This window comes from Rhizobium sp. BK176, from assembly GCF_024808055.1.
On the sequence record NZ_JANUBV010000020.1, the window covers coordinates 1 to 97,923 of the forward strand.

At 58.3% G+C, this 97,923-nt stretch carries 78 protein-coding genes and 7 pseudogenes; 41 read left to right on the top strand and 44 right to left on the bottom strand.

The genetic code is table 11. The features are described from left to right. Together FHT76_RS33585 and FHT76_RS33590 are read right to left on the bottom strand one after the other, a co-directional pair. The coding region (locus tag FHT76_RS33585) for a helix-turn-helix domain-containing protein (RefSeq protein WP_259186281.1) at positions 1-284 on the bottom strand (284 nt) is incomplete at its 3' end. A 262-nt stretch (positions 285-546) separates the two neighbouring features. Beyond that, a complete protein-coding gene (locus FHT76_RS33590) occupies positions 547-1,074 on the bottom strand; it encodes an NUDIX hydrolase (protein ID WP_183757924.1) in 528 nt (175 codons plus the stop codon). A gap of 293 nt (positions 1,075-1,367) precedes the next feature. On the opposite strand from FHT76_RS33590, the gene FHT76_RS33595 reads away from it, so the two are divergent. Both FHT76_RS33595 and FHT76_RS33600 read left to right on the top strand, forming a co-directional pair. Further along, on the top strand, positions 1,368-1,538 hold the full coding sequence (locus FHT76_RS33595; protein WP_183757922.1) for a hypothetical protein: 171 nt from the start codon (positions 1,368-1,370) through the stop codon (positions 1,536-1,538). An 852-nt stretch (positions 1,539-2,390) separates the two neighbouring features. Next, complete coding sequence (locus FHT76_RS33600; RefSeq protein WP_183757920.1) at positions 2,391-2,708, top strand: hypothetical protein; 318 nt, start codon at positions 2,391-2,393, stop codon at positions 2,706-2,708. Between the two features lie 643 nt (positions 2,709-3,351). Here the strand turns inward: FHT76_RS33600 and FHT76_RS33610 are convergent. Beyond that, positions 3,352-3,597 carry a hypothetical protein gene (locus FHT76_RS33610; protein WP_183757918.1) on the bottom strand — a complete coding sequence of 82 codons (246 nt, stop codon included), beginning with the start codon at positions 3,595-3,597 and terminating at the stop codon, positions 3,352-3,354. A 49-nt stretch (positions 3,598-3,646) separates the two neighbouring features. On the opposite strand from FHT76_RS33610, the gene FHT76_RS33615 reads away from it, so the two are divergent. Genes FHT76_RS33615 through FHT76_RS33625 form a run of 3 tightly spaced genes read left to right on the top strand, consistent with a single transcriptional unit; the run spans position 3,647 to position 4,381 of the window. Next, entirely contained in the window at positions 3,647-3,955 is a 309-nt protein-coding gene (locus FHT76_RS33615; protein WP_183757916.1) for a hypothetical protein, read from the top strand. 20 nt (positions 3,956-3,975) lie between these two features. Beyond that, positions 3,976-4,131, top strand: a complete 156-nt coding sequence (locus FHT76_RS33620; protein WP_183757914.1) for a hypothetical protein — start codon at positions 3,976-3,978, stop codon at positions 4,129-4,131. Then, entirely contained in the window at positions 4,085-4,381 is a 297-nt protein-coding gene (locus FHT76_RS33625) for a cytochrome C oxidase subunit IV family protein (RefSeq protein ID WP_259186306.1), read from the top strand. The genes FHT76_RS33620 and FHT76_RS33625 overlap by 47 nt, the downstream gene beginning before the upstream one ends. A 136-nt stretch (positions 4,382-4,517) precedes the next feature. On the opposite strand, the gene FHT76_RS33630 is transcribed toward FHT76_RS33625, so the two are convergent. The 4 genes from FHT76_RS33630 to FHT76_RS33650 all read right to left on the bottom strand — a co-directional run bounded on the left by FHT76_RS33630 (position 4,518) and on the right by FHT76_RS33650 (position 16,687). Beyond that, a complete protein-coding gene (locus tag FHT76_RS33630; protein ID WP_183757910.1) occupies positions 4,518-6,500 on the bottom strand; it encodes a tyramine oxidase in 1,983 nt (660 codons plus the stop codon). Positions 6,501-6,605: 105 nt separating this feature from the next. Beyond that, positions 6,606-8,012, bottom strand: a complete 1,407-nt coding sequence (locus FHT76_RS33635) for an aldehyde dehydrogenase family protein (protein WP_183757908.1) — start codon at positions 8,010-8,012, stop codon at positions 6,606-6,608. Positions 8,013-8,119: 107 nt separating this feature from the next. Continuing rightward, a complete protein-coding gene (locus FHT76_RS33640; RefSeq protein ID WP_183757906.1) occupies positions 8,120-9,049 on the bottom strand; it encodes a helix-turn-helix domain-containing protein in 930 nt (309 codons plus the stop codon). 855 nt (positions 9,050-9,904) lie between these two features. Next, positions 9,905-16,687, bottom strand: a complete 6,783-nt coding sequence (locus tag FHT76_RS33650) for a DUF4082 domain-containing protein (RefSeq protein ID WP_183757904.1) — start codon at positions 16,685-16,687, stop codon at positions 9,905-9,907. A gap of 355 nt (positions 16,688-17,042) precedes the next feature. Between FHT76_RS33650 and FHT76_RS33655 the strand changes: the two genes are divergently transcribed. Genes FHT76_RS33655 through FHT76_RS33665 form a run of 3 tightly spaced genes read left to right on the top strand, consistent with a single transcriptional unit; the run spans position 17,043 to position 20,626 of the window. Further along, positions 17,043-18,842: a thiamine pyrophosphate-binding protein gene (locus FHT76_RS33655; RefSeq protein WP_259186285.1), complete on the top strand. Its 1,800-nt coding sequence runs from the start codon at positions 17,043-17,045 to the stop codon at positions 18,840-18,842. 13 nt (positions 18,843-18,855) lie between these two features. Beyond that, positions 18,856-20,094: an FAD-dependent oxidoreductase gene (locus FHT76_RS33660; protein ID WP_259186287.1), complete on the top strand. Its 1,239-nt coding sequence runs from the start codon at positions 18,856-18,858 to the stop codon at positions 20,092-20,094. 43 nt (positions 20,095-20,137) lie between these two features. Then, the gene (locus FHT76_RS33665) at positions 20,138-20,626 is read left to right on the top strand and encodes a hypothetical protein (RefSeq protein WP_259186289.1); all 489 of its coding nucleotides are present in this window, start codon (positions 20,138-20,140) and stop codon (positions 20,624-20,626) included. 123 nt (positions 20,627-20,749) lie between these two features. On the opposite strand, the gene FHT76_RS33670 is transcribed toward FHT76_RS33665, so the two are convergent. Beyond that, positions 20,750-24,679 carry an AAA and adenylate/guanylate cyclase domain-containing protein gene (locus tag FHT76_RS33670; RefSeq protein ID WP_259186291.1) on the bottom strand — a complete coding sequence of 1,310 codons (3,930 nt, stop codon included), beginning with the start codon at positions 24,677-24,679 and terminating at the stop codon, positions 20,750-20,752. Positions 24,680-24,942: 263 nt separating this feature from the next. Here FHT76_RS33670 and FHT76_RS33675 point away from each other — a divergent pair, with 263 nt between their 5' ends. The 8 genes from FHT76_RS33675 to FHT76_RS33725 all read left to right on the top strand — a co-directional run bounded on the left by FHT76_RS33675 (position 24,943) and on the right by FHT76_RS33725 (position 31,620). Beyond that, positions 24,943-26,604 (top strand): SulP family inorganic anion transporter, encoded by a 1,662-nt coding sequence (locus FHT76_RS33675; RefSeq protein ID WP_183757894.1) that lies wholly within the window; start codon positions 24,943-24,945, stop codon positions 26,602-26,604. 231 nt (positions 26,605-26,835) lie between these two features. Then, on the top strand, positions 26,836-27,630 hold the full coding sequence (locus FHT76_RS33680; RefSeq protein WP_183757892.1) for a DUF2092 domain-containing protein: 795 nt from the start codon (positions 26,836-26,838) through the stop codon (positions 27,628-27,630). A 22-nt stretch (positions 27,631-27,652) separates the two neighbouring features. After that, on the top strand, positions 27,653-27,853 hold the full coding sequence (locus tag FHT76_RS33685) for a hypothetical protein (RefSeq protein WP_183757890.1): 201 nt from the start codon (positions 27,653-27,655) through the stop codon (positions 27,851-27,853). A gap of 1,075 nt (positions 27,854-28,928) precedes the next feature. Then, a complete protein-coding gene (locus FHT76_RS33695) occupies positions 28,929-29,603 on the top strand; it encodes a L,D-transpeptidase (protein WP_183757888.1) in 675 nt (224 codons plus the stop codon). A gap of 13 nt (positions 29,604-29,616) precedes the next feature. Beyond that, complete coding sequence (locus FHT76_RS33700) at positions 29,617-30,153, top strand: OmpA family protein (protein WP_183757886.1); 537 nt, start codon at positions 29,617-29,619, stop codon at positions 30,151-30,153. Between the two features lie 388 nt (positions 30,154-30,541). After that, positions 30,542-30,685, top strand: coding sequence for a selenium-binding family protein (locus FHT76_RS33710; RefSeq protein ID WP_259131338.1), 144 nt, complete (start codon positions 30,542-30,544; stop codon positions 30,683-30,685). Between the two features lie 361 nt (positions 30,686-31,046). Continuing rightward, positions 31,047-31,409, top strand: a complete 363-nt coding sequence (locus tag FHT76_RS33720) for a hypothetical protein (RefSeq protein WP_210281035.1) — start codon at positions 31,047-31,049, stop codon at positions 31,407-31,409. Then, positions 31,399-31,620, top strand: coding sequence for a hypothetical protein (locus FHT76_RS33725; RefSeq protein WP_259131342.1), 222 nt, complete (start codon positions 31,399-31,401; stop codon positions 31,618-31,620). The genes FHT76_RS33720 and FHT76_RS33725 overlap by 11 nt, the downstream gene beginning before the upstream one ends. A gap of 365 nt (positions 31,621-31,985) precedes the next feature. Here the strand turns inward: FHT76_RS33725 and FHT76_RS33730 are convergent, their stop codons facing one another. Beyond that, entirely contained in the window at positions 31,986-33,089 is a 1,104-nt protein-coding gene (locus tag FHT76_RS33730) for an NADH:flavin oxidoreductase/NADH oxidase (protein ID WP_183757882.1), read from the bottom strand. A 915-nt stretch (positions 33,090-34,004) separates the two neighbouring features. On the opposite strand from FHT76_RS33730, the gene FHT76_RS33735 reads away from it, so the two are divergent. Then, positions 34,005-34,301, top strand: a complete 297-nt coding sequence (locus tag FHT76_RS33735) for a hypothetical protein (protein ID WP_183757880.1) — start codon at positions 34,005-34,007, stop codon at positions 34,299-34,301. 409 nt (positions 34,302-34,710) lie between these two features. Next, entirely contained in the window at positions 34,711-36,882 is a 2,172-nt protein-coding gene (locus FHT76_RS33740; RefSeq protein WP_183757878.1) for a bifunctional diguanylate cyclase/phosphodiesterase, read from the top strand. On the opposite strand, the gene FHT76_RS33745 is transcribed toward FHT76_RS33740, so the two are convergent. From FHT76_RS33745 to FHT76_RS33765, 5 genes are all read right to left on the bottom strand, one after another. Next, positions 36,803-37,270 carry a hypothetical protein gene (locus FHT76_RS33745; protein WP_183757932.1) on the bottom strand — a complete coding sequence of 156 codons (468 nt, stop codon included), beginning with the start codon at positions 37,268-37,270 and terminating at the stop codon, positions 36,803-36,805. The two genes, FHT76_RS33740 and FHT76_RS33745, sit on opposite strands and share 80 nt — an antisense overlap. A 209-nt stretch (positions 37,271-37,479) precedes the next feature. Beyond that, positions 37,480-38,121, bottom strand: a complete 642-nt coding sequence (locus tag FHT76_RS33750; protein WP_183757876.1) for a VOC family protein — start codon at positions 38,119-38,121, stop codon at positions 37,480-37,482. Between the two features lie 384 nt (positions 38,122-38,505). After that, positions 38,506-39,654 (bottom strand): DMT family transporter, encoded by a 1,149-nt coding sequence (locus tag FHT76_RS33755; protein ID WP_183757874.1) that lies wholly within the window; start codon positions 39,652-39,654, stop codon positions 38,506-38,508. A 15-nt stretch (positions 39,655-39,669) separates the two neighbouring features. Next, positions 39,670-40,911 carry a type III PLP-dependent enzyme gene (locus tag FHT76_RS33760; RefSeq protein WP_183757872.1) on the bottom strand — a complete coding sequence of 414 codons (1,242 nt, stop codon included), beginning with the start codon at positions 40,909-40,911 and terminating at the stop codon, positions 39,670-39,672. A 41-nt stretch (positions 40,912-40,952) separates the two neighbouring features. Next, positions 40,953-43,550, bottom strand: coding sequence for an EAL domain-containing protein (locus FHT76_RS33765; protein WP_183757870.1), 2,598 nt, complete (start codon positions 43,548-43,550; stop codon positions 40,953-40,955). A gap of 297 nt (positions 43,551-43,847) precedes the next feature. Here FHT76_RS33765 and FHT76_RS33770 point away from each other — a divergent pair, with 297 nt between their 5' ends. Then, complete coding sequence (locus FHT76_RS33770) at positions 43,848-44,078, top strand: patatin-like phospholipase family protein (RefSeq protein WP_183757867.1); 231 nt, start codon at positions 43,848-43,850, stop codon at positions 44,076-44,078. A gap of 315 nt (positions 44,079-44,393) precedes the next feature. Here the strand turns inward: FHT76_RS33770 and FHT76_RS33775 are convergent, their stop codons facing one another. Beyond that, positions 44,394-44,870 (bottom strand): response regulator, encoded by a 477-nt coding sequence (locus tag FHT76_RS33775; RefSeq protein ID WP_310503298.1) that lies wholly within the window; start codon positions 44,868-44,870, stop codon positions 44,394-44,396. Positions 44,871-45,092: 222 nt separating this feature from the next. Here FHT76_RS33775 and FHT76_RS33780 point away from each other — a divergent pair, with 222 nt between their 5' ends. Next, entirely contained in the window at positions 45,093-45,764 is a 672-nt protein-coding gene (locus tag FHT76_RS33780; protein ID WP_183757863.1) for a DUF938 domain-containing protein, read from the top strand. A 571-nt stretch (positions 45,765-46,335) separates the two neighbouring features. Then, positions 46,336-47,493: a diguanylate cyclase gene (locus tag FHT76_RS33785; protein WP_259186295.1), complete on the top strand. Its 1,158-nt coding sequence runs from the start codon at positions 46,336-46,338 to the stop codon at positions 47,491-47,493. A gap of 210 nt (positions 47,494-47,703) precedes the next feature. On the opposite strand, the pseudogene FHT76_RS33790 reads toward FHT76_RS33785, so the two are convergent. Beyond that, positions 47,704-48,148 (bottom strand): annotated as a pseudogene (locus tag FHT76_RS33790) (3-hydroxyacyl-CoA dehydrogenase family protein); the annotation flags it as partial. Positions 48,149-48,377: 229 nt separating this feature from the next. Between FHT76_RS33790 and FHT76_RS41315 the strand changes: the two are divergent. Genes FHT76_RS41315 through FHT76_RS33800 form a run of 3 tightly spaced genes read left to right on the top strand, consistent with a single transcriptional unit; the run spans position 48,378 to position 49,505 of the window. Further along, positions 48,378-48,731, top strand: a complete 354-nt coding sequence (locus FHT76_RS41315) for a PAS domain-containing protein (protein ID WP_310503299.1) — start codon at positions 48,378-48,380, stop codon at positions 48,729-48,731. A 1-nt stretch (position 48,732) separates the two neighbouring features. Further along, the gene (locus tag FHT76_RS41320; RefSeq protein ID WP_310503300.1) at positions 48,733-49,299 is read left to right on the top strand and encodes an HWE histidine kinase domain-containing protein; all 567 of its coding nucleotides are present in this window, start codon (positions 48,733-48,735) and stop codon (positions 49,297-49,299) included. Then, positions 49,296-49,505, top strand: a complete 210-nt coding sequence (locus FHT76_RS33800) for a hypothetical protein (protein ID WP_259186296.1) — start codon at positions 49,296-49,298, stop codon at positions 49,503-49,505. The genes FHT76_RS41320 and FHT76_RS33800 overlap by 4 nt, the downstream gene beginning before the upstream one ends. 899 nt (positions 49,506-50,404) lie before the next feature. On the opposite strand, the gene FHT76_RS33805 is transcribed toward FHT76_RS33800, so the two are convergent. Genes FHT76_RS33805 through FHT76_RS33815 form a run of 3 tightly spaced genes read right to left on the bottom strand, consistent with a single transcriptional unit; the run spans position 50,405 to position 51,631 of the window. Continuing rightward, positions 50,405-50,695, bottom strand: a complete 291-nt coding sequence (locus FHT76_RS33805) for a hypothetical protein (RefSeq protein WP_183757859.1) — start codon at positions 50,693-50,695, stop codon at positions 50,405-50,407. Continuing rightward, positions 50,676-51,455, bottom strand: coding sequence for a sulfite exporter TauE/SafE family protein (locus FHT76_RS33810; protein WP_259131358.1), 780 nt, complete (start codon positions 51,453-51,455; stop codon positions 50,676-50,678). Before FHT76_RS33810 ends, FHT76_RS33805 begins: the two co-directional genes overlap by 20 nt. Continuing rightward, positions 51,452-51,631, bottom strand: coding sequence for a DUF1127 domain-containing protein (locus FHT76_RS33815; protein WP_183757857.1), 180 nt, complete (start codon positions 51,629-51,631; stop codon positions 51,452-51,454). The genes FHT76_RS33810 and FHT76_RS33815 overlap by 4 nt, the downstream gene beginning before the upstream one ends. Before the next feature lie 178 nt (positions 51,632-51,809). On the opposite strand from FHT76_RS33815, the gene FHT76_RS33820 reads away from it, so the two are divergent. The 3 genes and pseudogenes from FHT76_RS33820 to FHT76_RS33830 all read left to right on the top strand — a co-directional run bounded on the left by FHT76_RS33820 (position 51,810) and on the right by FHT76_RS33830 (position 54,635). Beyond that, positions 51,810-53,153, top strand: a complete 1,344-nt coding sequence (locus tag FHT76_RS33820; protein WP_183757855.1) for a PLP-dependent aminotransferase family protein — start codon at positions 51,810-51,812, stop codon at positions 53,151-53,153. A gap of 399 nt (positions 53,154-53,552) precedes the next feature. Continuing rightward, a pseudogene (locus tag FHT76_RS33825) lies at positions 53,553-53,702 on the top strand (SDR family oxidoreductase); the annotation flags it as partial. A gap of 381 nt (positions 53,703-54,083) precedes the next feature. Then, positions 54,084-54,635: pseudogene (locus FHT76_RS33830) on the top strand (integrase). Positions 54,636-54,878: 243 nt separating this feature from the next. On the opposite strand, the gene FHT76_RS33835 reads toward FHT76_RS33830, so the two are convergent. Then, a complete protein-coding gene (locus FHT76_RS33835) occupies positions 54,879-55,697 on the bottom strand; it encodes an alpha/beta fold hydrolase (RefSeq protein WP_183757851.1) in 819 nt (272 codons plus the stop codon). A 256-nt stretch (positions 55,698-55,953) separates the two neighbouring features. Between FHT76_RS33835 and FHT76_RS33840 the strand changes: the two genes are divergently transcribed. Then, entirely contained in the window at positions 55,954-56,877 is a 924-nt protein-coding gene (locus FHT76_RS33840; protein ID WP_183757849.1) for a LysR family transcriptional regulator, read from the top strand. A 935-nt stretch (positions 56,878-57,812) separates the two neighbouring features. Then, entirely contained in the window at positions 57,813-58,265 is a 453-nt protein-coding gene (locus tag FHT76_RS33845; protein ID WP_246720187.1) for a hypothetical protein, read from the top strand. Between the two features lie 307 nt (positions 58,266-58,572). Here FHT76_RS33845 and FHT76_RS33850 read toward each other — a convergent pair whose 3' ends face one another. From FHT76_RS33850 to FHT76_RS33870, 5 genes are all read right to left on the bottom strand, one after another. Beyond that, positions 58,573-59,190: a DJ-1/PfpI family protein gene (locus FHT76_RS33850; protein WP_183757845.1), complete on the bottom strand. Its 618-nt coding sequence runs from the start codon at positions 59,188-59,190 to the stop codon at positions 58,573-58,575. 61 nt (positions 59,191-59,251) lie between these two features. After that, positions 59,252-60,202 (bottom strand): substrate-binding domain-containing protein, encoded by a 951-nt coding sequence (locus FHT76_RS33855; protein ID WP_183757843.1) that lies wholly within the window; start codon positions 60,200-60,202, stop codon positions 59,252-59,254. 57 nt (positions 60,203-60,259) lie between these two features. Continuing rightward, positions 60,260-61,252, bottom strand: a complete 993-nt coding sequence (locus FHT76_RS33860) for an ABC transporter permease (protein WP_183757841.1) — start codon at positions 61,250-61,252, stop codon at positions 60,260-60,262. Further along, entirely contained in the window at positions 61,249-62,808 is a 1,560-nt protein-coding gene (locus tag FHT76_RS33865) for a sugar ABC transporter ATP-binding protein (protein WP_183757928.1), read from the bottom strand. The genes FHT76_RS33860 and FHT76_RS33865 overlap by 4 nt, the downstream gene beginning before the upstream one ends. Before the next feature lie 28 nt (positions 62,809-62,836). Further along, positions 62,837-63,517, bottom strand: a complete 681-nt coding sequence (locus FHT76_RS33870) for a GntR family transcriptional regulator (RefSeq protein ID WP_183757838.1) — start codon at positions 63,515-63,517, stop codon at positions 62,837-62,839. A gap of 111 nt (positions 63,518-63,628) precedes the next feature. Between FHT76_RS33870 and FHT76_RS33875 the strand changes: the two genes are divergently transcribed. The 4 genes from FHT76_RS33875 (at position 63,629) to FHT76_RS33890 (ending at position 68,228) form a co-directional block, all read left to right on the top strand. Continuing rightward, positions 63,629-64,663 (top strand): Ldh family oxidoreductase, encoded by a 1,035-nt coding sequence (locus tag FHT76_RS33875; protein WP_183757836.1) that lies wholly within the window; start codon positions 63,629-63,631, stop codon positions 64,661-64,663. Continuing rightward, positions 64,660-65,886, top strand: coding sequence for an iron-containing alcohol dehydrogenase (locus FHT76_RS33880; protein WP_183757834.1), 1,227 nt, complete (start codon positions 64,660-64,662; stop codon positions 65,884-65,886). Before FHT76_RS33875 ends, FHT76_RS33880 begins: the two co-directional genes overlap by 4 nt. Positions 65,887-65,903: 17 nt before the next feature. Next, positions 65,904-67,391: an NAD-dependent succinate-semialdehyde dehydrogenase gene (locus FHT76_RS33885; protein ID WP_183757832.1), complete on the top strand. Its 1,488-nt coding sequence runs from the start codon at positions 65,904-65,906 to the stop codon at positions 67,389-67,391. Between the two features lie 117 nt (positions 67,392-67,508). Further along, on the top strand, positions 67,509-68,228 hold the full coding sequence (locus FHT76_RS33890) for an alpha/beta hydrolase (protein ID WP_310503301.1): 720 nt from the start codon (positions 67,509-67,511) through the stop codon (positions 68,226-68,228). 539 nt (positions 68,229-68,767) lie between these two features. On the opposite strand, the gene FHT76_RS33895 is transcribed toward FHT76_RS33890, so the two are convergent. After that, positions 68,768-69,340 carry an AraC family transcriptional regulator gene (locus tag FHT76_RS33895; protein ID WP_183757827.1) on the bottom strand — a complete coding sequence of 191 codons (573 nt, stop codon included), beginning with the start codon at positions 69,338-69,340 and terminating at the stop codon, positions 68,768-68,770. Between the two features lie 248 nt (positions 69,341-69,588). After that, a pseudogene (locus FHT76_RS33900) lies at positions 69,589-69,808 on the bottom strand (helix-turn-helix domain-containing protein); the annotation flags it as partial. A 612-nt stretch (positions 69,809-70,420) separates the two neighbouring features. On the opposite strand from FHT76_RS33900, the gene FHT76_RS33905 reads away from it, so the two are divergent. From FHT76_RS33905 to FHT76_RS33920, 4 genes are all read left to right on the top strand, one after another. Beyond that, the gene (locus FHT76_RS33905; RefSeq protein ID WP_183757825.1) at positions 70,421-72,718 is read left to right on the top strand and encodes an FdhF/YdeP family oxidoreductase; all 2,298 of its coding nucleotides are present in this window, start codon (positions 70,421-70,423) and stop codon (positions 72,716-72,718) included. A gap of 783 nt (positions 72,719-73,501) precedes the next feature. Continuing rightward, positions 73,502-75,064: a sensor histidine kinase gene (locus FHT76_RS33910; protein WP_246712697.1), complete on the top strand. Its 1,563-nt coding sequence runs from the start codon at positions 73,502-73,504 to the stop codon at positions 75,062-75,064. After that, a complete protein-coding gene (locus FHT76_RS33915) occupies positions 75,057-75,713 on the top strand; it encodes a response regulator transcription factor (RefSeq protein WP_183757821.1) in 657 nt (218 codons plus the stop codon). The genes FHT76_RS33910 and FHT76_RS33915 overlap by 8 nt, the downstream gene beginning before the upstream one ends. A 69-nt stretch (positions 75,714-75,782) precedes the next feature. Next, a complete protein-coding gene (locus tag FHT76_RS33920; protein ID WP_183757819.1) occupies positions 75,783-76,151 on the top strand; it encodes a response regulator transcription factor in 369 nt (122 codons plus the stop codon). Between the two features lie 697 nt (positions 76,152-76,848). Here the strand turns inward: FHT76_RS33920 and FHT76_RS33925 are convergent. The 11 genes from FHT76_RS33925 to FHT76_RS33975 form a co-directional block, all read right to left on the bottom strand. Next, entirely contained in the window at positions 76,849-77,181 is a 333-nt protein-coding gene (locus FHT76_RS33925; RefSeq protein ID WP_183757817.1) for a cupin domain-containing protein, read from the bottom strand. 10 nt (positions 77,182-77,191) lie between these two features. Further along, positions 77,192-78,196: a zinc-binding alcohol dehydrogenase family protein gene (locus tag FHT76_RS33930; protein ID WP_183757815.1), complete on the bottom strand. Its 1,005-nt coding sequence runs from the start codon at positions 78,194-78,196 to the stop codon at positions 77,192-77,194. A gap of 32 nt (positions 78,197-78,228) precedes the next feature. After that, entirely contained in the window at positions 78,229-79,107 is an 879-nt protein-coding gene (locus FHT76_RS33935) for a 3-keto-5-aminohexanoate cleavage protein (protein ID WP_183757813.1), read from the bottom strand. Beyond that, positions 79,107-79,868: an SDR family NAD(P)-dependent oxidoreductase gene (locus FHT76_RS33940; RefSeq protein ID WP_183757811.1), complete on the bottom strand. Its 762-nt coding sequence runs from the start codon at positions 79,866-79,868 to the stop codon at positions 79,107-79,109. Before FHT76_RS33940 ends, FHT76_RS33935 begins: the two co-directional genes overlap by 1 nt. A 2-nt stretch (positions 79,869-79,870) precedes the next feature. Then, on the bottom strand, positions 79,871-80,797 hold the full coding sequence (locus tag FHT76_RS33945) for a dioxygenase (protein WP_183757809.1): 927 nt from the start codon (positions 80,795-80,797) through the stop codon (positions 79,871-79,873). A 33-nt stretch (positions 80,798-80,830) separates the two neighbouring features. Then, entirely contained in the window at positions 80,831-81,613 is a 783-nt protein-coding gene (locus FHT76_RS33950; protein ID WP_183757808.1) for a glutathione S-transferase family protein, read from the bottom strand. Between the two features lie 65 nt (positions 81,614-81,678). Next, positions 81,679-82,722 carry a branched-chain amino acid ABC transporter permease gene (locus FHT76_RS33955; protein WP_259186302.1) on the bottom strand — a complete coding sequence of 348 codons (1,044 nt, stop codon included), beginning with the start codon at positions 82,720-82,722 and terminating at the stop codon, positions 81,679-81,681. After that, complete coding sequence (locus FHT76_RS33960) at positions 82,722-83,600, bottom strand: branched-chain amino acid ABC transporter permease (protein ID WP_183757804.1); 879 nt, start codon at positions 83,598-83,600, stop codon at positions 82,722-82,724. The genes FHT76_RS33955 and FHT76_RS33960 overlap by 1 nt, the downstream gene beginning before the upstream one ends. 12 nt (positions 83,601-83,612) lie before the next feature. Further along, positions 83,613-84,344, bottom strand: coding sequence for an ABC transporter ATP-binding protein (locus FHT76_RS33965; RefSeq protein ID WP_183757802.1), 732 nt, complete (start codon positions 84,342-84,344; stop codon positions 83,613-83,615). Beyond that, positions 84,344-85,090, bottom strand: coding sequence for an ABC transporter ATP-binding protein (locus FHT76_RS33970; protein WP_183757800.1), 747 nt, complete (start codon positions 85,088-85,090; stop codon positions 84,344-84,346). The genes FHT76_RS33965 and FHT76_RS33970 overlap by 1 nt, the downstream gene beginning before the upstream one ends. 69 nt (positions 85,091-85,159) lie before the next feature. Beyond that, positions 85,160-86,434 carry an amino acid ABC transporter substrate-binding protein gene (locus FHT76_RS33975; protein ID WP_183757798.1) on the bottom strand — a complete coding sequence of 425 codons (1,275 nt, stop codon included), beginning with the start codon at positions 86,432-86,434 and terminating at the stop codon, positions 85,160-85,162. Between the two features lie 212 nt (positions 86,435-86,646). On the opposite strand from FHT76_RS33975, the gene FHT76_RS33980 reads away from it, so the two are divergent. Both FHT76_RS33980 and FHT76_RS33985 read left to right on the top strand, forming a co-directional pair. Beyond that, on the top strand, positions 86,647-87,753 hold the full coding sequence (locus FHT76_RS33980) for a LacI family DNA-binding transcriptional regulator (protein WP_246712696.1): 1,107 nt from the start codon (positions 86,647-86,649) through the stop codon (positions 87,751-87,753). A 548-nt stretch (positions 87,754-88,301) separates the two neighbouring features. Continuing rightward, positions 88,302-88,877, top strand: a complete 576-nt coding sequence (locus FHT76_RS33985) for an acyloxyacyl hydrolase (protein WP_183757797.1) — start codon at positions 88,302-88,304, stop codon at positions 88,875-88,877. A gap of 1,283 nt (positions 88,878-90,160) precedes the next feature. Here the strand turns inward: FHT76_RS33985 and FHT76_RS33995 are convergent. The 4 genes and pseudogenes from FHT76_RS33995 to FHT76_RS34010 all read right to left on the bottom strand — a co-directional run. Beyond that, positions 90,161-91,042, bottom strand: a pseudogene (locus FHT76_RS33995) (ATP-binding protein); the annotation flags it as partial. 356 nt (positions 91,043-91,398) lie between these two features. Next, positions 91,399-94,002, bottom strand: coding sequence for a bifunctional lysylphosphatidylglycerol flippase/synthetase MprF (mprF, locus tag FHT76_RS34000; RefSeq protein WP_183757795.1), 2,604 nt, complete (start codon positions 94,000-94,002; stop codon positions 91,399-91,401). A 76-nt stretch (positions 94,003-94,078) separates the two neighbouring features. Next, a complete protein-coding gene (locus tag FHT76_RS34005) occupies positions 94,079-94,369 on the bottom strand; it encodes a hypothetical protein (protein ID WP_183757793.1) in 291 nt (96 codons plus the stop codon). Between the two features lie 92 nt (positions 94,370-94,461). Then, positions 94,462-94,584: pseudogene (locus FHT76_RS34010) on the bottom strand (aspartate-semialdehyde dehydrogenase); the annotation flags it as partial. A gap of 72 nt (positions 94,585-94,656) precedes the next feature. Between FHT76_RS34010 and FHT76_RS34015 the strand changes: the two are divergent. Beyond that, a pseudogene (locus tag FHT76_RS34015) lies at positions 94,657-94,815 on the top strand (glycosyltransferase family 4 protein); the annotation flags it as partial. Positions 94,816-95,664: 849 nt separating this feature from the next. Continuing rightward, the gene (locus FHT76_RS34025; protein WP_246720190.1) at positions 95,665-96,873 is read left to right on the top strand and encodes a GGDEF domain-containing protein; all 1,209 of its coding nucleotides are present in this window, start codon (positions 95,665-95,667) and stop codon (positions 96,871-96,873) included. 174 nt (positions 96,874-97,047) lie between these two features. Here FHT76_RS34025 and FHT76_RS34030 read toward each other — a convergent pair whose 3' ends face one another. After that, a complete protein-coding gene (locus FHT76_RS34030; RefSeq protein WP_183757785.1) occupies positions 97,048-97,341 on the bottom strand; it encodes a type II toxin-antitoxin system RelE/ParE family toxin in 294 nt (97 codons plus the stop codon). Beyond that, entirely contained in the window at positions 97,341-97,595 is a 255-nt protein-coding gene (locus FHT76_RS34035; RefSeq protein ID WP_028828054.1) for a type II toxin-antitoxin system ParD family antitoxin, read from the bottom strand. The genes FHT76_RS34030 and FHT76_RS34035 overlap by 1 nt, the downstream gene beginning before the upstream one ends. Positions 97,596-97,923: the final 328 nt, after the last annotated feature.

Sequence of the window (97,923 nt, forward strand, 5' to 3'; positions counted from 1 at the left end):
CCATGTTCATCGTCAAGGCGACGGGCAAGCTCTGGCATGGTGATATCCGGTTTGCCTTCGACCTGTGCGACCAGGAAATCGCGAAACGCCGACAGTTTCCCGGCACCTGGTGGCCTTCCTTGACGCGCGGGGGTTATCAGCCCGGTCCGCTCCCGGCGTTGTAGCAGTTTGATCGCACTGCTGTCGCTAATTGCGAAATGACGGGCAGCCGCTCGCCGTGATTGGCCGCTAGCGACCATAGAAACAACACGCTGACGAAGATCAACAGAATGAGATTTACCCATGTGATTCACCTCCAACCGCAGTGAATCACACCGATACCCTCGTGAAAACCCCACTCGATTCTCAATTCAAGTGCGATGCTCTAACTTACGGGGCGGGCGTCACCGTCGAATATAAGGCAACCTTATGAGTTACTTGAACGGAAGAAATGGGTTGATTAATCTCCGTTTGCGTCCCCGACCTGGGCGCGATCTTCTGCTTACCTCCACGCCCCGCCATCCAGCGGGGCTCTTTTTCGTGGGCCGCCCGCGGACATCTCAGCAGTTATTTTCCCTTCCCTCTACCGTTGGGCCTGAAATCGATCAATATGGATTTTAGCTCGACCTCTCGCACGCGACGTGCGGCCTCGTTCGGGCTGACCCAAGCCAAGGCGCGCTGTCCGCGTTCCTTGAAGTCTGCAGCCTCCGTTTTGATTTCGATTTGGAATATATCAACCATGCAGGGCACGACGTCCCCATCGCTCAAAAGCTTCAGATAGGTGTATCTGCCGACGGGCTTCTTCCCGACCTTGCCTCGAACTCCCGCCTCTTCCCAAGCTTCGATAGCAGCAGATGCATGGGGCGCCTTGCCTTCCATAGGCCATCCCTTCGGGATGATCCATCGGCCGCTATCGCGCGATGTTACAACCAGTATTTCTATCGAAGCCCCGTCGTTCTTATAGCGGAAGCACAAGGCAGCGTATTGCTGACGAAACTTGCCGGCGAAGAGCTTGTCTGGCTGAGCCGCAAGCTGCTTCAAAAGGGACTTTGGTTGACCCACACGGGCCTCTGCCGATTTCTTCTTGGGCGCCATGGATTCTTTGAGGTATGGCAAGCTTCCGACAAGATCAAGGAACCTGCCGTTTTCCGACTGGATCTCTTGCGAATAAACGGTGTGGAAGAAACAGGTATGTCCTTTCTTGCCGCTGCAGCGCTGTTACGGTAGGTGCGCTCATGCGTCTTCTCCTTTATTGGTCCGGAAGCCGCCGGACACGGATCTCATGTTGATTTTTCCGCCCTCGAAGTAGGAGCTTAGAGGCTCCATCAGGGTCAGCTCGTGCCTAAAGCCCACCCATGCTACCTTTGTTGAAAACGGAGGAGACCAGCTTGGAAGACGCTGAAATCGAACGACGTGCGAAGCAGCTGTGGACAAAGGAAAACCCGGGAAGGCCCTGGCAACCTGTAGCCCAGCGTATTGAGCTGGGGCAGGATCTATCCATTAGCGCAACGGAAGAGGACCGAAAGCGCTACATTCAACGGGTTCGTGACGGCGACTAGCTAAGCCGCAAGCCGCAGGCCTATTCACTTCGACCTGGTTGCAGTATAGCTTCGACGTTCCCGTCTAAAGGGAGCGGAGATGGCAAAACGTTTTGTATATACGATCTTTGTTTTGGTGCTTGCCGGGTATTGTTTGTGGTGGGTCTACAACCATTGGTGAGAGCCGTAGTAAGCCGTGTGCTTGCCGAGGAGGCATTGACGGCAATTCAGGCCCGCCATGTTCAGACGTCATTCGGGATAAGTTCTCTCTGCGGCGATGATGGCGTCGGCCGGTCCGACTGCGAGGCGTTAGGTGACGGCGCGACGGGTCAGCTCGGCCAACCGTGCAACGATGCCAAACCGAATGTCATCGCCGCCAGGGCGAGATAGATTGCCCATGCAGCAGCGTTGCGGACAAGATGACGTAGACGAGCCAGACGGCTTTGCAGGCGATGTGCAGCGCTTGGTCCACGGCGGAAGTCGTTCTTCCGCGCGCCTTCGCCTCGTCGATAGACGGATGAGCCAGCCATTCTGCTAACCCGCGCTAACTATTACCTGTGACCACAGCCACACCGGCACCTTGTATGCCGGAATGAGCGATCAAGTGATCAATCGGCATCGGGCCGGATTGTTTCGCGTTAGACAGGAAGCGGCCCTTGAAGCTGGTAGGCGCACAGAAAGTGAGCGGCCAGCAACACCAGCGCATCAGGATATTTTCGATCATTGCTGCCCCAAGCTGTGGAGAAGTCGAACAACGAGCAAATCAGCCCCTCGGCCCTGTGAAAGGCGGCCAGTCCACGTTTATCGCTTTACTGAATCACCTGAATCCAGCTTCATTTGACCCAAGGTTGTTACCAGCGAAAGGGCACACAAATGGCTGATGAAACCACTACACCGGACGAAGTCGTAATCAGCAGCGGGCGCAAAATCGCTATGGGCGATCAATGGTGGGAGATCCGTGACAATGGAGAAACCATCAAGTTCACGGACTACCTAACCGAAGCTCGCATAATCAACGGGACCGTCTACCTCTCATTCGGCTCCTGCTTCATGGACGCGAACAATCAGGGCGTGGTCGACATCGCCTCTCGCCTTCGCATGGACTTGGGGACCGCGCAGATGCTGCACAATCTACTGGGTCAGATGATTAGCTCCGCCTTGACTCCTCCGGATATCTCGAAGGCGAACTAGCTGCCAATTGCCAAAGGGTGAATTTATTCGAGGCGCTTGTCTGGACGACCGGCTCCGAATGCTGAGAATATACAAGGATCGGCCAGAGACGCTGACCTCACTATCAAGCTCGTGATCCCGCCGGTGCTTGTGATGCCTGATCAAGGCTCTTACGTAATGCAAAAGAGGAGTGTCGGGTCAGCGGCCACTCCTCCTGATATCATACCGGCCTACCCTCCCGGCCGCCCGACGGGCCTAGGCGGCACGCACCCTACAGTTCGGGGCGCGTCGGCTTCTCCTCATATTTGCGCCTTGGCAAGGTCCGACCGATTCCTCTTGCTATTCAGCGGCCAATAACAGCTAAGTTTCTACGCGCCTCGACCAGGAGAACGTTGTGTCAAACATAAGGCCGCGACGCGGCAAATCCGATCCCGGGTTTTCGGACCGCAAACCCTACCACGTCGCCACGTTTGCCAAAAAGCATGGGATTACGACGTCCGATGCTACTCGCATCATTAAAACTCACGGATCTGATCGTGATGCATGTGACAAGGCGGCCAACCGCCTGAAATGAGATGGCCGGCGCCGGGAGGCTGATAAGCTCACACTCCATCGGAAGGGGATGACTAAAAGATCCCCCGCGATCTCGCCTCAGACGAATCTTTTAAACCGGGCCAGCGGCTATCTCGCCGCTTTCACCAGGGCGATCCGCTAGTATCAAAATTAGAGCATCGCGCTCCGGCCCAAACGGGCGCTTTTGCAAAAACTCACTCACCAGAGTTGTTGTTTCGTGACCGCCGGACGACGGGTTCCCACGGTGGATAACAAACTCTGTGTCCGTCAGCTTATCGACGCCCAAAAACCAGCGATCACCATTCGTGCTCGAGGCAAATTCTCTCAGGTTTTCCAATCTCGTTCTCCTTCTGAAGATAGAAGTAGAGCGCGGAACTGGAATTGCGATGAACGCTCTTCGCCAGGACCGTATTGTTTCAAAGGAAAGCGGTGTGATCGCAGGAACCGAAATTCGCCCGAAGGCGCCTCAAAATTCATGTCGCGTTCTGTTTTTCCAGTCTCTGGCGTCGCCGCTCGTTCTGCGTTTTGGCCCAAGAAAGGTCCCGCGCCTCGATGTCAGCGGCTGCGATGAAGGCTCCTCGAGCCATCCAAGCGAAGTGTCGCGGTTCCTTTATGGCGACCTGAATATGCTCGATTTGCGGCTCAAGTTGCAAGGTAGCGAAAACGCCATTCGTCAAATGATTGATGCGTTTTGAGCGAAACATTCGCAAACTTGATGCATTGCACGGTCGCAGCACTCTTCTCCGTAGTTCCGGTGGATGGCGAGCGGCAGGATCAGATTGCCGGAGCGCAGCATCGTCCCGACCACTACGGGCATCTCGTCGATGTCGTGTGGGTATTCCTCGATCCGGCATTTTACCTCGCGAGATGACGAAATATGGATTGTCCGTCCGTTTTTGTTTGTCTGGTTTGCACTTATGCTTCCGCTTGCTGCAACCCTTGTTGCGAGTTTCGTGCTGACCGGCCCCTTCGGCCTTGCAACCAGCCTGACGATCGCATTCGCCAAGACGGCGCTGATCTACTGGTTTTTCATGCACCTGAACAAGGAGCGCGGTCTGTCGCGCTTGACGCGCTTGCCGCGATCGGCTGGCTCGTCATCCTGTTTCTCTTTGTTCTGCTGAATCATGTCTCACGCTGAGCCTGCCCTTTCCTCACAGCCCGTGCGCCGAAAGGGAGAGCCCGGCAACCCGTCCGGTCCCTGTCCTGAAGAACGGACATCAAGAAAAAAGGGCGCCCATGGGGCGCCCTCTCGCCGCATCATTCGGCGTTACGGATCGTCAGGGCCGGGTTGTGGGCGAAGAAGTTATGCGGCTCGATGTGGATGGTCTTCCACTCCGTTGACATCACAGGCCAGTCCTCCATGCGGGGGATGTGATGGAAGCCGGCGGTAAACCAGGTCACGATGTCCTTGCCCATCAGCGGCTTGTTGGCCTTGACCCATTCCGGCAACGTGTCGGAGCCGTCGCTCTGCATGGCGAACTTTCCGCCCGCATATTGCTGGTCCGCATTGTAGACCGTGTTCCACACCGAGTACTCTATATAGGCGTTGCGCTTCATCGGCGGGTCCTTGGCGAAGTCGAAGGGACCGTAGGCCACGTCGCCATGGTGGATCATCCAGCCCGGTTCCTGGCCGAGGTAACCTTCACGGGACGGATCCGAGATCATGAAGTAACGCGGTTTTGCGGCGGACAGCTGGTAGCGGGCTTCCAGCTCTGTCTTCGGCATCGTGTGCTGCACTTCCCACATCGACCGGCGCGGGTTCGTCTTGTCAACCTTCGACGGAACGATGTCCATCGTGCCGAAATGGTTCTCCGGCTGGTCGACGTCGAAATCGATGCGGAAGTTGAAGTAGTGGTCGTGGTTGGCTGCCACCAGGTTCGGTGCAATCAGCGTGCCGTGTGCAGTATCGGCGGCAGCCGTCGGATCGTTCATCGAGGCCGATGCGACCCCCTTGACCGCGTCGAGGCCGGTTGCGCCGATCATGATGCGGATCTGGCCATCCTGTTGCAGGCGGTAGTCCATCAGATAGTCGTAATTGCCGACTTCGGACGCCGTGCGAACCACAAGTTCGGTGGCCGGACGGCCTTCGGCCGGAAGCGGTTTTTCCGGCGTCTGGGCAAAGACTTCGAAGTGACGCCAGGCCGGGTCGCCGATCGAGCGCTCGAAGACACAGATTGCGTTCGGAATGGTCAGCGGATTGCCCTTGTCATCGGCAATCGTTGCCGGCAGGAAGGTTGCATAGTCGGGGCAGTCAACGCCGGCACGCAACGGGCTCAGGAAAAGGCCGAACCCGTATTCCCCGCTGTCCATGTAGGTGCGCCAGTACCAGCCCTCGGTCGGGTCCATGTAGGGTACGAAGACTTCAGACAGGTGGGATTGATAGATGACCGAGCGCCACTTGTCGCCGTCCTTGACGTCGAGGTTGGAGAGCACCAGGCCCGGCCGCTTGTCGACTCGGAAGTTGAAGCGCCACAGGTCCCATTCGAGATGACTGCCCGATATCTTGTAGTTGGGGCCGCCCTGCTGGGAGAGCTCGGCCATGTTCATCTTCGGCCGCAGCGGCTCACGCGCTTCGACTTCCTTCTCGGTGTAGCCCCAATTATCCTTCGGGCCTTCGATCACACCGATGTCGATGACCTTCTCCACCTTCTTCTTGCCGATATCGTAGACGGCAAACAGGCCCTCGATCGGCTTGGCGTAGTAGTTTGATCCGTCAGGAACCTTGTAGCAGGGCACTTTCATCAGGCGGGAATTCTTGTAGTCCTCTGTGAAGAAGTTGCCCGCCGTCAGCGGCAGGCAGAAAGCCTGTTCAGGCGTCAGGCCCCGCTTCTTCAGGCCCATGACCATGTCCGGGTCCTTCAGCGCGCCCTGCAGCGCGTCCATGAACTCCGTGAACAGGACCATCGGCTGGCCCTTGACCGGCGTCGTACTCTCGACCCTGCCGGTCGTGATGTTGACGACGGCTTCCTTGAAGCCCTCCGGGCTCGTGAGATGCACCCGCGCCTCACGGTCGAGCGGCTTGTCGCCGTCCTTCCAGGAGATCACATCGGCCTTGGCCGGTTCCTTGAGTTCGATCAACGGATAGAGCGTATTCTCGTCAACCACCTTCGCATCGCGCAGGATCCCGTTGATCTTCTGGTATTCTTCCGCCGTCAAGCCATCCAGCGGATGGGCAATCGCAGCGGATGCTGAAAGGGCCAGCATCAGGCCGGCGGCGGCAATATAGGGCGTGCGATTCATCTCTCTCTCTCCCTCTTGATCTGTTGGTTGGGCGGCAACCTGCCCGCCCTCATTGTTCCTGCTCATACTGCAACGGTCGTCGCCGTTCGGACGGCGCGCTGGGCCTCAGCTGAAGACCACCTGGATGTCCGTGTATTCCAGTAGGCCTTCCTCGGCGAACTCGACGCCGAGCCCGGACGACTTGACGCCACCGAACGGGACATTGGGCTGGATAGCGCCGTGCTTGTTGATCCAGACGGAACCGCAGGCCATGCGGCTCGCCACGGCCTTTGCAGCCGCGATATCAGATGACCAGACGGAACCACCAAGACCGTTTGGGCTGTCATTTGCGAGTGCGATCGCTTCTTCGACGTCGTGGTAGCGGATGACCGGCAGGGCCGGACCGAACTGCTCCTCGTCGACAAGCGGATCGCCGTTCTTCAGGCCGGATATGATGGTTGGCGGATAGAACAGGCCCTCACCCGGCGCACCGCCAAGCAGGACCTTGCCACGCGTCGTGGCGTCCGCGACGAGACGTGACACCTTGTCGAACTGCATGCTGTTCTGCACCGGGCCAAGCACGCTCGTCTCCTCCATCCCATTGCCGACGGGAATGGCGCGGGCATAGTCTACCAGAGCTTCGCACACCGCGTCATGGATGCTGTCATGGACATAGAGCCGCTTCAGGGCGGCGCAGGTCTGGCCGTTGTTGATGAAGGCACCCCAGAACAGGCCCTCGACGATCGCCTTGGGATCGGCGTCGGGCAGTACGATGCCGGCATCATTGCCGCCGAGTTCGAGGGTCAGGCGCTTCATGTTGCCGGCGGCCGACTGCATGACCTTCTGTCCGGTCGCGCTGGAGCCGGTAAAGACGATCTTGTTGATCCCTGGATGGGCCGCCATCGCCGCGCCGAGATTGAAGCCCTTGTCGTCGCTTGTCACGACGTTGAGGACACCAGGGGGGAGAACCTCATTGATGATTTCCACCAGCCGCAGCGTCGACAGCGGCGTCAGCGGCGATGGCTTGATGACCACGGTATTGCCGGTGCGGAGCGCCGGCATGATATGCCAGATCGCGATCATGACCGGGAAATTCCATGGCGTGATGGAACCGACGACGCCGATCGGCTTGCGATGCAATTCGACGCGACCCTCGCTGTTGTCCTGTAGGACCTTAACTGGAACCGACAGTGCGGTCGTATATCCCGCCCAGGCGACAGCGCCCCCCATTTCCCATCGCGATCCGAGGCCGTTCAAGGGCTTGCCCTGCTCGCGCGTGATAATGTCGGCCAGTTCACCGGCATGTTCCTCGATACGGGAGGTGACGGCCGCGCACATGCGCTGCAGGTCCTCGTCACTTCTCGCCGACCATGCAAGAAACGCAGCGCGCGCAGCCTCGACGGCCTGGTCGAGTTCTGCGCCACCCATGTTCGGTGCGCGTCCAGCCACCTCGCCCGTTGCCGGATTGAAAACTGCGAAACCTGCCTCGCCAGTCACCGACGCCCCGTCGATGATTGCAGAATAGAACGTCATGATCAGCCTCCTCGCTGAGATCCGGTCCATCCCGGATTTGGAAGAAGCCTAGGCCAGAACCGTGCACCAGACTTGGACGAGAGCGTCCCGTCTGTTGGACAAAAGCGTCAATGACAGCGCACCACGGCGCCGGGAGTCGTGCAGTACTTCTTGCGGAACTCCCGGTAGAAATAGGAGAGATCGTTGAAGCCGGAACCGTAGGCGATGGCGGCGATGCCGTCGCTCGCCTGGTCGGCAGCACGTTCTGCCAGCCGGGCATGAGCCACCTCGAGGCGACGCTTGAGAAGGCGCTGCCCGGGCGTTTCCCCGAGCGGCCGGAAGTGGCGCTGCAGCATGCGCTCGGAGACGTTCAGGCGGCTCGCCAGTTCGCGCGGGCCGAAGGCCGGTTCGAGACCGTAGCGGTCAATCAGTGCCAATGCGCGCGACAGCAATGTCTCGGGCGCGCGATTGGGCATCATGCCCCGGTTCGATTGCAGATAAGCACCCATCAGGCAAAGGAAGGCCTCGCCAAGCTGCTGCTGGGCGCCCGAGGCGTCGAGCATCTTGGTCACCACGGCGCGGATGGCAAGCCACAGCGGATCGGAGCGGCTGATCGACACGCCGCCTGTGCAGGTATCGCCGAAGCGATGCACCATTTCGTCGCGCGGCAAATGGATAGAGACCTGGCTGGAACGGGCGCCGCCATACAGAAATCGCGACGGCTTGACGGAATCCACCAGAAACATGTCACCGGCAGCGAGCTCGGCCGTGCGGCCGTTCTGCTCGACGCGGCATTGGCCGCTGTCCTGGATCAGAAGAAAGAAATGCTCACCGGGATCCTGCCGGATCGCTTTGGCGCCGCGCTCCACATGACTGCTGGCATCGAGCCCGACAATGGCGGTATCGAACAGACCGATCCGCCGGGTCGCAACGTCGCCGGCAACCACGCCGGCCCCTCGCATCGGCTCAAGATCGAAAACACCGCAGACCTTTCGGATCTCAGCCTGCAAAATTTCCACTGGCACTGGCATATGGATTGGCGTGACAAGTGACTGCATCGTCCCTCCCGTGGCTTTGCAGATTGGCTTTTGCTTCAGTTATCGATAGTCACGATGCCGTGACCTGTGGAACGTATCGTCTCTGTGGCAAGAAAAGGCCGCATGGGCACAATCGTTCTACTGCGCTGCCGTCGCATACCCTCGGCGTGCGCATGGCATCGTGCGTGAACGTTTCGGACATTCTCTAGTCCTCCCGACGCGATCGCGCTCCATTCACCGACCGTTCGGTCACTTATTAGCATGAGATGCGTCACACATCAACATCATTGCTGGGAGCATGTGTGACATTGCATTTGCATGGGCCAGGTCATCAATCCGTCAACTGCGTCATTGATGACAAGCGAAACCGTGAAGGCTTCGCGCATCCCCTTTCCCGCGCTGTATCTGCGCCTGCCGCCTCCGAGTGCATAGTCAAACCTTACGGTCTTGCAGGTAAGGCGGCTGGCACCTGGTTCTGATCAACAATCCATTCAGCGGCGGTTGGGTAGATGTACCCGATTAGGCGCAGGATTGAGGCATAAGCTGCCTCGGCATTGCGGTTAGGGATCAACTCATGATGAGCCAGACGGTTGCGTAAGCGGCGAAGATTGTCTAGTGGCTGGAAGATCTGCGCGCCCGTGGGGCCAGCCGACGGTACAGGCTCTCCGTGCTGCAAGCCCTGAGTGGCATTACCCAAGAACGGCCTAGGCGTATCTCATTCGAGCGATCTCTGTTGTCGGCCGAGAGAAGTCTGTCCAGACCGCCTAGAAGAGCGAGGGTATCGAATTCATTCCAATGGCGGCGGAGATTTTCGACACTCCCGAGGATTGCCGCCACAGGACCACGCTCAATGTTCGCGGCATCAATGGCATGCTCTTACGCAGCGAGCTGCGGTCGGAAGACCACATCGGCATAGTAGTTCGCTGAATCAAAAGTGCTCGTCGGGAAGAGACCCGAGGTGGCAGAGCCGCCATAGGAATACACGCCGTTGCCGCCGGCGGCCGCGTTCGACAGCGCCGACAGCGGGCCGTTGGTGACGCCGTTCGCAAAGAAGCCATCGGTCGCCACATAGGCACCAGTCGTGTGGTACGACGCGATGTAGGTGGTGTTGGCGGTAATGTTGACAGGGGTCGCAAAGTTCACCGTCTGCCAACCACTCCCCGTGGTGCCGGTATATGTGGCAGTGCCGAGGTTGACGCCTCCAGTCGTCCACAGGTCGACGACGTTCTGGCCATTGTCGTTCGCGCTACGGTAGAACTTGATACCGGTAATATCACCAGCAACGTTCGACTGGAATTTGACACCAAGCTCGAGTTGCTGGCCATCGTTGAGATTTACCTGGGCCGGCGTGCTGGTAGCGCTGAACAGGCTGTAGGTCGACGGCACTGTCGTGGTGATATTGAAGGTCTCGCTGGTGGCAAGGCCGGCAAGGTCGGTTGCCGTCACCTTGATGCCTGACGTACCTGCAGTCGTCGGCGTACCGCTGAAGGTCTGCGTCGAGGCATTGAAACTCAGCCAGGTCGGAAGCGCCGAGCCGTTGTCAGATGTTGCCGTGTAGGTAAGCGTGTCGCCGCTGTCGACATCGGTGAAGGTGCCGGCCGGCAGCGCGAACGAGAAGGCGGTCCCCGCCGTCGCGTTTTGGGTGGCGGTCTGGGCGGCCAGAACCGGCGCGTCGTCGGCGCCGTGGATGGTGATCGTCAGCGAGGCCGTCGCCGTCGCACCGGCCGTGTCACGCATGGTGTAGCTGAAGACGTCACTCAGCGTGTTGGTCGACTGCCGCAGCGCCTGCACCGCAGTGTTGGTCTCGTTGATCGTGTAGCTGTAGGCGCCCGTCGCATCGAGCAGCAGGCTGCCATAGGTGCCGGCAAGCGCAGTGCCGAGCGTGCCTGTTGTCGCGCCGAAAACGACCGCCGTGACTGTCTTGGTGTCGTTCTGATCCGGGTCGGTATCGTTGGCAAGCACGTTGCCGGTGGCGGGCGAGCCACCAGAACCATTGGCAACACCGCCTTTCTCGGTCGCATCGCTGATATCGGCAACCGCCGTCGGCGTCGTGTTGCCCGCTATCGAAGTGGTGATATTGAAGATCTCGCTGGCAGCAAGGCCGGCAATGTCTGTTGCCGTCACCTTGATGGCTGACGTGCCGGTTGTCGTCGGCGTGCCGCTGAAGGTCTGCGTCGTGGCATTGAAGCTCAGCCAGGTGGGAAGTGCCGTGCCGTCCGAAGATGTTGCCGTATAGGTAAGCGCATCACCGGTGTCGACGTCGGTGAAGGTGCCGGCCGGTAGGGCGAATGAAAAGCCAGTGTTGACCGTGGCGTTCTGGGTGACGGTCTGGGCCGCCAGCACAGGGGCGTCGTCGGCGCCGTGGATGGTGATCGTCAGCGAGGCCGTCGCCGTCGCACCGGCGGTGTCACGCATGGTGTAGCTGAAGATGTCGCTCAGCGTGTTGGTCGACAGCCGCAGCGCCTGCACCGCGGTGTTGGTCTCGTTGATCGTATAGCTATAGGCGCCCGACGCATTGAGCACGAGGCTGCCATAGGTGCCGGCAAGCGCCGTGCCGAGCGTGCCTGTCGTCGCGCCGAAGGCGACCGCCGTCACCGTCTTGGTATCGCCGGCATCCGGATCGGTGTCGTTGGTCAGCACGTTGCCGCTGGCGGGCGAACCACCAGAGCCGTTGGCGACACCGCCCTTCTCTGTCGCATCGCCGGCATCGGCAACCGCCGTCGGCGGCGTGTTGTTTGCCGTCGCCGGGCGGAAAACCACATCCGCAAAGTAATTCGATGACTGGAAGGTGGCATTCGGGAAAATACCTGCCGAGGCGGTTCCGCCATAACGGTAGACACCATTGCCACCGGCCGCCGCACTCGAGAGTGCCGTCAGCGGGCCGCTAGTAACAGTTGCTGTGAAAAAGTTTCCGGTCGCCACATAGGCACCGGTCGTGTGGTACGACGCGATGTAGGTGGTGTTGGCGGTGATGTTGACAGGGGTTGTAAAGTTCACCGTCTGCCAGCCGCTACCAGTCGTGCCGACATAGTTGGCAGTCGCGAGCTTGGTGCCTCCAGTCGTCCACAGGTCGACGACGTTCTGGCCGGTATCGCTAGCACTTCGATAGAATTTTATCGCAGTGATCTGTCCAGCAACGTTAGCCTGAAATTTGACGCCGAGTTCGATCTGCCTGTTGTCGCTGAGATTTACCTGGGCCGGCGTGCTGGTAGCGCTGAACAGGCTGTAGGTCGACGGCACTGTCGTGGTGATATTGAAGGTCTCGCTGGTGGCAAGGCCGGCAAGGTCGGTTGCCGTCACCTTGATGCCTGACGTACCTGCAGTCGTCGGCGTACCGCTGAAGGTCTGCGTCGAGGCATTGAAACTCAGCCAGGTCGGAAGCGCCGAGCCGTTGTCAGATGTTGCCGTGTAGGTAAGCGTGTCGCCGCTGTCGACATCGGTGAAGGTGCCGGCCGGCAGCGCGAACGAGAAGGCGGTCCCCGCCGTCGCGTTTTGGGTGGCGGTCTGGGCGGCCAGAACCGGCGCGTCGTCGGCGCCGTGGATGGTGATCGTCAGCGAGGCCGTCGCCGTCGCACCGGCCGTGTCACGCATGGTGTAGCTGAAGACGTCACTCAGCGTGTTGGTCGACTGCCGCAGCGCCTGCACCGCAGTGTTGGTCTCGTTGATCGTGTAGCTGTAGGCGCCCGTCGCATCGAGCAGCAGGCTGCCATAGGTGCCGGCAAGCGCAGTGCCGAGCGTGCCTGTTGTCGCGCCGAAAACGACCGCCGTGACTGTCTTGGTGTCGTTCTGATCCGGGTCGGTATCGTTGGCAAGCACGTTGCCGGTGGCGGGCGAGCCACCAGAACCATTGGCAACACCGCCTTTCTCGGTCGCATCGCTGATATCGGCAACCGCCGTCGGCGTCGTGTTGCCCGCTATCGAAGTGGTGATATTGAAGATCTCGCTGGCAGCAAGGCCGGCAATGTCTGTTGCCGTCACCTTGATGGCTGACGTGCCGGTTGTCGTCGGCGTGCCGCTGAAGGTCTGCGTCGTGGCATTGAAGCTCAGCCAGGTGGGAAGTGCCGTGCCGTCCGAAGATGTTGCCGTATAGGTAAGCGCATCACCGGTGTCGACGTCGGTGAAGGTGCCGGCCGGTAGGGCGAATGAAAAGCCAGTGTTGACCGTGGCGTTCTGGGTGACGGTCTGGGCCGCCAGCACAGGGGCGTCGTCGGCGCCGTGGATGGTGATCGTCAGCGAGGCCGTCGCCGTCGCACCGGCGGTGTCACGCATGGTGTAGCTGAAGATGTCGCTCAGCGTGTTGGTCGACAGCCGCAGCGCCTGCACCGCGGTGTTGGTCTCGTTGATCGTATAGCTATAGGCGCCCGACGCATTGAGCACGAGGCTGCCATAGGTGCCGGCAAGCGCCGTGCCGAGCGTGCCTGTCGTCGCGCCGAAGGCGACCGCCGTCACCGTCTTGGTATCGCCGGCATCCGGATCGGTGTCGTTGGTCAGCACGTTGCCGCTGGCGGGCGAACCACCAGAGCCGTTGGCGACACCGCCCTTCTCTGTCGCATCGCCGGCATCGGCAACCGCCGTCGGCGGCGTGTTGTTTGCCGTCGCCGGATTGAATAGGACATCGACCCAGTAATTCTCACTGTTAAAGGTGCTGCTCGGAAAAACACTTGCCGAATTGTAGCTATAGACGCCGGCATTCGCCGGCGCCGTGAGTGATCCATTCGTTACGGAAGAGGCAAAATAGCCTCCTGTTGCCACATAGTGCCCGTAGTTGGTGTGATAAGAGACCACATATGTGGTGCCGGCAACGATCGAGACTGGCGTTGAAAAGCTGGCGGCCTGCCAACCGACCCCTGATTCGTTGGAAAAAGTGACCGTCGCCAATCTGGTGCCTGTGCTCGACCACAGCGACCCTGTGTGCGGTCCGATGTTCAAATCGCTCTTGTAATACCGAACACCCGTTACAGTGCCTGCGACGGAGGATTGGAACTTCATTCCAACTTCGATGGCATTTGCATCGCCGTCCGGCACGGTAGGCGGTATCGCTGAAGCGGAAAAGAAGTTGTTGCCCGTTACCGTCACTGTTCGGCCACTACCGGGGGTTTCGAGATTGAGGCTGTCGTCTACCGCCCTGGTCTTGATGGTGAACGTACCGGCTGTCTGCGCGACCCAGCTATAGGTCCAGGACTCGTCTCCAACCGCCCGGTGCCAGGTCGTACCACCATCGGTGGAGACCTCGACCGACGCGATAACACCGCCGACGTCGGATGCGGTTCCGCTAATGGTGATGGCATTGCCTACCTTAAGCGGGGTCCCGTCGTTCGGCGCAATGATCAATGACACAGGCTTTGTGGTATCCGTTGACTGTGTTTCGGCTACCAGTCCCGCTTCCAGCGTACCCGGCTGGATGCCCATGTCGGCCAGCAAATTGACCATCGCCTGCTTTACGCGCGGGTCGACGGGCGTGGCTTCTAGGTCATGGTTCGCATCAAGCCCCCATGCCCAGTAAACTGTGCCGGCACCGAATACCAATGCACCACTCGGCGCCCGGTAAAGCGTCAGGTTGTGCGTTGCGGTTGCATTGCCGGTTGTCGTACCGTAGTCCAGCAGATATTGGCTGACCGGCAACGTCGTCGACGACAACTCGATAAGCCCAGCGGGGCGAAATCCATTGTCAGGCGACTCATCCCATTCATATCCGAGATAGTTCTGCTGAAGGGTTGCTGTCTGGCCCGGCTGGAGGGTTGCCACGCTGGTATCGCGCCAGAACCGCAGGTTGGCGTCATCATACGGGATGGTAATCGCATCACTTCGGTAGGAATCGACCTGGAACATGGTACCAGTCAGCGCGTTTTCCGGCCGCCCTCCCCCGACCGCGGTCGGCGAGACATAACGTGGATCCCGGAAGGTTCCAGTCCATTGATTATCCGGATCAATTGGGCCGGCCCTTGTTTCCTTGTAGCTGACCAGGGTGCGATAGGGTTGCGCGCCCGCACTGATGCTTGGAGCGAAGCGAGTCTCCCAGTAAACCTCGTTGCCGCTCCAAAAGGAGAGGTTAACCCCGGCATCCCGCGCTGCCTCGACATTGGCACGCTGTTGTCCCGACCAATACTCATCGTGGCCTACACTCAGGAACATCTTATGATTTTTAATCAGGCTGCCGAGGCGGTCGGAGTCCATTCCAGCCATATAAGACACATCATATCCGTTTTTCTCAAGCCATTGAATGGCTGAGAATTCGACACCGAAGATATAATCCTGCGGCCCGGCCGCGAGGCCGCCGCCCCTGGTGGTGATCGGGCGATTGTAGCTGACAGCGTATGCACGACCCGGGGCGGAATCTCCCCCTGGCCCGTTGCCTTGGTAGAGATTGGCTCCACCCCAGGGGTTATAGGCCTGCCAGGTCTCATCGGAGGTTTGAAAGATAACATCGCTGTGGCTGCTGTCGTCGCGTACGATGAATGGGATTTGGTTCTCACCAGCGGTACCATCCTGCCGCACGAGCTTTGCAATATAGATGCCCGACGTCGCGTCTGCCGGAATTGCCCAGGACGCCGACACCGACCAGTTGCCGGCGTCGACCAGACCGGTAGCGTTATCGCGCAACGGTGTAGGCTGGTTCTGCACGCCTGTATGCTGGATCGTCGTAATCTTGCGCGCGCCCATGCCGCCGTAATAGCCGAGGCGATAGATGTCGATTCGATAGTTGTTGGAATTCGTGTTGATTTTGAAGCTGACAGTCTGGCCGCGATTGACGCTGATGTCGGTGGCAAAACCCTCGATGTTCGTGCTGCCTGCCCCGTCGATGCCCCATTCACTCTCCGGATTACCTTGCTTCTGGTTCTCGGTCACGATCGCGTTGCTGACCGCCGCTGCGGCCGCCAAACTTTGGATCGCCGCACTCTGAGTGCCGCCCAGATCGGCTGCGGGCGCAGCAAAAAGCGTGGCGCTCTTGGAGCTGGCGCCTCCGGTTACGGGCTCTCCAACACCAACTAGAGTTCCGCTCGAGACCGTTGAAACGGTCAATCTTGCGGTTTCACGAAAACCTGACATTCGGGACAGGCCATGCAGCTGGTCGGTCGCCGACGCGCCGAACGACAGACCAAGCGCCTGGAGTGAACGAGACCCAGTCGCGCTTCCTTGGTCGAGCGTGGCCGTCTGCGGCATGACGAACCTGCCGGAAGCGACGTGCCCACCCACCATAATGGCCGGGTCTTGTCCTGAAGTCTTGCCAACCGTGCTGTGACCGGCGTGCTGCGATGACTCTATTCCAAATGTTTGCGCACCCCAACTGCCTGAGAAATGATCCCATCCCCCGGCGACAGAGCGAGGCACGGCACCGTTGCCCCCCTGAGGTCCGTCTCCGTTGCCTTTTGCCAGTGATAGCGGCGTCAGATCGCTGATCACCTGACCGTGCGCATCGCAGACCGCCCCCCCGTTCCGACGATCTTCTCCATCGGCTATCGTTTCCTTAAACGGGTTGTCGGCCACGGCGCCGGAGGTCGTCCCCACAGCGGTCGGCGTGGCGAGCGCGACTTGATGAAATCCGTCGCCTCCGTGGGCCGCATTGCGGGATTTCGACTTTCGGCCGCCGGAAAGCCACCTGGGGAGCCATGAATCCATGAGTGTCGAGCTGGAAGCCCATCGGCGAGCGTTGCGATTCATGGCATGCTCCCTCATAAATTTTCAAGATCAAACCCCTGAGAACCGGCCAATAAGCAGGTTTTTTAAGTATAATCTATAACGCATGAAATACAGTGTACGCCTTTCGATGTAAAACAGTCGACATCTCTTTGGCGATAGGATTGCAGCATGCTCAATGTGTAGTTGCGCTAATGACGCTCGCTGGTCACAGACTATATTCGATACATAGCAACGCGTAGCGTCTGCTAGCACTCGACATGCGGCCGGACCTCAGGCAAGATGCGTTACTGCCCGCAAGTAGCACCTGCATTCGCAACCACCTGAAATCGCGTTCATAGCTCTTCTGCCAATCTAACGAAAAGCGGAGTTCATGACGATGGCTGCACCTACGTCTTCGCAAGGCGGCACCGTTGCCGACCAGCTTCTCGATTACCTGGTTCTCGAAAATGCGACGCTGATGTTCGGCGTTCCGGGTGCCGGTATCGCACATCTTTTGGAGCGGGTCAGGCAAAGACGCGAATTCACCTATATCGTGTGCCGGCACGAGTCCGCGGCTGCTTACATGGCCGACGGTTATTTCAGGGCGACCGGCAAGCCCGGCGTCGTCCTGGTCACCAGCGGCCCCGGTGCCACCAACGCCCTCACCGGCACGATGAACGCCAATTTTGGCGGTTCTGCCGTCATGACGTTGACCGGCGAGGTGCAGCAGAACTTCCTTGGCCGCGGCTATCTCCAAGAAGGGACAGACTGCGGTCTGAATATTCGTGACATCTACGCCGCGGGAACCCGTTATAGCGCCGATATCGCAGCATCGGCCGGGGCGCCTATCATTATCGAGCAGGCGCTGCGCGACATGCTGTCAATTCCCCGGCGCGCCGTACGTCTCGGCATTTCCGACAGTGTCGCGTCGGCAATGATCGACGACGAGGACCCGTTTCAGATCGTGGCGCCGCGCCCCCCGGCCCGTCCCACCAACTATCGTTCGCTGCCAGGCGGTGCACCGGTCGACGCCGTCCGGCGAGTGCTCAAGGTGATGTCGACCGCCATGCGTCCACTGATCCTGGTCGGCAGCGGCTGCCGAGACGCGGTTCGGGATCCTGACACGGCCGACGCGCTTCGGGCCCTGGCGGAGTGGTGGCAGGTTCCGGTCATGACGACCTCGGATGGCAAGGGCGTCTTTCCCGAAACGAACGAGCTGTCGCTTCGCACCTACGGGTTTGCTGGTTGCCAATGGCCGCAATATTGGATGATCAACAAGGATGGCACTGCGGCCCATGACGCCCTGCTCGTCATCGGCTCCTCGCTCGGCGAGCTTGCAACCTACCGATGGAACCCGATGCTGGTGCCGAATGGCCCATTCATCCAGGTCGATATCGATCAGGCGATGATTGGACGCGGCTTCCCCGTAACCGACGGAATCGTCGCGGAGGCCGGAGCCTTCATCCGGGCTCTTTGGGATCAGGCGCCAACCTGGCCGGCTTCCCCTGCGGTGGTTGCAGAGCGAAAGGCCGAGATCGCCGGGATCAAAAAGGCCAATTCGCCATTTTCCTCGCCCGACGACTACACCTCGGAAGCGGCTCCTCTCCAGCCGGCCGCCCTTTGCCGAACGCTCAACGAATTGCTGCCGGCTGATGCATCCATTTTCATCGATTGCGGAAATTGCGTCGGCTGGGGCCTGCATTCCCTGATCGTTGACCGAAAGCAGGAATTCCATAGCGCCCTTGCCATGGGCCCCATGGGATTTGGTGTCTGCGGCGTGATTGGCGCCAAGCTCGGACAGCCGGGTCGCCTCTCTCTCGCACTGGTTGGGGACGGAGCCTTCCTGATGCAGCTCGGCGAGATCTCCACCGCCGCCGCCCACAAGGTGGGCGCCATCTGGGTCGTCCTGAAGGACGAGGATCTCAACATGGTGGCACAGGGAATGGCGATGATGTTCGCGAGCGATGGCAGCTTCAGCGATGCCTACAGCCTTGGCACGACCGACCTTGTGAAGGTGGCGGAAGGCCTTGGCGCCAATGCGGTTGGCATCTCGAGCCCCGGCGACCTTCGGGACGCCTGGCCAAAGATCGTCGATGGCGCAAACAACGGGAGACCGCAGGTGATCGTCGCGCATATAGACCCCAAGGCCGCTCCTCCATACTGGAGCCCGCCTTACTGGCAAAAGAAGGTCGACTGAGGGAGGGGAAACCATGGTTGCATTACCTGATGTCGACGTTGCGATCGTCGGCGGCGGGATTGGCGGCATTTATGCCGGATGGCGGATGCTGACATCGCGTCTGACGGGCTCCGGCCTCGCAGGCTGGGAGACTGCCCGGGGAAAACTCAAGGTCGCCCTCTTCGAAGGGAGCGACCGCATTGGAGGCCGCCTGCTTTCGGCCCGTTCTCCGCATATGCCCGATACAACCGCCGAGGTCGGGGGCATGCGCTATGTCGCACCAGCACAAACACTTGTTACCGGCCTGGTCGAGTGCGTGTTGAAACTGCCCTACCATGCCCAGGTTGTCGATCTTCCTGGTAATATTGCCTTCCTGCGCGGCAAACTCCTGCGCACAAGCGATCTCGGCGATACGGCGGCACTCCCATACTGGTTCGATCCAGGGGAAGCGGCATGGCTGGCGGCCAGCGGTGCCGGGAGTCCCGCCTCGCTGATCGGGCGCGTTCTGACAAGCCTGATGCCCGGGCTGATGGAGAATCTCAATGCTGGGACACTGCGCCAGTATCTCGAGAAAGTTGAGATCGACGGATTGCCACTGTGGCAGCACGGACTGTGGAATCTCCTCGCCAAGGGCCTTAGCGCTGACGGATATGCCGCCGCCCGTGCGACTGTCGGATATGACTGTCTCGGAGGAAACACCAATGCACTTGACCTGACCGCCGAGTATTTCGATTTTACTCCTGGCGTCAGCTACCGGATGGTCAACGGCGGTTACGAGACTGTGCCCTGGGAGCTCCAGAACCGTTTCCAGGCGGCTGGTGGCGAGATCCAGTTCAACCAATGGCTTGCCGGTTTCAAAGGCATCACGCTTGAGGACGGCTCCACAGGTATCAAGCTGCGTTTCCGCGACGGGACGACAAGGACGGCGCGTGCCATCGTGCTCGCCATGCCGCGCCGTTCCATCGAACTGCTCGATCCGGAAGGCAAGGTTCTCGGCCCTGAGAACATCCAGTTCCGACAAGACCTCGCTTCCGTCGCACCAATTCCCCTCTTCAAATGTTTTTTGCTCTATCCGAACTGCTGGTGGCAGGATTCCAAGGTAAGTTCCGGTCGTTCGCTCACCGACATGCCGATCCGGCAATGCTACTATTGGCCCGCAGGGCCAGACGGCGGGATCATTCCCAAGCGGGACGCACCAGGCCTCGTCATGGTCTACGACGATCTCCTGAACGTGAGTTTCCGGCTGCGACTGGACGCGGGCTGTCGACTATAACGAGGCTCCCTCTATCAGCGCCGGCGACGGGGCTGCGGCTGCCGTGCTCGGCGGTGCAACGGCCGGTGTACGATGGGTCGTCCGGGACCAGCAGGCTCTTGTCCAGTCCGACCTTTACGGTGTCATGTACGTCGCCGGGAACCGGATAAAGACCGACGGGCAACCGGAAGACCAACTATATAGCGGTCCCTATTTTCACATGACAGAGAAGGGCATCGACGCCTTCAAGTCTTTTGGCGGTGAAACCGCTCCGAGGGCGGCGTTGGATGTGTTGCAGCGCCAGGGGCTTTCCGGCACAGACATCACCCTAATCGGCCACCAGGCCTCGACAGTGCTTTTGAAGAGCTGGTCCAGCAAGCTGGAAACCGGACCGGCGCTCAGCACCATCACCGATTTCGGAAACATGACCGTCGCGAGCATCGCCGTGACGCTGGCTGCTCGCGAGGAGGACATAACAACGCCCTACGTCATGCTCCTCGCACTCGGGCTGGACTTGCATGCGCATGCCGTGCTGCTGCAGCGGGTGATTTGACGAAACTTACGACAACACCCAATGAATTGAGCGCAGTTTCGTTCAGCGGTGCATTTTTGTGCGACCAAGATGGAGCGACACAATACGTCGAAGTCATCGTCTCGCAGTCCACACATCTCAACCTCAGGCAAATTCGTCAGCGAGGCGTGCGCGTTTCCCTTCGGCACCCCAAGTCCGGTAAGCAGCCAGCGCCCCGGGAAGCGAGCCCGGGACCTTGCCGACTGCTTTTTGCAGCCGGGCCAGGCATTCCAGGGCGAACGCATGGTCCTCCAGATGGCCAACTTTTGCCGCGCGTTGCGCGGCCGCACGAAACAACCTGTCAGCTACCTCAATATGCCCGGCACCCGCCTCGAGCAGCCCCTCGAGAATATCCGCCTTCGGACCGAGCCAGGACTCGTTCAGACCTTCCCAGTTGCGCATCTGGTCCGCGCAATCCCAACCCTCGGCACGCAGGGCCTGAGCGTCCTCCGGGGAGCCAAAAGCAGCAAGCGCCAGGGCCGCGACGCCATGATAGTGTAGCACCATGACCTCGGAGGGTTGTCCGGCGAAGAATGGCAACAGGACACGTGCCTTTTCTGCCCAGGAGAGCGCGCTTCGCCAGTCTCCACCAAGCGCGGCCAATCGGAGTTTGGCAGTGTAATAGCAGGCAACCTGGTTGCTGAAGCGCGATTGCAGCATGGAGGAGAACTCCGCCTCCTCGTCCACAGTAGCATCGGAAAGCTGATCGAACGCCCGTGTCTTGCCTGCCAGTGCTCGGGCCGACTGCAACTCCAGGAGGAGCGTGAAGGCAGAATTGCGCACCCGACCACCGTTTTGCGCGAGAAGCGCGATACCGGTCGATATCACCACATCGATAGGACGGCCCGCCGCAACAAGCAGCACGACGACCGTCGTCAGATTGAAACAGCCATAGACAATTTCACCGCTTGCAAGGCCTGCGTCGGCCCCCGCCGCGGCGCGGGCAATTCCGTCCTCCAGATTTCCTACCCAGTGATTGTGGAACCACACGTTGATAAAGGCGCAGCGGGCAAAGCTTGCGCCCTTGATGACAGGTTGCAGCTGCATGCTCAGATCGCTCCATGCAGCACCCGTCCGCCGGTCACCGGTCATAGCCGCGTGGACGATAGAATACATTGCGTAGACATCTGGCGTAAAATCTGCCTGCCCATGAGCAAGCGTCAAGCGCAGGCACCTCGCGCCAAGAAGCGCGAACAATTCCGGCTTCTGACTTTGATAGGCGTAGGGCGCGATGCTTAGCAACAGCGGGACGAGACTTGCGACATGTTCGTCCTCAAGTCTTGGCAAGTCGACGAGATCCGCCGGTCGCCTGTCGCCGAGGAGTGCTGTAATCTGCTCCATTTCCTGGCCGATTGCCCTTTGAAGTTCGGCGCCATCGACCGGCACCTGCGAACCAAGGAGTGCGGCACCATGAAGGCCGATCGAAAGCGATTGCCGAACGGAACCGAGACCGAAAACGCGCTCGGCCTCGAGCCGCAAATAGTGAGCCGCGCGAACCAGTTCGCCCGCTGCCTCCAGGTGATGCGCGATGAGCGCATAAACGCGTGATATGTCGAGGACGCTGTTTTGCTCGTACCAGCTAGCGATCGCCCGGTGCAGTTGCTTACGCTGCCCATAGAGCATCAGCTCATAGGCAACGTCGCGCATGATGCCATGGCAAAAGCTGTAGCCGTCCAGCTCGTCGATGTGATCAGTCTGCAGCATGCCGGCACGCTGGTGCATCAACAGGTGGCGGCCGACGATGGCCGGCTCGGCGTTGGCGGTCGGGTGAACGGCGGCCACAAGGGCGGTCGGGAAACGCAGGCCCGCGGCGCTTGCCACCTTGAGCGTCACTTGACTTTCGAGATCGAGACGGTCGATGCGGCGCGCCACGGCGGCGTGTATCGAATCTGGCAGGGGCAGGCGATCATCGGCCAGATGTTGCGCGATCCGGCACGTCCCGTCGACCACTTCGATCAAGCCATCGTCATGAAGCGCGCGAGCGAGTTCAAGACAAAAAAACGGATGCCCGCGGGCGCGTGCTCGCAAAAGGTTTGCCAGTTCGGGAGCGATGCGGTCTGCACCGAGCCTGGTCAATGCCAACCTGTCCTGTTCCTCGTCCGACAGACCGAGCAGCTTAAGGCGCACCACACCGCCCCCGGACAGGCTTTCGATCCGCGCGTCGTCCTCCATCGGCTGCATCGCCATGACGAGGCAGAGACCGCGCACGGAACGAATAGCCGTTGCCGCCAGGGTCCAACTCTCATCGTCGAGCCATTGGGCGTCGTCGACGGTAACCAGCAACGAGCCGTCAGACGCAAAGCGGCGGAGAAGTGATACGAACAGGTCGAGCCGAGCCTCCATGCGCAAGGGCGCGCTCATCGCTTGCAGTTCGGGCGTTTCGGAAAAGTCGAGTTGGAGGATGGGGTTAAGGAGCGCTGCGCGGGGTGAAAGCTCCGGGCCAAGTGCGCGCAACGTCGCCTCGCGCCGTTGTAACTCCGGATGTCTGACCTCCAGCCCAAGCAATTGCGTGAGTATGTCTCGCCAGCCTCGATAGGGGACACGATGCTCGATCCGGTCGGCGACACCGGCAAGCGTAGCCGATTGTTCGCTCCTGAGACGATGATGCAATTCCGCAAGGAGGCGTGACTTGCCCATTCCCGATTCCGCCTCGACAAGGACGAACCGGGAATTGCCGGATTGCCTCGTCTCCTCGAAAGCTTTCAAAATCCATGCGAGTTCACTGTCGCGCCCATGCATCGATTGGTCGAAGCCGGTGCGATCCTGCCGCCTCGGCGTCCAGACGGGGACATTCAGATCCCACCCACGAACCTGGCTGTGACCGATCGGAGTGAAAGAGATGGCGTCCTGTGCGCCGCGGACAGTGGCTTCGTCGCACTGGATGGTGCCCTGCTGCAAGCCCTGCAGCCGCGCGGCAAGGTTGACTGCCTCCCCGTAAGTGGTCCATGCCCGGAAAACGTCGTTTCCGATCAGTCCGCAGAATGCCGTTCCCGTCGCGACGCCGATACTGCTCGGCTGGCCTATGCCGCGCAGCGCATCACGCATGTCGATCGCAGATCGGACTGCCCGGACCGGATCATCTGCGTGCGCAACGGGCGGAATCCCGAAAACGATCACAAGATTGGCGCCGCGTTCATCGACGCGAATCTGCTGTATGAAACCGTCGTGCTCAGCGACCTTGGGTTCGATTGCGGCAACGACCGACTCCAAGCGGGACAGGATATCGGGCGAAGCGTGATCCAGACGTGAAAGAGCGACGAACACGACGGATATGCGCCTGAGCTCGGCAGTCCAGTCGAGGAGCTGGCTGTTGAGGCGGCTCGCGACAGGAAGCGGGATATGCCCGGCAAGTCGCTCGCGGTCTTGCGGCGTCATCGGCGGAATGGTCAGGGGAATGAGGTCGGCTTGATCGCGCAAGGTCGAAAGGATCGTTGCGTCGGGGCCGATCGAGCGCACGGCTATTGCATCACCGAGGATCGAACACGCGGCCGCGGATACCAGCAACTGTCCCTTCGCCCGTGTGATGCTCGCCGCCTGCAGGTCTGCGAGCCCCTTTCCTACGGTGACGTGGAGACGCAGGCTGCCCGTTCCGATCTCCGCCGTATGACATTGCCCGAAGGCGAGCACGGCATGGAGTTCGATCGGCTCGCCCGAAGGCAAGCTTGTTCGCGACGTGGCAAGAACGTGATTGCCGCAGGTGGCAGCGCGGAGAAGTGCGTCCGAAGGTGTCGAGCCTTCGCACGGCCAGCCGGCAAGCAGGCCGTCGCCCGCAAACATCAGCGGCTCGCCGCCATGGGCCACGATCACATCGATCAGTCCTGTGAAATGCAGTTCCAGCAGATTCGCCAGATCTTCGATGCCAGCCGGTCCCCGGGCCAGGAAATGACCGGTAATCCGGGTGAAGGCGACTACGTCGAGCCACAACAAGGCCATGCGGCGATCGGAAGGCTCATCCTTCTGTCTCCCGAAGAGCCTCAGCGGCGGTGGCGCGAAACTCTCAATCAGCCGAGCCTCATGCAAACTCGCATCCGACATAGGGGGCCTCGCGCTTTCCCGGAAACGCTGAGGGTAACGCAAATTTGCGAAACGATCCACGTCTGAGAGGCCCCTGCCTCATCCCGACAGCGGATTTCCGATCGTGTGCGATACCGTAATATACGCCCCTTGCATCGCCGATTGGGGCATAATGATGGCGGTTTGATGTGGATGCTTGGCGCGCCAATTTTTGAATGAGTCCGCCAGACGAGCGTTAGGGTCGATGCCCGATTGAAGGAATAGCTGTGACCCCGGAAACGAAAATGACGATAGGCAGAAACAATGGCGGCGCCGCGTTCTCATCCGGCCTCCGGCTCGATGTCGTGGCCGGCCTGACAGCTGCCGCGATCGTCCTGCCCAAAGCAATGGCCTACGCCACAGTCGCCGGGCTTCCGGTGAGCGTTGGCCTCTATACAGCCTTCGTGCCGATGATTGTCTACGCATTGCTGGGCACGTCGCGAGTGTTGAGTGTAAGTTCAACGACAACCCTTGCCATCCTGGCGGGGACCGAGCTCGCGATTGTCGTTCCGGATGGCGATCCAGCCAAAATGGTTACGGCACTTGCAACACTTACTGCTTTAACCGGTGTGCTCCTGCTTGCAGCCTCGGTCCTTCGGTTGGGGTTTGTGGCGAACTTCATTTCCTCTCCCGTGCTAACCGGTTTCAAAGCAGGCATCGGGTTTGTGATTGTGCTCGATCAAATACCGAAACTGCTCGGCGTGCACATCGAAAAGGCAGGCTTTTTCCGTGACATCGTCAGTCTTGTTCATCATTTACCTGATACATCGCTGCTTACGCTGACAATCGCAGTCGTGGCACTGGTCGCGTTGGCAGTCATGGAACGGCGTTGGCCCCATTCTCCGGCCCCACTCGTGATCGTCGCTGCGGGCATCCTGATTTCGTGGGTCATCGGCCTGGATGCCCTGGGCATCGCGACGGTCGGCTTCATTCCGCGATCACTGCCGTCACTCACTCTTCCCAGTGCCGGTTTGGTCGAGCAGCTTCTCCCGGGAGCACTCGGCATCGCTCTCATGAGTTTCACCGAAACGATTGCCGCTGGCAGGGCATTCGCAACCCCGGCCGAACCACCCATACGACCCAATCGCGAACTTCTCGCGACCGGCGCTGCGAATGCAGTCGGCGCGTTCTTTGGCTCAATGCCTGCAGGCGGTGGAACGTCACAGACGGCCGTGGTTCGAGCCGTCGGCGGGCAATCCCAGACGGCCTCCCTTGTCGCTGCCGCAACGTCGGCCGCAACCATGTTGTTCCTTGCCCCGCTGCTTGGCTTGCTGCCGCAAGCTGTGCTCGCCGCGATTGTGATCATCTACTCGGTCGGGCTCATTTCCCCAGTGGAGTTTGCGTCCATCCGAAAGGTCCGGCGGATGGAATTCCGTTGGGCGCTGGCGGCGTTCCTGGGTGTGCTCGTCTTTGGCACGCTCCAGGGCATCGTGGTCGCGATCATTCTTTCGATGATCGGCTTGGCCAGCCAGTCGGCAAAAGCGAAAGTTTATGTCATCGGCCGCAAGCGGGGCACCGACGTCCTCCGGCCGCTTTCGCCGGAGCACCCTGACGATGAAACATTCGATGGTCTGCTCATCCTTCGCCCTGAGGGTCGTCTGTTTTTCGCCAATGTGCAGCAAGTCGCTGATCAAATTCAGGCATTCGCAGCCGAATATAAACCGCGAGTGCTCGCACTCGATATGAGCGCGGTTTTTGATATCGAGTATTCCGCACTCCAGACGATGATCGACAGCGAACGCCGTGTTACCGCTCAAGGCGTAACCGTTTGGCTTGCAGGATTGAATCCGGATGTACTCGATTATCTTCGAGCCTCCGGTTTCGCCGAAACGATGGGGCGGGAGCGTCTGTTTTTCAGCACGAATGCAGCCCTGCAACACTATTTGGAAGGACTTAGTGACAGCTAGTCAGAACTGACCAGCCGCGCTGCGGTCGTATTTCGCCGCACGGCTTGTCTGCGGGGTTACCGCCATTCCTGCATTGCAAACTTCATGAGGGAGCAACTTTCCTCGACCTAATGCCACAGGCGAACCGGTCGAACACAAGCGCTCCTGCGAGTTCTAGAGAACCATTCATGCCGCGCGCTTGTTCCGAGCCGCGCGGATCGTCGTCTCACGTATGGAACGGAGGAAACACCCATGCGATCTAAAGTGGAAAGCCTCTTTCGAAATGCCGGACTGCTGGCGGCGGCAACTGCCTTGACCGCACTTTCCTGCGCGACGTCGGCCCATGCGGACGAGAAGCAGGCCAAGAGCCTTTTGAAGGCGATGTCCGATTACATGGCAGCCCAGCAGGCAATATCATTCGAGTATGATACAAATCTGGAGGTCGTTACCAAGCAGGATCAGAAGATTGCGCTAGCAAGCTCCGGCGCAGTCAAGATCAATCGGCCAGACAAGCTGTACGTCACACGCCAGGGTGGCTTCGCCAACGTCGAAATCGTTTTTGATGGCAAGACACTGTCGATCCTCGGCAAGGACGCCAACCTCTACGCCCAGGCCGAGGTGCCAGGAACGACCGATCACCTCATCGACGCCCTGCGCGAAAAATTCCATCGGCCACTGCCGGCCGGAGACATCCTGATATCGCATCCTTACGACGCGCTCATGTCCGAGGTGGTTGACGTCAAGGATCTCGGCAGTGGCGTCATACGAGGCGACGAATGCGACCACCTGGCTTTTCGCACCAGGGAAGGGGTTGATTGGCAGATCTGGATTGCCCAGGGCCAGACCCCCTACCCCTGCCGCTATGTTGTCACATGCACCAAGGTCAAAGGCTTCCCGCAATATACGATCGACATACGATCATGGAAGGCCGGAACCGACGCGGCGGCCGGCGATTTCAATTTCAAGGCGCCTGATGGCGCTAAAAGGCGAGATTTGAAAGACCTGCCGGATGCTGACGAACTCCCCGAAATATTCTCCAAGAAATGATTAGCCTGAAAGGAGAGAAGACATGCTCAAATGGATCGCGATTGCAATGCTGGCAGTTGTTGCCTGCGCCTCAAGCATCGAGCTACACGACGGTCTCGTGGTCGATTTCAAGCTACCGCCTACCGCAGAGGCAAGGGTCGGGCGACCGTTGACACCCGTGAGTGTCGCCGGTGTTGCCCGCAGAAGCGCACGTCGGTGCGCGGCAGGCGTTTACTACTGCTAGCGTGCGATTATTCATGCGCCGATTGGCGCGCCCACGCGAAGGGCGTAATCGTGGCATGCGAACTCCTCGGTGTTTGCTTTGGGAGCTCGCCCCGACCGCTTTTCGCCCGGTGACCGAGGTCCGAAAAGTCGGATTCGAGCCGGCTTTTCGTCCTGCGTCTTCAACCCATTCTTGACTTTAACCTATTAGCCCAATGGTCTGAAAGACAACCGGATTTCGCCTATGGATCCCAATTGTTTCCGAGTTCAGCTTCCAGGTGTCCGCTGGATCTTGGAAGCTTTCGGTGGCATGATAAATTTGCGCTTTCCGGTGTGCACACACAGGGCTGTGGATCGTTTTTTCGGGTCCCAGTAAGGCATTTCGCGCAGAAAACACGACTCTGAAATGCGTAGATCCGAGGCACGCGCATGCGAACGGGCATAGACGAGTCTCTGGCTTCCTGGGCTGAGCGTGTTGTCGGCCTACTCATCATTGGCGCGATTTGCCATTCCATGGCGAAGGGACGAAAGAGAAGGCATCTGTTTTTCGGCACTTCTGAACCAGCTTTATCTGCTATGGGCCATTATTCGGGACGGCTCGTCGTCATGGTCGGCTGCGGACTCGTGATCGGCGCATTGAAGATTGGAGGTTCGGCGACGCCTTGTACTTCCCGTTCGTGACGGGCCTTACCATCGGATTGGCGATGTAAAGCCGAAGCACGGGTTTGCCCGTATCCTGGCTCTCATCATCGGATTTTCCCGCATCGTGATGACCGGGATTATTGCAGCGGTCAGCCTACACCCGCTCAGCCATGTAGATCGCGGTCGGGAGCAGTAAAGGAGCAGTAAAGATGGGCAATTTCCATGAGGATTTCTGTGGAAATCTGACATTTCGCGACACGAACATGCCCGCTGTGACGCGGCCAATGCAGAGTCGGCTAAAATCCTGATCAATCGGAAAAAAGCGGTTGCGCAATGACGGGGCGCGTCAGGTAATTCAACCTTCTGCTTCAGGCGGCGTACGTAGATTTATCTTGTGACGATAAAAAAATCTGATTTACTGCACGAAGTTTCTTGGCATTGAGGGGATGTTGCCAATGGGATGGACGCGCAGGGATTTTGTGCTTGGCGGAGCGGCTTTGCTTGGCACTTTGGCAATCAATACTCCGACATTCGCTGCAGCACCTTCATATTTTTCCGGAACCCGTGTCGACAACGGCGTGACGTTTCGCAGCACCAACTTTGCCAGGATCGACAGGAAATGGCAGCGCCAGGTCGTCAAGTATTTCAGTAGCGAGCCGATCGGAACCGTCGTTGTCGATACCACCCATCACTTTCTCTACCTGATCATGGAGAACAAGACTGCCATCCGCTATGGCGTCGGGGTCGGGCGTGACGGTTTCAAATGGTATGGTCGCGCCACGATCGACCAGAAGGCACTCTGGCCACGCTGGACGCCGCCGCCGGAGATGCGCCAGCGTCACCCGGAACTGCCGGAGTTTGTCGATGGAGGGTCACCGAAGAACCCTCTTGGTCCGCGCGCCATGTATCTGCATCGTGACGGCGTCGATACCGGCTATCGCTTCCACGGAACTCTGGAGCCGGGCAGCATTGGGAAGGATGCCTCCAGCGGCTGCATCCGCATGTTCAACGAAGATGCAATCGATCTTTATCAGCGCTGCCCCATCGGCACAGCTGTACAAGTCCTGCCGCACATTGCCGATCAGGGTGAAAGTGCCGCGAAGATCAGCCAGGCCAACGCGGTCGAATGAGGGAAATGCCCTGATGTCTGCTCTAACCGGATATTCGAGGCTGGTTGTCGCTGCGACCATCCTTATGACTCTTGCCGCCTGCAGCACCACCGATGTTGCCGAAGTCGAGGAGCCTGCAGTCGCGCCGATGACCGGGCAAACGAACGATCCTGCGCCCGGTTTTGCAAATGTCAAAGCCGGCAGCGAAGAGGACTTCATCTTGAACGTCGGCAGGCGGACCTACTTCACGCAGGATTCCGCCACACTCGATCCCGTCGCCAAGGCGACACTGGACAAGCAAGCCATCTGGCTGAAAAGCAACCCGCAGTGGCTGGTCAAACTGCAGGGATTTGCTGACGATTCCGGGTCCACTTCAGCAATGGCAACACTATCGCAGAGACGTGCCGATGCGGTCATGGCCTATCTCGTCTCGCAGGGTGTAGACGCCAGCCGCGTGTGGGCCAAGGGTTACGGCAATGACCGCGAGGTTCGCGACTGCACGAGCCGCTCCTGTAAGGTGCAGAACCGGCGTGTCGTCTCAAACCTGCGCACGGAGCGCGACGCGGTCTGATCGTTCTTGGACTTGATGGAACAGCTCCTGTCGCAGCGCGCCAGTTTCGAACATCCTTCGCGACAAAAGGCTCCAGCGCACAGCTAATTTGCCGCAAGCCCCATGGCAGGTTGATCCATCCCGCAGCCGAGATCGATGAGGGCAGCGGTGAAGCGTGGATCGCGAGGGCGTAACAGTGGCTCGAGAGGTGTAGTCATCAGCGGCCGGCGGCCTGTTCTAGTGATCGAACCAGAGGAGGTCGCCGAACGGGCCGGCTACTGAAGGCCGCACACAGTCCACTGCGGCCCCAAGGGCATTTATGTTGCTGCACTTGGCAATGCCGACGGCAAGGGATCTGGCGGCGTTTTTGATGGATCACAAGACATTTGATGTGCGTGGCCAGTAGGAAATGGATCCAGGACCAGAACGGCTCTCCTATGACGTCTGGCGGCACCCTGGCCATGACACGCTTGTCACCAGCGACATTGACCGCTGCGATCGCCATCGCCGCGGACTGATCGCCGCCAACGTCGCGGAGTGGCGACCCCATTAGACAGAGCGGCATCAGCGCCGCCAAGATCTTTCGTCGAATGGCCACAGTCGCATCACCCACACCGGGTCCGCCTACAGGGCGGAGACTGCTCGCCAGGATCGGCGGGTTCCGCCGGGATATCGATCATTTTGATGCCCCCCCATTTTTGCCCCGTCCCGGCGCAAGACCCAAATTGAGGAAGAGAGGTCCTCGAGACTTAGGACGCTATTGACGAAACCGTAGGCCTTGGTCGGATCATGTGCCGGCCGAAGCTCGAACACAGAGCTGATACTTCTCGCCGAAATCCCCAGGTCGGCAATGTTGACTCGATAGCAAAATGGAACATAATGGGAACATCCAAAACACACAGAGGACGACGGCCATGCCACGCGTGCCGATAGCGCAGCCGCGCGCTCAACAAATCGCGGGCACCTATTGGACACCTCCCACCGAAGCAACAATCGCCGAAATCCATCCCCTTTTGATGGCAATCATTATCATGACGCCGAACCCTCGGGGTTGGGGTTTCTATTCGGCGAATGTCTATGACATCTGTTCGGGCGAGCCTCTCGGCTATTTCGATATCGCTTTTGACCAAGCTACGCGTAGAGCCTGTGGTCACTACAGTGCGGTCGGCTCCCGCGTCGTGATGCGGTCACCGATATGGTTCCAGTGCGCGGGAGATGAGTACGACGCTATTCAGCTCTTCTATGAACTCGTAAGAGAGGCAGGTCATGTCGAGTAAATCAGCAAAGCAGCTGGATATTGATTTCGAGGTCGAAGCCGCCCTCGCCTTCCACGATGAGGATGCCAAGGCGACCATCGCAACTCTTCTTGGAGATATCAAACACCTTCGCATACAGCTGGCGTTGGCCGAAGCCGCAATGAGCCGAGGCATGACTCGCGGGTGTACACCCAAATTCGAACGGGAGCCTTTAGGCGCTGGAAAGAAATAGGCGATCGCAAAGGCCGAGCTTCGAGACCGCTCCAAAAATGGCACTTCGCCCAGGGGCCGGACTTCGGAAGGCGGGTCGCGCTAAGTCGACCGGGAGATTATTCCGGGCGAGATAGTCGTCTGGTCGCCGCGCCAACCTCGGCCGTTATATCTTCATGGCGGCCGATATTGGATAAGTGTTTGGGCTGAGGGGATGCCGGAGGCGAAACGGAAGCGGCCGCCGAGGCGGACGTCAGGGCTGCAAGACGCGGTTGGAAGCGCCCCAAAATGGGTGGGACCTCAAAAAGGTTCTGTGAACGGCGAACGACCAAAGCCAAAGTCGCGAAAAATCCTGGGGGCCGAGGTCGAATCCTTCACTTCGTAGAGCTACGTCCGGAACAGGTTCCTGTACTGCGACGGTTGCGACCTCAGATACTGCGGAGGAGCCGATACCTGACCGCCAAGTGCCGCGGCAGCGTGCCAAGGCCAACGAGGATCGTAAAGTGCCGCCCGTGCAATTGCAATCAGATCCGCGTCGCCCGTCGATACAATCGCTTCAGCCTGGACCGGCTCAGTTATCAATCCGACAGCCACAACGGGGATTTTCACTGCATTCTTGATGGCCCGTGCCAGCGGGACCTGGTAGCTTGGACCCACGGGGATCGATTGTTTGGGATGCAGGCCGCCGCTTGATACATGAATGGCGTCACATCCCCTCGCCTCAAGCGCTTTCGCAAAGGCAATGACTTCGGCCAGTTCAAGGCCACCCTCAACCCAATCCGTCGCCGAAACCCTCATCGTGACGGGCTTGCCTGCCGTGAACGCGCTTCGGACCGCGTCGAAGACCTCCAACGGGAAGCGCATTCGATTTTCGATCGTTCCGCCATAGTTGTCCATCCGCAGATTGGACAGCGGTGACAGGAATTGATGCAACAGATAGCCGTGCGCACCGTGTATCTGGACGGCATCGATACCGATATTGGCCGCCCGTCTTGCAGCTGAGGCAAAAGCATTGCAAATGCGCTCTAAACCGCCGAGATCCAGAGCCGTCGGTAGCACGTACTCCGAACTGAACGCTACAGCAGAAGGCGCTTCAGTCTGCCAGCCGTTCATCTGATCAGGCGGGATTTGTTGGCCACCGCGCCATGGGATGCTTGTCGAAGCCTTACGCCCAGCGTGAGCGAGCTGAATCGCGATCGGCATGTCCGAATATCTGCGTACCCCTTGAAGGGTCCTTGCCATGGCGGCTTCCGTAACGTCATCGTATAGCCCGACATCGGCGAAGGTGATCCGCCCCTCCGGCGATACGGCAGTCGCTTCTATGGTCAGCAATCCCGCTCCCGATAGGGCGAGCTGGCCCAAATGGATCAGATGCCAGTCAGTTGTGCATCCATTTTCCGCTGAATACTGGCACATCGGGGCGATGACAATTCGGTTTGAAAGCTCCATCCCGGCTACGCGAAAAGGAGTGAAAAGAACAGGAGTTGGCATAGGGTTCCCTTACTTGAGCGATAAGAAATGCAGGACGGTGGCACCATATTGTCCGTGAGTTGCCACTTTCGCAAGTTGACGGGTAATCTATCGACGGTCCCTTGCGCAGTCGTGCTGTTTTCGGACCGTAGAGCCAGCAGCGTACAATTTCGATGAGACGATCCGAACCAATGCAATCAATTTCATTCCCGACTAGACGGCTCCCACCGAAACGGAAGCCAAAAGGCTTTCCTCACTTGGGGGTCTCAAGACCGCCGCTTGCTCCATAGTGCGCAGGATGCGCATGCTCACCCCCTAGTTTCCGGGGCTTGAAGATGCTGATACTTTGGAACAAACGCGAGCGGCTACTGCTTGAGGCGTCGAAAAAGCGATTTGATTGCGCTCCACCGTTGTTTTCCTCAGTGTGGCCCCGCTTGTTCTCAGGCAAGCGGGGCTTTCGAGTTAGTATCGTCATTGGGAGGGGAAGAGGTTTCAGCAAGGCCGAGAGCGCTCTTCTCCATCCAATCGTTCGAAACAGCGTCGACAAATATGTGAGCCCTCTCCTTCAGCATGCAACAAACGTTGAGATGGTATGTTGGAGGCCGGAAGAACGGGGTTCCACGTTCCGTTGTTCCTCACCTAGCCAGCACTGCCCCGCTTGCTCGAACCAAGCAGGACCCTTTTTGTGGGATCGCCTGGCTCGATGCCCCCAGGCAGCACGTCGGATCTGGAGGTCAGCAATTGTGGCCAAGTGCGGACAGATTCCGGATCTGATCCGCCGCCCAGATTGCCTCGGCGGGGATACACTTGAAGGACTGCGGCCAACAATCATCTGCTGGCCCGGCTTGCGAAGTGCGGGGCGAGCTTGCAATCCTCGAAAGTGTGATGAAGATACGGGTAGGTTTGCGGTCGCAAGAACGTTGGAGTTCAAATCTCTTGACAGTCACCACCAACCTCGTCGTCGATCTCGTCCGAGCGGCGAACCATCTTTCCAAGCTACCGATGGCGGATCGGCGCCGCCTGTTGGAGCGCAGCATTGCCGCATCTAGCGCTCTGCGGGATCTACTCGTCAAAAACGGAAAGATTTTCCCTATCGACGCGTCCACCGAACAGGTGATTGATGACATCGCCCGAAATGTTGAGCTGATGTCGGACGAAACTGTTGCGAAGGCGCTGTTGACGCTTGCGGATCAGATAAGGACGCTAGGAATCTTAAATCGCGAGCCATACTGAAGCGCCTGACGTCACAACACTCAAGGAGAGCGGCGTCATTTGCGGGCATAGCGCGTTTATTGAATAGGTCTCCGTTCGGTTGCGAACAAAAGCCCCCTGCTGTTGCGGATGCGAGGGTCAGCGCAGGACGTCGGGTCGCTTCAATTCACCAAACTTGATCTAACGCACCCTGTTACGGGCGCATTCCTCAGCGAAGATCTGCCCGAAGATCGCCAGTACGTCTCGCATCGAAATAGGGTCCAGTTTGTCTCGATCGTCGAGTTCACAACTCGACCAATCGCCATAAACGGATCGTTCACCATCCGCAAAACGGAAGATATCAACCATGGCGCTCGGCCACCTTCTTCATAGTTGCATAATACGTTGTGCCTAACGTTCGCCATAAGCCAATCAGGCTGTGAGGAATGGAATGAGCGCCCGCAGAAAAATCCGGCAAGAAGCGACCAAGCCGGCAGTCCCTGACACAAACGAGAATACCAAGCACACACAATCTTCGGACCCACGCGAGCGACATGAATGGCTTAAGGCGATGATCGATCACGTGCCAGATTTCATCTATGCGAAGGATCTCGAAGGCCGGTTCCTGTTCGCGAACCGTGCGGTGGTGAGGAACAACGGCTTTTCGCATGTGGACGAACTGGTGGGACTGACTGACTTCGATATTCACCCGTCGTCGTTCGCACAGGAGATCGACGAGATCGAGCGACAGGTCATGACGACCGGTCTCGCGGATCTCGGCGTGGAGGAGCCCCGCCTCACAGGGGATGGCTGGCTGATGATGACTCGCGTTCCACTGCGCGACCGCAACGGCAACGTCATCGGCGTTGTAGGCGCCTCGCGAGATATCACAAGCCGCAAGCGCGCCGAAGAGCTGATGCGGGCCCAGACGCAACTTCTGCAAAACGTTGCGCGAGGTGTCGAAATCCAATCACTCCTGCAAGATTTCATCGTCACGCTGCGCAGCCTCTTTCCATCACGAAGCGTGCAGATCGTGATCCATGGCGAGACCCTGGACGCGCCCTCCCCCGAAACCCTGGCGCTCCCGATAGCCTCCCGAGATGGCGGGCGGCACGGGTCACTGATGATCTCCACACTCGCAGACGAAGACGCGGGCGTACTGGAATTCCTGTCCGCTGTCGCGCAGACAATCGGAATCGCACTCGATAGAAACCGGGACGTCGAACGTATCGCCCATCTGGCGGAACACGACGTGCTCACAGGCCTGCCGAACCGAACTTTGCTTGACCGCACCCTTCAGAGGATGCTCACCAATGCCGTAGACGACGACAAAGCCGTCGCCGTCGCCTTTCTTGATCTCGATAACTTCAAACTCATCAACGACAGCCTCGGGCATGCCGCCGGTGACGAACTTCTCAAGGCCGTTGCCCACAGGATCGTCCGTGAGGTCGGCGAAGCCGGATTGGTGTCACGCATAGGCGGCGACGAGTTTGTCTTGATTCTAGGACAGACCAACGAATCTTTCAGAGATCGGCTTGAACGTTTGCGAGCGGCGATCGCAACTTCGATATCGATCTCGGGAATCGACCTTCGCATCACGGCCAGTATCGGTGTGGCATGCCTGGAGCGGCCTGGAGTGACCTCCTCGGAACTCTGCGCCAATGCGGATCTCGCGCTTTACCGAGCGAAAGAGGCTGGGCGTGACGGTATTCAGATGTTCACGCCTGTGATGGCCGCGGAAGCAAGAAACAAACTTGCGCGCATCGATGACCTCCGTCGGGCAATCGAGAGCGATGAATTCGTCGTTCACTACCAGGCTCAATACGCCAATACAGGCAATGTGATTGGTGTCGAGGCGCTTGTCCGATGGAACCATCCTACAAGAGGAGTCCTTGCTCCATCGGAGTTCGTACCCCTCGCCGAGGAAACGGGTTTGATTGTCGCGATCGGCGATATCGTCCTCAACAAGGCATGTCAGCAAGCCAAAGACTGGCAGAAACGTAGTGTTGCCCGCGTGCGCGTTGCGGTCAACGTTTCGCCTCGCCAGTTCCTGGAGCCGTCGTTGACCTCTCACGTCAGTCAGGCACTGGCCGACGCGGACCTTGACCCGGAGTGGCTCGAATTGGAAGTCACAGAAAGCCTCATCATGCAGGACGTTGAGGGAGCTATCGCACGGATGCATGAATTGAAGGCCCTGGGGGTAAGCCTCTCGATCGACGACTTCGGGACCGGTTATTCCAGCTTGAGCATGCTCAAGAAATTTCCATTGTCCCGACTCAAGATTGATAGATCGTTCATCGCAGATATCCCGAACGATTCAGAAGACATGGCAATCACCAATGCCATCGTTTCGCTGGCAAAATTGTTGAGACTGGAAGTCGTTGCGGAGGGTGTAGAGACCGAAGCACAGGCGCGTTTCCTGGAAAGGGCGGGATGCGAGGTCTTCCAGGGATATCTCTTCGCGAGGCCGCTTCCGACCGTGGACGTCGAACGCCTTTTTGACTGCCGGCTGAGCTCGAAAGAATTGCTACCTCAGTCTGCGGTTAACTCTGGCAGAGCTTGGCCACGTTTTTCTCCAGGCTGCGGCGAAGCGCGCTCGCGATCTCATCCTCCAGTCCCTTGACGATGTCACCGAAACGACCGCCTGTCCCGACGATCTCTATCGAGCTCTCGGTCGTCTTGCATGTGGCGAGGTCGACCTTTAGATGAACCTGTGCGGTCGCCGAGAAGCCTCCTCTCACGAGGGCATCGTCAGATGTCTTGCAAGCAAGCGTCCCCCTCGCACTTGCCTCGGCTGCGTCGCCATTCACCGAGATCTGCAGACTTTCGATCTTGGCCGTGTCGAACCTGTCGATTCCAACATCGATGCTCACACCGAAGCTGGACACCTTCGCTTTCAGTGACTTGCATGGCTGTGCCTCCCCGATCGCTCGTTCGAGCGCGTTGGCTGCGTCAGCGTTCGTGGCCAGCAATTGGAATAGAAGTCCCGCTGCAAGCAGGCACGCCACCATCTTACCCATGTCTTCGTCCTGGCTCGTGTACCGGAAAAATTAAAGCTAGCGTACCGTGCCAGATGTTCAAACGGTACACTGGCAGCCGCTACGAGGCTGCAACAAAGGTTTGGGTGGTGACGAGATCGGCGCAGTTTCGCTGACAGGAAAAAACCGGGCGTTCAATTCTCTGTCATTCCGGTGTGAAACTGCTGATTGGATGGCGCACGCTACTTGGGCAGCGGCCCGCCGGACTGCTCGGCGGCGATGAAATGCGCATACCATACCGGCCAATTCTCGTCGTGCCTTCCCGTGATTTTCTCATGTTCACCATGAGCAGCAGCCGCCCTTCGCAGGGCGCCTTCGATTTCTGCAGGTGACGCGAACGTAACCTCGGTGCTCTGCCGTCCCTCAAGCCGTTGCGTGATTTCCTGCAGCAGCCAGGCATTTCCGTCCGGATCCTTGAAGGTCGCATAGGTCCTGTAGCTTCGTCCGTTTGGATCCCGGCCCTCGATTGCCGGTTGCCCGGGGCCGTCGCGATGAAAGATCTCGCTCACCTGCGCACCGCCGCTCGCGAGCGAAGCACGAGCCGCCTCGATGTCTGTGACGACGAGATAGAGTCCTTGAGCAGAACCGGGAGCGGCGCTGGTGATGCCGACGCCGAAATGGATGGACGCGGGTGAGCCAGGCGGCGTGAATTGCACCACCCTGAAGTCATTGCCGACCGGGAAGTCGGCGTCGAGCCGCCACCCCAACGCGGAATAGAAGCGTTTCGAGCGATCAACATCAGCGACGGGAATCGCGACGACTTCAAGCTTTAGATCGACGTTCGTCTTGCCAGCTTTGCCGTTGCCTTCACCAAGAATACTCATTCTTGTCTCCTCCGTCCTCGATCCCGAGATGATCGCGTTCCAGTGATTCCAGTTGCGGTTCGCTTGGAGGCCTGGATCGGCTTCCGTATGAATTTGAATGATGCGTGCTACGTAAAAATGAACTCGAGCTGCTGCCAGGTGGTCGATCGCCTACCCTTGAGCGCTCAATAGTAATTCATGAACACCGGATAGGCCATTTCCAAACTTTACAACGGGGCTTTTGCACAAGGTGAAATGGGCGCTGATCCTTCTTCGGCAAGCCTCGAAGAGCGCCTGTTTCCAAAGCCTCATGTTAAAACCATGAGTAGGCTTGCCGTCCCGGGGATTGGTTTTCAGACCGCTCGCTGCGCCCTCGTCTGACATAGAGCAGGTAGCAGCAATGCCTCAGGCCGCAATTTCCCTGGCGTCGCTCTCTGTGATGGCCTTATCCCAGATCGCTACCGAAATGCCCAAAGCGAGAAGCAACTCCGCAAGCTCAGCATCGTGTTTGCGGGGATCTTTGTAATCGCGACCAATCTCGATGAGGCGCTCAAGCAGCCTGTTGTTGATTGAAGCAAGCTCACCTTTGGAATCCGCCTCGGCAAGCAGCTGAAGGATAGACCGCTTGGGCACCGGAGCTCCGGGCGTACGCATCGTCGCTTCCTTTCCCTCGTTATCGTCCTTTGTATCGGGCTTCCAGAGCCCCGAACTCGCCAATGCAGCGCCACCCACAATCAGTGCGCCTGACCAAAACAAGGAGGCTTCAATCGCTGCTGAGGAAAAGATCGCAACAAGGACCGCTCCGATAAATGGCTCGACATAAGAGAACGCGCCAAGCGCCTGAATGTCGCCACGCTTCATTCCGTGATCCCACATGTAGATCGCCAGGCCCATGGGCAGAACGCCGAGTGCTGCCATCGCGGACCATTCCGCCACACTAGGCGCCACCCAGCTTTCAAGCGCCAGATGTGCCAGGAAGGATACGGCCGCAGATGCTGCGTAGAACCACCCGAGAGCAGACGAGGGTACTGCGGCCTGTGTCCGGGTCAGCACCGAATAGATGCCCCAGAGCGCGGCAGCGATCCCGATGAGCGTCAGGTAAAACGGCGCACCCTCGGATATGGATGCATCACCGCCGCGCTCGATGAGCAGCAGCACGCCGAACAGTCCGACGGCAACACCGACGACGTGCCACCATCTGAGTCTCTCGCCCGGCAGAAGACAGGAGCCAAGAACGATCATCAGTGGGGTAGTCCCTTGAAGCAGCGCAGCTGCGGCCGGCGGCGCCTTCTGGGTCGCGTAATAGATGCAAGCATGATAGCCAACAAGCGCGCTCACCGACAGCAGCCAAACATGGATCGGCTGCCGGAAGGCGAGAAGAGGATGGCTTCCGGTCAGGTACCATACAGCCGGCGACAGAGCCGCCGCGAAGAGGAACGCCATCGAAACCGTCTGCAGTGGAGGGATGGAAGTCGTATAGGTTACGAGCACGGTCTCGCTTGCCCAAAGCACGATCCCCATGGCTCCGATTGCAGAAGCGGCCAATCGTTTCATTTCGAAGCCTGTCTCCTATGCTCCGATCGTCACGATCTTGTCGGCAAAAAATCCGTTGAAGTGAGTGCGCATGGAGAGGCTATAAGCTCCCATCATGCCCACCTCGATCCAGTCCCCCTCACGCACATCATCCGGGAGGCTGAAAGGTGCACCGAGCACGTCGTTTGAATCACAGGTCGGCCCCCAGACCTTGAAATCGGTGTATGTGGCGGATACACGCGGTGTGCTCGGAATGAGACGCACCGGCCGGCGTTCTTTTGAATGCCCGAGTTCCTGCAAGGTGCCAAATACTCCGTCGTTCAGAAAAAGATTGTGATCACGCCTCATCACCACTTGGACGAGCGTGATCCCGGCGGTGGCGACGAGCGCTCGGCCGGGCTCACATAAGATGGAGCAGGAGCGAGGTATTCCGCCATTGCGCAGTGCGCGCGCGACGCTCTTGAAGTAATTCCCCGGGCCAACAACGTCATCGCCTGGATAAGGAGCAGGAAAACCACCACCGACATTCAGAACCGCGAGCTCCACTCCTGCCCGCTTCGCCACGTCTCCGGCAAGTTCCACAGCCTCTGAAAACGCACCAGGTGCGAGGCACTGTGAACCGACATGAAATGAAATCCCCGCCTTGATCCCCTTTGAGCGGATGTGACGCAGCAGGTGGATTGCCTTGTCCGGCATCGCACCGAATTTGGTCGAGAGAACATAGCGAGCGTCGGTTCCATTCGTGGCGAGCCTGACGGCAATCACGAGATCGCTACCGCGGGCTTCCTCGGCTATTTTGTCCACCTCCTCCAGGCAATCGGCCGTATAGAAGCGAATGCCGTGCAGATCATTTGCCATTCGGATCGAACGGCGTGTCTTCGCCGGGTTGTTGTAGAACTTTCCAGCGGTGCTTCCGAACAGGCTGCCAATCAGTTCGACCTCGTCGAGAGAGGCGACGTCAAAGTTTGTAATTCCGGTCTGGTAAAGGGTCTCCAGAACAAACGGATGAGGATTGCATTTGACGGCGTAAAGGCAGGTCCCGGGAAACGAAGAGAAGCTCGCAGCAGCACTGCGTAGTCTTTCGGGCGTGATGCAGAAGACGGGTTCTGACGGCTTGAGCTCCGCAATGACCGCATCCACGCTTGCGAAATTCCTGAGCGCATCCTTCGCGGGCCGGAGGGTCGTTCCGCCGCCCGAAAAAGCTGTCTCAATCTGACCTTGCAGATGTCGCGCGTCGTGGCCGAGTACGTGCTCGGCCGAAAGGGCATGGGCATTCATTTTCGTTGAACCTGTTTTTGATTATTCGTCGTGCGCGAAAGCTATGCGGCTTCTTCGCCAGCTTCCTTACCGGAAGCCCAGCGCCCGATGAAGGCGGACAGTTCCAGTGCGGTCACAGGGCGGCTGAAGTAGTAACCCTGCAGCTGGTCGCAACCCTCCTGGGCAAGGAACGCGGCCTGCTCCGGCGTCTCAACGCCTTCTGCAGTCGTGGTCATGTTCAGGCTCTGGCCGAGACTGATGACGGATTTCACAATGGCGCCCGACTTATCCTTGCTGTTCATGTCTCCTATGAAGGACTTGTCGATCTTGATCTTGTCGAAGGGGAACGAATTCAGGTAGCCGAGCGACGAATAGCCGGTGCCGAAATCATCCATGGCAATCTTGACACCCAAGCTCTTGAGGCCATTCAGGATTTCCAAGGCTGCTGATGTGTCGTTGATAAGGACGCTTTCCGTTATCTCGAGTTCCAAGCGCGCAGGATCGAGCCCTGTGCGTACCAGGACCTGGCGCACTGTCTCGACCAGCTCCTTGTTGCGGAACTGCACGGGTGAAAGGTTTACCGCGACGCGCAGTCCATCCCATTCCATGACCTGGCGGCAGGCCGTCTCGAGGATCCACTCGCCCATCGAGACGATGAGGCCGGTTTCTTCTGCGAGCGGAATGAATTCTGCCGGAGACACGAGACCGCGGATCGGATGCCTCCATCGAACCAGCGCTTCCACGGCCGCAACGCCATGCTGTGCAAGATCGATCAACGGCTGATAGTGAATCTCGAGTTCGTCCTTCAGGACCGCCTGGCGAAGATCATATTCGAGAGTCTTGCGTTCCTGGAGTTCGGCATCCATCTGAGCCTCGAAAATCCGGTAGGTCGCCCGACCACCCTGCTTGGCTCGGTAAAGTGCGATGTCCGCACTTTTGAGCAACCGTTCCGGATCGGCATCATCCACGTTTGCAATCGCGATCCCGATACTAACTCCGACATGAAGATCCTGCCCTTCAATGATGAAAGGCGCGCGGACGACATCGATAAGTTTTCGGCTGAGTTCTTCGGCTTCCAGCGGTTGGTTGAGACCGATCTGGATGATCGCGAACTCATCACCGCCAAGTCGGGCGACGGTGTCATTCTGGTGTACGCATGCCCTCAGCCGTCCCGAAAGTTGCTGAAGCAGGAGATCTCCAGCACCGTGGCCCAAGGTATCGTTGACTTCCTTGAAGTGATCGAGATCGAGGCAGATCACCGAAACTCTCGCGGTCTGCTCGGCATTCGACGTAAGAGCAACATTCAGACGTTCCCGGAACAGAACGCGGTTCGGAAGTCCAGTCAGGGCATCGTGGTGCGCCAGATGGCTTGCCCGTTCCTGGGCTTCCACTTCTTCGGTAATGTCTGTCGCTGTCCCCCTGAAACCAAGGAATTCCCCTGTCGTGCCAAGGATAGGACGACCGGCCAATCTGGAGATGCGGATGTGACCCTTTGCGTCGCGATAGCAGCAGCGAAGATCTCTGAACGAGACGTGCTCATCAGATCCCTCGACCAGCCGCTTCCAACCGTCAGAGTCAGCGTCACTTGAAAAGAACTGACCGAGTGTCTTCCCGAGAACATCAGAGGCGGGCAACCCGGTGACATCGGTAAAACGTGCCGAGAAGTAGACCAGTTTGAGCGAATGGTCGGTTTCCCAAATCCAGTCGGACGATGCTTCCGCCACGTCCTTGAACCTTACTTCGCTCTCCTTCAGCGTCTGAGCATAGGCTTCCACGGTTTTGGCGGAATCCTCCAATTCCTTCGTCGAACGCCTGGCATTGCGCACGACAAGAGCTGAAAACGCCGCCAGAACTGCAAGCACCAGACATAGCGGGGGCAGGATAAACTGCAGGAGCTGGTATCCCGGCTTTGCGGGTGACCAGGTAATCGCTCCGAGGAATACCCTGTCTTGCGTCAGCAATGGTATAGACGCCTCCGCTCCACCGGCCTCATGAAGCGAGATCTTCAAGTCGGAGAGTAAGTAGTCTCGTCCCATGCGGTCCAGGAAGCTCTGGTCGAGCCGCTTTGCGAAAGCCAGCATCGTAAGTTTGCGCGGATTAACCGTCGATCGATCAATCGAGGGAGGCAACAAAGCGCTGGCCGCAACCAGGTAGACATTGTCCCCTGATTTGATCAAGCTCGTAACCGGGTCAGTCTGTATGGCAGCGACATGCAAGAGATCACGCAATCCACGTGGCATCAGCTTGAGGGCATCAACCTTCTGCGGAACGCCCTCGATCACTGCGTATACGGTGTTTTCGTTGGCATCGACAGCAAAGGCCATCTCGTAGCCCAGGCCTTCAAAGATATTCGCCCCGATATTCCCGTCGGTTGCCGCCCACTCCAGGTTGCTCTTGTCGTGCAGGTTTTTGTATGCGTCCTCCCAAACCGCATAGTCCCGCAGATTGCGCGCGACCTCGCGCGCCTTGACCTGGAGAGCCGTAGTTGCAAGCTTGGTGGATGCTTCGACTTCAAGGCTGTTTTGCTGACGCGCGGATAGAACAACAATGGCAATGACAATCGTAATTGCCACGATGAGGATCCCAGCCATAGGAAATACGATCCTGCGGTTGAAATCGCGACCGAAAAAGTTGGCCGTATGGGGAACGAAGGCGCGCATCTTTTCCTCATGAAGTTTTCTCAAAACTACGAGTTGAGATACAAATTCTCAGTTAACTAGAATTGTAACTTTTCGCGTTGGTTAACAATATATGGATCTGATTTCCCCGCGTGTTTTATTCCATTAAACCACTGAAATATGGTGGCATTTGTCTCTGGCTACGCCGCAATATTCGCCATGATCTAGAGATGCTGAAATGGGAAGGGCACCATACCACTAAGACCAAGCAGCAATTCCAACGCGAACATGTCATCCGGCGAGAGCCTATAGCCATCGATCTCGCCCTGCAAAGTGGCGGTGCGCTCGGGCGTTCAGCTGGGGGTAATCGAGCGGATCATCGACGAGGCCGGCCTGGTCATTTCAAGCATTACCGGCACATCCGCGGGGGCGATGAATGCGGTCGTTCTTGCCCACGGCGTTGCGCTGGACGGGGAGAAAGGGGTAATGGCGGCGCTCGAGACATCCTGGCGCCGCGTCAACGGGATAGCCGGCTTTAGCCCTTCCAGCGCACCGCACCTGACGTTATGAGCGTTGGCCCGGAACGCGGTGACAGCGATCGGAAACCGGTTGGGATCGTTTTGACGATCACGCGTTGGATTGCCTACGCCCGCGCCATTGACGTGCGCTATCGACGATGTCATCGCATGTTAACGGTCGGTTCTTCCCGGCTCCAGGCGATGCCAAGCCCGATCCTGATTTAAAGTCGATGCCCAGGCCATCTCGAGCGGGGTAAAACAGGCTGCAGAGCAACCCTATGCGACGTCCCCGCGAATTACGGCAGCTGAACGATTTGTCGCAAAGGCCTTCGCGGTTTTCATTTTATAAGCTTGAGCGGGTCTTCCCCTAAATCCGAACGGTCGAAACAGGTGTGTCAACTCCCAGCAGGAACCGGAAGCATTTAATCGCGTCCTCAGGTTCATATGGCTTACTCAGGAACCGACAGCGTGGGGGAAGCGAAGACTGCCGGAGACTAACGACTCCCGATGTTATGACAATTGCGAGATCCGGTCGCTCACGATGAATGCGAACAGCAAGAGCAACTCCGTCAAGTGGACCTGGCATGTTTACGGCGGTGAACACAAGCCCGATGTCAGTTCGCCGGTCGAGAATACTTAGCGCTTCTAGTGCGTTTATCGCAGGGATCGCAGCGAGGCCCGTGCATGCCAACTGAGCCGCGATGCGAGAGTACAGATCCGCATCGGGTTCGACGATAAGAATCGCGCCGGCGAGTTCGGGTTGAATGTCTTTCTGTTTCAACGCAGTCCCCCGGGTGCATTGTTCTCCTTGCTCCGATCGGGAGCAACGGAAGGACGTATTCAAACCAGCAATCTAGAGGCTCGCATTTTGCTTTCCCACGTCGACCATACTTCAATTACGCCCAAAATAAATGCGACTTTATGCAGACCAGTTATGCGCTATGCATTCACCGAATAACATGGTTCATAGAATTGAACCTCCACGGGGCCGCGTTAGACCAAGTGGTTTCAGTCCCATCGTTTCAGCTATAAGGTGGGAGACAACGCCAAAGTGGATTCAAGACCCATGCCCGCAGAGAAGGACGACCGTTCGCCTGTTGCACTGGAACAGCGCGACGTAAGCGCCGACAAGCGCATGTTCTCGCCTTCCGTTGCGCGAAATTCGGCGCCGATCCTCACGGCCCTAAAACGTGTCCTTCCAACACATGGCGCTGTGCTGGAGATTGGTTGCGGGACTGGCGAGCACGCCGTGTGTTTTGCGGGAGCAATGCCCAACCTCACCTGGCTGCCCAGTGATCCGGATGCCGACGCTCGCACCAGCACGTCTAGCTGGAGCAAATTCGCAGGGCTGAAGAATGTGCTGGCACCGCGGGATATTGATGTGTGCTCAGGACAATGGGACGTCGAACAAATGGGGGCTTTTGACGCCATCGTGTCGATCAATATGATCCATATCGCGCCATGGGCGGCAAGCTTAGGATTGTTCGCAGGAGCTGGCCGTTTGCTTCGCGCTGGTGGGCTTCTTGTTCTATACGGCCCGTTCATGCGCGACGGCGCACACAACGCCCCCTCGAACGCTGCTTTCGACGCGGCTCTAAAGGAGCGCAACCCATCCTGGGGTGTGCGTGATATCGCTGATCTTGAACAAGTGGGCGAGGCCGCTGGACTTAGTCTCAGAGAGGCGATCGAGATGCCTACCAACAATATGTTGCTGGTCTTCTCCAGCGGCAGTGCCTGAACGACAATCGTCCCAGGCCCCGGAAGATCGGGTACCACAAACGTGCCAGCGGGTGCCCTGCAACAAAAAAGCAAGGACGCGTCGTGTCAGTCGCCACTGAACCGAATGCAAGCCGTGCCAAGGAGTTGCGCTCGGTTGCAGCCTTTGGTCAGCGGATCCTGGAGGGCGTCATGTCCGCTTCGCCGCAACGGCGGCCGATGGCTCCACACTATGGACGTGAAGCCGTCATTAAAACATGCTCATCGCAAACCTCCGAAAGAGGCTCGACAGCGGACGAGCTCTCGAAGGTCCCGCCGGAACAAAACCTGAGAGCCCGTCATTCGCCATCCAGTGCAGTTGAAAGGATTCTAGCCAGCGCCCCGCGTTTGTCTTATTGCGGCTGCGGATCCAGTCCCGCTATGAAGCGAGACTGGATCGAGTGAAGTGACCTGGATCGCCAGGGTGATAATGCGACCTCGGGCAACGATCGCTATTTGGTGTTTCACAATTTATTAGGACACTTGTACTGAAGCTTCGGCCGGGCTTGTAGTGGGATGTGGCAATGGTGAACGGAGCAGTTTTCTTCCTTGTAGTGAACTTCATCATCGCGATCTGCTTTGCACTGGTTTTCGCCGTCGTGGCAGTGCGCAGCCGATCGCGTCAGGCCGCACTGTGGTTCTCGGCGGGTTTCGCTGTCGCTTCACTTTCCGCCATTAGTGAACTCCTTGTTGCATACACAGACTTGCCGCGACTCTTCGCCGTTCTGGCCTTTGGAAGCGTGCTTGGGGGGATGATCCTTCTACGCGTGGGTATCGGCGAGCTTTATGACGTCCGAATAGCACCGCTCTGGGCCACATTTTTTTTCGCAGCTTGTGTCGTACTCGATCTCGTTATCTATGGTTTGCCGCGTAGCACGCTTCGGCACGCCATATCTTATCAAACACCGTTTGCCCTGGTCGTTCTCGCCAGTGCTGTGGCGGTCTTTGCTTCAGCGCGCCACGCGAAGATCGATCGGGTCCTCGGCTTTCTGCTCGTTGCAACCGGTCTACATTTCTTTGCGAAAGCTGCGCTGGCGGTGACCGCGGGTGCTGGTACCAAAGCCGCCGATTACGTTCACACGAACTATGCAGTGATTTCTCAGGGATCGACTGCGGTGTTGATTGTAGCGGTGGGTCTGACACTGCTTTCGGTGCTCGTCCTCGATATCATGGCTGACGAGCGCAGCAATTCCGAAAGGGACATGCTTTCGGGTCTTGCCAACCGCCGAGGCTTCGAGAATGGTGTCTCCGCTGCGCGCCTGGTTGCACCTGCTGTCCTACATTCTGTCATGATCTGCGATATCGATCGCTTCAAAAGTATCAACGACACGTTCGGACACCATGCCGGGGACCAAGTGATCCGAGCCTTTGCCGACCTCCTGAAATCCATAGCCGAGCCGGATTTTATCGTCGGGCGTATCGGCGGGGAGGAGTTTGGGGTGTTTATGCCGAACACCACGGTCGATGCGGCCATGCTATTTGCCGGTGTTGCGCGGCGCGAGACGATGGCAATCACTGTAGAGGGTTTGCCTAAGTCGCTAACCGTGAGCGCAAGTTTCGGTGTCGCGGAAGTCGTCGCCGGGGAGAGTCTTGACGACACAATGCGCCGGGCCGACATGGCGCTTTACGAAGCAAAGCGAGCCGGAAGAAATTGCGTTAGACAGGCTCGAAGTGCCCGTTCTGCGTCGCCGGATATTCGGGTGGTGTCGTGAAAACGGGCTGTTCAGGCCAGACTATTTCTAGCCCTTAAAGTTGCCTGCTTTTGGAGCCTGCGTGAGACAGTAGCGGCATAGTCCGAAAAGCGCTATCAGTGGCCGGAATGGCCGGCAGAGACATATTTTACGATTACAGCAGAAAACGGAGCGAGTAACGACGTGCTCTTGGTGGCAGGACTGCCGTGGCGATGTCCACCCGCTAAATTGGCGGCTTGGCACCGGCACATCCCCGCGATAGTCGTAAAATCCTTTCGCCGACTTTCGTCCGACCCAGCCGGCTTCGACGTATTTGACCAGCAGGGGACTGGGTCGATATTTGCTGTCCGCGAGCCCGACGCGCACTAACTCATAACGGAGAGGCAGGTGTCCAGACCGATGAAATCGGCAGGTTCGAGCGGTCACATTGGGCGATCGGCACCCAGCCGCATACTGTTGTCGATTTCGCGAACTGAGTTCGCCCCCTCGTGCAGAGCGTAGACCGCTTCATTGATCATTGAAATGAGGTCCGATGCACGGTGAAGCCCGGATAGTCATCTACGACCACAGCAGTTTTGCCGAGTCGCTTGATGACGTCATAAACCGTCTCGAATGTTTCTCTGCTGGTCGCATCGCCCCGGATCAGCTCCACCAGCTGCATCGCAGGTGCCGGATGGGGGTCGCAAGGGCGGCCCGGCTGTTCACATTTCAGCCATGCCTTGTCGAACAAAAAAAGAAGTTCATTTTCTCGAAGCGTTTCGGCGAGGCGGAGGCAGATGCCCCTATAGCCAGCCGTTGTTCAGACGCCGTACAATGATGCCGTCGTGAGTGAGCTGATCACATGGGCCGATCAAAGCCCAAAGGATGCCATATACGGGAAGCCGCGAGCGCGGAGGAATACGCATGTGGTCGACACGATGACGCAACCGGTCGTCGTCATCGATCAGAATTTCTGCGTGACGACAGCCAACAATGCGTTCATAGAAGCCTTCGGGGTCGACAGGGACGACATTCTCTCAGAAAATATCTTCTCTCTCGGAAACAGACAGTGGGACATTCCCGAACTCCGACAGCTCGTTTCCGCTGTCGTTCCTCGGGCGGCCGCGATCATCGGCTTCGAGGTGAGCCACGACTTTCCGAACATCGGGCCACGGACCTTCCTCCGTGGACGCGCGGCGGCTTATCCATTCCGACGACAACAGCCGCAATATCCTAGTTATGTTCGAGGACGTGACGGAACGCCAACGTCACGACGCTGAAATGGACTTCATTGTCGCGGAAATGCGGCATCGAATGAAGAACATGTCGGTTGTTGTCCGATCCGTCATCACGAACACACGGGCCGATCAGCCTGATGCGGCGAACTTCAAAGAGGCTTTGCTCGGTCGCCTCGACGTGACGTTCAAGGCGCAGGACATCGCCGCCCGTTCCGAGACTGCCGATTTCGAATTCCTCATCAGGGAGTCGATCAGCATCGGAGTTTCGAAACGGCTCGATTGCTCAGGTCCGACCGTCGAGGTGCCAAGCGCGAAAGTGCTTCCAGTCAGCATGATTTTCCACGAGCTTTCCACCAACGCGATGAAATACGGTGCGATATCCGAGCCGCAAGGTCGCATCCACGTGAGCTGGGAGTTGGAAACCGGAACGCGAGGGCGCCAATTGATCGCCTGTCAATGGCGCGAGAAAGGCGGGCCACCTGTTTCGGATCCGCAGCGGAGGGGCTATGGGAGCGAACTGATCGAAGGGCTCAGCGTCCACATCGCAGGATCGGTGGAACTTTCCTATCCCGCTGAGGGTTTTATCGCTCTAATCAAGATCCCGGTGTGAGAAATGTGAGCGCCCCCGAGGAAGTGGAAACCACGGCGACAGCGTTCTCGTGGTCGAGGACGAGGCGGCAGAAGGTCACGCCAGTGGCGGTGGAGCTTGAGAAGCGAGGCATCCCCTTTGTGCTTGCAACCGCATCCGCAGCGCACGAACTGGCTCCCTTCCCTATCCTCGCCACCGCGTTGAATGTGGGAAAGCCCACCGATTAAGGTCAACTTGTCCGAGCCATTCGTAAGCTGATCGACGGCTAGTAGGGATCGCGCCACTTACCGACAAGCACCTTCCGCACTTGCCAACCGCGATCAGTGAGCGAGACGGCTGTCCAGAGATTGAGGGTTCATGGCGAACCGCGACTTGCGCGCCGCGTTAAGCTACATGTTTCATCTGCGCGCGTAGCTTCTTGCGGAAGACCTAGGCCGGCGTCCGATGGCCGAGACATTCGCCCGGTGTCGCATCGAGCTGATTGCTGATCTCGGACTTCGAGTTTTCTTCTGGATCGCGCCGAAGACCTGAGACATGGCGACCAGCACGACCTGCGCATCGACGAAGTCTTCGAGCTTCAGCTTGAGATCCTTCGCCAGTCGCCGCTCATTGCTGCGGCTCCGACTGGAGGCAACTGCCATTGCAGCGATGCGTCTGCACGTGGAGCGCGACCCCATAGTGGCAATCTCTTTAATTCTCGAATCCCGTCATAGCCCTGCTGTGCAGGCATCCGACTAGAACTTGTCATTCTGTGCACACCTTGAACAGCTTGTCCTTCACTGAGAATAACTCGGTGACCGAGCATCTGCCCCGTTAGACCTTCGGCAAGAAACATATTCGGCGACTATCATATTTGCCGCATCGGTCACGGACCAACCGCTCTTCACGATCAGGTCAGTTGCGAAGGTACCTCATGAATTGGTCGCCTGAAATTTTCGGTCGCGACTGCATCGATTGCCGTGTCATTGCGGCACCGTTCGCTCGATAGCGGACTCGGAATTTCTCCACTTCGATCCAGAGCAACTGGACTTCGGGTGAAAGCAGGACATGTTTTCTTCGCTTGAAAAAGCCGAACATCTCCACCTCGCGTATGTCTCCAAAGCATTCGCGTCCATCATTTCGCGGTCTATGGATTTGCCTTGAGATAGACAATCAGGTCTTCAATTTCGAAACCCCAGAGGCCCGAAAACGAATCGTGGTGCCAGACACCTTCCTGCTCGGCTTCGAAAGGAATCCCCACAAATCGATGACCGTCCAGACCAACCCGTCCTCTCCCGCCTTCCGCATCGCCGGGAATAGTTGTATCCCGCGAGACCGCCTGCCTTTTTCCGACGACGTTCTTGAGCGACGGACGGAAGGACATCGCCACCACATCGACCCTCACCTCCTGGTGATCTTCATACCAGATACCCGGCAACACCGTCCCACAGAAGCTTCACAGCAGTCACAGCAAGCAGTGCGTAGCATGCGCGGAAGATCTGGCGTTGATCGAGACGTCCATGAAGTCGCCAGCCCATTCCGACACCACTGGGAACCGCGAGCAAGCATACGGCCATTAGCACCAGGTCAGCACCTTCCGGCCGCACCAGCATCAACCACGGAACGGCTTTGGTGGCATTGCCGACCGTGAAGAAGAGGCTGGTCGTTCCCGCATAGACTTCCTTGGTCAAACCGAGCGGCAGCAGGTACATCGCAAGCGGCGGTCCGCCGGAATGAGCAACCATCGTGGTGATGCCCGACGCCAGCCCGGCTGCAACAGCCTTGGGTGTCGATCGAGGCCGAATGGAAACGCCGCCGCCTCCCGCGAGCCACAGCCCAACGAAGATCAGTGTGACGACAGCCATGACGATTTCGATCGCATGATGGTCGAGAAAGCGGAAAAGCAGATATCCGCTCCCGATTCCGACAATAAGTCCGGGAAGCAACGGGGCGAGATCCTGCCGCGACCACGTGTTTGGCTTCCAATAGCGGAGCGCGTAGAGGTCCATGGCGACAAACAGGGGAGCGAGCAGGCCACCGGCGGTTACCGGATCCATCACGAGCGACAGGAGCGGGATCCCGACAATAGCGAATCCTCCTCCGAACGCCCCTTTCAGGAAGCAGATCAAGAAGACCCCTGTGAAAGCGACCAGAACGGTCATCAAGGTCAGATCTGCAGCGATTGGCTGGGTGGTCACGACCTCCTCCCTCGGCTGTAGGCATGCACCTGGCCGAAGGCTGCGGCCTCGATTTCAGAGCGCGCAAGACCGATGTCCTTCAGAGCATCGTCGTCAAGTTCGCGAAGCTTTGACACCGCGATACGACGCCCGTAGTGGCGCAGAACCTTCCTGAATGCTGAGAGCACTGTGATCATTTCCATTCTCCATCGGTTGACCCGCTGCAACGCGAGGCCGTCGTCGCTTCCGCTGGTCGAGATCGGCAGGCGGCCTGGAATGATTGCGGTTGTGATAGTGCCCCGCGCCACCGGTTGACGAGGGCATTATGCTCCGATACTATATCGGTACAATAAAAACATTGATCTCGGAGCAATGATGGCGAATTCCGAATATCTGAAGCTCGCCGACACGATCGCCGCGCAGATCGCCGCCGGGGCTCTTAAACCTGGCGATCGCCTGCCACCGCAGCGAGCATTCGCGTATGAGCGTAAGATTGCTGTCTCCACTGCAAGCCGGGTTTACGCAGAGCTTCTGCGCAGAGGACTGGTCGTTGGCGAGGTCGGTCGAGGCACGTTCATATCCGGTGAAGCGAGGCGGGGCGCCGCCGCACCGGGCGAACCCCGCGACGTTCGGATCGATCTCGAGTTCAACTACCCCACCCTCCCCAACCAAACGGCCATCGTCGCCAGGAGCCTGGAGGGACTGGGTCAGCCTGCGGCGTTGGAGATTGCCTTGAGACAAGCGACCAGCGTCGGCACCCGTGGAATACGCGACGTCGCGGCGGCCTATTTCGCGAGAACCGAGTGGTCTCCGAACCCGGAGCAACTCGTATTCACTGGCAACGGCCGCCAGAGCATCGCGGCGGCGCTAGCGGCCGTTGTTCCGAACGGCGGACGATGCGGCGTCGAGGCCCTGACCTATCCATTCATAAAGGGCGTCGCGATCCGACTGGGCATCTCGTTGGTTCCGGTCGCGATGGATTCTTCGGGCTTGCGTCCAGACGCGCTACGCAAGGCGCACGAGGAGGCAAACCTGTCGGCAATCTATGTTCAGCCAGCAGTGCACAATCCTTTGGGAACGACAATGCCGGCTTCCCGTCGACGCGATCTCGTTCGCGCCGCCGATGAGCTTGATCTTTGGATCGTCGAGGACAATGTGTACAGCTTTCTCGAGGACGAGCCGCCACTTGCCAGTCTCTCTCCGGATCGCTGCATCGTCGTCGACAGCCTTTCCAAGAAGATTGCACCGGGGCTCACCTTAGGGTTCATCGTCCCCCCGCCTGCGCTGCGCGAAAGCGTGATGGCGGCAGTGCGCTCCGGAGGCTGGACCGCATCGGGCTTCGCATTCGCTGCGGCGGAGCGTCTGATGACGGACGGGGCTGCCGCAGAACTTGCGCGCCTGAAGCGTGGCGACGCGCAGGTACGCCAGGCGCTCGCCGCCGAGTGTCTCGCGGGGTTCGACTTCCAGGCCAATCCGAACTGTTATCATCTGTGGCTGACGCTGCCGCAGCACTGGCGCTCCCAGAGTTTCGTGGCGGCCGCAGCCCGTCGCGACATCGCATTGACCCCGTCGACAACCTTCGCCGTCAACCCCGGCCACGCGCCTAACGCCGTCAGGCTTGCCCTGGCGGCGCCTTCAATCGATCAGCTCGAGACGGGACTCCGCACGCTTGCCGCCCTACTCCGGTCCAGTGACCACGATCTCGAAGCGACGGAGTGAAGAACTTCCAGTCGATTAACTCGACACCTTGGCTGGAGTTGTCAGCTTACACGTTCGGTCGTTCGTGCCGGTGGCAGAAGCTGCCATTTGCCTGGCATTGGGAGAAGTCTGTTTATCGGGCCTCATGTGCCGCCGGCCGCCCAATGCCGAGTGATCGCCGCAAGTGGCCGAATCCCTCATGGGGGCGAGCACCACGCTCGAGCCTCCCTTCGATTGACGTTTCCTGCTTTGTCCTCCGATCTTGGGTCGCGGCAAATTCACGCGCAGCTTGGATGAACGCTGTGAAAGCCGCTGGCGGATTCTGTAGTACAACGCTAGTGGTGCTAGAGAGGGTGGCCAGTCTCTAAGGACGCGTATCGCCGAGGAAGCCGGCTCAGCTATGACGCGGCGATCCAGGTGATCATGAACTCGCTTGGCGGCATACCGCTCGGACGACCGGCCAAGCCGGAAGAGGTGGCGGACCTGATCGCCTTCCTGGCATCTGATAGAGCGTCATCGATCACCGGCACCGAGCATGTGATCGACGGTGGGACCGTGCCCACCACCTAAAGCACGTGCGTACCGTACCGTTCGGTGTGTGGACATGACCTGTCTGAGCTACGGTAAATGTCACCAAAGGTCGCAAACGCCTCCGCGATTTGGCGAAGTGCTCGTGCATAGGCATCACTTGCCCCATTGGCCAAACGCCGGCCTGCGCAATGATGCGGCGGTGGGCCGTAGAGGCGCGTAGCCGCATAATGGTAACTTCTTGGTCTGTAAACCTGGCGCTCACATGACTGCAATGATGGCGGAAGTGATCATTGAGCTCACCTGTTCTGTGGTTGCAATTCCATCCGGGCCCCAACTCCGGTCAGTCTATTTCCGGCCGCGTCATAGAACCGAGAGCTCTGCGTTCTCCCTCTGGCCAATGGTGGCCATAGGAGAACTGAAATGGGTATCTCACAATACGATCCTGCTGCACTGGGTCGACCTGCTTGGAACGCAGGCAAGCAAGTTGGCGTCAAGAAGCCCCTGAAGCAGCGCAAGATCTGTGCAGTGTGCTTCTTTCTCGACCGAGAAGGAAGGATGCGAGATCGAGCGCGTTCGATCTCGCCATCGACAGCGAGCTCCGCGGCTGCGATTTGCCAAAAATCAAAATTGGGACCCTCGTCACGTGCCACGAAATTCGAACTCGAGCGATGGTCGTTCAGAAGACCGGCCGCACGGGGAGGAACAGTCGATGACTATGTCTCTCCCCAGTCGAGTCGACCACCCGATCATCTCAGCACACGGCAACATGCCAGACTGGTCGATGAGTGGGTCACTGGGATTTGGCTGCGTCGGCAAGATCACGGCACGCATTCCCTTCGACGAACGAAGGCTGCCTTGATCCAAGGCCAGTGGCAACCTCCGAGCGATCCAGATCCTGCTTGGCCATACCAAGATTACTCAGTGAGGTATCTCGGCGTTGACATAGACCTCGCCGAGCGCACGGAGATCTAAAAATTTGCAGCACCGTACCGGGCGATGCCGTTCGTGCATAATCGAGCGGCACCGTCGATTCGAGGAAGCGACGGTGCCGCCGGCATTTCAGCCGTTCGGACACGATGGCCAGGTCCCAAAGGCTGCCATCGAGTTGAGCGCAATAAAACCCGAAGATGGCAGCAATGCTGGCATGTCAATGGCAACAGGTGTCACCCGGCACTCCCGGGTGACAGGTTGAAGGCCGCGGTCCGGTCGATGTCGTCAAGACCTGATGAACGAGAGCAGGTCGGAGTTGAGGACATCCGCATGTGTTGTCAGCATGCCATGGGGGTATCCTGGATAGGTCTTCAGCGACCCGTTCCTGAGCAGGTCGACCGCACGCGGCACGGAACTCGCAAAGGGGACGACCTGATCGGCCTCGCCATGCATCACCAATACCGGCACGGTAATCTTCTTGAGGTCTTCCGTATAATCTTCCAGCCAAGAGTCGACAGTCGCGTAGTGAGCCAGGGCCCCCCCGGTCATGCCCTGACGCCACCAGTTTGCAATGATCGCCTCCGAAGCCTCGGCCCCGTCCAGGTTGTAACCGTAGAACGGGTTTTCAGGGACGAACCGGAAGAACTGCGAGCGGTTGCCAAGCACGCCCGCGCGGATCGCTTCGAACCACTCCGGCGGCTGACCGGATGGGTTGTCCTCGCTCCGGTACATGTTCGGCGTCAGGGAAGCGACGAGTACCGCCTTCGAGACCCGCTCCGGGTGGCGGGCGACATAGCGAGCTACCTCGCCGCCACCCGTGGAGTGGCCGATGTGGATCGCGCCGCGCAGGTTGAGGTGCTCAGTGAGGGCCGCGAGGTCGGCAACCCAGTGGTCCATGTCGTTGCCGGTGCCGGGCTGGTCGGACCGGCCGTGGCCGCGCCGGTCGTGGGCGATCACCCGGTACCCGGCTTGAAGAAAGAAGGTCATCTGAGCGTCCCAGTCGTCCGCCGACAGCGGCCAGCCGTGGCTGAAAACGATCGGCTGGCCTGAGCCCCAGTCCTTGTAGAAGATGTTTACGCCGTCCGTGGTAGTGATTGTAGGCATGGTCTCGCTCCATCCGTGCTGTTAACTCATTTAAAGTCATAATTGCTCAACTAGAGCCACTCACCCACGCGCGCTGAAATAAACAACGCAAGATTGTCAGGAATACCTCATCTTTCCTTTCGACTCGCGAGCGAAATACTCCGGTGAGGCGTGTTCGATTGTATCCCGAAATTGCGACATTGATTAAATCCTACTTTTATCAAAGACAAATACCTTGTACGTTCGAGCTATGCCTTGAAGGTATAGCGAAGACCCGATGGAACTGAGGCATTTGCGCTATTTTGTTGCTGTTGCGGAGGAGGGAAGCTTCCTGACCGCAGCCGAACGGCGGCTTCACACTTCCCAGCCTTCACTCAGCAGGCAAATTCGCGATCTTGAAACCGAAGTCGGTGTGAAACTGTTGGAACGGCAGTCGCGCGGCGTGACGCTCACCGCTGCCGGTAAAGTGTTTCTTGATCACGCGCGGCTGGCGTTGTTGCAAGTCGAGGCCGCTGCGGAAGGAGCCCGGCGGGCAGAACGGCCAGAAAAACAGTCGTTCGCTATCGGTTTTCTCGCAGGCCAAGAGGTCGTGTGGCTACCCCATGCATTGCGCATCATTCATGAGGAAGCGCCGGGGGTTGATATTATATTGTCTAGCCAGTCTTCCCCAGACCTTGCTCTGGCACTGATGCGAGGCAAGCTGGACGTCGCTTTCCTTCGCCCCGAGACGCAGAGTCTTGGTGTCTCCTTCAAGTTTTTAGCTAAGGAGCCACTGATCGCCGTGATGCCGGCGGACCACCGCTTGACGTCGCGTAAAAAGATCCAGCCCCAGGACCTTGCGCGCGAAACTTACGTGAGTTCGGCTAGAATTTCTCCCGTATTGCAATCGGTAATCCAAGATTACGCGTCGAGCGTCGGGATCACACTCGAGGCAGAGTACGAAGGCGAAGGCCTACCATCAGCAATGTCGCTCGTCGTGTCTACAGGTGGAATAACGCTTATTCCGCTTTATGCGCAAAATATGCTGACTCCAAATGTCGTTGCTAGAGCACTTGAGGGTGTGCCTCCGACAATTGATCTCACCTTAGGATACAACGATTCAAATTCCTCACCTTTGCTCCGCCGATTTTTGTCTCGTTCTGATGAACTAGTCGCGAACGTACAGAATCAGAGCATCATCCGCTATGCTGAGGTTCCATAGTAGAGATCAAGCTTTGTCGGAGGGGCGCCGCATCCAGAACTGACGGACTGGTTTTAGGGACATTTTCCTTTCGCCGATGTCGGTTTACAGTCGAATGCCGACTTTGTTCACGGACCCTGCCGACCGCAAACGATCAGGACTATGTTGAGATCAATCTTGCAGATATTGGCGCGGACTTTGTCGCGACCTCGATCACCTAGGCCGCCCGTTGCGGCTTGAAAGTGTCGATGCCGGTACGCCTCAAGACCTTGGTGCGTGAGATTGCCCCCGCGGCCGTCTGAACTTCTCAGATTGATGCTTCGCACTTGTTGCTGGAAGGTGATCCCGTCCCATGATGACGGCAATGGGCCGCCCTTAGATCTACAGAAATCGGTTCCGCCGTCAGTATTTGCGTTCGCTGTTGCTGTGGGGGCCCGTTATTCCTGGACCGGCCTAGAGGCTCATCTCACCCCGTGATGGGCCTTGTTGCGTCAGCACCCCTTGGTCACCGGCTCTCTGGTGTGTTTGCTTTGAGCGACGTAACGTTCGTTTCGTCGACTAAGAGCTTCCGCCCTCGACCTTCGTAAGAGAATGTCGCCCGCTTAAGCGCCCATTTCAGAAGCTTTCGACGCGTGTTGGCGACCCTATCGGCATGGACGAGAGGCGTCGCCATGGCGAGGGTCAAGCAGCTCCCACAGCTTTGACGACCTCCGGCGTCCGCCCAGACGCGCGGGAGCGCCAGCTGGTTGCCCTCCCTGAGCGCCTTGCCGACAACCGCGATCTTTCATGGCATGTGGCGAGATGCCGAATCTCGCGGACGCGATGCTGGCGCCGGTCGTGACGCCTGTCTGCAGGATTGACGCTGCAAGGCTTCGATCCCGAGCCGCAGCACGACTAAAGAGGGCACGGGAACTGTTGGATACGCACATCGTTATTGTCGGACCATGGAGGACAAAATGTCGAACGTTTCGAAGACTGGTACCGACGAAGTCAACAATGCGACCAATCCCAATACATTTGGACGTTCAGTGGAGAGCCAGGCTCAAATCGCCGACGCTGCAGCGGCGGGGGCGTCCGGGGATGCTGGTGAGACGCTTCGAATCTATCGTCTGGAGCCGATCGCCGAGCCAGATGATCCGCGTTGGGGCAATTCGCCAGGACATGACGTAGTGATTGTCGCCGCAAGAACGGCGGGGGATGCGCGGATCGTCGCGGCGAGCCGTGAACTAGACTTCATGGAGGTTGACGCCGCGCCCGCAGATGACGTTACCACGGTCAACGCGAGCGCATTTCGCGACGACAAGCTCTACACGGTGATCGAGATCGACAGAAACCGCACCGATGTCTCGCGCGGCGTCTTGGAGGGGGAGATTTCGGTGGAAACGATCCGGCCAGTTCAGCCCGACTGACGATGGAAATAGCTCTTCAAACGAGTTAATTGGCGCTGCTCGAGGCCTCTCGCCTCGAGCGCTATCACGCACTGGACAGTGTTTAGGGCGCTTTCGAACTCGATGAATACTTCGTCCCCACTGAACTTGATGATCAATCCGTGGTGAGAGGGTCAGACAGCGTTCCCATGGGCGTGCCTCCATGTGAATTCTCCTATCCGATCGAACCCGACCCCAAAGATGAGGTCGCTTTTCTTTCTCATGATTGGAAGGCCGCCAACATGGCAGCCTTAAACTTAAGATCTATAGGTCAGCAAAAGTTTGCCGGTTATTCCGCAGCCTGTGCCACGTCGTCACGATGATGAATTTCAGTCCCAAGGACCTTCAGGCACTCGCGAATGAACGCCGCAAGTGCTGTCCATCCCTTCGCCGAAACCATAGTTCCATCAACGAGTGCCTCCGTCGGCGACAGATCGACGTAGGTGCCACCGGCGAGTGTCACTTCAGGCTCGCAAGCGCCAAGAGCACCAACCCGCTTGCCGCGCACGACCCCGTCGACGGCGATCAGGATCTGGACCCCATGGCAGATCGTGAAGATGGGCTTCCGGGTCTCGTGGAAATGGCGAACCATCGCCTGGACGCGCTTGTCGGTGCGGATGTATTCAGGACCGCGCCCGCCCGCCGCGTAGACCGCGTGGTACTGATCAATTTGCGCCTCGGCTTCCGAGAAGGTCTTGTTGATCGTGAAAAAATGGCCGAGCTTCTCGGTGTAGGTCTGGTCGCCCTCGAAGTCGTGTAGCGACGTCTTGATCAGATCCCCTGCCTTCTTGTCCGGGCAGACCACATGCACCGTATGGCCGACCGCTTCCATCGCCTGCTGGTAGACGAAGATTTCGTACTCCTCGGTGAACTCGCCCGTCAGCATCAGTATCTTCTTGCCTGGCATGATTTTACTCCTCTTAGGTCATGCGATGGGGCGGCGCTGGCCGCCCCGGTGACGTTGATAATCAGAACGGAGAGTCCGGGAAGTAGTATTCCTTGGCATTCTCCTGGGTGATAAGCGGCGCATCCAGCTTGACCGCTCCACGCACGGGCGCCTGGCCGACGAGGTTGGCGACCGTCATGTAGATCGCAGTCTTGATCATGGCAGGCGGGTAAGGCGTCTCGACCGGGGTCATTGCGTCACCGTCGATGACCTTTTTGACGATGTCCTTCATACCGTTACCGCCGAGCGCCAGCTTGATGTCCTTGCGACCTGACTCCTTGACGGCCTCCAGTACGCCAAGCAGCATGTCGTCATCGTTTGCCCATACAGCATCGATCTTCGGGTACTTGGCAAGATAGTCCTGCATGAGTTTGAAGGCTTCATCGCTGTTCCAGTTCGCGTACTGGATGTCCAGAACCTTGAGATCGGTGCCCTTGATGGCATCCTGAAATCCTTGGATACGCTCATCGTCAATCACGGTCGGAATGCCGCGTAGCACGACGAGATTGCCTTTGCCGCCGAGCTTTTCGATCATGAACTTCGCCGTGTTACGGCCTACGGCGATGTTATCGCCCGCCAGATAAAGGTCCTGGATGGACGGGTCGTTAAGACCCCTGTCGACGACGGTGATGAACGTCCCCGAATCCTTGACGGCCTTCACAGGCGTGGTCAGTTCCTCGGACGTGTAGGGCAGGATGACCAGCGCATCGAGCTTGCGGCCTGCCGAGAGATCTTCAAGCGCGCTTACCTGTGCGGTTGCCGAGGGCGAGGTCTTGACGACGACTTCGACGTTGGGAAACGAAGCGTTGATTTCCTTGGCTGCCGCCTGAGCGTGATAAACGATACCTGCCGTCCATCCGTGATCGGCTGCGGGGATCGAAACCGCGACGACCTTCTTGTCGGCGGCAAATCCATGACTTGCAATGAACAAAGTACTCACGGCCGCGGCCGCTATCCATTTCGTAGTAGACATTCCATTCCTCCCAGAATTTGGACCGAAGACCGTGAACCCGTGTGGTCCTGACACGGATTATTTCGAAAACCTTTGAATGAGCATGGCGATAATAATGATGACGCCCTGGACACCAGCTACGAGGTATTCCGAGACGAAATCGGAAAGCACCATCAGGTTGGCGATGAGTTCAAGAATGACCGCGCCCGCGACCGTTCCCCAAATGTGTCCCTTGCCGCCCCGCAGCGCTGTTCCGCCGATCACCACCGCGGTGATGACCTGCAGTTCCCAAAGAACACCTGTCGTCGGAGTGGCTGCTCCGAGTCTCGGCACGTAGCAGATGGCGGCGATTGCAACGCAGGCACCCTGGATCGCGTAGGCGATAGTGCGGGTCTTAATGATCGAGATGCCGGAGTAGCGCGCGACGTCCTCGTTGGCGCCGACGGCTGCGCATTTGCGCCCGTACTTCATCTTGTAGAGGATGAAGGATGCGATCGCGGCAACTGCGAGCGAGATCACGATAGGCAGTGGTATACCTGCGACCGTCCCGAAATACACCGGACGGTAAGCGTCGCGTAGGCTCCGGTCGATCGGGATCGTGCCTCCGTCCGACATGTAGGTAATCAGCGCCCTGAAAATGCCCATCGTGCCGAGCGTGGCAATGAACGGCTCGATCTTCCCGACAGTGACGATCAGGCCATTCATGAGGCCGCAGAACAGCCCCACGGCTACAGCCACGACCATGCCAGCCGGGATTGCCGACACCCCCCACTCCGGGGCCATCCGGTTCATGAACATGATGGTGATTCCGGTGATGAACGCGGCCATTGATCCGACGGACAGATCAAGCCCACCCGAGGAAATCACGAACGTCGCGCCGACGGCGATGATGGCGATGAAGGCGCTTCTCGTGATGACATTGCCGAGGTTGGTCGCGGACAGAAAGTCCGGATTGATCGCAAAGCCGATCACCATCAGCACGGCCAAAGCGACAAAGGGTCCGACGTCGGCCCAGCCGATATTCCATTCCCGCTCCGGTCTAACCGAAGTGGAGCCTGTTAATACGGTCATCTTGTTCCTCTCTGAACACGTTCAGCGGCATCGCTCGTCGCCAAGAGCGCGACATTGTGTTCTGTCATCTCTTCGCCAGAGACCTCTCCTGCGATGCGCCCTTCCCGCATCACAAGGATCCGATGGCAGATGCCGATCAGTTCCTGCATCTCCGACGAGATGACGATGCAGGTCTTGCCCTGCGAGACCAGCAGCTGAATGAAGGCGTAGATCTGCGCCTTGTTGGCGATGTCGATGCCGCGCGTTGGCTCATCGATCACGACGATCGACGGTGCGGTCAGCAGTACCTTGGCGAGCAGCAGCTTCTGCTGGTTGCCGCCTGAGAGCTGGCCCGCCTGGACCCTCGTACTCTTGAGGCGAATATCGTATTGCTCGATTGCGTCAGCGAGCGCGGCCCGCTCGCGGCGACGGTGCATCAGGAGCCCGGGGTGAAAGCGACCGAGAGCCGATAACGTCAGGTTAGGCGCCAATCCTTCCCGCAGAAGAAGACCTTTTCCCTTTCGGTCCTCGGTCAAATACCCGATGCCCGCATCGAGTGCTGCCCGCGGCGAATGGATGTCGATGGGCTTGCCCAGCAACTCAACCACACCTTTTGCCGGGCGCAATCCCATGATGCCTTCGAACAGTTCCGTCCTACCGGCACCGATCATCCCGGCAAAACCCAGTATCTCGGACTTGCGCACCTGGAAGGACACGCCCTTGACGAAACCTGGCACCGAGAGGTCTCGAACAGTCAGTTCCACGCCGCTTGACGCCTTTACCCGCTTGGGCGGATAGAGCGCGGCGAGATCGCGGCCGACCATCAGGCGAGCCATGTCCATCTGGCTTAGGGTGTGGCCGGGATAGCTGCCAACCATCTTGCCGTCACGTAGCACCGTTACCTTGTCGGCCAGGCGTTGCACCTCATCGAGCCGGTGGCTGATGTATAGAATTGCGGTGCCTTGTTCTTTCAGTCGCATGATGATCGAAAGCAGACGCTCGACCTCTTCCTCGGTGAGGACTGCAGTCGGCTCGTCGAAGATCGCAAGCTTGTAATCGTCGAGAAGCGCGCGGGCGATTTGAACGAGCTGGCGATCAGCGAGCGATATGTTGCGCACCAGCGCGTTGGGTGACGCATCACAGCCGAGTTCGGAGAGCTTCTCCCTGGCGATACGACGCATGGCCTTGTCGTCGACGACGCCGTTTCGCATCCGCTCACGACCGAGGAACAGGTTTTCTGCAACGGTAAGCGCGTCAGCGAGCAGGATCTCCTGGTGGACAAGAACGATACCTGCCTGTTGAGCCTGCTCCGGCCTGGAGAACCGGACCGCACCATCGCTCATGGAAAGCGACCCGGTGCTCGGTTCGGCGTAGCCCGACAAGAGGCGCATGAAGGTCGACTTGCCAGCACCGTTTTCGCCGATGACCGCGTGGATCTCACCCGGGAAGATTTCGAGGGAGACATCAGATAGAACCGTAACTGGTCCGTACTGCTTGGAGACACCCTCGGCGCGCAGAACGGGAGCGCGCGCAACGCTGTGGGTCTCAGTCGCCGAGGCCCCTCCGTTTCGTTCCATGCTCACAACGCTCGACATCGGCGGCCTCTTAATCGAACGCGGGGAGCAGTCGGTCACGTGAGTGCTCGAGATGGACACGCATTGCCGCTTCGGCTGCGGAAGCATCGCCCGCAGCGAACGCGGTGATCAGAGCCTCATGTTCATCTAGAGCCTCCTCGGTGACCCGAGAGTGAAACATCAATCGGAAAATGTGAAAGTGCGTGTGTTGATGGTTCAGCGTCTCGCGAATGAGCTCGTTTCCAGCGATTTCGAGAATCTTGTCGTGGAAGAGCGCGTCCTGGCGAGCGAAGGTCGAATAGCGCAGTCGTTCGTCGCCGCCGTCCCGGCGGCCCATCACACCTGCGGCCTCTTTAAGTGCGGAGAGCTTGTGCTCATCCATGACAGATGCAGCCTTGGCTGCGCTCGCAGGCTCAAGCAGCAGACGGAGCTGATAGAGTTCATCAAAACGCCTGCGAGCGATCTGAGGCGCTGCGCTGTATCCGATGAGATGGGTCTTAACCACAAGCCCTTCTCCCTCAAGGCGACCGAGCGCCTCGCGGATAGGGGTTTGCGATACGTTGAGTTCACGGACGAGGTTATCGACGGTGATCCTTGCGCCTGGGGCAATCTTCAAGGACATCAACTGGGCGAAGATCGCGTCATAGACACTGCCTGCGAGGCTGTTGCTCCGCTGAATGAATCCACTTGGGTCGGGCGCTTCGTTCAACATCGTTATATTCCGGTCCTGCATTATTTTTTGCCTCTTGACACAAACCATCGCTAACACGATGCTCCGCGATATGCAATCCCATATCCTATAGGATTTTATATCGGAGATGTTGTGAGGGTAGATAAAGACGGCGCCATGGCGTTAGCAACACGCCTCCTTGCGGACCGCGGAACACCTGCGGCCCACGCTGCAATGCAGGCACGCGTGCTGGTGGAAGGGGAGCTGAAAGGCCATCCCTCCCATGGCCTGCAGCGGCTACCGCGTATCTTGTCCCGCATTGAGCGCGACCTTATCGATACATCGGCTGCGGGAATGCAAAACTGGCGCTCGTCCTCTTTCCTTGAGGTTGATGGCCAGAAAGGACTGGGACCGGTCGTCGCCCATGCCGCGCTCGAGCGGATCGCTGACAAGGCTCGTGCAACTGGCATTGCAGTTGCTGGCATCCGCAACTCCAACCATCTTGGCATGCTTGCGCACTACGTCGAATGCGTGGCCGATCGCGGCCAAATCGGCATTGCCATGTCCTCGAGCGAAGCGCTTGTTCACCCCTATGGAGGGACGCGCGCGCTCCTCGGAACCAACCCGCTCGCGATCGCTGTTCCCACGGCCGGAAGGCCGCTCATTGTCGATCTGGCAACCGGTCTCGTTTCAATGGGCAAGATCCACCATCATGCTGCCAACGGCGTCGCCATTCCTCAAGGTTGGGCTCGCGACAGCAACGGAAAGCCGACCACGGATGCCGCAGCTGCCACAAGGGGTTCGATCGCGCCTTTCGGCGATGCAAAGGGGTACGCTCTCGGGATAGCGCTCGAGCTCCTCGTCGCCTCGATCGCTGGTTCGGCGCTGGCTCCCGACGTGCGCGGCACGCTCGACGCCGACAATATCTGCAACAAGGGAGATGTGCTGATCGTCATTGACGTTGCTGCAGAGCCAGCCCTGCTCCGGCGCTTCAGTGACTATCTCGAGCGAATCCGAACTTCCATCCCCGCTGATCCTTTGCGCCCCGTCACAGTTCCCGGCGACGGCGCATCGTCGCGGTGTGAACAGGCGCACAAGGACGGGATCGAGATCAGCCCCAAACTGTGGGACGAGCTCAACGCACTTTCCTACTCGAACAAACCACTTGCCAGAGGACATCGACAATGACCCTTTTCGCCGCCATCCGGCTTCCCCGCGAAATTCTTTTCGGCAAGGGGCAGCGCCATGCTCTCCCCTCAGTTGCGACTAAACTAGGTCAACGCGCACTCATCTGCACGGACAAACGGTTTGCTGGCTCGCCCGTCTTCGGCGAGATCGTCAAGTCGCTGGAGGCTGCGAACATTGCAGTGCTGATTCATGATGGTGTCCAGCCTGACGTCCCCGCAGCTACTGTCTCGACATGCGTCGAGGACGCGAGCAGCTTTGATCCCGATCTGGTGATCGGGATCGGCGGAGGAAGTTGCCTTGATATGGCAAAGTGTGCGGCCCTGCTGCTCACCCACGGCGGAGCGTTGAAGGATTACTACGGCGAGTACAAGGTCCCAGGTCCCACTATCCCCGTCATTGCCGTGCCAACAACGGCAGGAACGGGATCAGAGGTCACACCCGTTGCGGTCATTTCCGACACCGACCGCACGCTGAAGGTCGGCATATCCAGCCCATATCTAATCGCGGCCGTGGCGATCTGCGATCCGGAACTGACGATGACCTGCCCTCCCGGACTGACCGCAATCGCCGGAGCCGACGCCCTGACCCACGCTATCGAGGCTTTCACTGCGGCTCGCAGAGGCACCGATCCCGCTTTGGCGCAAGAACACGTCTTTATCGGAAAGAGCGCCCTCACCGATCATTTTGCACTGTTGGCAATCAAGCTTCTGGGGCGCAGTCTCGAAAAGGCTTGCAAGGATGGCTCTGATGAAGAGGCCCGAGCCGATGTCATGATGGGAGCGTTGGCAGCGGGTTGTGCCTTCGGGACAGCAGGGACCGCAGCGGCTCACGCCGTCCAATACCCAGCCGGAGCGCTGACCCACACCGCGCACGGCCTCGGTGTTGCAACCATGATGCCGTACGTGATGAACTACAACAGGTCGGTTTCCACCTCCGAAATGGCCGATATCGCTGAAGCGCTTGGGCTTGATCGTGAGGGTGCCGATCCAAAACAGCTTGCCGTCGCCGCGATCGAGGAAATTCGCAGGCTGTTCGCAGCGATCGGTATCACCCCCACCCTTGCCGATCTCGGGCTGGCAGCCGACAAGCTCGACTGGACGGCAGAACAGGCCTTCGGCATCGACAGGCTCATCAAGAACAATCCACGGCCGTTCGATCTCGATGCAATGAAGCGTCTTGTAAGAGCAGCTTACGACGGCGATCTCGAAGCCTCCGCAATCTGAACATCGAGGGAAAACTCATGACCATTGCCCAGCAGATCCATGCAACCGAGTGCGAAACGCCGGACATCGACGCCGCTGCACGCGGGCTATATATCGACGGGTCATGGCGGCCGTCGCAGTCCGGTCGGCAAATCGACGTCGTCGATCCGTCGACTGGTGTCATTCTCGCAGCTGTGCCTGATGCGACAATCGAAGATGCCCAGGCATGCGTCGATGCCGCAGCGGCGTCCGCGCGTGCATGGCGTGCCACTCCGCCCCGCAAGCGATCCGAGATTTTGCGTCGCTGCTTCGAACTGATGGTCGAACGCTCGGAGATGCTGGCGACCTTGATCTCGTTGGAGAACGGTAAGGCGTTGCGTGACGCGCGCGGCGAAGTCGCCTACGCTGCCGAGTTCTTCCGCTGGAACGCCGAAGAGGCAGTACGCATCACAGGAGAGTTCGGCATCGCCCCATCAGGCACGAACCGCATCATCGTGGATTATCAGCCCATCGGGATCTGCCTGATGATCACGCCTTGGAACTTCCCCGCAGCGATGGCAACCCGCAAGATCGCCCCTGCCCTTGCGGCAGGGTGTACGGTCATCCTCAAGCCTGCCAGCGAAACGCCACTCACGGCCTACGCACTTGCGGCAATCTACGAAGAGGCTGGCGTGCCGAAGGGCGTCGTCAACGTTCTGACAACCACCAATCCCGGGCCTGTGACGGCACATGTTTTGGCAGATCCGCGTGTACGGAAGCTTTCCTTCACGGGATCGACAGGCGTTGGTAAACAACTGCTTGCAGCGGCAGCGAAGCATGTCATCTCGTGCTCAATGGAACTCGGCGGCAATGCGCCCTTCGTAGTCTTCGATGATGCCGATCTCGGTGCCGCGCTCGACGGGGCAATGATCGCCAAGATGCGCAATGCGGGCGAGGCATGTACGGCAGCAAACCGCTTCTACGTGCAATCCGGCATATACGACGCATTTGCCGAAGGATTGGCCAAGCGTATGGCCGCCTTAAAGGTCGGTCCGGGCATCAACGCCGAGACCGACTGCGGCCCGATGATCACTCGCAAGGCGGTCGAAAAAATCAGCCGCCTGGTTGACGATTCAAAAGGCAAGGGCGCGCGCGTTCTATGCGGCGGTGAGGCGCCGTCCGGGTCTGGTTTCTTCTACCCGCCGACTGTCCTTGCCGACGTCCCGGTAAACTCGGAGATGATGTCAGAGGAGATTTTCGGTCCCGTTGCACCGCTCTACCGTTTCCATGACGAGGAAGAAGCCATAGCGTGTGCCAACGATACGGAATATGGTCTTGCAGCGTATGTGTACACCCGTGACCTTGCACGCGGCCTACGCGTTTCTTCCGCCATCGAAGCAGGTATGATCGCCCTCAATCGAGGTTTGGTCTCCGATCCGGCAGCGCCCTTTGGCGGCGTAAAGCAGAGCGGGTTGGGGCGCGAGGGCGGACAGCACCATGGCATTGCCGAGTTCATGGAAGCCAAATATATCGCTACGAGTTTCTGAAGCGGAGTTGCTCTTATGGAAACCGACCCATTCCGGATCCGCGACCATGTCGCGGATTTCGATGCCATTGTTGGTGAGATCGTCGCGGCGAGTGCGAGGACGCGCGAAACCTTGCCAATGATACTGGACGTCGCATATGGCGACGGACCAGATGAGACGGTGGACATGTTCTTTCCTGCGGGTCCCCGTCAGAACCTTCCTGTCCACCTGTTTGTCCACGGCGGGTACTGGCGGATGTTCTCCAAGCGGGATTACTCTTGCATCGCCAACACCATCACTTTGGCGGGTGCTATCGCCGTGATTGTTGATTATTCCCTCATGCCGGGGCAGCGCATGGAGGTTCTTGTCGACCAAGTCGTCCGCGCCAAGGAATGGGTCGTCCAGCATATTGCAAGTTATGGCGGCGATCCCTTGCGTCTTTCTGTGAGCGGACACTCTGCGGGAGCGCATCTCGCGACGTTCACGTTCGAGGAGAGCGAAAAAGGATCCAGAGTTCAGGGCGCTTTCCTGCTCGGCGGCCTTTATGATCTTGCACCGCTGCAACAATCCTTCTTGCAGAGAGAGATAGCGCTGACCGAGGACGAGGTGTCTCGCTTCACACCACTTTTTCGACGGCATCGAGCAGATTGCCGAGTTTTAGTGGCTGTCGGCCAGGACGAAACACGTCCCTTTCATGACCAATCGGATGCTTTCATCAACCACGTTGCAGCCCAAGGCCTTTCGGCAACGCGTAACAAGATAACGGGTCGCAACCATATGAACTCTGTTCGCGACCTGGGAGTAGCGGGATCCGAAACGGGAGATCTTCTGATCAGCTTCATAAATTCTGGAGCTTGATCGTCGGATAGTTCTGTTGGCCCAAATTGCATATGTTGCCGGCAGCGCAGACGGGGCCTACATGAGGGTGGAGTACTTTTGTTTGCTGCCAGAAAGTGCCGCATTGCAAAGTCCGGGGATTGGTGAGGCGTAAAAACAAAACGGCAATGCTAAGCTCAAGCGCGCGTTACATCAAAGTTCGAAAGACCGCCTCCGCGCGGGCAATTCTTGGAATGGCAACAAGTGACGGCCACATCGCTCAAGATGCTGACCCAGAAGGCGGGCTGCTCGAGGCAGCCTGTTCCGATCGTTTCGGATGGGTTTCAAACAGACGTCCGTGAACAAAAACATGCTGAGGCGATCCACGCTAGTCAGATCGACATCGAGATTATCCTTCGCGCGGATCGTTATCTGCCACGCTGTAAACGGACCAATAGGGCCGAGCATCGGCTGGCCATGAACCGTCTCGACAGCGCCCTTTGGAGTAACGATGGCGAAGCGGCCAAAGAGTCGGCATGGCATCTAATCCTCCAGCTTGCGCGAGATCGCCGTGGTGGCCCTCAGCTATTGTAGCGCGGGACATCAACTGCTGCCGCATGTCGCCGCCATGCGCTTGGCGTGGTTCCAGTCGCGCGACGGAAGACTCGCGAAAGATGGGATTGATCGGCCAAGCCGCAATCCAATGCAATTTCGCAGAGGGAGGCGTTGCTTGTCAGCATCCTATGCTTGGCATGCTCGACCCGTCGCGAAACGATGTAGTTGTGGGGCGTCAAACCGAAGCTACCCTTGAACACCGCGGCAAAGTAGCTCTTACTCAACCGAACTAGACGCGCGAGGTCCTCAAGTGAGATTGGGCGGGATATCCGCTCATCAACGAAGCTCTTCAAACGGTTGATCTGCCAAGGGGCGAGGCCCCGCGTTGAGCCTTGTTTGCTTTCGACGCCGCTGGCTTTCAAAGGCCGCAGCAGGGTCGACGCTGCCTTGACGAGGTTGATGGTGATGGCCTCGTCCCGGTCGACGTAACTTGTGGCATGGAACAGCAAGCGCGAGACCTCGCGCAAGGTCTCGTGGCTGACATCGGAGAGGTCAAGAGAAGACGGTGTAGGTCGGGTAAGAGGCGTAGCGCCAGGCATCCATGATCTCCTTGGAGAGTTCGGCTGGCCCCATAGTGAGACGCAGGATGCGAGCAATGAATTGTACGGCCAGTGTATTTCCCTAGACGTTGGTATGGAACCGCTACGCCTCGGTATAGATTGTCGGGTAGGCATATAGGCGCGCCCATTGATGGAGCGAGAAATCCGATGCGCTTGCTCAGTGCGGAGTAGGGAGCCAGAGCCAAATGGCACTGCGAAACAGCATGCTCGCTTCTCCATAAACGGGATCATTTATACAAAGGTCCCTGGTGCTTTTGGCTTCCCGAACTACCGTGGCTCTCGCTGGGTGATGCTTCGGGGCTCTTCGACGTCGATTTGCGAAATGCCCGGAAGAAGGAGCTAGGCTCCGAATAGCCAAGCTGGGCTGCGATTTCGCCCGTCGCCTTCGACGGTGCTCAGCAGCATCTCGATTGCAAGATCGCGGCGTATGTCATCCTTGATGCTCGCGCATCGACCTCATCCGTCAGAGTGCAGCTAAAGGTGTCAGCGATGCGGCCAGCGCCGCCATCAGACCTTTCATTCTCTCTGATCGGCCCATCGGCGTGGAGAATGAAAGTGCCGGTGGCAGCTCCAATCGACTGCTGGTCTAATCCAGCCAATACCTAAGTTTAGTTACGTGATCGGCTGGACGGGTCTACCTTCGACTCCATCGCCTCACCCCTCATGAGGCGGGTAGCGCCCTCCCAGCTACCGGCTTCGGTGTTCCCTCCCCCTCCGCCGAAGCCGCGGATCCTCCCAAGATCCGCCAAGGCCGTCTCCATCCGCCCGGAGACGGCCTTCTTTTTCTGAAGCCGTGTCGGGCTTCATAAGCGGAAGCGGATATGGTTCGCTGCCACCATTGAACGTGCCAGGATATGATTCGGCGGCCGCCCTATTCATCAAGCACCGTCCGAACCAATATCCGGCGCTGGGCGAGATTGGCTTAAGGCCAACACCTACGGGAACAGTCCGCGACGCCCTATTCCTCAGTATAATGGGCCGGATGCACACCTGTGATAGTCTCTCTCGACTGATGCGCCTGCGGCGCCGAAGCAGCCCCGGATTTCAAGGAGATTCGACATGAAGGATCAGCGTCCAGAAGGTATCGAACAATACGAGCAACCGGCCGGCGGCTGGGGCGCGCTCAAGGCTGTCGCCAAAACGCTGGCTCACCAGCGGGTTGTGGCCCAAGGCACCATGACGCTACTGAGGGCCAATCAACCGGAAGGCTTCGATTGCCCTGGCTGCGCATGGCCGGATCCCAAACACACGTCGTCATTCGAGTTCTGCGAAAACGGCGCCAAGGCGATAACCTGGGAATCGACAGCCAAACGGTCTGGACCGGAACTCTTCGAGAAAAACACCGTTTCCGATTTTTGGAACTGGAGCGACCATGAGCTGGAAGACGCGGGGCGGCTGACAACGCCGCTGCATTACAACAGCGAGACCGATCGCTACGAGCCGATCGAGTGGGAGGCTGCCTTCAAACTCATCGGCGCAGAACTAAACAAGCTAAACAATCCAAACCAAGCGGAATTCTACACATCGGGTCGTGCTTCCAACGAAGCAGCATTTCTCTACCAGCTCTTCGTGCGCGCCTACGGGACCAACAACTTTCCAGACTGTTCCAATATGTGCCACGAGGCGACGAGCGTCGGGCTTCCGATGTCGATCGGAGTTGGCAAGGGCACAGTGACCCTGCAGGATTTCGATTACGCCGATGCGATCTTCAGCTTCGGCCACAATCCCGGGACAAACCATCCGCGCATGATGACGACGCTGCACGAGGCTTCGCGCCGTCGTGTTCCAATCGTCGTCTTCAATCCTCTGAAGGAGCGCGCGCTAGAACGCTTTGCCGCGCCCCAAGACCCGATCGAGATGATGACCCTCTCATCGACACCGATCGCGTCAGCCTATCACCAGGTCCGTACTGGCGGAGACCTGGCAGCGCTCAAGGGCCTGATGAAGGCCCTGTTCGAACGCGATGTGGCCGACATCGCGACGGGCGGCTCCGGGGTGCTTGATCGGACGTTCATCGAGGAACATACCGCCGGCTTCGATGCCCTGCGCGCGGATGTTGAGAACACGAGCTGGGATCAGATCGTCGCGATCAGCGGGCTGACGAAGGACGCCATCGAGAGTGCGGCCGAGGTTTACGCGAAGGCAAAAAACGTGATTGTCTGCTACGGCATGGGCATCACCCAGCACGCCAATGGCACCGGCAACGTACAGCAGATCGCCAACCTGTTGATGCTACGCGGCAATATCGGCCGGCAAGGCGCCGGTATCGCTCCGATCCGCGGCCATTCAAACGTTCAGGGCGACCGCACCGTCGGGATCACCGAAAGCCCCAACAAAGCGCTCATCGACGGCATGGAACGAGCGTTCGGCTTTCGTCCGCCCGCGGAGAAGGGACACAATGCGATCGAGGCTGTGGAGGCCATCATCGCGGGTGAATCCAAGGCGCTTCTCTGCCTCGGCGGCAATCTTGCCGTCGCGATGTCCGACCCGGAGGCCACTTTCGAGGGCATGCGCAAGCTCGATCTAGCCGTCCACATCGCCACCAAGCTGAACCGGTCGCATCTTCTAACAGCCAAGACTTCGCTGATCCTGCCATGTCTTGGACGTACGGACCTCGACACGCAAGCCTCGGGCCCACAGGCTGTCACCGTGGAAGACTCCATGTCGATGGTTCACGCCTCGCGCGGTTTCTTGAAGCCTCCGAGTGAAGCGCTGAAGTCCGAGCCTGCAATCATCGCCAATATTGCGAAGGCGACGCTTGGCAATCGTTATGGCATCGACTGGGACGGCATGATTGCGGACTATGACCGTATCCGCGAGAAGATCGAAGTGGTGTTCCCCGACTTCCACGAGTTCAACAAGCGTGTGCGTGTGCATGGCGGTTTTCGCCTTGATGTCGCCGCCTCCTTCCGTCGGTGGAACACCAAAACCGGCAAGGCAAATTTCCTTGTTGCTCCGGGCCTCGATGAGGATCCGCTGATCAAGAACCCCGATGCTCTGGTCCTCACGACGATCCGCAGCCACGACCAGTACAACACGACTGTCTACGGTCTCGATGATCGTTATCGCGGCGTCTTTGGCCGCCGCGATGTGATTTTCATGAACAAGGACGATCTGGCCGGCCGCGGCCTCAAGGACGGCGACCGGATCGACATTCGTGGCCTCGTGGGAACTGGCGAGGCCACGCATCGCGTGCGTGGCTTCACGGCGGTCGAATACAATATCCCAAGAGGATCGGTTGCCGGCTACTACCCCGAGATGAACGCGGTCGTCTCTCTGAGCCACTATGACCGTATCTCGGGCACGCCGTCTTATAAGGGCGTTCCAGTGACGGTCACCGCGACCAGCGACGGCTAACCAGCGGATCGACTTCCGGAAAATTGTGCCCGCGACGCGTCTATTTCGAGCCGCATTTCATTGGAGCAGTGGCTTTGTGGGTGCCAGGCCACTGTTTCCATGGACCCAAACTTTTGGCTCATCCACGTACACTTACGTGGCCCGATCTGGGCAAGGTGCTAGGATCTCGTCATGCACCAGGAGTCCATTGCAAACTTTGCAAAGTCCAGCGAACACAAGGCACTGAACGTCAGGTTCTTCGCCTTTCTGGTCGGTGCCACGATGGTAGGCGGCTATATCGGCTTGGTGACATACTCGTGTTTGCCACCGGTATCCATGAGATCTACAATTTTGTGTGGCTCCCACTTGACAGCTTGACCGGCGGTTCGGTCTTTATGGTACGTGGCGATTGCGAGCTGCTCCACAGCGATGGCCACGTGGCTGGTGGAGGCGCCCCTGCCTCTACGAGCAAGAATCTCCGCCGACCGAAACGAGCAGTGAAGCACCGGTCTGGGGCTGGTGGAATCCTTAGAAGCAGTAAAGTAATTTGCACCCGAACTCTGCCTGAAAGGCACCGGCCGAGACGCCATTGCTGCATCATTTGCTGACCGGAAAAGCCTGTCGAGAGGCAGCTACTGGATTGAAAGAAATGCTATCATGCACGACCAGAACTGGCGTCGCTGCAAGGCGCGGATACATCGAACAACCACCAGTCCGGTTTACACCTATGTATAGGTTAGATGGGACCAGAAAGCGGGTAAGGTCTTGGCAGAAAAGACTGGGGGAAGGATGCCTGTACCGTCAATGATATTCCGCGTTCGCGATGTGGAGGGATCGGGTCAGAACCTGGTCTTCGCCTTGATTGCGATCGCGCTTGCGGCCGCCGTCTTCTACGTCGATACGTACACCGATATCGAGGGCGCCGTTGCGGTGCTTTATGTGGTCGTTATGTTGCTTGCGGTGCAAGCGAGTACCCGGGTGGGGCTGCTCGTCATCGCAGCCGTTTGTGCCGCCCTCACCCTTGTTTCCTACGTTGTGACACATGGGAAAGATGCCGACCTTCAGTCTACCGTCCGCCTGGCCGTCGCACTCGCTGCGCTATGCGTCACGACCATGCTTCTCCTAAAGTCGGAGACGGCTCGCCTCGCGCTACTTTCCATCAATTCCGCGCTGAAGGAGAGCGAGGCAAGATATCGGTCGATCTTCGACCGCACCCGTGTTGCGTTGTGGGAGCGAGACTACTCGAAGCTGCGTGGCTATCTGATCGATGTCCGGGCACAGGGGGTTACCGACATCAAGGCGTATGCGCGCGCGAACCCGTCCGTCCTCGATCATTGTGTGGGTCTTATAAAAGTGGTCGCGGCGAACGAAGCAGCGCGCGAGATGCTGGGATCTGCCTCGGTCAGAAGCCCCCGCCGGTTCATCCTGCCGGGGCAGGAGAAGCTCCTTGACGTGTTTCAGGCGATCATGGACGGTGAACGGGTGTTCGAGGACAAGGTCGAAGTACTCGCCGACAATGGAGAGACGAAGCTCGTATTGCTAAGCATCAGCTTCCCGGAAGACCCGGCCGCCTTCAACCGGGTCGTTGTCAGTATGGTCGACGTAACCCAGCGCGAAGTGGCTTTGAAGGCCCTGGCGGAAGCGCAGGCGGAATTGACGAAGGCATCGAAGGCAGCAACGGTTGGCGCGATGTCCGCATCGCTTGCGCACGAGCTCAACCAGCCGCTCGGTGCGATCGTGGTCAACGCGCAGACGCTCTTGCGGTGGCTAGATCGAGATCCACCAGATCTTGTAGCCGTACGCCGTTCGGCCGAGCGAATGATCCGCGACAGCCAGCGGGCGAGCGAGATCATACAAAACACGCGCGGTCTGCTTTCTCCAGCGAGCAATAAGCTCGAAACCCTCAACCTCGGCAGCCTGGTCGATGAGACCATGGCTCTGATGGAGCACGAGCTTCAGCGGAGCGGCACGACGGTGCTTGTCGATCAAAAGCCAGGCGTTCCGTCGGTCCTTGCCGTGAAGATCGAATTGCAGCAGGTCCTGATTAACCTGATCACCAACGCCGTTCAGGCAATGGACGAGGCCGGCTGCCCAGAGCGGATTATCAAGATAGCGATTGAGCGACCTGACATCGAGCACGTGTGCATCGCGTTGCGTGACTCCGGACCCGGGATCACCCAAGATGCGAAGGACAAGCTGTTTTCACCGTTCTTTACGACGAAGGCAACCGGCATGGGCATGGGACTGTCTATCTGCCGCAGTACCTTGGAGGCGCGTGGCGGAAAGCTCGACGGAACCAATCACCCCGAAGGCGGCGCGATATTCGAGATGCGCTTGCCGATAAAGCCGGAGTTGGAACATGCCTGACCTACGCAAATCGCAGAAGCAACCAGCCGGGCCTGTCGTCTTCATCGTCGACGACGATCTCTCCATGCGGGAAGCGCTGACAGACCTGTTCCGTTCGATGAAATTTGACGCCGAGGCATTCGAGAGCGCGGCGTCCTTCATGGAAACGGCGAACTTCAATCGTCCGGGCTGTATTCTTCTCGATGTCCGCCTGCCTGGTGTGAGTGGACTGGATTTCCAGACACAACTCGAACGCATCGGCAGCCAGATGCCCATCATCTTCATGACCGGCTTCGGCGACATTCCGATGAGCGTGCGGGCGATGAAGGCTGGCGCTGTCGACTTCTTGACCAAACCCTTCAAGGATCAGGACATTCTCGATGCCGTCGCGACGGCGATGGAGCGCGATACCGCGCGCCGACGCCAGAGTGCGCAGAGTGAGGCCGTCGCATCGCTTGCCGGAAATCTGACTCCACGTGAGCGCGAGGTCATGGACGCGGTGGTCAAGGGGCTGATGAACAAGCAAATCGCCTATGAACTCGGGATCAGCGAGGTCACTGTCAAACTGCATCGCGGCAATGTCATGCGGAAAATGGAAGTTCGCTCGGTGGCCGAGCTTGTAAGGAAGACCGAAATGCTGGGCGAAGGCGTACGACCACCTGTATCTTAGTATGGTATCTTTGAGTTGGGCATGAAGGCATAACAAGACTTAGAAAAGCAGCCAGAGAAGGCCCGTTCATTGCCCCCAATCCCAACCATAGCCGTCGTCGACGATGACCAGGCCATCCGTGAAGCCATGGACGATCTTGTCAGGTCCTACGGCTACGAGTGCCGGCTGTTCGCCTCGGCGGAAGAGTTTCTTGCTTTCGAACCGCGATCGGCCATTGATTGCATGCTTGTCGACGTGAAGATGCCCGGCCTCAGCGGGATCGAACTACAGGCTGAATTGAACAGGCATTCGCAGCGCCCCCCAATGATCTTTGTCACCTCGTACAAGGATGAGCGGACACGCAGCACAGCGATGAACGGCGGCGCTTTCGCCTTTCTTGGCAAGCCGGTCGATATCGAAAAACTGATCGGATGCCTCGAATCAGCGCTCGGCCACTGAGCGCTGAAAGTCAAACTGAAATTGCAGCTATTCTGCGCGGAACCATTTAGCGAAACGTCTCGCACGGCCCAGCAAATTAAACCGAGCGGTCGCGGCTGAGAAGCCCGGTGTTCTCACCGGAGCGACACCTTTTGGGGTACTCGGCGCACGCCGCTTCACGCATACACCGAGGAAGCAAGCAAAGGAGACAGGACTGTGTTCTCATTCACGAACACCCATTTGTCCGAGCAAGACGGATTGCGGTCCCTGAGCGTCAGCCTGGTTAATCACCTGTCTCGCCGATCATACACATTGCGATGCGAGATTCGGCGTCACGAGCCTATCGAGACGATCGATACGACAGCTTTCGACAGGCGGCTTGAATCGCTGCGCAAGTCCATAGACAACGCCGCTTCTGGCATTTGACCTGTCGAACCGCGCCGCCGATTGCTTGATGACGGCGCCGCGCTTCGCCGCTCGCCTATGCAATAGTTGGTTGCTTGCTTATGGCCGTCCCCTCGACCACCGGTGAAAAAAATATATTCAGGGATACGCCTCCTGCCGTCTTGATCTCGGCGGTTACAGCTATGCCGGGAGAGAGGTAAAATGCATCATATTGCCTATTGTGTTTTCCGCGGTGCGGCTTGCCGACGCCGTCAGCGGCAAGGCATAGGCGCTTTCGCCACACGGGTTTCCGATTTTTGGGACACCTCGTCAATTATACGGGCATCGCGAGGAGAATGGTCGCCGGGGAACCGGACCGGTTGAATAGCGCCCGCGCTTCGCCAGCTGCTAGTCTGCAACTATCTAACGGACCCAACGCTACTGACTGGGTGGCTGTCTCAACTGTTACTTCGCCAGAAATCACGACGTAGATTTTCTCAACGGCCGCATCCTTCAGGGAGGTTCGCGCACCAGGCAACAGGTGCGACAGGCCAATCCAGATGGTGTCGGTGTTCGTTGCTTCCTTCCCCTGAAGGCGCAGGCATTGCATGTCATAGTGCTCGGCCGCCTCGTAGGGCCGAGCTTCCTTGTACCGCGTTACTTGCATTTCGGCTGTCTCAGGGCTTCAACAATACGCGGTCGGCAGTTCCGCGCAGGACAGACGTATATGCCTTGGCCGCATCATTCAGCCCGTAGCAGGTGGCCGGATTGATCGGGAAAGGCTTCAGCAAGCCTTCCTCGAATTTCCCTTTCAACCGGTCAAAGATGCGCGCGCCATCGACCGACGACAAGGCGAGCGTATCGATGCCGATATACTTGTGCCGACCACGGAAGAAGTTGAAGATGTCAAACGGTACGGCGCGATCGAAAGTCGAGATGAAGATCTGCCGCGCTTGCCTAGCCATCGCCTTGTTGGCCAATTCGAAATACGGGCTGCCGACGGTGTTGAAGACGATATCAGCTCCGTGGCCGTTGGTCCGCTCGTGAACTATGGCGGCCACGTCGTCCTTGCTGCTGTCAAGCATTTCCACGGGGCCGTTGGTATGGCCGATTAGCGGCTGGGCATTGTATTCGACCGCAAAGACTTTGGCGCCCGCCAGGGTCGCGAGCTGAATAGCCGCCTGGCCGACCTTGCCGTTGCCGCCGCATACAAGGACGACATCGGTTGGCTGAACGCCACCGGCCTCGCGCAGACCTTCGTACGCCGTGATAAAGGGAACGCCGATGGAGCCAGCCTCCTCCATGGTGAAATTGGAGGGTTTTTGCCGCACAGCCTTCTCATCAAGCACCATCCATTTGGCATGGCTGCCGTCCTGGCTGATACCCAATTCGCCGCCACCGCCCCAGATTTCGATTCCGACCATGTGTTTTGGCCCTTCGCGCACGATGCCGCCGAAATCACGCCCCGGTGTGCGCGGCCAGATGGCATGGGGCATGTGCCCAAGCGAGGCCTTCACATCGCTCGGGTTGACACCGGCTGCAATGATCTCGACCAGTACCTGCCCTGGACCAGGCTTTGGCACGCCAACATCGGCGACCTCGATCTGAAGGTTGTCGAGATCGGGCGACGGCCCGCTAACCCGCAGCGCCTTGCCCAACTTCGTGTCAATCTGGATGTTCATAATGTTGTCCTTTCTGAGACCAGCAATTGGGTTCAAGGCTTGAGGTTGAGGATGTCGCGGGCTTGCGATGGGCTTGCGATGGCGCCACCCAACTTTTCGATGATGTCGCGAGCCCGCTCGACAAGTTCGCCATTGCCTTTTGCGAGGACGCCTTTGGCGATGTACGAGTTATCTTCGAGGCCCACGCGGACGTGTCCGCCAAGCAGATAGGCTTGTGCCGCCATTGGGAACGACATCCGCCCGACGCCAAAGCCGGTCCAAGCGGCGTCGCGCGGCAACATACGAGCGGCGGTCGCCATCGCGTCCGTCGTCGACGGGAGGCCATATTTGACGCCGGTGACGATGGTGAACATGGCAGGCGATTTCAGCACACCGGCCTTGAGGAGATCGTGAGCAAGCTGGATGTCGCCCGTGTCGAAAACCTCAAGTTCAGGCTTTGCGCCGGTGCTCTCGATGATCTCTGCCATGACCTTCACGTTGCCAGGGGTGTTGATCACGACCTCGGCCCCGAAAGTCATGGTGTTCAGGTCGAGCGTGGCAATGTCGGGCTTCAAGGCCACGATGTGTTCGACCCGTCGCTCAGGCCGCATCAACGTGGTCCTGGGACCGGCAACGGCGGGATTTTCATCGCTTGGGTGATACCGACCGCCGGGGCCCGTGGTCACGTTGAGGATGACTGCATTGTTCTTCGCGCGGATCCGTTCGATGACCTCGCGATAGTACGCAATCTCCATCGACGGCTTTGCCGTTTCGGGATCGCGGACATGGATATGGACAATAGCCGCGCCCGCGTCCGCTGCTTCGAGACAGGAGTTGGCAATTTCCTCAGGTGTCACCGGCAGACCCGGGTGATTTTCGCGGGTCGTGAGATTGCCGGTAACCGCACAGGTGATGATAACGTTCTGTTGCATCAGAGATGCCTCCCTCCGTCGACGACGATGCGGGTGCCCGTCGAGAATTTAAGATGCGTTGCACAGGCAAGGATGGCCTCGGCCACGTCGGTCGGCGTGGTGAGACGCTTCAGCGGCGTTGCGGCTGCCGCCTTATCCTTGAACTCTTGGCCGCGGCCGGGAACGAATTCGGTATCGACCACGCCCGGAGAGATAGCCATGACCCGAACCGCTGGAGCGAGGGCGCGGCCGAGCGAGTTCGTCATAATGTCGAGACCCGCCTTTGCGCCACAATAGGCGATGTTCGATCCGATGCCTGTGAAGGCGGCAATCGACGACACGTTGACGATAAGTCCCTGGCCGTGTTCCGCCAGTGCCGGTGCAAAGGCTCGAATGGTCGCAAACACCCCTCGCCAGTTGCTCACGAAAACCTGGTCGATGATCTCGTCGGTGAGTGCGTCGAGATCGGCATGTGGAACCGGCTTTGTCACGCCCGCGGCATTCACGAGGATGTCGGCACGCCCGCAAGCGGAAAGGGCCGCGGCACAGAAGGTCTGGATCGATGAAGTATCCTCTATTGAAACCCGCAGCGCGATATGGCCGCTTCCCGGCAACGCCTCCGCGATCTCACGCGCCCTGGCCTCCCCGGATCGATAGCCGATCACGACTGTGGCACCGGCTTGGGCCAGCAGGCGGCATGTTTCGCTGCCGATACCGCCGGACCCGCCGACCACGATCGCGACCTGACCCTTGAGGGTGTCGAATTGAACGTTCTCACTCATTGTCAGGCCTTCGTTCCAGAGATTGGCGGGATGGGATATGTCGGGTCACCTTCAAGAAGCTTGAATGTGTATTCGCAGGTATAGAAAGGCAGCTGCTCGCCCGGATAATTTGGATGCGGCTCAAGATGCTCGACGAAGTCCCCCACGATCTGAGCCTTCGCACCGAAGACGACGTCGGTTACGAGAGCTTCCTGGGTGTCGGAGAAAATCTGCGTAATCAGCGTCTTGTGACCAGGTGCTGAGACAATGAAGTGAATGTGGGCGGGCCGCATCGGATGACGCTTCTGGGCATGCAGCAAAACGCCGACGGGGCCATCCGTCGGGACGGGATAGCCAGCGGGCTTCACCGACTTGAAGCGGAAGCTGCCTTGCTCGTTCGTATGAAAGACGCCGCGCAGGTTGAAGTCGTCCTGGTCACTGTCCTGGTTTTCGTAGAGTCCCACGGGAGAAGCCTGCCAGATGTCGAGCTTGGCACCCGCGACAGGCGCTCCATCGATATCGACCACGCGACCGGAGAAGAACAGCGTCGGTCCCGGCGTCTCGGATCGGGCGATGCACTCGCCGTCGACGCATTCTGGCGCGTGGCCACGATAGAACGGACCAAGAAGTGCCGACATGGTCTCGCCCTGCATGCCGTCATTGTTGATCAGATCGATAAGGGTCGACGCGCCTAGTACATCGGCGGCCAGTACCACCTCGTTGTTGGTCTCATGGGTGTGGTGGCCGAGCGCAGCGATCCAACGCAGCCCAAACTCGAATTCTTCTTCGGTCGGACGGGTCTCGATGATGAATTGGTGAAGGTGGTTGATCAAGGCATCCGTGATCGCCTTGAGGCGCGGATTGCTCGTTTTCGCCATTGCGGTCAGTACCGTTGGCGTCACGTCCGCGATCGTCGCGATCAGCCGGGGTTCGATGGTTACGTGTTGCATTGCTTGTCTCCTCCGGTGTGCTGGCGCGGCCGCTTATGCGGCGACGTGCGCCGTCCGTTGCAGGGATTGCAGATGGGGGTATTTTTCGGTCAGCAGAGACCCGTGATAATAAGTCTGCGCGAAAGCATCGGTTGCTTTGATGTTGCGCAGCCAAAGATCGATCTGGGGCGCATCAGCCCAGAGATGGCCGAGGTTGATGTCGTCCATCCGAACGATCACCGGCATGATGGCGATATCAGCGAGGGTCAGTTCAGCGCCCAGCAGCCAAGGGCCGCCACATTCGCCCAGCCAATGGGCCATGCGGTCGATCCCTCGCTTCAGCCGCCCGAGTGCTTCATCCATTTCCGACTGCGGAAAGCCGGTTCGCCCCATTTTCAAGAGGAACTCGCGTCGCAGCGGCTTGCTTTCACAAACGGCGAGGAACTCCTCTTCCGTCATTGCCTGGTAATGCGGCAGAAAGGCCAGGTTGTATGACGGAACACGTACGGCCGGTGTCAGAACTTCGTCGATGAAGCTCATCATTGCCCGCATCCTCGCCACTTCTATCGGAGGCCGCGGACGCAGTGGCGCGACATCGCCCAGAATATCTTCGAGATATTCCATGATGACGGCGGAATCGACGACGGGCGTGCCGTTGTGAACCAGCGTCGGAACAACACCATTCGGGTTGATCGCGAGATATTCGGGCTTCAGTTGGTCGCCCCTGAACAGATCGAGTCTGTGCTCCTCGAAGGCCCTTCCCTTGGTGTGAAGCGTGTAGCGCACACGCTGACTGCAGGTCGATTGTGGCGCGTTGTAGAGTACGAATTCGGACATGACTTTCTCCTCCTGCCCCTTGGGCAAGTCCGTCACCATGGTGTTGATCGGTTATGGGACTGTCGTCAGTCCCAGTTCAAAATCCGGGGAAGCTTGCCTTTCTTGACAAGAGTCCCCACCAGGCCGAGAGGGAAGAAGACAAGCCCAAGCGCCATGATCAGACCCGTTCCGAGAATGTTGAGTTCGGAGGCACCCATTGTCGCCACGAACAGTTCGTTGAGCGCGACGATGGCGACAGCTCCAATGACTGGTCCCGCGATCGTGCCCTTTCCTCCGAGAATGCACATCAGGACCATGTTGGCCGAGATGCCGATGATCAGGAAAATGTTGGGCCGCAGGTAGGTCAGGTACTCACCCCACACCGCTCCGGCCATGCCAACGAAGAAGGCCGACAGCGCGAACGCCAGTACCTTGTACAGCCGCGTGTTTATCCCGGCACTTTCCGCCTTGATCTCATCCTTGGAGATGGCGCGGAGACCAAGACCAAACTTTGAGTGCTTGATCCTGTAGCTTGCCCAGACCGTGAAGGCGGCAATGGCGATAAACGCGTAGTAGTACGGCAGTTTGGTCCATTGAGCCGATAGACTGTTCGAGGGCAATGTCAGGCCATTCGTGCCGCCAATGAATGCCCAGTTGTCGAACAGGATCCGCGCAATCATCAGCAGTGCGATCGAGGAGATAATGAAGCTCGGCCCGCGTACCCGCAATGTCACGAGCCCGATGAGATAACCGACCGCCGCTGCGATGAGGCCAGCCAGGGGGGCCGTCACGATCGTTGAGATACCGTAGCGGGCAAGCAGCATTCCGGCCACGTAGCCACCGATGCCAAAGAAGACGCTATGGCCGAGGGAGATATAGCCTGCAAAGCCACCCAATATGTTCCATCCGGAAGCCATCGCGACAAAGGATGCAGCAAAAAGCACGAGATGAAGGAGGTAGTTGAAATTGCCTGCGAACTGCAAAAGTGGCAGTGCAATCAGGATGGTGAGCAGTGCAAGCGGAAACCAAGTGGCTCGCGTTTGATCGGCCTTCAGCGCCAGTTTCTCGTTATGCGCACGCCGGGCTTCAACCACGCTGTTCGTGCTTGAGTGAGGGAATGTGACCGTCATTACGCCATCTCCGGTTTTTCGCCGAACAGGCCCTGTGGCCGGACGAGCAGGACAATGAAAAGTGCGAGGAAGAATGTCATCGTCGACCATGTCGCGCCGATCCAGGTGCCGACGAAGGCCGCGACGAGCGACAGGCCCAGGGCTGCCACGACGGTGCCGAGGATGCTCCCCATACCGCCGAGCACGACGACAGACATCAGCATAGCGATCCATTCCCAATGCTTGGCCGGGAAGAAGCTGAAGACGAAGCTGACAAGCGAACCAGCGGCGCCTGCGAGACCGATCCCGATAGCGAAGGCGAGGATGCTGATCGCGTTGACGTTAACGCCCAGCAGTTCAGCGGCTTCGCGGTTCTGTGTCGTGGCGCGGATCGCGTAGCCAAGCCGCGAGTATTTCAGGAAGAGCGTCAGACCGCCGATAATCAGCAGCGAGACAATACCGGCGTAGAGCTGACCCTTCGGAATGAAGAGATCGCCGATGAAGATCGCATCTGTCGCGTAGGCCGGAGACGTAATGCGCTGCGTGTTCGTAAACATGCCGCCGAGCAATCCTTCTGCCATCGTCGCCAGCGCGAAGGTCAGCAGCACCGTCATCTCGGAATATTTCGCGTTCTTGGCCTCGCGCTCGAAGAGGAGTTTGTAAAGCACCACCCCGACCGCGGCCATTGCGATCGAAGCAACCGGCACCATGAGGATGGGATCGAGGCCGAGGAGTTTGAAAGCCCAGTAGGCGATATACGCTCCGCCGATGATCAGAGCCGGATGTGCAATGTTCACGATCCGCATCACGCCGAAGACCAACGACAGTCCTGATCCCATAAGTGCTATGACGCCGCCGAGCGCGAGCCCGAGCACCAATATCTGGATAAATTGAGCCATGTTGTTCCCCTTTCAGGCGGCAGCTTTCTTGCCACCAAGGTAGAGTTCCCGGATTCGAGGGTCGGCGAGAATGTCTTTCGCGGGCCCTTGAAAAAGGGTTCGTCCGAGATCGAGCACGACGCCCCAATCGGAATTCTTGAGCCCCATCAGGGCATTCTGCTCGACGAGCAACACTGTGATGCCGTCCGCCGACATCATCTTCATGATGTCGAACATCTCTTGAATTACCTTCGGCGCCAGACCGAGCGAGGGTTCGTCGAGCATGACGATACTAGGCTTGATTATCAGCGTGCGGGCCATCGCCAACGTCTGCTGCTGGCCACCCGACATCGTCCCGGCGTGCTGATCAGCCTTTTCCTTAAGCATCGGGAAACGCTCCAGGATTTCGTCAACGCGCCGGTGAAGCTCTTTCTGACCATCGAGAATGAAGCCGCCCATCCGCAGATTTTCTCGAACGGTCATCTTTGGAAAGAGGGCACGCTCCTGCGGCACGAAGCAGATGCCTTCCCGCAGGATTTGGTCGGGACGCATCCCGTTCAGTCGCTTACCTTTTAAGATCACGTCGCCCTTGCGGATTTTGAGCATACCGCAGATTGCCTTCAGCAGGGTCGACTTGCCTGCTCCATTCGGACCGATAATGCAGTGCACCTTGCCCGGTTCGACTGTCAGACTGGCGCCATCGAGGATTGCTGGGCCGTCGCCATAGCCAGCGGTAATATTTGTGACTTGGAGGAGTTCCTGCATCAGGCCGCCTCCTCTTCGAGTACGCCACCAAGATAGGCATCGAGGACCTGCGCGTCCTTGCGCACGATATCCGGGGTGCCCGAACAGATGACCTTGCCCTGCGCCATGACCACGACCTTGTGGGATAACCGCATGATGAGGTCCATGTTGTGCTCGACGATAAGGACCGTGAGGCCCATTTCATTCAGCGCCCGAATCCGATCGACGATCTCCTCCATGAGCGTGGGATTAACGCCACCGGCAGGTTCGTCGAGCAGGATGATTTTCGGTTCCGACATCAAAAGCGCGGCCAAATCCATGAGCTTTTTCTGCCCGTAGGAAAGATTGTGCCCATCCTCGTAGGCGATGCGCGTAATCCCCAGAAACTCCAGGATCGACATCGCCTTGTCTTTTTCCTCGCGGCTGATTGCTGGACGGAAGAGCCCGCTAATTCCATTGACCTTCGACTGGACGATGACATTTTCGATGACCGTCATGTCGGACAGATTGCGCGATATCTGAAAGGTGCGACTAAGGCCCTTGGCCGTGATCTTATGGGGGCGCAGCTGCTCGATGCGCTCACCGTCGAGCCATATCTCACCGGACGTCGGCGTGACGGTGCGGCTGATGCAATTGAACGCGGTGGTTTTTCCTGCTCCGTTGGGTCCAATCAACGCTGTGATCGAGCCTTTCTCGACCGTGAAGGAAGCGCCGTCCACGGCTCGCAGCCCTCCATAGTACTTGCATAGGTTTCTGACCTCTAGCATCGCCCGATCCTCCTTCGTTCGCTGGCTTGGTTTGCGGGGCGGCGCGCGTCCGCCCCGTTCGAGGTTTTGTCAAAAGCCCGCCTTGGGATAGCTCAACGGGGAAACTCCCTGAAACTCGTCCTTGGGATAGACGAACTTCAGCTGCCCGCCCTGCCATTGCGTCATGATGTACGACTTGTCCTTCGCGAGGCCGCGATCGTCCCAGGAGAAGCGTCCAAGCACGGTCCGCACCGGGCTGTCCTTCGTACGCGCGTGAAGCCATTCGGCCATCTTCGCATTGTCAGTCGAACCGGATCCCGCAATCGCTTGCTCAATCCCCTGGCAGACAGCAAACGGGATGGCGCTGTCTTCGTCGGGGTCAACGCCATAGGCTGCATTGAAGGCCTTGACGAAGTCCTCATTGGTGAACGGCTTTCCTGCCAGCGTGCTTTCGAAAGGTGCATCCTTGTGCCAGTTAGCGTGCACCATGACGCCCTCGGCGGCGCTTGCGCCGACACCCTCGATAAACTCGTGTTGAGCGCCCTGGCTGAGGTAGACGAACTTCGGCGTCGCGCCGACTGTCTTAAGGGCACGGGTCAGCTGTACGGCCTCTTCCTCCGATGCCGTCAGACCGACAATCAGTTCGGCGCCAGAACGCTTGATGGAGTTGGCGAGGTTGAGCCAGTCATTGAACCCATCGTCCGGCCACTTTTCCTGCATGACGACGTCAATACCCGCCTCCTTGAGATATCCTGGCGCGAGGTCGGCGATCTGCTTGTTTGTCGCCGCGTCGACTACCTTCTCGCCAAGCAGGCCCGATGCGATCGCGTTGGCGAAGAAGTCGTCGGCGTGGACGATGGCAGCTGACTTCGGTCCCTGCCCAGCCGGGATCAGGTCCTTGATGACGTTGACGACGTCTTTTCCAGTGTATTCCGCGGCGCCAACCTGAAAATAGAAGAGGTTCTTGTATCCCTGCTCGTAGATGCGCAACGCACCGCCGGAGGGCACGGGGTGAACCATGTTGTACTTCGACAGTATGCTTGCCACGGGATACGTCAGGCGGCTCGAGAACGTTCCGTAGACGGCATCGACCTTGTCGACGTTGATGAACCGTTCGTATTGATTGATCGCGGTTGCCGGGTCCGAACGATTGTCGCTGACAACGAGATCAACTGGACGACCGAGGATTCCACCTCCGTCGTTTATCAGTTTAGTGCACAGCTCATAACCGCGTTTATGCTTTTCGCCGCTGACGGCAAGGCCGCCGGTAATAGGTAGCGACGCGCCAATCTTGATATCGTCCGCATGAGCGGCTGGTGCATTCAACGCCAGGACAGTGGTTGCTAGAAGGACTGAAAGTTTCATCGAGACTCCTCCATTCTCCGAAACTTGCTGCGCAATCGATTGCGTACACGCTCGCCAAAAGCCGTAGTCCGACCGTGAAATACCACGGTCACCTCCATGACCTGCGGATTCAACTGAGTTACGCAATCGATTGCATTAGGAGGTAGCATACGTCTTATCATATCGTCAACAAATTCATGCAATCGATTGCTTAAATATCAGGAGTCGCTAGTATGACCTCCGTTGAAGGGTCGAAGTACATGCTAAAAAAACGCATCACATTGAAGGACATAGCACGCGAGACCGGGGTCCACGTGTCGACAGTCTCCCGCGCCCTCGATCCTGTGGAATGCAAGCACCTTACAGAGGAAGTCGCCAATCGAATTCAATCCGCGGCCAAAACGCTTGGTTACCGCCCCAATCGGATTGCCGCCGGGCTTCGCACCAATCGGACCATGACGGTTGGCGTAATTATCCCTGACATCACCAACGTCATCTTCCCCCCGATCCTGCGCGGGATTGAGAGTGTTCTCGAACCGCTAGGTTACGCCTCGATCATCGTGAATACCGACAGTGATCCAGAGCGGGAGGAACGATTGATAGACGTTTTGCGGGACCGAGGCGTCGACGGGGTTATTCATGCGGCCGTCCTGCGAAACGATCCCGCGATTGCAAAGGCGGCTGATGATGGGTTGCCCGTGGTGACATTGAACCGAAAGGTTGACGGTTCGCCAATACCTTCGATCGTCAACGATGACGATTCTGGGATCTGTCAAATGCTGCGGCATCTTCGGGATCTTGGTCATACGCGCATTGCCCACATATCCGGCCCTCAGGATTTGTCGACGGGCCAGCTTCGTTTAGCGGCCTTTCGACGGGCGGCCGATGACATGAACGTTGCGGTCAATGACGAATTGATCGAGGTTGCTTCACGCTTCGACGAGGCGGAAGGGGCACGTTGCCTTCTCAACCTGTTAGCCAAGGGCAAGCCATTCACAGCGGTTCTGTGCGCCAACGATCGACTTGCTCTTGGAGCAATTGAGGCATTGAGGGAGCGAAGCATTGGCTGCCCAGGGCAGATATCGGTCACCGGCTTCAATGACATGCCATTCCTGAACCTCGTTCAGCCACAACTTACAACCGTCCGCATACAGCAATTCGGCGCCGGAAAGGCGGCGGCGGGCGTCCTGCTGCAACTGCTGAACGGCGATAGCTCCGCTCCGAGGGAGACTATCTTGCCGGTGGAGCTTGTGGTCCGTAACAGCACGGGCTCTGCCCCAGAAATTCCCGCTTCGGTGTTGCCTAAACCCAACGACCCGGCTGGAGCTATTCAACAATAAATTGAGGAGCGCTCTGTGGCGAGAAACTTCTTTATACCGTCTAGAATTGGCAGCCCACAAATCGATGAACTCATCGGCCCAGCAAGAGGGCGCGTCCCAGACGGCATGATCAATCAAGCGGTCGCACCTTCGAAAGCGTAGCAAATGGTAGCGCCAGCAATCATCAGATCGTGAGTGTACTCTACATCCGCGTGAACCAGATACACCGCCGGCTATCTGGTGACAATGTACGTGTCCCTTCCATGGCCATCCTAACGCCCGCGAGCACCCTGGCCCCGGTTGACGATCCTTGATCATTCGTCCCAGCCATCATCCTTTATCTCCGTTGGCTTCTCCTCGCCCGTCAGCCGGGACGATCGATCGTGGGCGTCATGACGTTGCGCCGGCTGCTGTAGCAGCCGGCGCAGACATGACGGGGAGAGCTCAAACCGTGGTTGGCCGCACATCCGAAATAAAATACTAAGGCTGATCAAACGCGGTTTACCAAGTCTCGATCGATGCTACTAATTGGGAATGGGCTCTGACGCGAGTCGGATGAGGAAATCTGGATGGCAATCGAATTTCCGAAAGTTGTAGGGTGTTCCTCACTAGCATTTCTTGTGACGGTCACGGTCAATATGTCAGTCATTCCGTCTCATGCCGGCGAGCAAATCTTTGATGAATTACGCTTCGGAGCATCCGCATCGATACAGGGCGGCGGCGAGCACGAAGACGGTATCTTTCCCGAGGTGACGGTGTTCTTTGATCCCTTCGGTCAGGACTCCGCGACGGGCTTTGAGCAACAGCTTCTGCGCCCGCGCATCAATCTCGGCACCTCGATCGGCACATCGGGGGAAGCCACCCAAATCTTTGCGGGTCTCTCCTGGACTGCAAACTTCAACGACCAGGTCTTTGCCGAAGCCGGCTTCGGCGGCGTCTGGCACGATGGGGAGCTCGAAGGCAACACGGATGGCCCGAATCTCGGCTGTCGATTCCTCTTTCGAGAATCCCTGGGTGTCGGTTACCGCTTTGACCAACACTGGAATGTCATCGCCCAGGTTGCCCATTCGTCGCATGCCAATCTCTGCGATGGTCCGAACAACGGCATGACGCGCGCCGGTATTCAGGTCGGCTACAAGTTCTGAGCTGCCAGCGATTTTCTGCCGTCGATCACCAAAAGAAATTCAGGCCAATCTATCCGATAAGCTCGACCCGACAAACTTGAAAGTCCGCTCATGAGATACATTGGCGAAGGCCGTTTGCGCGAGCGCGCTTTTGGATAGGTCTACACCTCTGCGCTCTCGGTGCCCAGCACCAACAGGACAGTCATAGCTCCCTCAAGGCTGCTACCGAGCTTTCAGTGATGATATCCTCGACGACCGCAACTATCTCCGGAAGGAGATCGGTGCCTTCGGACATGACATATCAGTTTGACGCTGCCCCCACGCACGGCCCGAATGGTCGCGGCCATATTACCGGTCTGACCTCGGCATTCTCTGCTATCCGAAAAATGTGGATGGCTGGCGGTCCCGTGAAGGTGACGATGCTTACTTTCGCCATCGGCAGCACAAAGATTGCGTTATTTAGAAAAGCGCAAAGACATTGGCAGGTGCAAGGTCTGCTTCACGGCCGAATCCGGGCGCAAAGCTATTACAGGCGAAGACGTCCCTGGTCTTGACAGGATACGAGCTGTTGACCTTGCGTTCCGTTTCGTAAGTAAGTGATCTGACAAAGAATGTGTGGGAAAGACGGAACCGAGCTGAAACACTGAGACCGGCGCAAACCAAGACCGGGCTGGCCAGTTCAAGCGCAGTCGCCACGTCTTCATTCTCTCATTATCGACAGCAGGCCCAACCTCCATCCCATCAGCTTGGCGAAATTCGCGCGACAGCTAACCTGATGCCTACACCCCATCAGCGCAAGTTCTTCAGTGAATCCGCGTCTGCAGACTGACGGAGTCGCGGCGGTTGGTCTTCACCCGATCGCCCGCTCGCTTGGGCACCAGCGATGGCGTCACCGCCACGCAGTTATGCGCAAGTTCGATGAATTTTAAGATATCCCCCTCATGGTTCGCCCTCGCCAAGCATGGGCCCTGCTGCGGCCCATCCGGAGCAATCCGCCGATTCAGCTTAGCGCGGGCCACCTTCACTCCACGAACATACAGTATAGAGCGGCGGCGGCCCGTATTATATCTCGGCTTCTACGCGTTAGAACCTATCCAGTTTCGCAGTAAGTAGTCTCCGAACAATGGAACCGTGAAAGCTATGTCGGCATATGAAGGGCTGTAGATCATCCTTTTTTATGATACTGGCCCGCAAAGGCCCGAGCTTGGTAGGCGGCTCTTTCATCATCTCTGCAACGTCGCCGGATTTGGAAGGCCCCTCGCCTAACTTAGCCATGGCGAAAACGTATTCACGTTCGCGCGGCGTCAGGCGGTCAAAGCGTACCCTAAAAACCCATCGTCAAGTCTTTGAAGGGCTCGCTGGGATGACTGATCCACGTCAGCAGCATCTATCGGCGACTGATTGGCGGTATTCCAAGCTTGATAACCCCATTCCTGGAGAAAATATGTATAGCCTTGGGTCTTCGTGACGACAGATTGCAATGCATCAACTTTTATTTGCTCACCTTCCTCCTCAATCGGGTTCTTGATAGCTAGCTCCGCCGAATTTCGATCAAGTGCCCCCACTGAGGGATAGGTAAACAAACGCTCCGCATAAGACTTCGCATCGCCGGAAAGAGCAGCCACCTGAGGCAAGCCAGCGCCGAAAAACAGCACCGGTAGGCCTTTCTGATTTATCCGATGAATCGCAACGATTAGTCCAGCGTAGTCCTTTTCATTGATGTATTGGATTTCGTCGATTAGGAGCGTCCAGCCGCGTTCTGCAGCCTTCGCCGCCTCCCCGACCCTCACAAAAAGCTCTGCAAGGTCACATTCTATGTTTCCGCTATCGGCCGTTCCTGTTTCGGGATCCACTGACAACGCGAAATCGCCCATCTCCACTTTGAATATTGACGCGAAACTACGAAGCGCTCGCATTACACTGAAGGCACTCGCTTTCGCTTGGTCGATTACACTTACTTTGCGAAGGATTTGATGGATGCACGGATAAAGAAGTGTTGGAAGAGCAACTCCTTCTGGTGCTTCCACCAAAGAAGTCAGGTGCCCATACTCTTCAGCTATCTTTTCAATTTGGTTTAACAAAACTGTCTTGGCGACGCCGCGGAGCCCAAGCAGTATCTGATACTGGGCGGGCCTGCCGCGAATAGCTCGTTGGACAGCTATGCGTGCATCTTCTAGAATTTTGTCCCGTGCAGCGAGTTCCGGTGGCTGTTATCCGGCACCTGGTGCAAACGGGTTGCGAACTTCATCCCATCACTTATATCCAGTTTAGACGGTTCTAGGGTGAATGTCTTATAACTACCTATAAGTCAATATCACTCTGAGGATGGATGATTGGCTTGCGCTTCATGCGGTAAGGACTACTGCTGCGGCCAACTGAAGCTTCATGTGTCCCTTTCCCATTGCCTGTTTCTTCTCGCAAGGTCAGAGTTAATAGTGGTGCCTGAAGTGCGCAGTCGCCTCAGGCAATAATGGACTGGCTTCGCAGTTCCAGGGCGATGAGCCGGTCGCCGGCTGCTCCCCGCGAACTTCGCAGGCTTCGATCATTTCCTGACGGCTCCCTTGAGTCCGCCGCCGATCAGAAATGTCGCATCCATCAATGCGATCATCGGATTGCCTCCTCCGGAGACCGCAAGATAGCGCGGTTGCCAGTGCGGATGAAACTTGGATTTGAAGGCGCGAAGCCCCTTGAAATTGTAGAAGCGCTCGCCGTGTTCGAAGACGGTGCTGCCGATGCGGTCCCAGACAGGGGCCGTTTCGCGTTTCGACATCCCCGAAAGCGGTGCCATGCCGAGGTTGAAGTGTCTGTAGCCCTCCGCTCTCAGATGTTCCATGATCTGCACCAAGAGGAAGTCCATCGCGCCTTTTGGCGCATCGGGCGAAAAGCGCATCAGGTCGATCGTGGCTTCGGACTTGGTTCCGGTGACAAGGATATTGGCAAAGGCAACAATTCGGCCGTCCTTCCTCAGCACGCCGACTGGCTGCGAAATGAGGTAATCGGGCTTGAACGCGCCGAGCGAGAAGCCCTTCTCCTTTGCATTGTGATGCTCGAGCCAGGCATTGGAAACGGCCGAGAGCTCGTCGATGATTCCGGGGACATTGGCGGGTTCGACGACGGTGAATCCCAACCCGTCACGCTGGGCTCGGCTCGCGGTCTGGCGCAAGTTAGCCCATTTGCCGCCCTTCATCTCGAAGGTGCGCAAATCGGCGATTGCCAATTCGCCGAGCTTAAAAGCGCGCAAGCCGGCATCGGCGCAGTGCGAAAGCAGCGCTGGCGAAATCTGGTAGAAGACCGCACGGCAGCCTGCAGCGCGCGCCGCTTCCACGAAGTGCCAGACCAGTTCCTGGACGCCACGATGATCGCCGATCGGATCGAACAGCGCGATCCACGAGCGGCCTTGCCGTCCATACATGATGAAGGCATCGCCCTTTTCCGAGAACATGATGGACTTGTCGCCCATGCGCACCAGATTGGCGTCAGCACTGTCCTGTTTGTCGACGATTTCCACGGCGCGGCGCACGGCTTCCTCATCTGCGGGTTCCGGCCTGAAAGTCACCGGCCGCAACAGGCTGAAGATAGCGATTACCGAGGAAATGATTGTAATGCCGAGCACGGCACGCAGACCGCGCGGCGCTTCCGCGGCAAATTCGAACTGCCACCAGAGTTCGTTGCTGTATTCCACGTCGCGATAGACGAAGAGCAGGATAACGACGGAACCGACGACGATGACGGCAATCGCCATTAGCCAGGAAGCGGTCATTGCCTGGTTGAGAAGCGACGCATGGCGGGTAAAGAGCTGGCGGCTGACGAACAGGCCGAAGACCAGAAAGGCCAGGAAGCCTGCCTCCACGAGAGCGATCGCCTTCAGCAGCGAGAATGTCAAAGCGGCAACCGCCGAGAATACGGCCACCCACCAAGCGCCGTCGAGCCGCTGGCTCAGGCCACGGGCGGCCACAACCAGTGCAAGACCAAACAGGCTGGAGAAGAAGTGTGCGCCCTCTACTATCGGCAACGGCAAATAATTGGAGAGGAATTCGAGATTCTGATCGGGCGTCGGCGTCACGCTCGAAAAGATCAGCATGACGCCCAGAAGCAGCGCCAGCGCCGACAGCAACTGCGGCATCAACCGACCACCAATGCGCCGTACGCTGGAGGCCGCCGGATGATCCACGAAACGGCGAAGCTCGGTCACCGAAACCGCAAGGATGGCGATCAGCAGCGGCAGAACGTGATAGATCAGCCGGTAAAGAACGAGCGAGCCGAGAACGGCATCGATATTCACCGCACTGCCGAGCGAGGCAATGATGACGGTCTCGAAAACGCCGAGGCCCGCCGGCACATGGCTCAGCACACCAAGCCCGACGGCGATCGCGTAGACCGCCAGAAACACCGGCCAGCCGATCGCGGTCTGCGGCAGGAGCACATAGAGCACCGAGGCAGACGCTGCGATATCGAATGCAGTGACCAGGAACTGGCGCGACCATGTGCGCGAATCCGGCAGCCGAAGTGCAATCGACCCGATTTCGATCACCCGGCCTTCGCGGCCGAGCACCATGAGAGAGCCGAGGATCGCCAGGATGACCGCAGCGATCAGGCGAAGCCACGGGCCGCTGACATTGATCAGCGGTGCGATCTCATTGGCGATGACAAGGAGCGCGATTGCCGCCACGGACGTCAGGCCGAGGCCGAAGGAAAGTGTGATGAAAGCAATGATGCGACCGATATCCTCGGGCGAAACCCCAAGACGTGTATAGGCGCGGTAACGGATCGCACCGCCTGACAGCGCGCCGAAACCGGCTGTATTGCCGACCGCATAGGCACTGAAGGCCGTCAGCGCGACATGCGGGAAAGGCAGACGCTGGCCGATATAGTCGATGGCATTGAGATCGTAGAAGACGAGTGCCAGAAAGCTCAGGGCCGTGAAAAGCAAGGCGAGCAGGATCGAACTCAGCCGCGTCTCTGCCAGTGCCGCCACCACGTCGTCGTAGCGCACCTCATCCGTCAACTGCATGACTGCGTAGCCGACGAGGCAGAACAGGGTCAACGTCGCAGCTGCCACGAGCTGTGTGCGATAACGACGGAGAAGGCCCCGGTATCCACCAGCATCTTCGCTTTGCATTTCTTCCAAATCGTACGGGTTCGCCATGTTACCAGCAAGAATTGTTGCCTACGGCAGCGCCAGCATGAGCGGACCTTTCATAGATCCGCCACCGCTATCTCTATCAGTGGATGGATCGATTGATGACACGATGGGGATAGGCGGCCTTGAACTGCGCCATCATCGCGCTGGCCTGCTGCAGCACACGTTCGGCCTTTTCAGGATCATCGCGAGCAAGTTCGTCGGCATTGACCCGCATTGCTTCCGCCATGCTGGCGGACATCACTGCAAACTTCCCTTCTCCGCGGACCAACGCCTCTTTTGAGGCAGTCTCGAGCCAACGAGCAAAGTCCACGATGATCTCTTCCCGCTCATCGATCTCAACGCTCTTGATGATGCTGATATTCTCTTCCATACAGGTCACTCCATACACAATCGGCGCACACACCGAGTTCAACGCCTCGGGTTGGGAACGAGCTAGGAAGACGAAAAATCGAATTCAAGAGTTCAGTGAAACTTAAACTCGCCCTCGAGACGTCGCCATTCGTTCGGTCCGATCAGACCCTTGTGTGTATGGCGGACGGAGTGCAGCGGCCCGTCGAGGCTGTCGCGCCGGAAGTCCACGAACCGGCCGCGTCCCCTCGAAGGACTCGAACATGATTTTCGCCGTCGACTCTTTGCTCAGTCGAGGAGGTTTTGCCGATGAAGATCGCGCAGATCGCACCGCTCGCCAAAAGCGTTCCGCCCAAGCTTTAGGCTGGAACCGAGCGCATTGTTTCCTATCTCACCGACGCACTCGTCGCCCAACGTCACGACCTCACACTTTTTGCCAGCGTTGATTCGATCACCGCGGCGAAGCTATAACCAGGTTCTCCGGCATGGTTATGTCGCATCTGTCAGTACCCAGCGTGTGTCGAAGTCGACAACGCAAATAAGTATACGACAGCTCGTGCGGTAAGGACGCACTCCACGCGGGTCAGCGTCGAAGAAGAAAATAATGCCCGCCTTCGCCCCGCGGCGAACCATACGCCTATCGCGACTTACCGCAATTGCATTTGACATAGGCGGTCGGGTTGGCCGTGAGTTAGTATCATCCAAGATCGATAAGAAGCTTGCGCTCTTTGTCGCCGCGGTGACTTGCTTATGAGTTCCGGATCGGATAGTCAGCCGCCGCGCCGGCATGAAGCCGGATCTCCGGAGACATGATGGCTAGACGACAGCTGAATCTTGCGGGTGGTGACGGCCCGACGCTGAAAGACGTCCGCCAAGCCGTCATCTTGTTGGAGTGCAGCGTCTGCGATCGTCGCGAAAGCTTCGAGCGAAAAGTCCTGGTGGCACAATTCGGCGCGGGAGCCAATCTATTGAAGCTGCGCCGGCGGCTGGCCATGGGGTGCGAGCGAATGGTGGGATCCGACGGCGACCGTTGCTCAACCCGCTTTCCGTGTCTCGAAAGCCGCAACTGCTAGGGATCCACATCCCACGTTAAAGGGCGCTCAACCGCAGAATGAACACCTGACGTCTGTACAGTAAAAGCTTCGTTTCACAACAGAACAGCTTTCGAGATGTTCGAATGCTCACGGCTCTACATCGTTAGGTAATGGAGGCCCGTCGGATAGAGGCTTATCTTGCCCGCGCCCGCATACTCTCTAGATCGTCCCCATGAATGTTCTTAGAAGGATACTGGCCGGCAGGTCGACTGTGCGCACGCGCATGCCGGCCCAGTGTCTTAGCCCAGAGATTGACCGGGAGGTCGAGCGCCAGCTGAGTGGGCGCACGCGCGACATTCGTTTTCACCCCAGCCTTCGCCGCCTCTTTCGCGAGCGTTCGTGGCCGCAGACCTCAAAAATCATACGCGCCTGGATGATCTGGGTGATCGTCCTTGACGCATTGACGCTGGCTCTCAACGCCGTCCTGCTTCCGGCCGAAGCGGTACGTTCCATGCTCCTTCCAGCATCCATCCTCGTGCCCGCCGCCCTCGTTGCGGCGGCAGTTTTCTCGATGACACGCGCCTACTGGGTTCAGGGCGCAACGATTCTCACGAGCATGTTCTTCATCCTTCTGTCGGTTGCCTTGGTCGGCGTTAGCACAGGGGGCCAGTTTTACGAGCGGCACTTGACCATCATGCTATTCGTGGCAGTCACGGCGATCGTCATCTTTCCGATACCGCTTAGCTGGTCGGCGACAATCGCAACTTACGCCGTTGGCATATACCAGCTTCAAAACCCCGAGATAGCCATGGGAAGCGCCGCGGCGGCAACGCTATTTTTTGCAAGCGGCGTGGCGGCGACTTTGGTGGCCCGCCGGACGGCCACCATCCTTGCCCAGAAGACTTTCCTGCTCGAGCTAAGGGATCGCAGACGGCTGGCTGATTTAACTGATGCCAATAATCGCCTCGAATTGCTGGCGCGAACGGATCCGCTTACGGGTGTGGCAAACCGGCGCTCGATGGTGGAAACCATTGGCAAGTGCTGGACGGAGGCAAAGGCGACTAGATCGAGCATCGCGATGCTGATGTGCGATATCGATGAGTTCAAGAAGCTGAACGACACTCTCGGCCATGCCGAAGGCGACCGCTGCCTGGTGAAAGTGGCGGGCATCATCCAGAGCAGTCTAAGAAGCGAGCAAGATCAGGTCGCGCGGTTTGGAGGAGAGGAATTTCTTGTGTTGCTTCCTAATTCAAGCGAAGAGGATGCACGGTCTGTCGCAGAAACGATCCGAAGCCGGGTAGAGGCTGCAGCTCTCGCCAACCCCTCGTCACGCGTTGCCCCCTGCGTCACAATTAGCGTTGGCGTAGCGGCAGGGACGGTTGATAGGGAAGCCATATCGCCGGACCAGCTTCAGCGTAGGGCGGATGCATCTCTGTATGATGCCAAAACGAATGGTCGTAACCAAGTCGCTGTATGCAAAGATTACGGTTGAGGATCTGGCGGAGCTCCGTCGGGACCTGCCCAAGCGAACTTCTCAGCTTCTTGATTGGTTTCTAATTTCATGGCGTTGCCGCCGTCCATTGCTTTCCGTGCAGTGAATATGCAGATCTACCGCCGTGATGGGATTGCACTAGCGACCAGCACATTAAATCGGCGAAGGCATTGATTAGAAAGAGTCTCCCGCCCAATCTTCATGGCCATGGCGGATACGGATCACGAATATGCTCCCGTCTTCGATGATGCGATACACCACAAGGTGCGCCTTGAACGGATGGATCCTTACAGGGGGAGAAATCTCACAGCGTTCGCGCGCCATTCTTGGGTTGGTGGCGATGAGTTCGAGCAAGGCAAAAAGCTCATCGTGATATCGTCTGGCAACTGGTGCTCCGAAGATCCGGATGCCTTCTTCCGCTATGGAAACAATATCCTCTTCCGCTTGGATCGAAAGGCTGAATGGCATCAAGCGCTTCCGCGGCTGATCTCGGCTCGAGCGGTGGCTGCAGCAAACAACTCGTCCCTTGAACGGCTCCCAACTCCGCTTCTAATCCCGTCGTCGACAAAGCGCTGCATCTCGGCAATCTTATCCGTACGGGCTTGGTCTCTGCGGATCAGGTCCCTGACATAATCGCTCGCATTCGAGTATCGACCTGTCTTAGCCTGTGCTTCCACCCAGTCTTTCATGGGATCTGGCAGGGATACATTCATCGTCGCCATTCGAGTCTCCTTTATGCTTGAGGATACGTGCTGATGGCAAAGTTTGTCAAATCCAAGATGAGGTCGCAAGTTACTGCTCTTGAAGGGAATCGAACCAAAGTCCACCGCCTCCGATACACTAAGCTGCTGTATCTTTTATGCTCAGCGTGGAAAGGTTCGTTCGCGACACATGGGTTCCATCATCGCTTTACGGCAACACATTTCACCTCAGCGAGGAGTCCCTGGTGCGCCAGTGACCTTGCCCCCAAGTTTTATCCAGTTTTAAGTTCGCTCCGGCGGTTTTGGGTTGCTGTATTTGGGGCGGTAGCGGCGGGTTGCGGTGCGGAGC

What these genes read in the sequence shown, in the direction of transcription:
- FHT76_RS33960 (WP_183757804.1), bottom strand. Translation starts at nt 83,600, where the DNA reads ATGGCTCAATTTATCCAGATATTGGTGCTCGGGCTCGCGCTCGGCGGC.
- FHT76_RS33750 (WP_183757876.1), bottom strand. Translation starts at nt 38,121, where the DNA reads ATGAGTATTCTTGGTGAAGGCAACGGCAAAGCTGGCAAGACGAACGTC.
- FHT76_RS33680 (WP_183757892.1), top strand. Translation starts at nt 26,836, where the DNA reads ATGCGATCTAAAGTGGAAAGCCTCTTTCGAAATGCCGGACTGCTGGCG.
- FHT76_RS33965 (WP_183757802.1), bottom strand. Translation starts at nt 84,344, where the DNA reads ATGCAGGAACTCCTCCAAGTCACAAATATTACCGCTGGCTATGGCGAC.
- FHT76_RS33930 (WP_183757815.1), bottom strand. Translation starts at nt 78,196, where the DNA reads ATGAACATCCAGATTGACACGAAGTTGGGCAAGGCGCTGCGGGTTAGC.
- FHT76_RS33630 (WP_183757910.1), bottom strand. Translation starts at nt 6,500, where the DNA reads ATGAATCGCACGCCCTATATTGCCGCCGCCGGCCTGATGCTGGCCCTT.
- FHT76_RS33850 (WP_183757845.1), bottom strand. Translation starts at nt 59,190, where the DNA reads ATGCCAGGCAAGAAGATACTGATGCTGACGGGCGAGTTCACCGAGGAG.
- FHT76_RS33675 (WP_183757894.1), top strand. Translation starts at nt 24,943, where the DNA reads ATGACGATAGGCAGAAACAATGGCGGCGCCGCGTTCTCATCCGGCCTC.
- FHT76_RS33820 (WP_183757855.1), top strand. Translation starts at nt 51,810, where the DNA reads ATGGCGAATTCCGAATATCTGAAGCTCGCCGACACGATCGCCGCGCAG.
- FHT76_RS33700 (WP_183757886.1), top strand. Translation starts at nt 29,617, where the DNA reads ATGTCTGCTCTAACCGGATATTCGAGGCTGGTTGTCGCTGCGACCATC.
- FHT76_RS33895 (WP_183757827.1), bottom strand. Translation starts at nt 69,340, where the DNA reads ATGCCTGGCGCTACGCCTCTTACCCGACCTACACCGTCTTCTCTTGAC.
- FHT76_RS33695 (WP_183757888.1), top strand. Translation starts at nt 28,929, where the DNA reads ATGGGATGGACGCGCAGGGATTTTGTGCTTGGCGGAGCGGCTTTGCTT.
- FHT76_RS33685 (WP_183757890.1), top strand. Translation starts at nt 27,653, where the DNA reads ATGCTCAAATGGATCGCGATTGCAATGCTGGCAGTTGTTGCCTGCGCC.
- FHT76_RS33955 (WP_259186302.1), bottom strand. Translation starts at nt 82,722, where the DNA reads ATGACGGTCACATTCCCTCACTCAAGCACGAACAGCGTGGTTGAAGCC.
- FHT76_RS33730 (WP_183757882.1), bottom strand. Translation starts at nt 33,089, where the DNA reads ATGCCAACTCCTGTTCTTTTCACTCCTTTTCGCGTAGCCGGGATGGAG.
- FHT76_RS33940 (WP_183757811.1), bottom strand. Translation starts at nt 79,868, where the DNA reads ATGAGTGAGAACGTTCAATTCGACACCCTCAAGGGTCAGGTCGCGATC.
- FHT76_RS33670 (WP_259186291.1), bottom strand. Translation starts at nt 24,679, where the DNA reads ATGTCGGATGCGAGTTTGCATGAGGCTCGGCTGATTGAGAGTTTCGCG.
- FHT76_RS41320 (WP_310503300.1), top strand. Translation starts at nt 48,733, where the DNA reads ATGGACTTCATTGTCGCGGAAATGCGGCATCGAATGAAGAACATGTCG.
- FHT76_RS33710 (WP_259131338.1), top strand. Translation starts at nt 30,542, where the DNA reads ATGGATCCAGGACCAGAACGGCTCTCCTATGACGTCTGGCGGCACCCT.
- FHT76_RS33870 (WP_183757838.1), bottom strand. Translation starts at nt 63,517, where the DNA reads ATGTTGAACGAAGCGCCCGACCCAAGTGGATTCATTCAGCGGAGCAAC.
- FHT76_RS33590 (WP_183757924.1), bottom strand. Translation starts at nt 1,074, where the DNA reads ATGGCGCCCAAGAAGAAATCGGCAGAGGCCCGTGTGGGTCAACCAAAG.
- FHT76_RS33745 (WP_183757932.1), bottom strand. Translation starts at nt 37,270, where the DNA reads ATGGTGGCGTGCCTGCTTGCAGCGGGACTTCTATTCCAATTGCTGGCC.
- FHT76_RS33945 (WP_183757809.1), bottom strand. Translation starts at nt 80,797, where the DNA reads ATGCAACACGTAACCATCGAACCCCGGCTGATCGCGACGATCGCGGAC.
- FHT76_RS33620 (WP_183757914.1), top strand. Translation starts at nt 3,976, where the DNA reads ATGCATTGCACGGTCGCAGCACTCTTCTCCGTAGTTCCGGTGGATGGC.
- FHT76_RS33815 (WP_183757857.1), bottom strand. Translation starts at nt 51,631, where the DNA reads ATGATCACAGTGCTCTCAGCATTCAGGAAGGTTCTGCGCCACTACGGG.
- FHT76_RS33925 (WP_183757817.1), bottom strand. Translation starts at nt 77,181, where the DNA reads ATGCAAGTAACGCGGTACAAGGAAGCTCGGCCCTACGAGGCGGCCGAG.
- FHT76_RS33835 (WP_183757851.1), bottom strand. Translation starts at nt 55,697, where the DNA reads ATGCCTACAATCACTACCACGGACGGCGTAAACATCTTCTACAAGGAC.
- FHT76_RS33865 (WP_183757928.1), bottom strand. Translation starts at nt 62,808, where the DNA reads ATGGAACGAAACGGAGGGGCCTCGGCGACTGAGACCCACAGCGTTGCG.
- FHT76_RS33650 (WP_183757904.1), bottom strand. Translation starts at nt 16,687, where the DNA reads ATGAATCGCAACGCTCGCCGATGGGCTTCCAGCTCGACACTCATGGAT.
- FHT76_RS33660 (WP_259186287.1), top strand. Translation starts at nt 18,856, where the DNA reads ATGGTTGCATTACCTGATGTCGACGTTGCGATCGTCGGCGGCGGGATT.
- FHT76_RS34025 (WP_246720190.1), top strand. Translation starts at nt 95,665, where the DNA reads ATGCCGGCCCAGTGTCTTAGCCCAGAGATTGACCGGGAGGTCGAGCGC.
- FHT76_RS33635 (WP_183757908.1), bottom strand. Translation starts at nt 8,012, where the DNA reads ATGACGTTCTATTCTGCAATCATCGACGGGGCGTCGGTGACTGGCGAG.
- FHT76_RS33860 (WP_183757841.1), bottom strand. Translation starts at nt 61,252, where the DNA reads ATGACCGTATTAACAGGCTCCACTTCGGTTAGACCGGAGCGGGAATGG.
- FHT76_RS33910 (WP_246712697.1), top strand. Translation starts at nt 73,502, where the DNA reads ATGATATTCCGCGTTCGCGATGTGGAGGGATCGGGTCAGAACCTGGTC.
- FHT76_RS33765 (WP_183757870.1), bottom strand. Translation starts at nt 43,550, where the DNA reads ATGCGCGCCTTCGTTCCCCATACGGCCAACTTTTTCGGTCGCGATTTC.
- FHT76_RS33880 (WP_183757834.1), top strand. Translation starts at nt 64,660, where the DNA reads ATGACCCTTTTCGCCGCCATCCGGCTTCCCCGCGAAATTCTTTTCGGC.
- FHT76_RS33855 (WP_183757843.1), bottom strand. Translation starts at nt 60,202, where the DNA reads ATGTCTACTACGAAATGGATAGCGGCCGCGGCCGTGAGTACTTTGTTC.
- FHT76_RS34035 (WP_028828054.1), bottom strand. Translation starts at nt 97,595, where the DNA reads ATGGCGACGATGAATGTATCCCTGCCAGATCCCATGAAAGACTGGGTG.
- FHT76_RS33640 (WP_183757906.1), bottom strand. Translation starts at nt 9,049, where the DNA reads ATGCAGTCACTTGTCACGCCAATCCATATGCCAGTGCCAGTGGAAATT.
- FHT76_RS33980 (WP_246712696.1), top strand. Translation starts at nt 86,647, where the DNA reads ATGACCTCCGTTGAAGGGTCGAAGTACATGCTAAAAAAACGCATCACA.
- FHT76_RS33600 (WP_183757920.1), top strand. Translation starts at nt 2,391, where the DNA reads ATGGCTGATGAAACCACTACACCGGACGAAGTCGTAATCAGCAGCGGG.
- FHT76_RS33935 (WP_183757813.1), bottom strand. Translation starts at nt 79,107, where the DNA reads ATGCAACAGAACGTTATCATCACCTGTGCGGTTACCGGCAATCTCACG.
- FHT76_RS33975 (WP_183757798.1), bottom strand. Translation starts at nt 86,434, where the DNA reads ATGAAACTTTCAGTCCTTCTAGCAACCACTGTCCTGGCGTTGAATGCA.
- FHT76_RS33615 (WP_183757916.1), top strand. Translation starts at nt 3,647, where the DNA reads ATGAACGCTCTTCGCCAGGACCGTATTGTTTCAAAGGAAAGCGGTGTG.
- FHT76_RS33915 (WP_183757821.1), top strand. Translation starts at nt 75,057, where the DNA reads ATGCCTGACCTACGCAAATCGCAGAAGCAACCAGCCGGGCCTGTCGTC.
- FHT76_RS33905 (WP_183757825.1), top strand. Translation starts at nt 70,421, where the DNA reads ATGAAGGATCAGCGTCCAGAAGGTATCGAACAATACGAGCAACCGGCC.
- FHT76_RS33985 (WP_183757797.1), top strand. Translation starts at nt 88,302, where the DNA reads ATGGCAATCGAATTTCCGAAAGTTGTAGGGTGTTCCTCACTAGCATTT.
- FHT76_RS33845 (WP_246720187.1), top strand. Translation starts at nt 57,813, where the DNA reads ATGTCGAACGTTTCGAAGACTGGTACCGACGAAGTCAACAATGCGACC.
- FHT76_RS33885 (WP_183757832.1), top strand. Translation starts at nt 65,904, where the DNA reads ATGACCATTGCCCAGCAGATCCATGCAACCGAGTGCGAAACGCCGGAC.
- FHT76_RS33840 (WP_183757849.1), top strand. Translation starts at nt 55,954, where the DNA reads ATGGAACTGAGGCATTTGCGCTATTTTGTTGCTGTTGCGGAGGAGGGA.
- FHT76_RS33655 (WP_259186285.1), top strand. Translation starts at nt 17,043, where the DNA reads ATGGCTGCACCTACGTCTTCGCAAGGCGGCACCGTTGCCGACCAGCTT.
- FHT76_RS33625 (WP_259186306.1), top strand. Translation starts at nt 4,085, where the DNA reads ATGTCGTGTGGGTATTCCTCGATCCGGCATTTTACCTCGCGAGATGAC.
- FHT76_RS33970 (WP_183757800.1), bottom strand. Translation starts at nt 85,090, where the DNA reads ATGCTAGAGGTCAGAAACCTATGCAAGTACTATGGAGGGCTGCGAGCC.
- FHT76_RS33720 (WP_210281035.1), top strand. Translation starts at nt 31,047, where the DNA reads ATGCCACGCGTGCCGATAGCGCAGCCGCGCGCTCAACAAATCGCGGGC.
- FHT76_RS33725 (WP_259131342.1), top strand. Translation starts at nt 31,399, where the DNA reads ATGTCGAGTAAATCAGCAAAGCAGCTGGATATTGATTTCGAGGTCGAA.
- FHT76_RS33950 (WP_183757808.1), bottom strand. Translation starts at nt 81,613, where the DNA reads ATGTCCGAATTCGTACTCTACAACGCGCCACAATCGACCTGCAGTCAG.
- FHT76_RS33755 (WP_183757874.1), bottom strand. Translation starts at nt 39,654, where the DNA reads ATGAAACGATTGGCCGCTTCTGCAATCGGAGCCATGGGGATCGTGCTT.
- FHT76_RS33890 (WP_310503301.1), top strand. Translation starts at nt 67,509, where the DNA reads ATGATACTGGACGTCGCATATGGCGACGGACCAGATGAGACGGTGGAC.
- mprF (WP_183757795.1), bottom strand. Translation starts at nt 94,002, where the DNA reads ATGGCGAACCCGTACGATTTGGAAGAAATGCAAAGCGAAGATGCTGGT.
- FHT76_RS33760 (WP_183757872.1), bottom strand. Translation starts at nt 40,911, where the DNA reads ATGAATGCCCATGCCCTTTCGGCCGAGCACGTACTCGGCCACGACGCG.
- FHT76_RS34030 (WP_183757785.1), bottom strand. Translation starts at nt 97,341, where the DNA reads ATGCCATTCAGCCTTTCGATCCAAGCGGAAGAGGATATTGTTTCCATA.
- FHT76_RS33740 (WP_183757878.1), top strand. Translation starts at nt 34,711, where the DNA reads ATGAGCGCCCGCAGAAAAATCCGGCAAGAAGCGACCAAGCCGGCAGTC.
- FHT76_RS34005 (WP_183757793.1), bottom strand. Translation starts at nt 94,369, where the DNA reads ATGGAAGAGAATATCAGCATCATCAAGAGCGTTGAGATCGATGAGCGG.
- FHT76_RS33780 (WP_183757863.1), top strand. Translation starts at nt 45,093, where the DNA reads ATGCCCGCAGAGAAGGACGACCGTTCGCCTGTTGCACTGGAACAGCGC.